Raw genomic sequence first — 107266 nt, 5'->3', positions numbered from 1 at the left:
GCTTTGGGGGTGGGTGGGGCTTGCCTTCGGCGTTGGGGGAGGGAAAGGAAGGGCGGCGTCCTGTGTGGACGCCGCCCTTTGTGATGGGGGTGGGGTGGTCAGGTTCGGTGGGCCTTGGCGGCGGCGAGGCAGTAGGCGCCGAAGGCTGCGAAGCCGAGGGCGACGGCGATGAGGAGGGCGACGCCGAAGGGTTGGGCGGCGAGGGTGTGGAGGGCCTTGTCGAGGCCGCCTGCTTCGCCCGCGTTGGAGTCGAGGGCGGCGAAGCCGAGGAGGAGGCCGACGATGCCGACGCCGATGCCCTTGGCGATGTTGCCGACCATGCCGAGCTTCTCGACCCAGGTGCGGGAGCCGCGGGGGAGTTCGGCGGTGTCGAGGTCGTCCATGAAGGACTTGCGGATGCCGGAGACGATGCTGGCGATGCCCGCGCCGATGACGACCAGGGCGGCGATGCCGACCAGGACGCGGCCGAAGGGGAGGGCGAGCAGGCGGGCGGTGAGCTCCTGCTGCTTGGAGTCGCCGCCCTGGGCGCCGCTGCCGGAGGCGATGCGGATGGCGGCGGTGCCCAGGGACAGGCCGACCACGCCGCGGACGGCGGCGCTGATGCGCTTGAGGACGCGCTTGTGGCCCGCCTCGACCCACTGGTAGCTGAAGGCGGCCATGAGCAGCTGCCAGACGCCGAAGGCGAGCAGGCCCACGGCGAGGACCCAGAGGACCACCGCGCCGAAGGAGGTGCTCGCGACCTCGCTCAGCGCGCCGGTCTGGTCGGCCTGCTGGTCGGAGCTGCCCACGGCGACCTGGATGGCCAGGTAGGCGACCAGCAGGTACACCAGGCCGTAGCAGGCCATGCCCGCTCGGCCGAGGACCTTCACCGCGTCGTGGTCGTGCGCTGTCCTGGCGGTGCTCGTCACGCTCGCCATCGGGGGTTCCTCCTCGGGGGTTCGGCCCTGAGGAGGTTTCACCTCCGACGGCGAGCGAAACGGCGTTGGGCTGTCCGGCCTAACCTTGCGGGGCTGCCGGGGGAGCCGGGCACACGATCTTCGGCTGCGGGTTGTAGCGCACGGTGCGGGTGTCGCGGCGGACCTCCCGGCCCGACCCGGCCTCGCGCAGCACCCGCGTGTCGGAGGTGGTGAACCCGGGGGCGCCGTTGCTCGGGGAGCACTTGCCGGTCGTCGGGCCCGCCTTCTCCTGCGGCTGCGTCTCGTTCGTGCGCGCGCCCGGGATGGACTCCACGTCGTAGCGCTTGGTGCCCCAGATCTTCACCGTGATCGACCCCGACGTCCACACCGTCTGGATGGCGATGCCGGTGGGGGCGTCGTTGGTGAACTTGAGGTCGATGACGCTGCTGCCGTCGTGGTTCTGGAAGACGGTGGCCTCGCGGGCCGCCGGGTAGCGGGAGATGTAGTAGCTGTGCTCCTTGTGCCCCGCGTCCTTGAGGCCCGCGAAGTACGAGGCGTTGTACAGCGTGGTGGCGAACTGCGAGATGCCGCCGCCGACCTCGCGGCCCGGGGCGCCGTCCTTGATCACGCCCGCCTCGACGTAGCCCTGGGCGGCGGTGCGCGGGCCGGTGTGGCCGTTGAGGCTGAAGGTCTCCCCCGGCTTGACGATCGCGCCGTTGACCTCCTGCGCCACCACCCGGATGTTCGTGCCGGAGTCCGCGGCGAAGCCCTTGGTGGTGAACTCGCCGATGACCTCCTTGATCCCGAAGGCGTTGGCCTGCTCGGTGGTCACCTTGGCGGGCTTCTTGGTGTACTCGACCTTGACCTCGCGGCCCTCGGTCTTCTTGAGCACGTCGAGCAGGGTGGCGAACGCGGCCTCGTAGTTGACGCCCACGCCGTCCTGGGAGGGGGTCACGGTCGGCTTGCCGCCCTCGAACACGACCTGCGCGTCCTTGCCCTCCTTCTCCGTCTCGGCCAGCTGCGGCTGCACCGCGGCGATGACCTTGGCGGTGTCGACCTTCGCGGTCAGCCCGCCGCCGTCGGCGGGCTCGAACACCAGCGCCGAGGCGATCACGCCCGGCTCGATGGTGGCGTCCTTGCCCTCGCCCTTGACCAGCACCGGGCCGGACACGGCGGGCTTGGCGACCTCTTCGAGGGCCTGGTGCACGCCCTCCTTCGTGGTCTTCACCGGCGTGCTGTCGACGGGCAGGTCCACGGGGGTGCCGTTGGCCCAGCCCGCCACCAGCGCCGCCCGCGCGTCGTCGACCTTGAGCTGCTGGCCGGGCACCGGGTCCACGGCCACGGCCTGCCCCTCGGGGAAGCCGATGCTGCCCTCGGCCGGGGTGCGCGCGGTCTCCACCCGCAGCTGCTCCATGGCCACGGTCAGCTTGCGCTCGTCGGTGCCGGTGACCACGCCGACCTCGGTGGAGGAGAAGAACGAGGTGATCCGGGTGATCGGGTTGAACGACTGGTCGCCCGCCTGGTCGAGCGTGGCCGACCAGTCCAGGGTCAGCCCGGTCGCCGCCGGGTCGAGCTTCTGCTCGACGACGCCCGCGCGCACGGTGACCGGCTGGGTCAGCCGCGGCTCGATCCGCTCGCGCAGCGCCGTCTCGGCCTCCGCGTGCGACAGGCCGCCGACCTCGACGCCCGCCACGCTCACCCCGCGCGGCACGTTGCCCGTCGACAGGATGATGTCCAGCGCGTAGAGCACAGCCAGCCCGCCCACGACCGCCCCGGCGATCAGCAGCGGCTTGCGCTTCGACTTGGGCTTGCCCGCGGCGCCCTGCCCCGGTTCGCCCTCGGGCGGCCGGGCGGGGGAGAACTGCACGGTGGCGGCGTCGGCCGCCACGGGGCGCAGCACCTCCGTCTGCTCGGTGTGCGGGTCCGGCCAGCGCGGCGCACCCGCCCCCGGCCAGTTGTGCTCGTCGGGCACGGCTGGAAACCCTTCTCCTCAGCAGGACAGTCGCTGTGTGGCCCTACAGGTACAACCCGGTCCCGTGCTCGGTGCGCTCGCTGGCGATGGCGTGCACGTCCCGCTCCCGCATCACCAGGTAGGTCTGCCCCTGCACCTCGACCTCGGACTGGTCCTCGGCGTTGAACAGCACCCGGTCCCCCACCCGGATGTTGCGCACGTTCGTCCCCACGCCCTGCACGTCCCCCCACGCCAGCCGCCGGGCCATCTGGGCGGTGGCCGGGATCACGATGCCCCCGGAGCTGCGGCGCTCGCCGTCCTCGGCGGACAGGCGGACGAGCAGGCGGTCCTGGAGCATCTGGATCTCGAGCTTTTGTTCCGCCACCGTGGAATGGTAACCGCCCCCGATCAGCGGTCCTGCAGGTGAGTGCGCAAACCGCGCGGGGTCGCAGCCGGTGACCGCGGCGTGGGCGGGTCGTGCCCGGTAGGGGGTGGCGAGCCACCCGGCCGAGACCGGCGCGTAACCTCCGCCTCACCAGCTTGACACGGAACCAGAGGATCCCGGCATGGCACCGACCCCCACCGTCATCGATGTCCACGTCCTGCTCGTCCGGGCGGGCGCGGTGCTGCTGACCCGGGGCGCGGCGACCTGGGCCCTGCCATGCGGGCGGCCCGAGCCGGGCGAGCCCCTGCCCGACGCGGCCGCGCGCGTGGCCCGCGCCCGGCTGGGCGTCACCGCCGCCGCGGCCACCCACGTGCACACCTCGCACGTCGTCGGCTGCGGCTCGCAGTGCCGGTTGGGCGCGTTCTTCGAGGTCGACGCCTGGACGGGCACCCCGGCGGCGGACGCCGACCTGCGCTGGGCACCGCTGGACGCCCTGCCCGCGGACGTCCAGCCGTACTCGCGGTCGGGCCTGGTCGCCTACCGCCAGGGCGTCACCTTCGGCGCGTTCGACTGGGACGCGCTGACCGCCCCCGCCTTCGCCTGAACCTAGGCCTGGTCGTCCAGGCCGCCGAGCACCAGGGCCAGCCGGGCGAGCCCGCCGGCACCCACCTCGACGGGCACGCCCCAGTCCTGCCTGGTCAGGTGGCACGCGCCGTGCTCGGCGTCGTCGGTGTCGCAGCTGGCCGCCTGGGCGACGACGTGCAGCACCCCGCTGCCCACGGCGTCGGAGATGACCAGCTCGCGCCGCAGGTCCGTGCTCTCCCCGGCCCCGCTGACCAGCAGCTCCGGCGGTGAGGACGTCACCTCCAACCGGGTCGACGGGCCGAACCGGTCGTCCTGCTTCTGCCCCGGCGGCGGCGAGAACACCACGTCGAGGGTGAACGCCCCCGCGGCGATGGCGGTGGTGGGCCGCACCACCTGCCGCGCCTCCCCCACCACCTCCTGCACCGCCACGGCCGTCCGCTCCAACCGGTGCGCGGCCGAGGCGACCACCAGCAGCTCGCCGTCGACCACCACGGCCCCCGACGGCTCGGCGATCCCCGTGGCCACCGTGCTGACCTGCCCGGTCGCCGGGTCGTACCGGCGCAGCGCGCCGTTGTAGGTGTCCGCGACGACGACGCTGCCGTCCGCCAGCGCGGTCACCCCCAGCGGGTGCTCGAACAGCGCCTCCGCGGCGTCGCCGTCCCGGTGCCCGAAGTCGAACAGGCCCTTGCCCACGACGGTGTGCACCGCGCCCGCGGTGTCGAGGTAGCGCAGCGCCGACGTCTCCGCGTCCACCAGCCACAGGCGTTCGGGGGTCGCGGCGAGCCCGGAGGTCTGCGCGAAGAACGCCTCCTCCTTCGGCCCGTCCTTCAACCCCTCCACCGTCGTCCCGGCGAACCGGCTCACCTGCTCGGCCACGGGGTCGAACAGCCCGAGCGTGTGGTTGCCCGCCATCGCGACGACGACCCCGCCCGCGGGCTCCCACCAGGTGAGGTCCCACGGGCTGCTCAGGTCGACCTCGGTGGCCTTGCCGCTGGTCGGCCCGTTGCGCCACGGCTCCCCGGTCCCGGCGACGGTGGTGACCTCCCCGGTCGCGGAGTCGACCCCGCGCAGCAGGTGGTTCACCGTGTCCGCCACCACCAGGTCGTACCCGACCCTGGCCGCCACGGCCTCGGGCAGCACGGCGACCGCGGAGGGCTCGGAGAACGTCGCCGCCACCCCGTCCTGCCGCCCGCGCTCCCCCGTCCCGTAGGCCGCGAGCACCGTCTCCCCGTCCCCGCCGAGCCGCACGACCCGGTGGTGCGCGGTGTCCGCCACGACCACCGACCCGCCCACCGCCACGGCCTTCGCCGGGAACCGCAGCTCGGTGTCCTCCGGCGCGCTCGGCACGTACGGCCCGTCCCCGCGGTGCAGCGTCCCCTTCTCCTCGTGGACCCGCACCACCTCACCGATCACCCGCCGCAGCGCCTCCGCGTGCCCCTCCCCCGCGGCGATGTGCACCACGTACCCCTCGGGGTCCACCACCACCAGCGTCGGCCAGGCCTTCACCGCGTACGCCTGCCACGTCGTCAGCTCCGGGTCGTCCAGCACCGGGTGCCGCACCCCGTACCGCTCCACGGCTGCTGCCAGCGCGCCCGCGTCCGCCTCGTGCCGGAACTTCGGGGAGTGCACCCCCACCGTCACCAGGACGTCGGAGAACTCCTCCTCCACCGGCCGCAGCTCGTCGAGCACGTGCAGGCAGTTGATGCAGCAGAACGTCCAGAAGTCGAGCAGCAGCACCTTGCCCCGGAAGTCCCCCAGCCGCAGCTGCGCCCCACCGGTGTTGAGCCACCCCCGCCCCACCAGCTCGGCCGCCCGCACCCTGCCACGCATCAACGAAGTCACGCCGGGAGTCAACACCAGCCCAGCCCCCGGAAGTCCAACGTCCAAATCCTGGACACCCGGGAGTGCCGGGTGCGGGACGGCGGACCGTCCCGCACCCGGTGTGCGGGCCCTGCGGGAACAGGGACCCGGTGTCCACTGGCTCGCCCGGACCAACGGGTGACCAAAGGACGCCGTGCCACAGCGTCCCCTGCCGACCTGGGAGAAGAGAAGACGCTCACCGCGTCTGTCCGCAAACTGTCGGCCAGAGGCCCGAGCCGTCACCGCTCTATGGTGGAGGTTGGAAGCGGGGGGACAATCTTCGGATGAATCGGGACGATGTCGGATCGCTTCGGAGGATCCTGAAAATGTCGCTGGCAAGCAAAATAGCAGTTCAAGACTTCGGAAGCCGTGCTGGAGAGTCGGCGGGAAGCGATCGGGGGTTGCGACATGATCTCCCCGATGTCCACACTCTGACTTGACATGGGTGCTGGCGGCGTGCGGGAACACGTGAGACGGCAGCTTCCCGAAGTGCTCGCCCGGACCAGGAGGAGATCGACGTGGACAAGATCCCACAGGCGTGGCTGGAACGTGGTGGGTGGCGGTGAGTTGGCGTGGCCCCGACGGGGGTGCGAAGCCGCAGCTCACCCGGCTGGTCCTCGGGCTGCGCCGGATGCGCGAGCGCGCCGGGCTGACGTTGCAGCAGCTGTCGCGGGCCAGCGGGGTGCCGACGAGTTCGCTGGGTGAGGCGTTCACCGGTGCCCGGGTCCCGGCGTGGCGGGTGGTCGAGGCCGTCGTGGTGGGGTGCGGGGGTGACCTGGCCGCCGCCAAGTCCGGCTGGCGGGCCGCGGTGGCCGAGCAGGCGGGCATCACCGGCACCGGTGACCCGCAGCGGGCGACCACCGCGGCGGGCTTCGCCTCGGAGCTGCGCGCGCTGCTGCTCCGGGAGGCCGACCTGGACAGCATCCGCGCGATCGCCAAGGCGGCGAGCCGGTCGAGCTCGGCGGTCCACCGGGCGTTCGACGGCACGCGGCCGCCTCCCGTCAGCTTGCTGAAGGACCTGCTGGAGCTGTGCGGGGGCGACGGGGAGACCCTGGACCGCTGGCTGACCGCGCGCGGGCGCCTGCTCGGGGAACCCGCGCTCCCGCAACCGCCCGGTCAGCGCCCCAAGGCCGCCCCCGCGGAGCGCCGGGCGCTGAAGGCGCCGATCCCCGACCCGGAGGTCGCGTGGGCGCCGGGCAGCCACGGTGGTGGCATCGCCGTGAGCGGACCGTTCGTCCCGGCCCACATCGACCAGAAGGCGTTGGCGGCGGACCTCGCGGACCTGGCGAGGACCACCGGCGCGGGGACGCCTCACCCGCGCATCGGACCGGTGTTGCGGCTGGCCTGCGACCTGAGCCCGGCACTCGCCGCGGACGAGGCGCACTCCGCGCTGGTCGTCCGGCTCGGCGGCTGCGCCCGCTTGCTGCGGGAGCCGCAGCCCGACGTGCTGCTGGCCGCGCTCGGCATCGACCAGCCCGCGACCGCCGTCCCCGGGTTCGGCGTGCGGTTGCGCCGGGTCGCGGACCTGATCGGCGGGGACGTCGCGGACGCGGCGCGCTACGTCGACCGGGCGTTCGACAACCTTGCCGCGGTCGTGCGCAGGCAGCACCTCCTGGGCTTCTCCGAGACGTCCGGGGGTGCCCGTGGCGCCGCGGGGTGACGGCGGGGGCGGTGATCCCGCCACCGTGCCCGGTTTGATCTACCGCGTGCTGTCCAGGCCCTTGTTGCTGCTCAGCGCCGTCCTGGCGCTGGCCGCGCTGGGCGGGGTGGTTGTGCTCGTGGTCCAGCTCGTCGGGGTGACCCGGATCGGCGTCGGTCCGGTTGAAGTGGTCAGGACGACCGCGGGCCCCTGAAACGGGCTGTGGCCCCGGGGACGTCCCCGGGGCCACAGCCTTGCGTCACGCACCGATCAGAAGGCGGCCTCGTCGACCTGCATGAGGTCGTTGTCGGCGGCCTCGACGATCTTGCGGCCCGCGGAGAGCTCGGGCAGGACGTTCTTGGCGAAGAACGAGGCCACGGCGACCTTGCCCTCGTAGAACGACTTGTCCTTGCCGGTGGCGCCCGCGTCGAGGGCGGCGATGGCGACCTCGGCCTGGCGCTGCAGGAGCCAGCCGACGAGCAGGTCGCCGGTGCCCATGAGCAGGCGGACGGTGTGCTGGCCGACCTTGTTGATGCTCTGCGGGTCCTGCTGGGAGGCGGTCAGGTACTGGATCAGCGCGCCCAGGATGCCCTGCACGTCCTCCAGGGCCTGCTTGAGCAGGGCGCGCTCGTCCTTGAGCCTGCCGTTGCCGCCCTCGGCCTCGATGAAGGCGCTGATCTCGCCCGCCACGTGCGCGAGCGCCTGGCCCTTGTCGCGGATGATCTTGCGGAAGAAGAAGTCCAACGACTGGATGGCGGTGGTGCCCTCGTACAGGCTGTCGATCTTGGCGTCGCGGATGTACTGCTCGATCGGGTAGTCCTGCAGGAAGCCCGAGCCGCCCAGGGTCTGCAGCGACTGGACCAGCTGCTCGGTGGCCCGCTCGGAGCCCACGCCCTTGACGATCGGCAGCAGCAGGTCGTTGATGCTGTTGGCCAGCTTCAGCGCCGCCTCGTCGCCGTCCTGGGTCCAGATCTGGTCCTGGAAGGTCGCGGTGTACAGGTACACCGCGCGCAGGCCCTCGGCGTAGGCCTTCTGCAGCATCAGCGACCGGCGCACGTCCGGGTGGTGGGTGATGGTGACCCGCGGCGCGGTCTTGTCGAGCATGTTCGGCAGGTCGGCGCCCTGCACGCGCTCCTTGGCGTACTCCAGCGCGTTGAGGTAGCCGGTCGACAGGGTCGCGATGGCCTTGGTGCCGACCATCATCCGGGCGTACTCGATGACCTGGAACATCTGCGCGATGCCGTTGTGCACCTCGCCCAGCAGCCAGCCCACCGCGGGGGTGCCGTGCTGGCCGAAGGTCAGCTCGCAGGTGGTGGAGGCCTTGATGCCCATCTTGTGCTCGACGTTGGTGACGAAGGCGCCGTTGCGCTCGCCCAGCTCACCGGTCTTGCTGTCGAAGTGGAACTTGGGGACCAGGAACAGCGACAGGCCCTTGGTGCCCGGCCCGGCGCCCTCGGGGCGGGCCAGCACCAGGTGCATGATGTTCTCGGTCAGGTCCTGGTCGGCCGAGGTGATGAACCGCTTCACCCCGTCGATGTGCCAGGTGCCGTCGGCCTGCTGCACGGCCTTGGTGCGGCCCGCGCCGACGTCGGACCCGGCGTCGGGCTCGGTGAGCACCATGGTGGCGCCCCAGGCCCGCTCGATCATGAGCCGGGCCCAGTGCTTCTGCTCCTCGGTGCCGTTGCGGTCCACGATCATGGCGAACGCGGGGCCCGCCAGGTACATGAACAGCGGCGGGTTGGCGCCCAGGATCAGCTCGGCGGCGGCCCACTGCACGGTGGGCGGCATGCCCAGGCCACCGAGGTCGTTGTTGAGCGCCAGCCGCCACCACTCGCCGTCCCAGAGGGTCTGGAACGACTTCTTGAACGACTCGGGCAGCGTGGCGCTGAAGGTCTTGGGGTCGTACACCGGCGGGTTGCGGTCGGCGTCGGCGAACGACTCGGCCAGCGGACCCACGGCGAGCTTGTTCAGCTCGGCGAGCGCGCCGCGGGCGGTGTCCTCGTCCGAGTCGGCCAGCACGCCCTTGCCCAGGCGCTGCTGCACCCCGAAGACCTCGAAGAGGTTGAACTCGAGGTCGCGGACGTTGCTCTTGTAGTGACCCATCGTGGTTGCTCCGTGTCCCTCACGCTCGTGCGGGTAAGCCAGCCGCGAGCAGTAGCGCGCTACTCGCCGGTAACAACCAGCTTATTACCTATCAGTAACCACGGCAAGGAAAGTCGCCCGGTCAGCGGTTGCGGGCCTGTGCTTCCGGTCACGTCCGCGCGGTCACGGCTCGCTCGCCGCCCGCCGCGCCGGGGCCGGGGCGATGAGCACGCCGGACTTGAACGCCACCGCCACCGCGTGCGTGCGGTCGCGCGCCGAGAGCTTGCGCAGGATCGACTTCACGTGCGTGCGCACGGTCTCCACCGAGACGTAGAGGATCTTGGCGATCGCCTGGTTCTCCAGGCCGTCCGCGATGAGCTGGAGCACCTGGAACTCCCGGCGCGACAGCGGCTGCTGCTCGTTCTCGCCCACGTGCGCCAGCCGCGCCCGGGGGGCGGCGACGGTGGCCGCCAGCGCCGGGTCGACGTAGCGGCGGTCGCGGTGCGCGGCGTTGATCGCCTCGATCAGCTGCGGCGGCTCGGCCGAGCGCAGGATCACACCGTGCACGCCCGCGGCGATCGCCGTCGCGACGTACTGGGTGGTGCGGTGCCCGTCGCGGACGAGGATGAGCACCACCAGGTCGGTGTTGGCCCCGGTGAGGGTGTGGCTGAGGTGGTGCCGCGGGTCGAGCCCGGAGTCGATCATCACCACGTCCGGCCGGTAGCGCTCGGCGAACTGGAGCGCGCCCTGCGGGGTGTCGGTGGCGCCGAGCCAGCGCAGCCCCCTGGTCCGCAGGACCATCGCCGAGAGCCCCTCGCGGAACATCGGCACCCCGTCCACCAGGGCGATCGAGAGCCCGGGCCCCTCGCCGCCGAAGCCGCCCCCCGGCCTGGGGGTGGTGCTGCGTGGCATCAGTGGTTCCTCCCTGGGTGTCACCCGTGCGAGCTATGCGTCGCCGCCCGCGCTGCGGCGTGACGTGCAGTGTCAGGTCCCGGACCACCCAGTCGCCAAGTCACCCCTAAAGGGGAGCACGCATGTGACTCACGACACAAGCATGGTGGAGGGGGTAACCGGGACTGTCCACCGGCCACGAGGGTGATTCATCCGCAACCTCCGCCGCGTGAAAACCGTCGGTGGGGCCGACTACTCTCGACCTCGAACCCGGTGACCGATCGATCGCGTCCCGTGAGCGGGCGACCCCCGTCCCACGGCCGCGCGCCCGGCCGTCCCCGGAGCGTGTCGTGGGGGCACGCCCGGCCCAGGGGTGCCGACGAGCTGTGAGGGGGCGGCCGTGGAAGCAGGGGCGATCAGGAACGCGCACCAGTGGTTCCAGCTGATGGTGCAGACCGACCTGGGACCGGGCCTGCGCGCGCTGGGCTTCTCCGGCGAGGGCAAGCGCTTCCGGCTGGTCGGCATCGGCCAGGTCGGGGAGATCGCCATCCTGCAGACCTCGACGAAGGCCACCACCCGGTTCACCCTGGTGCTCTCGGTCAACGCCACCGGCGAGTGGGCCTCGCAGCTGCGCATCCGCCCGTACCTGCGGGCCGCGGGCCACACCGCGGGCGCCTGGCAGGAGCGCATCGGCGACCTCATGCTGGTCGGCGCGGGCGAGCCCATCGGCGACCTGTGGTGGCAGGTCGAGGCGGGCAAGCCGTTCGCGGGCACCGCCGAGGAGGTGCTGACCGCCGTGCGCGAGTTCGGCCTGCCCGCGATGCGCGCCCAGATGAGCACCCGGGCGCTCACCCGCTGAACCGCGCCGGGGCCCGCCGCGGACCCGACGACGACGGCGGCCCTGTCCCGGGTGGGACAGGGCCGCTGAGCTGCTGGAACAGCGCTGGAGCGGATGACGGGAATCGAACCCGCGTATTCAGCTTGGGAAGCTGATGTTCTACCATTGAACTACATCCGCGTGACGTGGTCAGCCTACACGGTCGGCCGCGCGGGGTGATCTCGGGGTGGGCGGTTAGGGTCGTCGCATGCTGCTCAGCGACCGCGACCTGCGCAAGGAACTCGACTCCGGCCGGCTGGCCGTGGAGCCGTTCGAGCCGCTGATGGTGCAGCCCTCCAGCGTCGACGTGCGGCTGGACCGGCACTTCCGGGTCTTCAACAACACCCGGTACACCCACATCGACCCCAGCAGGCAGCAGGACGACCTCACCTCCCCGGTCGAGGCCGAGGACGGCGAGCCGTTCGTGCTCCACCCCGGGGAGTTCGTGCTCGGCTCCACCTTCGAGGCCGTCACCCTCCCCGACGACCTGGCGGGCAGGCTGGAGGGCAAGTCCTCGCTGGGCAGGCTCGGGCTGCTCACCCACTCCACCGCGGGCTTCATCGACCCGGGGTTCACCGGCCACATCACCCTGGAGCTGTCGAACGTGGCCAACCTGCCCATCACCCTCTGGCCCGGCATGAAGATCGGCCAGCTCTGCCTCTTCCGGCTCTCCTCGGCGGCCGAGCACCCCTACGGCTCCCGGGAGGCGGGCTCGCGCTACCAGGGCCAGCGCGGTCCGACCCCCTCGCGCTCCTACCTGAACTTCCACCGCGTCGACACCCGGCGGTAGGTCAGTTCCGCCCGTGCCGTCCCGCTGCGGGCCTAATCGCCCAGGGTCTCGCCGCGCACGGGGATGACCGCAACGGCCGCCAGGGGCACGGCGGCGGCGATGACCAGGGCCCAGGCCCACCCGGTCGCGGGGATGAGGACACCGAAGACAGGGGCGACGGCCAGCGCCACCGCGTTCTGCCCGGTGTTCTGCACCCCGAGCGCGCGCCCCGCCCAGAACGGCCCGGCCTGCTCGGCGGTCGCGGTGAAGCCCAGGCCGTTGTCCGTCACCGACACCACCGTCACCAGCACCACGCCCGCCACGGCCACCCACCCCCACGCGGCGTCGCCCGCCGCCCAGATCAGCAGGGACAGCGCCACGACGAGGGCGATGGTGCGCATCGGCCGCATCCGGCTGCCCGCGCGGTCCGACCACACCCCCGCCCCGATCCGCCCGGCCGCGCCGAGCACCTGCACCACCGCCAGCGCCGCGCCCGCCGCCACCGGGTCCCACCCCTGCTCGCTCACCAGGTAGGTCAGCGCGAACGTCCCCGCCACGAACTGCGGCACCACCAGCAGCGCGCTCGCCACGTGCACCCGCCACAGCCGCGCGGTCCGGTACGGCGACCGGGTCGCCTCCACCGACTTCGCGGGCTTGCGCGGCGGGTCGACGAGCACGGCCCCCACCAGCACCGCGCACCCCAGGCACAGCGCGGCGGGCACCAGCAGCGCCACCCGGTAGTCGGCGTGCTGGGCGACCGGCGGCAGCGCGAGCGCCGCCACCCCGACCCCGATGGGCTGGCACGTCTGCCGGATCCCCATCGCCAACCCGCGCTCGGCGGGCCCGAACCACCCCAGCACCGCCCGCCCGCTCGCCGCGCTGATCGACGCGGAGAAGACCCCGGCGACCACCAGCAGCACCACGAGCGCACCCACCCCGGGCGCGAAGGACGCCCCGACCGCCGCCGCGCCCGTGCCCGTCATGCCGATCGCCATCACGACCCGCTCCCCGAACCGGTCCGCGGCCGCGCCCCACGCGATGAGCGCCACGAGGACCCCGAGGACCGGCGCGACCGTCACGCTGCCCGCCTGCGCGAGGGAGAGGTCCTCGGCGGAGCGGATGGCGGGGAGGAGGAACGGGAGGCCGTAGACGAGGCTGCTGGTCGCGGCCTGCGCGGCGACCGCGACCGCGAGGATGGCCCAGCGGTTGCGCGTGCGGGTCGTCGTCATATTGTTAACGTAGCTAAGTTATCCCGTGGTGCGGAATATGCGTCTCGCTATGTGGTCTCGGTGTGGACGGGGTGCTGGGCTTAGTGGGGGCCTGTCCTCGGGGGCCGCGAGTGTGTAACTCGGGAGGTGGCGCGTCAAGGGCGCCCTGCGGGCGTCGCTTCGCGATGGGCTTCGCCCACCCTTGACACGCCACATCCCGAGTTACGAGCGGCCGGGACTGGGTCAGGCCGGGGTCTGAGCAAAGCCCATGACCTTTTGCTCAGCTGAGCTTTGTCAGGGGGTGCCGGGGGTTTGCGAGAGCTGGGCACCATGGGTTGCGGGGTGGGCGTGGGGCTGGCCAAACGACGGCTTTAGGGATGGGCTTCGCCACGGGGCATGGGGGTGCCGGGAGGTTGGTGTGACTGGGCCGCATGGGTTGAGGGTGGGGGGCAGTGGCTGACGACGGCTTCTGCTGACTGCGGGGGCTCGCCTTCGGCTTTCGTGGGGTGAAGGGCAGCTCGTGGGGGGTGGAGGGCAAGCGAGGGCGGGGTGGGGGTGGGGGGTGGGGACAGCAGAAGGGGTGGACCTCGGCTGGCGAGGTCCACCCCTTCTGGGTGTGGTGCTAGTTGCCCGCGGTCGGGGACTTGTCCTCGTCCGGGAGGGGGGTGCCGGTGCTGGTCTGGTCGGTGGGGGTGTCGGCGGGCTCGGGCTGGCCGCGCTTGACCGCGGCGAGGATGAGCTGGGCGACGTCGACGACCTCGACGGACTCGGCGGCGAGGCCGTCGGACTGGCGGGCGGTGACGCCGTCGGTGAGCATGACGCGGCAGAAGGGGCAGCCGGTGGCGATCTTGGTGGGGGCGGTGCCCAGGGCCTCGTCGACGCGGTCGACGTTGATGCGCTTGCCGATGCGCTCTTCCATCCACATCCTGGCGCCACCGGCGCCGCAGCACATGGAGCGGTCGGCGTGGCGGGGCATCTCGCGGAGCTTGGCGCCGGAGGCGCTGACCAGCTCGCGGGGGGCCTCGTAGACCTTGTTGTGGCGGCCCAGGTAGCAGGGGTCGTGGTAGGTGACGTCCTCGGCGACCGGGGCGACCGGGACGAGGCGGCGCTCGCGGACCAGCTTGTTGAGCAGCTGGGTGTGGTGGACCACCTCGTACTTGCCGCCCAGGGCGGGGTACTCGTTGGCGATGGTGTTGAAGCAGTGGGCGCAGGTGACGACGACCTTGCGCTTGCTCGCCTCGCGGCCCTCGAAGACCGAGTTGATGACCTCGACGTTCTGCTGGGCGAGCATCTGGAACAGGAACTCGTTGCCCGCGCGGCGGGCCGGGTCACCGGTGCAGGTCTCCTCCGAGCCGAGCACCACGTAGTTCACGCCCGCGGTGTGCAGCAGCTCGGCCACCGCGCGGGTGGTCTTCTTGGCGCGGTCCTCGAACGCGCCAGCGCAGCCGACCCAGAACAGGTACTCGGTCTCCGCGGCGAGCTCGCCGTCGAACACCGGGACCTCGAAGTCCAGCTCCTCGGTCCAGGCCAGCCGGTCCTTGGCGTTCTGGCCCCAGGGGTTGCCCTTGTTCTCCAGGTTCTTGAACATGCCGCCCAGCTCGGACGGGAAGTTCGACTCGATGAGCACCTGGTAGCGGCGCATGTCGACGATGTGGTCGACGTGCTCGATGTCCACCGGGCACTGCTCGACGCACGCGCCGCAGGTGGTGCACGACCACAGCACCTCGGGGTCGATGACGCCGTTCTCCTCCGGGCCGCCGATCAGCGGGCGCTCGGACTCGGCCAGGGCCAGCACGTCGATGCCCGCGTGCGGGTTGTCGCCGGTGAGGCCGATCTCCTCGCCCATCATGTCGCGCTTGCCGCCCGCGAGCAGGTAGGGCGCCTTGGCGTAGGCGTGGTCGCGCAGCTGGGTGATGACCAGCTTCGGCGACAGCGGCTTGCCGGTGTTCCACGCCGGGCACTGCGACTGGCAGCGGCCGCACTCGGTGCAGGTGGTGAAGTCCAGCCAGCCCTTCCAGCTGAAGTCCTCGACCTTGCCCGCGCCGAACACGTCCTTCTCCGGGTCGGCCTCCTCGAAGTCGAGGGGCTTGCCGCCGGACATCATCGGCTTCATGGCGCCCAGCGCCACCCCGCCGTCGGCCTCGCGCTTGAAGTAGATGTTGAAGAACGCGCTGAACCGGTGCCAGGCCACGCCCATCGTCATGTACTTGGCGACCACGTACACCCACACCATCGCGCCCATCAGCTTGATGAACGCCAGCGCGGAGACCAGGTTCGGGCTGGCGGGCAGCAGCTCGCCGACCGGGTTCGACACGAACGCCGCCCAGGTGGGCACCTCGTGCGCGCCCATGGCCGACTTCGCCGCGCGCACGCCCAGGATGCCGATGCCCTCGAAGACCACCACGGTCTCGACGAAGTAGGCCTGCCACATGTTCGAGCCCTGGAACCGGGAGAGCCGGTCGGCGCGCCGCGGGTGGTTGCGCTGGCGGATGACCGCCAGCCACAGGCCGCCGACGATGGTGCCGACGCCCAGCACCTCCATCAGCAGGTGCCAGACGCTCCAGTGGTCGAGCACCGGCCAGCCCCAGGTCGGGACGAACACCTCGCCGTAGGCCTCGAACAGCGCCGCGGAGCCGATCAGGAAGCCCCACATCACCAGCCAGTGCGCCCAGCCCACGTGCCGGAACTTCACCATCCGCGTGTGCGCGGCGAACTCCGCGACCATGGTCTTCATCCGCGGCACGAACGGGCCGTTGCGCGTGGGGTCGGGCTGGCCGAGCTTGATCGTCTTCACGAACCCGAGGATCGTGCGGACGAACATGCTCCAGGCCACGATGCTGACCGCGACCGCGACCAGACCGAGGATCAGTTGCACGGCACCCATGGCGTGGTGACCTTCCGTCAGTTCGGTTTCGGAGGGGGACCCTACTCGCCGGTAACTCGGTTAGCGAAGCCTAAGTCGGGCAAGTGTGGTGCAGAACTCCGAACTACCTGGACGCCTGTCCAGGTACTTTCAAGCGCATGTCGGCGTTCATTGTGCTGCCCGCGCGCACCGGTTGCGACACGACATCCGCGCACCCGGCGAACTTGTCACGCCCGTGCGCGAACCCGGTGCCGCCGGGTGTGCCCCGGTGGTGACTTCGGGGTTCCGCAAGGTCGACGGCAGGCGCGCCCGCGGCGACCGCAGGCGGGCGGGCATCGTCGAGGCGGTGCTGCGCGTCGTCGAGCAGGGTGGTGTGAGCGCCGTCACCCACCGCGCGGTGGCCGCTGAGGCGGGGGTGCCGACGGCGTCGATCACCTACCACTACGCCGCGCTCGACGACCTCGTCGTCGCCGCGCTCACCCGGGCCGCCGAGGACATGGCCGCGCGCGTGCGCGACCGCATCGAGTCCAGCCGGATCAAGGGGCGCAGCCAGGCGGGCGCGGTGGCCGAGGTGCTCGCCGAGGCGCTGGGCCCGCGCCGCGGGCCGACGATGGCGACCTACGAGCTCTACCTGCTCGCCGCCCGCAGGCCCGCGCTGCGCCCGGCCGCCCGCCAGTGGCTCGACGTGCTCGCCAGCCTGGGCAGGCAGCCCGACGAGGTGGGCTACCGGGCCTTCCTGGCCGGGCTCGACGGCATCCTGGTCCAGGGGCTCATCGACGACGACCCGCCGACCGCCGCCGAGCTGCTGCCCGTCGTGGAGCACCTGCTCGCGCCGCTGCGCTGACCCCGCCGACCCCGGGTGGGGTGGGGGCAACCCCAGGGTCGACTCGGGGGCTTCCCCGGTGCCGCGCGCGGCCGGTGGTCAATAACGTCCCCCGCACACGGATCGAGGGGGATGGCGGGATGAAGCGGCTGGCGATCGGGGTCGTGGCGGGGGCCGTCGGGGCGGCCGTGCTCACCGGGTGCGGGGCCTTCCACGGGGGTGCCGCCGCCGGGGGTGCGGGCGGGCAGGTGGTGCGAGGGGTCCACCTGCTCGACGCGGGCGAGCGCGGCCCGCTGCCGGTCGACCAGCACGTCGAGCTGGCCCCCGGCGGTGGTGTGACGGTCGCCGCAGCCTGATCCGGCGCGGTCGTCCCGGGTCGGGAACAACGCGGCGCGCCTGCTCGTTGGGGCTGTCAGAAAGGTTGAGCGGCCGGGGCTCAAGTCCCGGACTTGAGTGGAGTAGGCTCAACCCCGAACGGTCAACAGCGGTCAAGCAGGAGGAAGAAATGGCGCGAGCGGTCGGCATCGACCTGGGGACGACCAACTCCGTCGTCGCCGTCCTCGAGGGCGGTGAGCCGACGGTCATCGCCAACTCGGAGGGTTCGCGGACGACCCCGTCCATCGTGGCGTTCGCCAAGAACGGCGAGGTGCTGGTCGGACAGCCCGCGAAGAACCAGGCGGTCACGAACGTCGACCGCACCGTCCGGTCGGTCAAGCGGCACATCGGCACCGACTGGAAGCAGGAGTTCGACGGCAAGGACTACACGCCGCAGGAGATCTCCGCGCGCGTGCTGATGAAGCTCAAGCGCGACGCCGAGGCGTACCTGGGCGAGACCATCACCGACGCGGTGATCACCGTCCCGGCGTACTTCGAGGACGCGCAGCGCCAGGCCACCAAGGAGGCCGGGCAGATCGCGGGCCTCAACGTGCTGCGCATCGTCAACGAGCCCACCGCGGCGGCCCTGGCCTACGGCCTGGACAAGGGCGCCAAGGAGCAGACCATCCTGGTCTTCGACCTCGGCGGCGGCACCTTCGACGTCTCGCTGCTGGAGATCGGCGACGGCGTGGTCGAGGTGCGCGCGACCTCCGGTGACAACCACCTCGGTGGTGACGACTGGGACCAGCGCGTCGTCGACTGGCTGGTGGAGAAGTTCAAGGCCTCCAACGGCATCGACCTCACCAAGGACAAGATGGCGCTGCAGCGCATCCGCGAGGCCGCCGAGAAGGCGAAGATCGAGCTGTCCAGCTCGAACAGCGCCAACATCAACCTGCCCTACATCACCGTGGACGCGGACAAGAACCCGCTGTTCCTCGACGAGAACCTCTCCCGCGCGGAGTTCCAGCGCATCACCCAGGACCTGCTCGACCGCACCCGCACCCCGTTCAACAACGTGGTGAAGGACGCGGGCGTGTCCATCGGGGAGATCGACCACGTCGTGCTGGTCGGCGGCTCCACCCGGATGCCCGCCGTCGCCGAGCTGGTCAAGGAGCTGACCGGCGGCCGCGAGGCCAACAAGGGCGTCAACCCCGACGAGGTCGTCGCCATCGGCGCCGCCCTGCAGGCCGGTGTGCTCAAGGGCGAGGTCAAGGACGTCCTGCTGCTCGACGTGACCCCGCTGTCGCTGGGCATCGAGACCAAGGGCGGGGTGTTCACCAAGCTCATCGAGCGCAACACCACCATCCCGACCAAGCGCTCGGAGATCTTCTCCACCGCCGACGACAACCAGACCACGGTCGGCATCCAGGTGTTCCAGGGCGAGCGCGACTTCGCCGCGGACAACAAGAAGCTGGGCACCTTCGACCTGACCGGGCTGCCCCCGGCGCCGCGCGGCGTGCCGCAGATCGAGGTCACCTTCGACATCGACGCCAACGGCATCGTCCACGTCAACGCCAAGGACCTGGGCACCGGCAAGGAGCAGTCGATGACCATCACCGGCGGCTCGGCCCTGCCCAAGGACGACATCGACCGGATGGTCAAGGACGCCGAGGCGCACGCCGAGGAGGACAAGAAGCGCCGCGAGGCCGCCGAGGTCCGCAACCAGGCCGAGACCCTGGTGTACCAGACCGAGAAGTTCCTCAAGGACAACGAGGACAAGGTCCCCGGCGAGGCCAAGGAGAAGGTCACCGCGGCCATCGCCGAGGTCAACACCGCGCTGGCGGGCGAGGACATCGCCGCCATCACCGCCGCGGTGGAGAAGCTGGGCACCGAGTCCCAGGCGATGGGCTCGGCCCTCTACGCCAACACCCAGGCCTCGGCCGGGGCCGAGGGCGCCGAGGGCGGCGCGCAGGCCAAGCCCGAGGACGACGTGGTGGACGCCGAGATCGTCGACGAGGACAAGGACAAGAAGTGACCGAGCAGCAGCGCGACGAGAACTCCGCCCAGGAGCCGGTCGTGGTGCGCGACAAGCGCCGGATCGACCCGGACACCGGTGCGGTCCGCGCCGCGGGCGCGGCGGACGGGGACACCCCGGCCGCCGCGGCCGCGGTCGAGGCCGAGGTCGTCGAGGCGGACGAGGTCATCATCGAGCAGCCCGCCGAGCAGGCGGCCGACCCGGCCGCCGAGGTCAAGGCGCAGCTCGACGAGCGCACCGCCGACCTGCAGCGGCTGCAGGCGGAGTACGCCAACTACCGCAAGCGCGTCGAGCGCGACCGCGAGTCCGTCGCCGCCTCGGCCAAGGCCCAGGTCGTCACCGAGTTCCTCGGGGTGCTCGACGACCTGGAGCGGGCCGGGGCGCACGGCGACCTCACCGGCGCGTTCAAGGCGGTGGCCGACAAGTTCACCGCCGTGCTCACCAAGACCGGGTTGGAGGCCTTCGGCCACGAGGGCGAGCCCTTCGACCCGGCCGTGCACGAGGCGGTGCAGCACTCCACCTCCAGCGAGGTGGACGGGCCCACCGTCACCGGTGTGCTGCGCCGCGGCTACCGGCTCGGGGACAAGGTCGTGCGGGCCGCGCTGGTCGCGGTCACCGACCACGAGCCCGCCGCGGGCTGAGGGGGAGGAGGGACGTCCGGTGAGCGCCAGGGACTGGATCGACAAGGACTTCTACCGCGAGCTGGGCGTCTCCTCCGACGCCTCGGACGCGGAGGTCAAGAAGGCGTACCGCAAGCTCGCCCGCGAGCTGCACCCCGACGCCAACCCCGGCAACGCCGAGGCCGAGAGCCGGTTCAAGGCCGTCTCGGAGGCCTACGGGGTCGTCGGTGACGCCGAGAAGCGCAAGCAGTACGACGAGGCCAGGTCGATGTTCGGCGGGGGCGCCTTCCGCGGCGGGTTCGGCGGCGGCGCCCCCGGCGGCGGGGCCGGGTCGTTCAGCGACATCTTCGGCGGGGCCGCGGGCGGCGGCGGGTTCGGCGACATGCTCGGCAACCTGTTCGGCCGCGGCCGGGGCGGGGGCGCCCCCCAGCGCGCCCGCCGCGGCGCCGACGTCGAGACCGAGGTCCGCATCGACTTCGTCGAGGCGGTCAAGGGCGCGACGGTGCCGCTGCGGCTGTCGAGCCCGTCGACCTGCGAGACCTGCCACGGCTCCGGGGCCCGCCCCGGGACCCAGCCGCGCACCTGCCCCACCTGCCAGGGCGCGGGCCTGGTCAGCCGCAGCCAGGGCGCGTTCGCCTTCAGCGAGCCGTGCCGCGACTGCCGCGGCACCGGCAAGCAGATCGACGACCCGTGCCCGGAGTGCGCGGGCGAGGGGGTCAGCACCCGCACCCGCACGCTGACCGTCCGCATCCCCCCGGGGGTGGAGGACGAGCAGCGCATCCGGCTGTCCGGGCAGGGCGAGCCGGGCGGCAACGGCGGCCCGGCGGGCGACCTGTACGTCAAGGTGCACGTCACCCCGCACCCGGTGTTCGGCCGGGACGGGGTGAACCTCACCCTGAAGGTGCCGGTCAGCTTCACCGAGCTGGCCCTGGGCACCACGCTGACCGTGCCCACCCTGGAGGGGGTGGTGACGGCCAGGGTCGCCCCGGGCACCCCGTCCGGCCGCGTCCTGCGGGTCAAGGGCAAGGGCGTGGCCAAGCGGTCCGGGGAGACCGGCGACCTCATGGTCACCCTGCAGGTCACCGTCCCGCCCGCGCTCGACGAGGCGGCGCTGGCGGCCCTGCAGGCCTACGCGGAGGCGACCAAGCAGCACGACCCGCGGCCCGAGCTGACCGCGCTGGTCGAGAAGGCGAGGCAGTCGTGAACCCGTTCCCGCCCGGCGCGGACGAGGACACCCCGGTCTTCGTGATCTCGGTGGCCGCCCAGCTCTCCGGCCTGCACGCCCAGACCCTGCGCAGCTACGACCGCCTGGGCCTGGTCTCCCCCGGCCGCACCTCCGGCGGCGGCAGGCGCTACTCGGTCCGCGACATCGCCCTGCTCAAGGAGGTCCAGCGCCTCTCCCAGGAGCAGGGCGTCAACCTCGCGGGCATCAAGCGCATCATCGAGCTGGAGAACCAGGTCGACGCCCTGCGCGACGAGGTCCGCCGCCTCACCGAGGAGCTGGCCCACGTCCACGCCGCCGCCGAGCAGGCCGCGGCCGCCATCCACAAGAGCTACCGGCACGAGCTGGTGCCCTTCCGCCAGGAAACCGCCCTGGTGGTCTGGAAGCCCCAGCGCAGGCGCTGAGCGCAGAACACCGCTGAGCGCAGAACCCCAGCAGCGGGTCGGTCCACCAGGACCGGCCCGCTGCTGCGTTCTCCGCTCCCAGCGGCGTTCGGGGGCGGTCAGTCCCAGGGGACGGGGTCGTGGTGGATGCGGTGCTCGGGGGCGCCGCCGCGGCGGAGGGTGGCGACGGTGGCCTTGATCATGGCGGGGCTGCCCGCGACGAGGATGTCGCAGTCGTCCCAGGAGCCGTAGCGGGCGATGGCCTGGGCGAGGGTGCCGTGCTCGGCGCCCTCCTCGTCGGGGGCGTGCTCGACGACCGGGATGACGGTGAGCCAGGGGTTGGTGGCGGCGATGTTGCGCAGGTGGGGCAGGTCGTAGAGGTCCTCGCGGACGCGGCCGCCGTTGAACAGGTGGACGCGGGGGTTCTGGCCCCACTGGGCGAGGTCCTCGACGATGGCGCGCATCGGGGCGATGCCGGTGCCGCCCGCGACCATGAGCACGTCGCGGTCGCTGGTGCGGTCGACGGTGAGGTGGCCCATCGGGGCGCCGACGCGCCACTGGTCGCCGAGCTGGGCGTGGGCGACGATGGACCGGCTGACCCAGCCGCCCTCGACGGCGCGGACGTGGAACTCCAGCACGCCGTCCGCGCCGGGGGCGCTCGCCGGGGACAGGGAGCGCCACAGCCGGGGCCGCTGGGGCACCTCGACGCTGACGTACTGGCCCGCCCGGTGCGGCAGCGGCTCCGAGGGCAGGACCCGCACCACGGCCAGGTCCCAGCCGATGCGCTCGTGGTCGACCACCTCGGCGGTCCACAGCGGCGGGCCGTCGTCGGCCTCGGCGGCGTCGAGCATCGCCCTGGCCATGATCGTGTAGGCCTCGGCCCAGGCGCGCTCGACCTCGTCGGTCCAGCGCGGGCCGCTGTGCTCGCGCACGGCGTGGATCAGCGCCGTGCCGACGGCCTCGTAGTGCTCGCTGAGCACCCCGAACTTGCGGTGCTCGCGGCCCAGCTGGCGCAGCTGCGGCAGCAGGTCGTCGGGCCGGTCCACCAGCTGGACCAGCCGCACCAGGGCCAGCAGCAGCCGGGGGCGCTGCACCGACATGTTGATCGGGAACATCTCCCGCGCGCTCGGCGCGATGTGGAACAGGTTGCCGTGGAAGTCCCTGGCCACCTCGGCGGTGCGCGGCTCGACCAGCGCGAAGCTCTCCCGCACCAGCCGGACCACGGCGCTGAGCGCACCCGGCGGCTCCGGTCGCGGGTGCGGGCCGGGGAAGGGGTTCGCGGTGGGGGGCATGGTCCTGGCGGTGGCTCCACCTCTCGGGCGGGTCCCGAGGCGCCACCAGGCTACTCGACCCGCCCGGGGCCGGGTGCCCACACGGGCCCCACGGCCGCCCCGGTTGAATGCCCGGCACAGGACGAGGAGGGACCGAGGTGGCCGAGGCACGACCGGGTGGGCGCGAGGACGCCGCGCAGGACCTCGAGCGGGAGCTGTCGAAGCTGTTCGGCCGGGCCCGCAGCCTGTCGCTGACGCTGGCCGCCCGCGTGCACCCCGGCCTCGACGGCGCCTCCTACGCGCTGCTGCTGCACCTGTCCGACATCAGCCCGGTGCGCGCGGCCGAGGTCGTCGAGCGCACCGGCCTGGACAAGTCCACCGTGAGCAGGCAGATCGCCCGGCTGGAGGAGCTGGAGCTGATCGAGCGGGTGCCCGACCCCTCCGACGGCCGCGCGCGGCTGGTGCAGCTGACCGCGGTGGGCGCGCAGCGGCTCGCGGAGGTCCGCTCCGACCGCAGGGCGCGGCTGCGCGCCCAGCTGGGTGAGTGGTCGACCGACGACATCCGCGAGTTCTCCCGGCTGCTCGGCAAGCTGAACGCCGACCTCTGAGCGTCCTGCCTGCTCAGGGGCCCTGGCGACCGGTTGTCCACATGCCTGGGGAAGACCACCTGGGGTTTGTGGACAACTTCGCTCACAGTTGTGGACAACCCTGTTGAGCCAAGTGGGTGACCACCCGTCCCGGTGATTTCGCAGCGCAACCGCCGACGCTGCGTCACCTCCGCCCGGACCCGCCGGAAAGTTCTCCGGGTTGAGCGGAACACGCTCAACTTTTCTGACGTTGTACCTGTCGACAGAGTTGGGTGTGGTGAGACGAGGTGGAGATGGACGCGTTCAACCCGACGACCAAGGCGCAGGAGGCCATCAGCTCGGCGGCGCAGGCCGCCGCGGCGGCGGGGAACCCGGACGTGCGCCCGGTGCACCTGCTGGGTGCGCTGCTCGCGCAGGCGGACGGGATCACGGCCCCGCTGCTGACGGCTGTCGGGGTGGACACCGACGTCGCGCGCAAGGAGCTGGAACCGCTGCTGCGGGCGCTGCCCAGCGCGACCGGGGCCACGGTGTCGCAGCCGGGGCTGTCCCAGCAGGCGCTGCGGGCGATCACGCACGCCCAGAAGCTGGCGACCGACATGGGCGACGAGTACGTCTCCACCGAGCACCTGCTGGTCGGCCTGGCCGCCCAGGGCGGTGACGTGGCCGAGCTGCTCAAGCGGCACGGGGCCACCCCCGAGGCGCTGCAGGAGGCGTTCACGAAGGTGCGCGGCTCGGCGCGGGTCACCTCCCCCGACCCCGAGGGCACCTACCAGGCGCTGGAGAAGTACGGCGTCGACCTCACCGAGCGCGCCCGCAAGGGCGAGCTGGACCCGGTGATCGGCCGCGACGCCGAGATCCGCCGCGTGGTGCAGGTGCTGTCCCGGCGCACCAAGAACAACCCGGTGCTCATCGGCGAGCCCGGCGTCGGCAAGACCGCGATCGTCGAGGGCCTGGCCCAGCGGATCGTCGCGGGCGACGTGCCCGAGTCGCTGCGCGGCAAGCGCGTGGTCTCGCTCGACCTGGGCTCGATGGTCGCGGGGGCGAAGTTCCGCGGCGAGTTCGAGGAGCGCCTCAAGGCCGTGCTCAAGGAGATCACCGACTCCGCGGGCCAGGTCGTGACCTTCATCGACGAGCTGCACACCATCGTCGGCGCGGGCGCCACCGGCGAGGGCGCGATGGACGCGGGCAACATGATCAAGCCGATGCTCGCCCGCGGCGAGCTGCGCATGGTCGGCGCCACCACCCTCGACGAGTACCGCGAGCACATCGAGAAGGACCCGGCCCTGGAGCGCCGCTTCCAGCAGGTGCTGGTGGGCGAGCCCACGGTCGAGGACACCATCGGCATCCTGCGCGGGCTCAAGGAGCGCTACGAGGTCCACCACGGCGTGCGGATCACCGACAGCGCCCTGGTCGCCGCGGCCACCCTGTCCGACCGCTACATCACCGCCCGGTTCCTGCCGGACAAGGCGATCGACCTGGTCGACGAGGCCGCCTCCCGGCTGCGCATGGAGATCGACTCGCGGCCGGTGGAGATCGACGTGGTGGAGCGCTCGGTGCGCCGCCTGGAGATCGAGGAGATGGCGCTGGCCAAGGAGGACGACGCCGCCTCCCGCGACCGGCTGGCCGCGCTGCGCGCCGAGCTGGCCGAGAAGCGCGAGGAGCTGTCCGCGCTGACCGCCCGCTGGCAGAACGAGAAGGGCTCGCTCAACCGGGTCCGCGACCTCAAGGAGCAGCTGGAGACCCTGCGCGGGGAGTCCGAGCGCGCCGAGCGCGACGGCGACCTGGGCAAGGCCGCCGAGCTGCGCTACGGCCGCATCCCCGCCCTGGAGAAGGAGCTGGCGACCGCCACCGAGTCCTCCGCCTCCGCCGAGGGCGTGATGCTCAAGGAGGAGGTCGGCTCCGACGACGTCGCCGAGGTCGTCTCGGCGTGGACGGGCATCCCGGCGGGCCGGATGCTCGAGGGCGAGACGCAGAAGCTGCTGCGCATGGAGGACGAGCTGACCCGGCGGGTGGTCGGGCAGGCCGAGGCCGTGCGGGTGGTCTCCGACGCGGTGCGCCGCACCCGCGCGGGCGTGGCCGACCCGGACCGGCCCACCGGCTCGTTCCTGTTCCTGGGCCCCACCGGCGTGGGCAAGACCGAGCTGGCCAAGGCGCTGGCGGAGTTCCTGTTCGACGACGAGCGCGCGATGGTGCGCATCGACATGAGCGAGTACTCCGAGAAGCACTCGGTGGCCCGCCTGGTCGGCGCCCCGCCCGGGTACGTCGGCTACGACCAGGGCGGCCAGCTCACCGAGGCGGTGCGCCGGCGGCCCTACACCGTGGTGCTGCTCGACGAGGTGGAGAAGGCGCACCCGGACGTGTTCGACGTGCTGCTGCAGGTGCTCGACGACGGCAGGCTCACCGACGGCCAGGGCCGCACGGTGGACTTCCGCAACACCATCCTGGTGCTGACCTCGAACCTGGGGTCGCAGGCCATCGTCGACCCGGCGCTGGACGACCGGGGCAGGCGCGACGCGGTGCTGGCGGTGGTCCAGCGCCACTTCAAGCCGGAGTTCCTCAACCGGCTCGACGACGTGGTGGTCTTCCGGGCGCTGTCGACCGAGGAGCTGACCTCGATCGTCGACATCCAGGTCGCCAAGCTCGGCCGCAGGCTGGCCCAGCGCAGGCTGACCCTGTCGGTGAGCGACGCCGCGCGCGAGTGGCTGGCGCTCAACGGCTTCGACCCGGTCTACGGGGCCCGGCCGCTGCGGCGGCTGGTGTCCTCCGCGATCGGCGACCAGCTGGCCAGGGAGCTGCTGGCGGGCGGCATCCGCGACGGCGACGCGGTGTCGGTGGACGTCACCGACGACGCCACCGGCCTCGTGGTCACCCGCGGCTAGTCGGCAGACCAGGGCCCGTCCCCCCGCGGGGGGACGGGCCCTGGTCGTGCCCGGGGGCGCATTCGCGACACCCGGCGGCGCGGCGCGGGGGCCGTGATCTTGAAGAAGTGGCCGCGACGACTACGCTGCCCGGTGTGGGTGTTCCCGCTTGGGTCTGGTTCGTCATCGCCGTGGCCGCCTTCGTCGTCGGCGGCGGGTTCCTGCTGCGCGACCGGGCGGTGCTCACCTCCAGAAACCGCGAGCGCCGCCGCTGGGCCGGGCTGCGCGGCTGGCAGTTCGCCGAGACGGACATGGCGCTGCCGCGCCGCTGGAGCGGCGGGGCGGTGGCCTACTACGGCGACGGGGTCGCCCGCGACGTCGTCGCCGGGACGACCTTCACCTCCGACGGCAGGCGCAAGGTCTACGTCTACGACCTGGAGGCGGGCGGCCGGGTCAACACCGTGATCGCCGCCGTGCAGACCCGGCGCAAGCACCCCGTGGTCGTCGAGCTGTGGGTGCCGAGCACCCCGTTCCAGCGCGAGCACATGCCCGAGCTGCTCGGCCCGGTCGGGCAGCGCTACGCCTTCGTCTCCGACATCGCCGCCGCCCGCGCGCTGATCACCCCGGACCTGGTGGACGCCACCGAGGAGATCGGCCGCGACATCGCCGTGGTGTGGGTCGAGGAGGGCTGGGTGCTCGCCGCCGCGCCGCCGAACTCCAGCCCGTCGCGGCTGGAGCGGCTGCTGCGCGGGATCGGGGAGGTCGCCGACGTGGTGGACCCGTTCGACGCCGACGCCGACCCCGCGGGCGAGGTGCCCGAGCAGTCCGCCGACCCCGCCGCCGAGGTCGAGCCGCAGGCCACCCCGGACGAGACCGGGACCGCGCGGGGGGCCAAGTCCGACGCGGAGGCGTGACCGCGCGCCCCTCGCCCTTCCGGTGGGTGACTACCGATCAGTAACGTAGCGGCATGCCCACCGCCCTGATCACCGGCGCCACCGCAGGCATCGGCGCCGCCTTCGCCCGCAGGCTCGCCGCCGACGGCTGGGACCTCGTCGTCGTCGCCCGCACCACCGAGCGGTTGAAGCAGGTCGCGGCGGACCTGTCGGCGGCGCACGGCGTGCACGTGCAGCCGATGACCGCCGACCTGTCGACCACCCGCGCCCGCAAGCGCGTCGAGGCCCGCCTCGCCGACACCGACAAGCCGGTGGACCTGCTGGTCAACAACGCGGGCTTCGGCACCAGGGGCGCCTTCGCCGAGGCCGACCCGGACTGGTTGCAGGAGCAGCTCGACCTCAACGTCACCACCGTCCTGCGGCTGACCAGGGCCGCGCTGCCCGGCATGATCGCCAGGGGGCGCGGCGGGGTGATCAACGTGTCCAGCGTGGCGGGCTTCTTCCCGGCCACCGGGCCCTCCTACGCCGCGACCAAGGCGTACGTGACGGCGCTGTCGGAGGGGCTGGCGGCGAACCTGGCGGGCACCGGTGTGCGGGTGGTGGCCCTGGTGCCCGGGTTCACCCACACCGAGTTCCACGACCGCGCGGGCGACGACATGACCGACCTGCCCGCGTTCCTGTGGCTCGACGCCGACCGGGTGGTGGCCGACGCGCTGCGGGACCTGGCGCACGGCCGCGCGCGGTCGGTGCCCGGACCGCAGTACAAGGTGCTGCTCGCGGTGACCAAGCTGGTGCCGACGGGCATCCTGCGCGCGCTGGAGAAGCGCACGGCCAAGGGGCGCAACCGGGGCTGAGCGGGGGCGGTGAGCACCGCGTCACCCAGCGCGAGCCCGGCGGATCCGCCGCCGATCACCGGGTTGCCGGACTACCCTCCTCGCCCATGACGAACCCGCAGCCCGGGTGGTACCCGGATCGCCCTGGCAGCCCGCTGCTGCGCTACTGGGACGGTGCCCGCTGGACCGAGCACACCCAGCCCGCCCCGCAGCAGCAGCCCCACCCGGCCCAGCCGCAGCAGTACGGCCAGCAGCAGTACGCCCAGCAGCACGCGCCCCAGCAGCCGCGCAGCGACGCCTCCGCGTGGGAGCTGGAGCTCGGTGGCGCCGCCGATCCCGACCGGATCCGCGAGCAGCAGCGCAAGGCGGGCGTCGGCCAGGTCGGCCAGGGCGGCGGCACCCTGTTCACCGAGCCCGTGCTGGTGGTGAACCAGAAGGTCAAGCTCATCGAGATGGCCAACGAGTACTCGGTGTTCGACCAGCACGGCCGCCAGCTCGGCTCGGTGGCCCAGGTCGGGCAGAGCACCTTCAAGAAGGTCATGCGCTTCGTCAGCAGCTACGACCAGTTCATGACCCACCGCTTCGAGCTGCGCGACGCCCACGGGCAGGTGCAGCTGCAGCTGGTGCGCCCGGCGAAGTTCATCAAGTCGCGGATGCTGGTCACCCGCCCCGACGGCTCCCCGGTGGGCGAGATCTCCCAGGAGAACGCCATCGGCAAGATCCGCTTCGGCTTCCTGGTGAACGGCCAGAAGGTCGGCGGCATCCAGGCCGAGAACTGGCGGGCGTGGAACTTCGCCATCACCGACCACACCGGGCAGGAGGTCGCCAGGATCACCAAGACCTGGGAGGGCTTCGCCAAGACCATGTTCACCACCGCGGACAACTACGTCCTGCAGATCCACCGCCGGCTCCCCGACCCGCTGCTCAGCCTGGTCATCGGCTCCGCGCTGACGGTCGACACGGCGCTCAAGCAGGACAGCCGGGGCTGGGGCTGACCGGCGTGAGAGGGTAGGGACCCGTGCGAACTGCTCTTGACACCTCGGCGAAGTCCGAGCTGGCCAGGCTCGTCAGCGAACTGGCCGTCGTGCGCGGACGGGTGACCCTGTCCTCGGGCAAGGAGGCCGACTACTACGTCGACCTGCGCCGGGCGACGCTGCACCACGCGGCCGCCCCGCTCATCGGCACGCTGCTGCGCCAGCTCACCGCCGACTGGGACTACGTCGCCGCCGGGGGCCTGACCCTCGGCGCCGACCCGGTCGCGGTCGCGATGATGCACGCGGCGGCCGCGGCCGGGGAGGTGCTCGACGCCTTCGTGGTCCGCAAGGCCGCCAAGGAGCACGGCATGGGGCGGCGGATCGAGGGCATCGAGGTCGCGGGCCAGCGCGTGCTGGCCGTGGAGGACACCTCCACCACCGGCGGCAGCGTGCTCACCGCCGTCGACGCCCTCACCGAGGCCGGGGCCACCGTCATCGGCGTGGTGACCGTGGTCGACCGGGCCACCGGCGCCCGGGAGGCCATCGAGGCCCGCGGCCTGCCCTACCGGTACCTGCTCGACCTCGCCGATCTCGGTTTGGACAAGTCGGGCTGACCAGCGGCTACCGAGGTGTGCACCCCCCGGCCCCGGGTTACGGTGGAAAGTGACCGCCGTTCCACGGTGGCCGGGGGGAGGTGCCCGCAGTGGCCGGTCTGCTCGCAGGCGCGACCGTGGTCGTGCACTTCGCGGCGCTGCTCTACATCGGGTTCGGCGGGTTCCTGGCCTGGCGCTGGCCCCGGTCGATCTTCGTCCACGTGTTCTTCGCCGCCTGGGGCGTGGTGGTGAACGTGACCCCGCTGGCCTGCCCGCTGACGGCGCTGGAGAACCACTTCCGCCACCAGCAGGGGCTGGGCGACCTGCCGGGCGGGTTCAACGACCACTACATCTTCGGGCCGGTCATCCCCGACGGCATGACCGAGTACGTCGCCGTCATCGCCGTGGTGGTGCTGGTCGTGTCCTACACCGGTGCCTACCAGCTCTGGCGGCACCGCAGGGCCCCCTCCGCGCTCGTTCTCAAGTAGGCCAGCCATCATCGTCCGGTGGACGAGGAGGCGGGGCCGACCGAGTGGGTGGCCGGTGAACCGGTCGGGGTGGGGCCGTGGGTCGGGGAGCCGCCCGACGACCCGCGCTACGACCCGGTGCTGCTGGCCGAGGGCGACCGGCGCAACGTCGTCGACGCCTACCGCTACTGGCGCCGCGAGGCCGTGGTGGCCGACCTCGACCGGCGCAGGCACGACTTCCACGTGGCCATCGAGAACTTCGCCCACGACCACAACATCGGCACCGTGGTGCGCACCGCCAACGCCTTCGCCGCCCGCGCCGTGCACATCGTCGGCCGCAAGCGCTGGAACCGCCGCGGCGCCATGGTGACCGACCGCTACCAGCACGTCCACCACCACCCGGACACCGCGTCGCTGCTGGCGTTCGCCGCCGCGGCGGGCCTGGCCGTGGTGGGCGTGGACAACACCCCCGGCGCCGTCCCGGTCGAGCGGACCCCGCTGCCGCGCCGGTGCGTGCTGGTGTTCGGCGCCGAGGGCCCCGGGCTGTCCGCGCCGACCCGCGACGGCGCCGACCTGGTGGTGTCGATCGCCCAGTTCGGGTCCACCCGCTCGATCAACGCGGGCGTCGCCGCGGGGGTCGTCATGCACTCCTGGGTGCGCGAGCACGCCGACCTCGACCGGGCCTGGTGATCCCGACCGGGTGAACCCGGTGCCCGCCGGGGGCGCGCGGCGCGCCCGAGCAGCGATCATGGGGTATGACCCGCCACACCCGCAGCGCCGTCTCCCCCGCGCTGTGGGCCGCGCGCGCCGCCGTGGCCGAGCGGGCGGTGCGCACCCGGCACCTGCGCAGGCTGTGGGGGCTGCCCGGCACCGCGCTGGGCGTGGTGGGCTGGCCCGCGGCCCCCGCGGAGCGGCTGTTCGGGCGCTGGAACTACTGGTGGCAGGCGCACCTGCTGGACTGCCTGCTCGACGCGCACGACCGCGACCCCGGCGGCGGCCGGGCCCGGGTCGTCCGGCGGGTCGTGCGCGGGGTGCGCACCCGCAACCCCGGCTGGACCAACGACTACTTCGACGACATGGCCTGGATGGGCCTGGCGCTGCTGCGCGCCTCCGACGAGGTGGGCCTCGACACCCGCGCCGCGGTGTCCCGGCTGCTGGTGCCGCTGCGCGGCGCGTGGACCGACCACGGCGGCGGCGGCATCTGGTGGCGGCGGCACGACACGTTCAAGAACGTGCCCGCCAACGCCCCGGCGGCGATCCTGCTCGCCCGCGCCGGGGGCGCCCGCGCCGACCGCCAGCGCGCCCGGTCGATGGCGTCGTGGGTGCACCGGGCGCTGCGCGACCCGGACTCCGGGCTGGTGTTCGACGGGCTGCACGTCGCCGAGGACGGCTCGGTGGTCGACGTGACCCGCGTGTTCTACACCTACTGCCAGGGCGTGCACCTGGGCGCGTGCGTGGAGCTGGCCGCCGACGACCCCACCGGCACCTGGCTGCACCGGGCCGCGGAGGTCGTGCACGCCACCGCCGAGCACCTGGCGCCCGAGGGGGTCATCGAGCAGACCCCCGGCGGCGACGGCGGCCTGTTCGCGGGCATCCTCGCCCGCTACCTGGCCCGCTCGGCGCCGCACCTGCCCGGCTCGGCCGCCCGGGTGGCCCGGGGCCTGGTCCTGGACTCCGCCGACGCGGCCTGGCACCACCGCGCCATCGCCCCCGGCGGTCCGCTGTTCGGGCCCGACTGGTCGCGCCCGGCCGACGCCGCCCGCCGCGGTCGGGCGGAGCAGCGGCTGTCGGTCCAGCTCTCCGGGTGGATGCTCATGGAGTCCGCGGCCCACCTCGAGCGCGTCACCGCCCCCTGACCCTCCACACAGGACCCGGGTGGACCGGCCGAAGTGGTCGGAACGGGTGAGTGTCAGTCCCCCCGGCACCGGGTACCTCGCCCCACGACAGCGGACCAGCAGCGGAGGGACGAGACCATGGCGGACGGACTCACCGACCCGACCGACATCGACACCAGCCTGTCGGCGGAAGTCCGCCGCCGGGCGGCCCGGACCGTGGCCTCGGTGGCCGTGGACGCCGACGAGTGCGCGCAGCTGCTGGACATGCTGGGCCTGGCCCCGCAGGAGGGCAAGGGCGCCCGCGGCGCCAAGGCCGCCTGACCCCGCGGCGGGCGCGGCCCGGTCACAGGCCCGGGAAGCCCGCTCCCGCGAGGGGTTCCGGCGCCGGGGTGTCGCAGCCGCAGGAGGAGCGGTGGTTGAGGACCGGGGGCAGCAGCACCGTCTCCGGTGCCCGGTCGCGGTCCTCCAGGCGGGTCAGCAGGAGCTTGACGGCGGTGCGGCCGATCTCGTCGACCGGGTGCGCCATGGTGGTGATCGCGGGGCGGGCCAGCTCGGCCCAGTCGACCTCGTCGTGGCCCACCAGGGCGAGGTCGGTGCCGATGCGCAGGCCGTGGTCGCGGGCCTCCTTGTAGGCGCCCGCGGTCATCGCGCCGTTGCCGGTCACCACCGCCGTGGGGCGGTCCGGGACGGTCAGCAGCCTGCGCATGGCCAGGATGCCGTCGGCGGTGGTGGCGCCGCCGCCCGCGACCAGGTTGCTGTCCCAGCGCAGGCCCGCGCGGCCGAGGCCGAGCCGGTAGCCCAGGGTGCGCTCCTCGCTGGCGGTCATCCACTCCACGCCGCTGATGAAGGCGATCCGCCGGTGCCCGGCCTGGGCCAGGTGCGAGACCAGCGCCGAGGTGGACTGGATGTTCTCCGCGCCGACCTGGTCCAGCTTGATCTTGTGCGACACCCGGTCGACCAGCACGGCGGGCACCCCGGTGCGCTCCAGCTGCTCCAGGGTGGCGGTGTCGCCGGGCGCGGGGGTGAGCAGCACGCCGTCGACCCGGCGGGCCTGGAGCTTGCGGACCGCGGCGCGCTCGCCGTCCGCGGAGTCGAGCGTGTCGCCGAGCAGCACCTGGTAGCCCGCCGCGGTCGCCTCGGCCTCGACGGCGTGGATGAGCTGGGCCAGGTGCGGGTTGGCCAGCAGCGACATCGCCACCCCGATCGACCGGGTGCCCCCGGTGACCAGCGAGCGGGCGATGGCGTTGCCGGTGTAGCCGGTGGCCTCGATCGCCGCCTGCACCCGCTGCAGGGTGGACTTCGCCACCGGGCGGGTCCGGTTCACCACGTGCGAGACGGTGCTGATGGACACGCCCGCCAGCTTGGCGACGTCCTCCATGGTGGCCACGGTCGCCGCTCCTCCCTCCGCTGGCAAGCGCTTGCGCACCAACCCTACTCACCCGTTCGGAGTCGCCGTGGAGCCGCCCCGCACGTTCGCCGGGCTCGTCGACCGGGCCGCCGCCCTGGCCACCGGGCCGCGGCGGCTGCTGGGCATCGCGGGCGCCCCCGGCGCGGGCAAGTCGACCCTCGCCGCGCGCCTGGTGGCCGCCCTCGACGGCCGGGCCGCCCTGGTCGGCATGGACGGCTTCCACCTCGCCCAGGCCGAGCTGGAGCGGCTGGGCCGCGCCGGGCGCAAGGGCGCGCCGGACACCTTCGACGCCGACGGGTACGCCGACCTGCTGCGCAGGCTGCGGACCAGCGCCGACGAGGTGGTCTACGCCCCGGAGTTCCGCCGCGACCTGGAGGAGCCGATCGCCTGCGCGGTGCCGGTGCCGCGCGGGGTGCCGCTCGTGGTCACCGAGGGGAACTACCTGCTGCACTGGCCCGCGGTGGCGGACCTGCTCGACGAGGTGTGGTTCCTGGCCACCGACGACCGGCTGCGCCGCGACCGGCTCTACCAGCGCCACCGCGACTTCGGCCGCACCCCCGAGCAGGCCAGGGCCAAGACCGACGGCTGGGACGAGCGCAACGCCCGGCTGGTCGCGGCGAGCGCGTCCAGGGCGGATCTCGTCCTGCGAAAGATCCAATAACGACCGTGACCGGCGGCGCCCCGCTGCGGCACCATGGCGTAGGACCTGCCCCCGAACGGGTCAAGGAAGGACGGTCGGCGCCATGCCCGCTCTCACCGGTGCGCACCACGTCGCCCTCACGGTGACCGACGTGGACCGCAGCGTTCCCTGGTACGAGCGCGTCCTCGGCTTCACCACCGAGGCGCGCGAGGACGAGGCGGGCGACCACGGCGTGCGCCGGGTGTCGCTGCGCGGCTTCGGCATGGTCCTCACCCTGGTCCAGCACCCCGGCGCCTGCCGGGCCGCCTTCGACGAGTGCCGCCCCGGCCTCGACCACCTCACCCTGCCCGTCCCCACCCTCTCGGACTGGGCGCGCCGCCTGGCCGACCTCGGCGTCCCCTGCACCGAGGCGCCCGCCGCCGGGGAGCCCGGCACCCTCGCCCTGCGCGACCCGGACGGCATCAACCTCGTCCTGGCCGGGCCCCGCTAGCCCGTGTTCCACCAGGGGCGGGCAGCTACTCGGTCAGGGAGACCTCTTCGGCGGGCTTGCGCAGCTCCTGGCGGTAGCGCCAGATGCCCCACCCGGTGCCCACGGCGAAGAAGGCGATGCTGGCGATCACCGCGGCGGTCTTGAGCCACGGGAGCTGGTCGAGCAGGCCCGCCGCGTAGTAACCGGCCAGCACGAGGATGGGCACCCAGGCCAGGGCGCCGACGGAGGTGGCCAGGGCGAACCGGCGGGCGTCCATCCTGGCCGCGCCCGCCACCAGCGGGGCCAGGGTCCGCACCCACGGCACCCAGCGGGCGATGACGATGGCGAGGAAACCGCGCTCGTCGAGGAAGCGGCGGGCCTTGTCGAGCCTCTCCGCGGTGAGCACCCGCCCGCCGCGGCGGGCGATGACGTGGTGGCCGGTCTTGGCGCCGATGACGTACCCGGTCTGGTTGCCCGCGACCGCGACGAGGCTGGCCACCAGCGACAGCCACCAGGCCTGGTGCTCGTGGTGGTGCTGGGCGAGGACGACGCCCGCGGCGAACAGCAGGGAGTCGCCGGGCAGGAACAGGCCCACGATGAAGGCGCACTCGGTGAAGACCATCCCGAGCACGATCGCCCACACCAGCACCGGACCGGCCGAGTCGAGCCAGTCGACGACGAAGTCCACGTCCGACAGGTTAGGACGCCGCCCGCCCCGGGGCCGCCCCATCGGGGACAGTTTCATCGAGCCGTGGCCGCCGGGTCACCCGGAACTTCCCCCCGCGTCCCCTCGTTCGCTGAGCGTGACACCTGGGGACGGGATCGACGGTCAGGGCATGGGCATCCGCATCGGCGCCCGCTGGTTGCTGCACAAGCTGGACCTGCGGGTGCCCGCGGGGAGCTGCGCGGCCCTGCTCGGGGACAACGGCACGGGCAAGACGACGCTGCTGCGCGCCTGCCACGGCGAGCAGGAGCTGACCGAGGGCGCGCTGACCGTCGACGGCCGGGTGCCCGACGAGCGCGACCCGGCCTTCCGCGCGGTGGTGTCGGTGCTGTTCGACGACTCCGCGCTGTTCGACGCCCTCACCCCGCGCCAGCACCTCGACGCCCTGGGCCTGGACCTGGACCCGGAGTTGCCCGACACCCCCGCCTACACCCTGTCCTCCGGCCAGCGGCGCAAGCTCCTGCTGCTCGGGGCCCTGCGCCGCGAGCACCGGGTGCTGCTGCTCGACGAACCCGAGCGCGCCCTCGACGCCACCGCCCGGCGCTGGCTCGCCGACGAGGTCGTGGCGGCCAAGGGGCGCGGCGCCGCGGTCGTGCTCACCACCCACGACCAGCGGTTGGTCGAGCGGGTGGCGGACGTGGTGGTCGACCTCGGGTGAGGGGCGGCGAGTGGGTGGTCCCCGGGCTGGTGACCGCCGGTGTCCTGGTGACGCCGCTGGTCGACCCGCGGGCCCTGGACCCGTGGGTGGCGGACGACCCGGCCGCGGTGCTGCCGTTCGCCCTGGCGCTGAGCGCGCTCGCGGCGTACTCGGTGCTGCGCGGCGCGCACGTGTGGGCCGACCCGGCGCGGCTGACGTGGGAGCCCGGGGACGACCGCGACAAGCGCGTGCGCAGGCGCCTGCTCCTCACCGGCGGGGTGCGGTTCGCGGCCGTCTTCTACGCGGCGGTGGTCGCCTGCCTGGTGGTGGGCGAGCAGGACTCCAAGGCGCTGATCTCGGTGGCCGGGTTCGGGGCCGCCGCGCTGGTGTCGGCCTCCCGCAAGAGCCCAGACGGTCTCCTCGACCCGGCGGCCGCGGTGGTCGTGGCCTACTGGCCGGGGCTGTGGGTGGGGCTGGGGACGGTGCTGGGGTCCGCGCTGGGCGGGCTGTGGCGGCCGAAGCACGTCCCGACCCGCGACGAACTCGTGCGCGGGTGGCGGGCCAGGCAGGTGCGCTCGACGTCGGTGCTGTTCGGGGACCTGCTCGGGCTGCTGCCCGCGGCGCGCCCGGTGCGGCGGCTGCGGGTCCGCGGCGCGGGCGGGGTGGTGCTGGCCGGGGCGCTCGGCCGGTGGCCCGCCCTGCCGCTGGTCGCCCTGGTGGTCCTCACCGCTCCCCTGGTGGCCCGCGTGGTGACCGGGGTCCCCGGGCTGGTGTGGGTGGCCGTGGCCGCCTACCTGGCGGCGTTGCCGTTCGCGGGGGCGCTGGCCGAGGTGCACCGGGTGCGGGGGTTGGCGCGGTGGGTGCCCGCGCGCAAGCGGGTGCTGGTCGCGTGGACCGGTCTGCTGGCGCTGGTGGTGGGCGGGGTCGCGGTCGGTGGGGTGGCCCTGCTCGGGCTGCCGTTCGAACCGCTGGCGGCACCGGTGGCCGCGCTGGCCGTGCTGCGGACGGTGACCCGGCCGCAGGTCGACTACGCCGCCCTGGGCGTGGTGCCGGTCGGGATGGGTGTGCTGCCGGTGGGTTTGGTCTACCAGGTGCTGCGCGGGCCCGACCTGCTCGCCGCCGGGGCGCTGCTGGTGGGCCTGCTCTGACGGCAGCGGCGCCCGCCCCCGGGTGGGGACGGGCGCCGCAGGCGGCTCAGCTCACTTCCACTCGTCGTAGCCCAGGGTCACGTCGTGCGTGCCCGCCTCGCCGCCGCGCAGCGCGACCTGGTGGGCCGTGGGCGAGTAGCCGCTGGCGATCACCGTGTACTCACCCTCGGCCAGGTCGTCCACGGCGTAGCGGCCCTCGTCGTCGGTGGAGGTCACCGTGACCACCCCGCCCGCGGCGTCGAGCACGGTGATCCGCGCGTCCGGCACCGGCGCGCCAGCGGTCGTCCTGGCCACCCCGGACAGCTCCGCCCCGCCGACCAGTTCCACGTCGTGCCGGTGCTCGCCGGTCTCCGGGACGGCCAGCGGCAGCGCGGCGGGCCGGTAGGCCGGGGCGGTCACCACCAGCGTGTACGCCCCCGGCTGCACGGCGCTGAACCGGTAGCTGCCGTCGGAGGCGCTGGGCTGGGTGTCGACCACCGCGCCGCGCGGGTCGGCCAGGGTGATCCGCGCGGTGGTCACCGGGGTGTGCCCGTCGGCGGACATCACGTACCCGTGCAGGACCGCGGCGCCGACCAGCACGACGTCCACCGTGGACAGACCCGGCCGCACCTTCACCGCGGTGGCCCGCGGCTGGTGGTCGGGGGCGGAGGCGATGAGCGTGTACGCCCCGGGCAGCGGCGCGTCGAGCAGGTAGGTGCCGTCGTCGGCGACGCCCCTGGCCACCTGGCGGCCCTCGGCGTCGATCAGCGTCAGCGCCGCGCCGACCAGGGCGGACCCGCCCTCGCCGCGCACCTGCCCCGACAGCGCCGGGGTGGACCCGCCCGGTCCCGGGGTGCCCGCCGCGGGCTGCGGCGCGGACCCGTTGCGCTGTGGCTGTTCGGCGCTGTGCTCGGGCTGTTCGGCGCTGTGTGCTGGCTGCTCGACCTCGCCGTGGAAGCGCCCGTTCGCCGCACCGTCCGGGACGGCGTCCTCGGTGGGCAGCATCGCCTCGCCACCCTCCATGGTGGACGCGGCACCCGCGGTCATCCGCAGCGGGATCTCCTTGATGAACAGCGACACCAGGAACGCCAGGCCCATCACGAACGCGCCGGTGAGGAACACCAGGTGGATCGACTCGACGAAGCCCTGCTGGAACGGCAGCGCCAACCGCGCGTCGATGCGCTGCAGGAACGACGAGTCCTGCAGGACACCGCCGCCGCCCTCGGCGCCGCCGCCGTTGAGCAGCGCGAGCACCGGCTGGTTCTCCGGGTTCGCCCGCACCGCCGGGTCGGCCACCGCCGCCTGGAACTGCGGGGTCTGCGCCGCGGTGCGGAACGACGAGGCGATGTTGTCCCCGACGGTGCTGAACAGCATCGACAGGAACACCGCGACGCCGAGCGTGCCGCCGAGCTGGCGGAAGAAGGTCGCCGACGCCGTGGCCACGCCCATGTCCCGGCGCGGCACCGCGTTCTGCGCCGCGATGGTCAGCGTCTGCATGCAGTTGCCGAGGCCGAGGCCGAACACGACCATGAACACCATGGGCTGCCAGATCGGGGTGTCGACCTGGACGGTGTGGAACAGCACCATGCCGGTGACCAGCAGCGCCGAGCCGATGATCGGGAACACCTTGTAGCGGCCGGTGCGCGAGGTGATCTGCCCGGAGATGATCGACCCGGACATGATGCCCAGCATCAGCGGCAGCATGAACAGCCCCGCCTCGGTGGGCGTCTGCCCGCGCACGATCTGCAGGTACTGCGGGATCATCGAGATGCCGCCGAACATGCCGACGCCGATGATCGTGCCCGCGATGATCGTCATGGCGAAGGTGGAGGTCTTGAACAGCCGCAGCGGGATCAGCGCCTCGTCCCCCATCCGGTGCTCCACCACCAGGAACAGCACCAGGCCCACGGCGCCGAGGCCGTAGCAGACCAACGCCCGCTGGGAGTCCCAGCCCCACTCGCGGCCCTGCTCGGCGACGATGAGCAGCGGCACCACGCACAGCGACAGGAACACCGCGCCGAAGTAGTCGATCCGGTGGTCGTGGCGCTCGTGCGGGATGTTGAGCACCCGTGACACGACGATGAGCGCGATGACGCCGATCGGGACGTTGACCAGGAACACCCAGCGCCACCCGGTGATGCCCAGGATCGAGTCGGTGCCCGCGAAGAACCCGCCGATCACCGGGCCGAGCACGCTGGAGGTGCCGAACACGGCCAGGAAGTAGCCCTGGTACTTGGCCCGCTCCCGGGGCGGCACGATGTCGGCGATGATCGTCAGCGCCAGCGACATCAGCCCGCCCGCGCCCAGGCCCTGCAACGCCCGGAACGCCGCCAGCTCGTACATCGAGGTGGAGAACGTGCAGGCCAGCGAGCCCACGACGAAGATCGAGATGGCGGTGATGAAGAACGGCTTGCGGCCGTAGATGTCGGAGAGCTTGCCGTAGAGCGGGGTCGAGATCGTCGAGGTGATGAGGTAGGCGGTGGTGGCCCAGGCCTGCAGGCTCAGCCCGTTGAGGTCGTCGGCGATGGTGCGGATCGAGGTGCCGACGATGGTCTGGTCGAGCGCGGCCAGGAACATGCCCAGCATCAGCCCGGACAGGATCACCAGGATCTGCCGGTGGCTGAGCGCGGGCGCGGACTGCTCGGCCGCGGCGTGCTTGGCCGCCCCGGCGGTCTTCTTCTCGTCGAGCGCGGTCATGCGGGTTCCCCCTGGTGGTTCTCGAACTCGGTGTTGAGCCTGGTGAGCAGTCGCACCAGGGCCTGCTGGTCGGTGGTCGACCACCCGTCGAGCAGCTCGGCCAGCAGGCGGGTGCGGTGCTCGTGGTTGGCCCGGAACACCTCGCTGCCCTCGTCGGTGGGCGCCAGCACGCACGCCCTGCCGTCCTCCGGGTCCGGCTCGCGGCGCACCAGCCCCTGCCCGACCAGGGCGCTGACCTGCCGCGACACCGTGGACGGGTCCGAGCGCAGCGCGTCGGCGAGCGCGGTGGCGCGCAGCGGGCCGAGCTTGACCAGGGTGGCCAGCAGCGCGTAGTTGCTGCGCTCGATCGCGGGTTTGGCGCCCGCCATGATGTGCTGCTTGGCGTGGTGCGACAGCCGCAGGAAGCGGACCAGCTGCAACCCGAGCTGGTCGGCTGTGCGCAGCCGCTCGGCCTGGTCCCGGGCGGCGGGGGGTGCGGGTGCGTCCGCCATGGAATGTCCTGTTTGTGAGGTGTGGGGCCGTTGTCTTGGTTGTACGAGACAACTGGTTGTGTTGTCCAAGCATGTTCTTCTCGCCCGGACGGCGCAACCCGAGGACCCCGGTCAGGCCATGGCGTCCCTCACGCGACCGGCCCCCGCCCCGGGTCGGGGCGGGGGCCGGTCGGCGCTGGTGGCGGAGCTACGCCGCGGCGCGCTGGGCCAGGGCCGCGCGGACGAACGAGCCGACGTGCCCGATGGCCAGTCGCGCCTCGGGCACCAGCTGGTGGAAGGCCGGGAACACGTGCACCTGCCCGGGCCAGACCTGGAGCTCGCAGTGCCCGCCCGCGGCCAGCACCGCCGCGGCCAGCCGCTCGGAGTCCGGCAGCAGGCACTCGGCGTCGCCCACCTGCACCAGCAGCGGGGGCCAGCGCCGCTTGCTGCCGCGCAGCACGTCCAGCCGCGGGTCGTCGACGGCCAGCTCCCCCGCGTAGTGCCGGGCGGCCTCGCGCGCGCGGGCGGGCGGGATGTACGGGTCGCGCACCGCCGCGTCGCGCTCGTCGAGCCGCGCGCAGGTCAGGTCCAGGAACGGCGAGAACAGCACGCCCGCGCCCGGCATCGGCGCGCGGTCGCGGGTCAGCCCGCCGAGCAGGCCCGCGATCACGTGCCCGCCCGCCGAGTCGCCCGCCACGACCAGCTGGTCGCTGCGGTAGCCCTGGTCGAGCAGCCAGCGGTAGGCGGCCATCGCGTCCTGCTCGGCGGCCGGGAACCGGTGCTCGGGCGCCAGCCGGTAGTCCAGCAGCAGCACCGGCAGCCCGGTGGCCTGCGACACCGCCGCGGCCAGGTGCCGGTGGCTGCGCAGCGAGCCGAAGACGAACCCGCCGCCGTGCACGTAGAGCACCGCGCCCGCGGCCGGGTCGGCCTCCCGGGCGGTGATCCACAACCCGGTCACGTCGCCGTAGCCGTGCGACTCCGACACCGCGCGCACCCGGGTGCCGCGCGGCAGCGGGGCGAGCCCCACGGTGTCGAACGCCTCCCGCACCACCCGCAGCCCCGAGCCCTGCAACCGGACCCGGTCGGCCACCGGCCGCAGGCTGGTGCGCAGCACGTTGGCCAGGGTGCGGGCCGCGACGCTGGGTCCGGCCATCACCTCGCGCATCTCGACACCTCCCCGACGCGGGCGTCGCCAGTGACGCCTGCCACACCCAGTTTAAACCGGTTCACCAGGGAAAGCTCCTGGTGAATTCCCCATCGGTCGAATGGAGCACGCAATTTGTCGCCCGATGAGCGGTGCCCCGCGAATAGCGCTCACGGGTTAACGTCTTCGGGTGGACACCGAGGGCCTGATAGACCGCTTGCGGACAGCGCTGGGCGATGGCGCCGTCCTGACGGACGCCGACGTGGTCGCCGGCTACAGCCGCGACATGATGCCGCTGGCCCCCGCGGGCACCCCGCTCGCGGTGGTGCTGCCGGAGAGCACCCCCCAGGTCCAGGCGGTCGTCCGGGCCTGCGCGGAGGCCGGTGTCCCGATCGTGCCGCGCGGCGCGGGCAGCGGGCTCAGCGGTGCGGCCAACGCCGTCGACGGCTGCGTCGTGCTCGTCACGACCCGGATGAACGCCATCGTCGAGGTGGACGCGGACAACCGGCTGGCCGTGGTGGAACCGGGCGTGGTGAACCTCGACCTGCGCGCCGCGGTGGAAAAGCACGGGCTGTTCTACCCCCCCGACCCCTCGAGTTATGACTGGTGCACGATCGGCGGCAACATCGCCACCAACGCGGGCGGCCTCTGCTGCGTCAAATACGGGGTCACCACCGATTCGGTGCTCGGCCTGGAGGTGGTGCTCGCCGACGGCGAGGTGCTGCGCACCGGCCGCCGCACGGTCAAGGGAGTCGCGGGCTACGACCTCACGTCGTTGTTCACCGGCAGCGAGGGCACCCTCGGGATCGTCACCCAGGCCACCCTCGCCCTGCGCCCGCTCCCCCAGGCGCCCGGCACGCTCGTCGCCGCGTTCGGCACCGTCGCCGCGGCGGGCACGGCGGTCAGCCGGGTGGTGCGCGAGGGGGTCGTGCCGTCGCTGATGGAGATCATGGACTCGGTGTCCATCGCCGCGGTCGAGGAGCACCTCAAGACCGAGCTGGGCGCCGGGCGCGGCTGCGCGGCGCTGCTGCTGTGCCAGTCCGACTCCGGCGGCGAGGCGGCGCGGGCGGAGCTGGCCAGGGTGGAGCAGGTGTGCGCGGACGCGGGCGCCGAGCTGGTGCACACCACGTTCGACCTGGCCGAGGGGCAGCTGCTGCTGGCCGCCCGGCGCGCGGTGCTCATGGCACTGGAGGTCTACGGGACCTGGCTCACCGACGACGTGTGCGTGCCGCGCACCCGCATCACCGAGCTGATCGAGGCGTGCGAGCGGATCAGCGCCGAGGTCGGCCTCAAGGTCGCCGTCGTCGGGCACGCGGGCGACGGCAACATGCACCCCACGATCGTCTACGACCCCACCTCCGCCGACGAGGCCGCGCGCGCCCACCGGGCGTTCGAGGACATCCTCGCCGCGGGCCTGGCGCTGGGCGGCACCGTCACCGGCGAGCACGGCGTGGGCAAGGTCAAGCGGGAGTGGCTGGCCAGGGAGATCGGCCCGGTGGGGCTGCGCGCGCACCGCGCGGTCAAGGCCGCGCTCGATCCCGGCAACCTGTTCAACCCCGGGTCCATGTTCGACCAGGACCCCGGCTGACCGATACCGTACACCGCACCGGGCGCCCGCCCACCCGCTCAGCCCAGGGGAGCCGTCGAGTGGACGTCGCACACCACGCCACCGCGACCGAGGTCGCGCGCAGGCTGTCCGGCCGGTTGTCGGACGAGGTGGTCGCGGTGGTGCAGTCCTGGTTCGCCGCGGGCGAGCACGGGCTGGCCGTCGCCGCGCTGGTGCTCAACCTCCAGGCCGAGGGGGTCGCGGTCACCACCCAGGAGGCGGCGCTGGTGCGCGCGCTGGCCGCCGAGGACCCCTCGACCGCCGACCTCGCGCGCGCCGACCTGGCGCTGGCCGACCTGGCCCCGCCGCCCGCCTACCGGTTCAGCCCGACCGGGCCGCCGGAGGCCCCGGACCCCACCCCGGTCGACCGGGTGCTGGCCGCCGAGGCCCCGCCGCTGGGCGCCCGCCGCGTCCGCCGGGCCTGGCGCGACCCGCTGCCGGAGGCCCCCAACCGCCCCACCTGGGTGCACCTGGTGCAGGTGGCGGCGGGGGTGGACGAGCTGAGCGTGCTGGGCACCCTGGCCGCCCGGGTGTGGGTGCGCACCCAGCAGCGCTGGCCGCTGGACGTCATCGCCGACGGCGGGCTGCTGCCGCCCTACCACGCGGCGGCGGTGACCGCCGCCCAGCAGGTGTGGGCCGCGCCCTGACCGCTCAGGCGGCGCGCTTGCGCTCCCGCCGCGCCTTCACGTACTCGACGATGATCGGCACGATCGAGATGAACACGATCAGCACGAGCATGGCTTCGAGGTTGCGGTGGATGAAGTCGATCTGCCCGAGGAAGTACCCGAGCACGGTCACCCCGCTGGCCCACAGCACCGCGCCGACGGCCGAGTAGGAGAAGAACTTCCGCGCGTCCATCCGCCCCACCCCGGCCACGGCGGTGATGAAGGTCCGGATGACCGGCACGAACCGCGCCAGCACGATCGCCCGCGGCCCGTACTTCTCGAAGAACTCGTGGGTCTTGGTGACGTGCTCCTGCTTGAACAGCCTGGAGTCCGGCTTGTTGAACAGCGCGGGCCCGGCCTTGGCGCCGATCCAGTACCCCACGACGTTGCCCAGGAACGCGCACGCGGTGAGCAGCAGGCAGGTCAGCCACAGCGGCGGCATGTCCACCAGCCCGTCGCCCGCGGCCTCCTTGGCGATGAACAGCCCCGCGGTGAACAGCAGCGAGTCGCCGGGCAGGAAGAACCCGAGCAGCAGGCCGCACTCGGCGAAGATGATCAGGCACAGGCCGGGCACCAGGAACCCGCCCAGCCCGCTGAGGATCACCTCGGGGTCGAGCCAGCTGGGCAGCAGGGCCATGGTCACGGGCAGATCTGTCGCGTGCACGGGGGCCAAGGTACAGGGCGCGCTTGTGCGCGGGCTGAGAGCCTGGGCGCCGGTTATGCCCGGTTCGCCTAGATCAGCGTCAGCAACCCCACGACGGCGCCCGCCGCCACCCCCAGCATCACGGCCAACCCGAGTACCCACCACGCCCGGGGCGCCTCCGGCTCCCGCAGCCGCGCGGTCCGCTCCGGCCGTCGGTCCACCGCCCCGGTGCCCAGCGCCAGCGGCAGGTCGCTGCCGGAGAGCAGCCCGTACCCCGCCACCGGCCCCGTGGTCCCCCCGGACCCGGCCACCGGCTCGCCGGGCGTGCCCGCGGTCCCGTCGCCGTGCCCCACCGGGGTCCGGGCGGCCTGGGCCCGCAACGCCTCGGCGAGCAGCCGCTCCGGATCCGCTTCGCCCATGCCCCCGACCCTACTCAGGCGCGGGTGAGGGCGTGCGGCTCCGACCAGGTGCCGCGGCGGCACACGCGGGTGAGGCAGAGGTCGCGGTCGAGCAGGACGAGGTCGGCGGCGAGGCCCTTGGCCAGCTTGCCGGTGGTGTCCGCCAGGCCCAGCAGCGCGGCGGGGCGGGTGGCGGTGGCCTGGACCGCGTCGGTGACGTCGAGGCCGCAGTGGTGCACCAGGTTGCGGAAGGCGGTGTCCATGGTGAGGCTGCTGCCCGCGAGCGCGCCGGTGTCGGCGAGGGTGGGCACGCCCTGGCGGACGTCGACGGACAGGCCGCCGAGGTCGTAGCGGCCGTCACCCGCGGCGGCGGCGGCGATGGCGTCGGTGACCAGGACCGTGCGGTCGGGGCCCGCGTGCCGGGCGGCCAGCCGGACGACGGTGGGGCTCAGGTGCACCAGGTCGCAGATCAGCTCCACGCTGACCCGGTCGTCGTCGAGCAGGGCGCCGATGGGGCCCGCCTCCCGGTGGTGCAGCGGGCGCATCCCGTTGAACAGGTGGGTCGCCACCGTGGCGCCCGCGTCCACGGCGGGCAGCACCTGCGCCTCCTCGGCGTCGGTGTGGCCGAGGGCGGCGATCGCCCCGCCGTCGACGAGCTGGCGGACGGCGGTGGTGGAGCCGGGCAGCTCGGGGGCGAGGGTGACCATCCGCACGGCACCGCGGCCCGCGGCCAGCAGCGCGGCGACGGACCCGCGGTCCGGGGCGCGCAGCACGGCCGGGTCGTGCGCGCCGCAGCGGGCGGCCGACAGGAACGGGCCCTCCAGGTGGATGCCCGCGACCAGGCCCTCCTCGACCAGCTCGCGCAGCGCCGCGACCTGCTCGACCAGCTCGGGGACCGGCCGCGACACCAGGCTCGCGACCAGGGTGGTGGTGCCGTGCGCGGCGTGCGCGTCGGCGGCCCGGCGCACGTCCTCGGCGCGGGCGCTGGTGAACGCCGCCCCGCCGCCGCCGTGGCAGTGGATGTCGACGAAGCCGGGCACCACCCAGGAGCCCGCGGCGTCGAGCACCTCCTCGGCGCGCGGCGGCTCACCGGTGCCCAGCGCGGCGATGTGGCCGTCCTCCACCAGCAGCCAGCCGTCGTCGAGCACCCCGTCCGGGGTGACCAGCCTGCCGCCCGCGATGACCTGTCCCGCCATCCCACGCCCCTCCGAGGGTGTCCGCCGCCAGCCGCCAACACTGGCAAGAATTGGTCTGGACCGCAATGGTCTGGACCAAATATGACCCGGAGGGGTGCGCGTCAGGGCTGGTTCATGATCTTCTGCAGCGCCTCCAGGGCCCGGCTGGCCGTCGACTTCACCGTACCCTTGGAGATGCCCGCCGCCTCGGCGATCTCCGCCTCGGTGAGGTTGCCGTAGTAGCGCAGCACCAGCACCTCGCGCTGGCGCGGCGGCAGCTGCGACAGCGCCCGCACGACGCCCTGGTGCTCGGCGGTCAGCATCGCCAGGCTCTCCGCCGAGCGCGCGTTCACCGCGTGCGGCGGGGTGTACTCGCGGGCGGTCTTGCGCCTGCGCAGCACGCTGCGCGAGCCGTTGACCACCGCGGTGCGCAGGTAGCCGACGGCGGCGGCGGCGTCGCGCAGGTTCCCCCAGTTGCGGTGCAGCCCGGTGAACGCCTCCTGCACCACGTCCTCGGCCGTGGCGGGCTCGTCGACCAGCAGCAGCGCCAGGCGGATGAGCCGCATGCGGTGCGTGCGGTAGAGGTCTTCGAGGGTGAGCGGCGCCTCGGGCGCCGGGGGCGGGGCCGTGCGGGTGTCGATGGCGCGCAACCGCGTCAGCGTCTGCTCGACGCTGCGCTCCGCCTGCCCCTCGACCTGCCCCCCGCGCGCGGGAGTGTGCTCACCGGAGTGTCGACCGCCGTCCCCTGCCACGCTGGAACCCTACCGGTCCCAGGTGGTGAGCACACCGCCCTCCGGTGGGAACGGCGGTGCGAGGATCACCCCCATGACCTGGTTCATCATCGACACCACCTACACCGACGACCGCGACCTGCTCCAGGCCACCCGCCCGGCCCACCGCGACTACCTGCGCGCGCTGGTCGACCGCGGCGTGGTGGTGGGCGCTGGGCCGTGGGGCGACGACCTCGGCGGCATGTTCATCGCCGCCGTCGCCGACCGCGCCGAGCTGGACGCCGTCCTCGCCGCCGACCCGTACACGACCGAGGGCGTGGTGGCCCGGCAGGTCGTGCGCGAGTGGAAGCCGGTCCTCGGCCGCATCGCCCAACCCTGACCAGCGCCACGGGCGGGGAAGCGCCACCCCGGCGCCGGTTCCGGCCTGCCCCGCACGGGGCAGGCCGTGGTGCCGGCTGGGGGACGATGCCGGGCGGGGACGAGGGGGCGGGTGGCGGGAGAAATAAGAAAGGGGGCGGGTGGCGGGAGAAATGAGAACTAGTACCCGCCGTCGAGCTTGCGGTGGTCCCAGCTGACGACCTTGGTGGGCGTGAAGACCAGGCCGACGCGCTTGGCCGCCTGCACCCGGACGAACTGGGTGGCCGACGCGGCGACCTCCGGGCTGCCCGCGTACCTGGTCAGCACGTCGACCCCGATGGCGGCAACGCGCTCGGGGGCGTCGACCACCTCGACGTCGCACTCCAGCGACACCCCGCGCAGCAGCTCGTAGCTGTCGCCCGCCTCGACGAGCAGGGTGGCCTGGGCGAGCCTGCGCAGGTTGGCCACCTTCTGCGAGCTGCCGTAGGTCCACCCGCGCAGCACCGCGCCCTCGGGCACGTACCACAGCGGCGCGAGGTGCGGCCTGCCGCCGGGGCCCAGCGTGGCCACGGTGACCACCCGCTCCTCGGCCAGGAAGGCGGCGACCTCCTCGTCGGTCATCACGATCTGCGCGCGCCTCGACATCGCTCTCCTCCCGCGGGCCTGCGCCCTCGTCGCCCCGGTTTATAGCCCAGGCCCGCGTGGCCCCGCTCGGTTCAGCGCGGCGCCTGCGCGGTGCGCGCGCCGGACTTCATGGCGGCCTCGCCGCCCGCGCCCACCGGCCGCGACGACACCTCGGCACCGCGCTCGGCGATGTCCTCCAGCGCGGCCTTGTCGGCCTTCGCGACGATGTTGCCGGTGAACTTCGCGCCCTGCTCGATGGTCAGCGGGATCGACCAGCGGACCAGCTTGAGCAGGCCCACCCAGCCGGGGACGTGGATGGTGCGGTCGCGGCGCAGCAGGCCCTTCTCCAGCGCGTCCAGCGCCAGCGGCACCGGGTACGCCTTGCCCAGCGGGCCCGGCATGGAGCGGCGCAGCGGGCCGAACACCGGGTGCTCGTCGGCGCCGTTGACCAGGTCGGTGGCGATCCACGACGGGTGCGCGATGCCCACCCGCACGCCCAGGTGCTTGACCTCGGCGCGCAGGCTGTTGCCGAACGCCTCCACGCCCGCCTTGGCCGCGGCGTAGGCGGCCATCGCCGGGGCGTGCGCGATCGCGGCGAACGACGACACGATGAGCACGTAGCCCTTGGCCTCGATGACGTGCGGCAGCGTGGTGCGCACGGTCCGCCAGACGCCGAGCAGGTCGACCTCGATGGTCTTCTCGAACGCCTTCGGGTCGATCGAGCGGATGAAGCCCGCCGCGGCGATGCCCGCGTTGGCCACCACGATGTCGATGCGCCCGAACCGCTCGACGACCCCGGCGGTGGCGGCCTCCAGGGCCTGCCAGTCGGTGACGTCGGCCTCGAACACCGCCGCGTCCGGCCCGCACTCGGCGGCGACCTCGCGCATCACCTCGGGCTCCAGGCCCACCAGGGCCACCTTCGCCCCGCGCCGGGCCAGCCGCTTGGCCAGCCCGGCGCCGAACCCGCGCGCGGCCCCGGTGATGAGGATGACCTTGCCCCGCACGCTGCGCGGCCGGGCCAGCAGGTTCGTCGCGCCCATCGGCGTTCCTCCTCGAACGAGTGGGTGGAGGACCCGACCGTAGCGCAACTTACCCCGAGTAAGCTACCGCGAGTAACAGGTGTCGCGCGTCACTCCGAGGCGGCCGTGAGCGCGGCCAGCTCGTCCGCCGACAGCTCCAGGGTCGCCACCGGCAGCAGGTCCGCCAGCTGCTCCACCGTCCGCGCGCTCGCGATCGGCGCGACGATGCCCGGCTGCGCCTTCAACCAGGCCAGCGCCACCGCCGCCACCGGCACCCCGTGCCCCTCGGCGACGTGGTCCAGCGCCGCGAGGACCTTGCGGCCGCGGTCGTTGAGGTGCTTGCTCGCCCCCGACGCGCGCTGGCTGTGCACGGTGGCGCCGTCGCGGTACTTGCCGGTGAGGAAGCCGCTCGCCAGCGACCAGTAGGGCAGCACGCCCAGGTTGTGCTTGGCCACGACCTCCGGGTAAGTCGACTCGTAGTCCGCCCGGTCGACGAGGTTGTAGTTGGGCTGGAGCGCGACGAACCTGGGCAGGCCCGCGTCCGCCTCGGCCGCCGCGAACGACGCCTCCAGCCGCTCGGGGGTCATGTTCGACGCGGCGATGTAGCGCACCTTCCCCGCCTCGACGAGCTGCCCGAACGCGCCCAGGAACTCCTCGACCGGGATGTCGTGGTCGTCGTCGCGGTGCACGTAGTAGAGATCGATGTAGTCGGTGCCCAGGCGCTGGAGCGAGTCGTCCGCTGCGGCCAGGATGTTCTCCGCCCGCAAGCCCTTGCGCTCCGGGTGCGAGCCCACCTTCGTCGCCACCACGACCTGCGACCGGTTGCCCCGCGCGGCCATCCAACCGCCCAGCACCCGCTCGGACTCGCCACCGGAGTTGCCGGGGGCCCACGCCGAGTACACGTCCGCGGTGTCGACGAAGTTGCCGCCCGCCTCGGTGTACGCGTCGAGCACGGCCGCCGAGGCCGCCTCGTCCGCGGTCCAGCCGAAGACGTTGCCGCCGAGGTTGAGGGGGAAGACGTCCAGGTCCGATGAGCCGATGTTCGCCATGGCCCGAACCTACTCGTCCTGCGCCGCTGCCCGCCGGTTGTAGGATCTCGGTCCTGCCGAGCGGATGGAGGGCGGATGGCTGCCGAGCTGGGCCGGGTGGGCGTCTGGGCCGCGCACACCGCGTGGGTGGACCGCGCCGACGCGGCCGCCGAGGTCGAGGAGCTGGGCTTCGGCGCGCTGTGGCTGGGCGTCAACCCCGGTGGTGACCTCGCCATCGTCGACACCCTGCTGGCGGGCACCCGCGCGCTGGCGGTGGGCACGAGCATCGTCAACATCTGGGCCGACGGCCCGGCGGGCATCGCCACCGCCTTCGACCGCATCGCCACCCGCCACCCCGACCGGTTCGTGCTCGGCCTCGGCGCCAGCCACCAGGTCGTCGTCGAGGCCATCACCGACAAGACCTACGCCAAGCCCTACACCAAGCTCGTCGAGTACCTCGACCAGCTCGCCGTCCCCGCGGACGCGGTGGCGCTGGGCGTGCAGGGCCCCCGGTCGCTGGAGCTGGCCGCGAGCCGCACCCGGGGCGCGCTGCCCTACCTGGTCACCCCGGAGCACACCGCCCAGGCCCGCGAGGTGCTCGGCACCGCCCTGCTGGCCCCCGAGCAGCACGTGCTGCTGGAGACCGACCCGGCCAAGGCCAGGGAGACCGCGCGGCGCCACCTCACCCCGTACTTCGGCATGCCGAACTACACGAACAACTGGCGCCGCCTGGGCTTCTCCGAGGACGACGTCAAGGGCAGCGACCGGCTCGTCGACGCCCTGGTGGCCTGGGGCGACGAGGACGCGGTGAAGGCGCGCGTGGACGAGCACCTGGCCGCGGGCGCCGACCACGTGTGCGTGCAGGTGCTCACCGACGAGGAGGGGCCCGCGCTGGCCGCCTACCGCAGGCTCGGGCCCGCGCTGACGGCCTGACCGGGCTGTGTGATCGCTCTCTGGATCGGTCCGACCGGAGGTCGTGTGGCCGCGCTGACGGAGCGGCGGGGCGCGCGCTGCTCGTAGGATCCGGGCGACAGCGCACCACCCCGAGGAGGAGCACCGATGCCCATCGCCACACCCGAGGTCTACGCGCAGATGCTGGACCGGGCCAAGGCGAGCGAGTTCGCTTACCCCGCCATCAACGTGACGTCGTCGGAGACGCTCAACGCGGCCCTGCGCGGCTTCGCGGAAGCCGAGAGCGACGGCATCATCCAGGTCTCCACCGGGGGGGCCGAGTTCGCCTCCGGCACCAAGGTCAAGGACATGGTGACCGGCGCGGTGGCGCTGGCCGAGTTCGCCCACGTGGTCGCCGCCAAGTACCCGGTGAACATCGCGCTGCACACCGACCACTGCCCCAAGGACAAGCTCGACGGCTACGTCCGCCCGCTGATCGCCATCAGCCAGGAGCGCGTGGACGGCGGCGGCAACCCGCTGTTCCAGTCGCACATGTGGGACGGCTCGGCGGTGCCGCTGGAGGAGAACCTGGAGATCGCCGCCGACCTGCTCGCCGCGGCGGCCAAGGCCCGCATCGTCCTGGAGATCGAGGTCGGCGTGGTCGGCGGCGAGGAGGACGGCGTCGCCAACGAGATCAACGACAAGCTCTACACCAGCCCCGACGACTACATCAAGACCGTCGAGGCCCTGGGCACCGGCGACCGCGGCCGCTACCTGCTGGCCGCCACCTTCGGCAACGTCCACGGCGTCTACAAGCCCGGCAACGTCAAGCTGCGCCCGGAGATCCTCAAGCAGGGCCAGGAGGTCGTCACCGACAAGCTGGGCCTCGCCCCGGGCAGCAAGCCCTTCGACCTGGTCTTCCACGGCGGCTCCGGCTCCCTGCTGGAGGAGATCCAGGAAGCGGTCTCCTACGGCGTGGTGAAGATGAACATCGACACCGACACCCAGTACGCCTTCACCCGCCCCATCGCCGCCCACATGTTCACCAACTACGACGGCGTCCTCAAGGTCGACGGCGAGGTCGGCAACAAGAAGGCCTACGACCCCCGCAGCTACCTCAAGGCCGCCGAGACCGCCATGGCCACCCGCATCACCCAGGCCTGCGAGCACCTCGGCTCCGCGGGCCGCATGATCGCGGGCTGACCGCGGCCCTCCCGCGACCCGCACCGGTGGTGCGGACCGGGTGGTCGCGGACCGCGTCCCCCGCCCGGACCACCGGGCGGGGGCGGTGCCACCCCGGGCATCATGGCCCCATGCAGAACCTCTTGGGCGGACCGGACCCCACGCGCTTGCCGGAGCGGGCCGAGCTGCAGGACGCGCTGGACGCGGGCACCGACCCCGTCGACCTCATCAAGCGGGCCCCCGACTTCTCCGCGGCCTGGGCCGCCCTCGCCGAGCAGGCCCTCGCCGACGGCCAGGACGTCACCGCGTACGCCTACGCCCGCACCGGCTACCACCGCGGCCTCGACCAGCTCCGCCGCTCCGGCTGGAAGGGCCACGGCCCCATCCCCTGGGACCACCGCCCCAACCAGGGCTTCCTCCGCTCCCTCGGCGCCCTCGCCAAGGCCGCCAAGGCCATCGGCGAGACCGAGGAGTACGACCGCTGCGCCACCTTCCTCGCCGACTCCGACCCCGCCGCCCACCAGGCGATCGGCCTCTGATCCCCCCGGGTGGTGCCCCTCGGGGCACCACCCGCCTCGCCCGGCCCGCCCCGCCCGCGCGGGTGGGTCGTCCAGCGGAGGTGGAGGGCTGCGGCGAGGACGGCCAGGGCGGCGCCGGTGGTGTTGTTGGCGAAGTCCTCGGTTTCGCACAGTCCTCGCGCGGTGAGGGTCTGGGTGAGTTCTATGGCCGCGCTGAGGGTCGCCGACGCCGCGAGGACGGCCCAGGGCCGGTGGGTGGCGAGGGTGGCGGCGGCGGCGAACGGGGCGAGCATGGCGAGGTTGAGCAGTTGGAGGGGGCCGGACCACGAGGGGCCGTTGAGGGTGCAGAGGGTGCCCGCGGCGGCGGTGGTGGCGGAGATGTCGTTGCCGCCCCGGCAGAGGGTGACGGCGATGGCGAGTGCGGCGCCCAGGCCCGCGACGGCGGTGGGCAGGCGGGGCCAGTGCCGGTGGTCGGCCAGGCGCAGGGCCAGCCACGCCAGTGCGGCGCCGCCCAGCAGCAGGCCGGTGACCAGGTAGGGCGAGGTGAACATCTTCGCCGTCGTCCACGCCGCTCGCGTCAGCACCATCTCGGAAGTCCCCCGACTCGTCGTCCGCTACTACTCTCTCAGTGTATACACACTGCGAATAGTGGGCGACGGGTCAGGCCGCACCCGAGGGGCGGGTGCGGCCTGACCTGGGGGTTCAGCCCGCCGGGCGGTTGAGGACGCCGACGAGCAGGGCGTGGACGGCGCCGTGGTCGGCGGGGTCGGACAGCTTGCACTGGCCGCCGCGGACGCGGTACCAGTCCTCGGCGCCGGTGTAGCGGACCTTGACCTGCACGACGCCGTCGGCGGTGCAGGTGCTGCGGAGGTCGAGGTCGCCGGTGATGGCGCCCGCGTCCTCGGTCATCAGGCCGCCGGGCGGCGCGGTCAGGGGGGAGACGTATTCGCTCAGCACGTCCCCAGCATGTCGGACAGGGCGGCCTTCTCGGCGGAGGTGACCGTGAGGTCCCAGGTGTGCTTGACGCGGACGTACGCGCTGGCGTACTCGCACCAGGCCGACTCCGACGGCGGCTTCCACTGGTCGGGGGTCTGGTCGCTCTTGGACTGGTTGACGTTGTCGGTCACCGCCCACAGCTGCGGGCCGTCGAGGTCGTTGGCGAACGCCTCGCGCTCGGCGGTGGTCCAGCCCGCGGCCCCGGAGCGCCACGCGGCGGCCAGCGGCACCATGTGGTCGATGTCGACGTCCGAGGTCTCGGTCCAGGTCTCCCCGTCGTACGGGCTGGTCCAGCTGCCCGCGGTGGCCTTGCACGAGGAGTCGACCGACACGCCGTCGCCGTCGCGCTTGAGGACCTCCTCGCGGGTGTCGCAGGAGCCCTCGACGGTGTGCCAGTGCGGGAACTCGTCCCGGGAGTAGCCGTCCATGGAGCCGTCCGCGGCCACGGTCAGCCCGCTCAGCTCCGAGGCCGCCGTGGCCGGGCTCGGGATGCCCGGCGGGGTGGCCGAGGCCGTCCCCGCGGCGCCGACCAGGGCGCCCGCGGTCAGCAGGACCGTCACACCGGCAGTGCGCAGTTTCCCCGACGAAAACATGCCACTTCCTCCTCATGCGGTTCGTGGAACGATCACGACCCTGACGGAGGCGTGTGGCGGTGGCAATACCTTCGGGTGACACACGGGCGATCGACGGCGAATACGGGGAGAGTCGGAACTTTGGTCGACGGCCGAACGGGCGAAGGGGCCCGGGAGGGCCCCTCCGCCCGCGGTGTCAGCAGCGGTCGAGCATCGACGACAGCGCCGACTTCTCCGCCGAGGTCACCGACAGCGCGTACTTGTCCTTCACCGCGACCCACATCTTCGCGTAGGTGCACCAGTACGAGGTCAGCGGCGGCTTCCAGGACTCCGGGCCCTGGTCGCCCTTGGCCTGGTTGACGTTGTCGGTCACGGCGATCAGCTGCGGCGCGCTCAGGTCGTTGGCCAGCTGCTGGCGCTTGGCCGTGGTCCACGACGCCGCGCCGGAGCGCCACGCGTTCGCCAGCGGCACCACGTGGTCGATGTCCACGTCCGCGGCCGCCGACCAGGTCGCGCCGTCGTAGGGGCTGTACCAGCGGCCCGAGGCGGCCGCGCAGGACGAGTCGGTGACCACCGAGGACCCGTCCCGCTTGAGCACCGTCTCGCGGGTGTTGCAGGCCCCGGAGATGGTGATCCAGTGCGGGAACAGGTCGCGGGAGTACCCGGTCATCGAGCCCGCGGCGCGCACGGTGAGGCCCGACAGGTACGACCGCGCGGTCGCCTCGGACGGGATCCCCGGCGGGGTCGCGGCGGCGGTGCCCGCGAGGCCGATGACCATCGCGGCGGACAGCAGCAGGGCGCTCGCGAGCGCCCGGAACTTGCTCATGTCTCCTCCAGTGCAGGGGGTCAGGAGGACCGGCAGGGCAGGACGACCATGCCGGGTGCAGGTGGAGCGCCCATCACCACTGAGTGACACTCCGACGACTGAATGTAGAAGCGCTGGGTTACCGCTGTGTCACTGGCGGCCGGATCGCTAGACCGGGCACGCGGGCCGGTTGGCGGGCTGCGGGTCCGGCCAGTACCCGAACGCGGGCCGGGTCGGGCTGATCAGCCCCGCCGAGCACCCGCGCGAGCGGATCGTCGCGTCGGAGTACGCGGTGCCGGTCTGGAGCCCGCTGATGTCCGTCAGCTGCACCACCGGCTCGTCGAAGTACACGTGCTCGCGGCCCCGGGGCTGCACGCACGACGACGGCACGAACGACCACACCCCGTAGGTGCTGCCGCCCGCCCGCTGCGCGCTCACCAGGGCGACCGACCCGTCCTGCGTCACGTACCGGTACGACACCGTGTCCAGGTCCAGCGCCACCCGCTGCGCCGGGTCCACCACGTCCGGCCCGTCGGTGACCCGGGTGTAGTTCAGCGACGGCGTGCACTGCTCACCCGCGGCCAGGGTCACCCGGGTGCCGAAGGTGATCCGCCGCCACCCGGTGACCCCGTCCGCGGTGGTCTTGCGCAGCGAGTGGAACGGCGCGTTGATCGCCCCCACCCAGTCGCGCCACCGGTCGGCGTCGGTGCCGCACTGCTCCGGCACCCCCGACAGGCCGCCGGACTGCGACCCCCTCGTCAGGTTCGACCGCAGCACCCACCCCACCGGCGTCGCCATCACGTGCGCGGTCGAGGTGACCCGGATGCGCACCCAGTCCCCGCAGTACGCGGTGAGCTCGACCCGGTCGCCCGCCGCCCCGTTCGCCAGCACCAACCGGCCCGGGTACTCCCGCACCGTCGCCCGGTCGCTGGAGATGGTGTCCGTCGTGGCGGCCGAGCTGGCGGGGGCCGCCACGACGGCAACCGCCGCAGCCCCGGCCAGCGCGAGCGCCCAACCAACTCGCTTCACTGCGCCTCCCTCGTGTCTGAGGGACCCAGTAAGCGGGTCAAGCGCCCACCAGGTACAGCGGTAGTGCGCACACGGTCAACACCGCTGCTCTCACAGCACCCCGCGCACCGCCCGCAGGTCCTCGGTGTGCCGGTACCAGGTCCACTTGGCCGCGTCGGTGGGCACGCCGTCGCGCTCGAACCGCGTCCGCAGGCACCCCACCTGCATCGCCCGGGAGTGGAACCGCTCCACCTTGCGCCCGAAGAACCCGCCGCGGGTCACCGTCGCCACAAGCCCCGGGCCGCCGTCGAGGTCCGGCGCCACCTCGATCCGCCGCGCCCTGCCCCGCAGCGCCACCGCGTCGTCGCAGTACACGACCCCCTGCGGCTGGTCGATCACCCCGTGCCCCACCAGGCAGCCCCCGGCGTCGTCGCGGACCAGCGGGACCGCGTCCACCTCGCCCTCGAACGCCACCCGCGCCTGCGCGTCGCGGTCGCGCGGCAACCCCCACACCTCCGCCACCCGTGACCCCGGGTCGTCCGGCACGTACCCGACGGCCACGTCACCGAGCCGGGACTTGTGCATCAACCGCAGCACCACCGCGGCCAGGTCGGCGTCGGTGCCCAGCACCACCAACCGGCCGCCGTCGAACGCCCTGAGCAGCGGGTCCAGCGCGCCGCGCCCCGGCCGGGCGCCCAGTTCGACCACCTCACCGTCGGTGATCACCGGCGGACGTGCGGTACCTGTCGCGTTTCCGCAGGCCAGCACGAGTGCGCTCATCGGAGCCCCCTGGTCTAGTCTCAGTTACCGGCATTCGCACCGAGGCAGCGCGGAACGGGTGTCAACAGTCTCGGCAACTGCCAACACCTGGAGTTTCACATGCCGGCAATCGTGCTGATCGGCGCCCAGTGGGGCGACGAGGGCAAGGGCAAGGCGACCGACCTGCTCGGCGAGCGGGTCCAGTGGGTCGTGCGGTACCAGGGCGGGAACAACGCGGGGCACACGGTCGTGCTGCCCGACGGGCAGGACTTCGCGCTGCACCTGATCCCGTCGGGCATCCTCACCCCGGGCGTGACCAACGTCATCGGCAACGGCGTCGTGGTCGACCCCGGCGTGCTGCTCACCGAGCTCAAGGGCCTGGAGGACCGCGGCGTCGACACCTCGCGGCTGCTGCTGTCCGCCGACGCGCACCTGATCATGCCCTACCACGTGGCGATCGATAAGGTCACCGAGCGCTACCTCGGCAAGGCCAAGATCGGCACCACCGGCCGCGGCATCGGCCCCGCCTACCAGGACAAGGTCGCCAGGGTCGGCGTGCGGGTGCAGGACGTGCTCGACGAGAAGATCCTGCGGCAGAAGGTCGAGGCCGCGCTCGACGTCAAGAACCAGATGCTGGTGAAGGTCTACAACCGCAAGGCGCTCGAACCGGAGCGGGTCGTCGACGAGGTCCTCGGCGCCGCCGAGCGGTTCGCCCACCGCATCGCCGACACCCGGCTGCTGCTCAACCAGGCCCTCGAACGCGACGAGGTCGTGCTGCTGGAGGGCTCGCAGGGCACCCTGCTCGACGTCGACCACGGCACCTACCCGTTCGTGACCTCGTCGAACCCGACCTCCGGCGGCGCCTCGGCCGGGTCCGGCATCGGCCCCACCCGGATCACCACGGTGATCGGCATCCTCAAGGCCTACACCACCCGCGTGGGCTCCGGGCCGTTCCCCACCGAGCTGCACGACGACATGGGCGAGCGGCTGCGCAAGGTCGGCGGCGAGATCGGCGTCACCACCAAGCGGCTGCGCCGCACCGGCTGGTTCGACGCGGTCATCGCCCGCTACGCCAGCCGCGTCAACGGCATCACCGACTACTTCCTCACCAAGCTCGACGTGCTCTCCGGCCTGGAGAAGGTGCCCGTCTGCGTGGCCTACGAGGTCGACGGCGAGCGCTGCGACGACATGCCCATGACCCAGACCGGCTTCCACCACGCCGTCCCGGTCTACGAGGAGCTCCCCGGCTGGTTCGAGGACATCAGCCACTGCCGCACCTGGGCGGAGCTGCCCGCCAACGCCCGCGCCTACGTCGAGCGGGTCGAGGAGCTCGCGGGCGCCCGCGTCTCCGCGATCGGCGTCGGCCCCGGCCGAGACCAGACCATCGTCCGCCACGAGATGGCTTAGGCACACCCCCACACCCGCGGGCAGGCAGCCGACCCGGTTGCCTGCCCGCGGCGCGTCCGGTCCCCGCGCGGGACGGGCGTCCCGCATGGCGGACGGCTTGGACCGGGGCCGTGTCAGCGGCGCAAGCTGGGCGGACCGCCGACCCAGGGAGCGTGCATGGCGCCGACCTTCCACTGGTTCCTCCCCACCGCCGGGGACGGCCGCACCATCGTGGAGCGGTTCCACGCGCAGCGGGCCGAGCAGTCGGCGCACCGCCCGCCCACCCTGGACTACCTGGCCCAGGTGGCGCGGGCGGCGGAGTCGCTGGGGTTCACCGGGGTGCTCACCCCGACCGGGACGTTCTGCGAGGACGCCTGGATCACCACCGCCGCGCTGCTCGGGCACACCAGCACGCTGAAGTTCCTGGTCGCCTTCCGGCCGGGGTTGATCAGCCCCACCCTCGCCGCGCAGATGGCCTCGACCTACCAGCGGGTGTCCGGCGGGCGGTTGCTGCTCAACGTCGTCGCGGGCGGGGACGAGGCCGAGCAGCGGCGCTTCGGCGACACCGCCGACCACGACACCCGCTACGCCCGCGCCGACGAGTTCCTCACCGTGCTGCGCGGCGCGTGGGGCGCCGAGCCGGTCGACCACAGCGGCAGGCACTACGAGATCACCGGCGCCACCACCCTCGCCCCGCCCGACCCCGTGCCCCCGATCTACTTCGGCGGCTCCTCCCGCGCGGCGCTGCCCGTCGCCGCCGACCACGCCGACGTCTACCTCACCTGGGGCGAGCCACCGGAGCAGGTCGCGGACAAGATCGCGGCCGTGCGGGCGCTGACCCCCCGGCCGCTGCGGTTCGGGCTGCGGCTGCACACCATCACCCGCGACACCTCCGAGGACGCCTGGCGCGAGGCCCAGCGCCTGCTCGACGCCCTGCACCCCGACCAGGTCGCCGCCGCCCAGCAGGTGCTGGCCACCAGCCAGTCCACCGGGCAGCAGCGGATGCGCGAGCTGCACCGGGGCAGGCGCACCGACGACGCCCGCGCCCTGGAGGTCCACCCCGGGCTGTGGGCGGGCGTCGGCCTCGTGCGCGGCGGGGCGGGCACCGCCATGGTCGGCAGCCACGCCGAGGTCGCCGCGCTCGTCGAGCAGTACCGGGCGGTCGGCATCGACGAGTTCATCCTCAGCGGCTACCCGCACCTGGAGGAGGCCTACTGGTTCGCCGAGGGCGTCCTGCCGCTGGTCGGGCGCTGACCCCCGGTCACACCAGGGCCTTGTCCAGGTAGCACCACCGCCAGTTCTCGCCGGGCTCGTAGGAGCGCATCACCGGGTGCCCGGTCGCCTCGTGGTGGGCGGTGGCGTGCCGGTGCGGGCTGGAGTCGCAGCACGCGACGTGGCCGCAGGTGAGGCACTGGCGCAGGTGCACCCACACCTGGTAGCCGGCGGCGCGGCAGTCCGGGCAGAAATCGGTGGCGTCCGCGGTTGTAGCGGCGGGGAGGTCTTCGGTGTGCGCGCAAGTCATGGGGTGTCCTCCCGGGGGCATCGTGGGGCACCATCGCGCACGGGATGGAGGTGCGCGTGGAGCTGCTGCTGTTGGTGGTCGGGTCGTTGGCGGTCGCGGTGCTGGCGAAGAAGGTGGACTGGCCCGCACCGCTGGTGCTGACCGCGGTGGGCATCGGCGTGTCGTTCATACCCGGTGTGCCGGAGTTCCGCATCGACCCGGAGCTGGTGCTGCCGCTGGTGCTCGCGCCGCTGCTGTACTCCGCCGCGCTGGACAGCTCCTACCTCGACATCAAGGCCAACATCCGGCCCATCGGGCTGCTGGCCGTGGGGTTGGTGCTGGCCTCGACCGCCGTGGTCGGGATGGTGGCGTACTGGGTGGTGCCTGAGCTGGGGCTGGCCGCGGCGCTGGTGCTCGGGGCGGTGGTGGCGCCGCCCGACGCGGTGGCCGCCGTGGCCATCGGGCGCAGGCTCGGGCTGCCGCGCCGGGCCATGACGCTGCTCACAGGCGAGAGCCTGGGCAACGACGCGACGGCGCTGACCGCCTACAAGGTCGCCGTGGCCGCCGCGGTCGCGGGCTCGTCGATCTCCTGGGGCCGGGGCGCGCTGACGTTCCTCGCCGCGGCCGTCGGCGGCGTGGCCGTGGGGCTGGTGCTGGGCGTGGCGGTGCACTGGGTGCGGATGCGCCTCGGCGACGGGGTGCCGGAGAGCGCGCTCGGGATGCTCGTGCCGTTCGCCGCGTACCTGCTCGGCGAGGAGCTGCACACCTCCGGCGTGCTGGCCGTCGTCGTCGCGGGCCTCTACCTGGGCCACAACGCCCCCGCCGCCGGGTACTCGACGCGGTTGCAGGAGACGGCGGTCTGGCGGTCGCTGGACGTGCTGCTGGAGTCGCTGGTGTTCGCCCTGATCGGGTTGCAGGTGCGCACCGTCATCGAGGACGCCCAGCCGGACTGGTCGCTGGTGGCGGCCTCCGGCGCGGTGCTGCTCGCGGCCATCCTGGTGCGGTTCGCCTGGGTCTTCCCCTCGGCGTACCTGCCGAGGTGGTCCTCCCGGCGCATCCGCGAGCGCGAACCGGCCCCGGGGTGGCGGCAGGTGTCGGTGATCGGCTGGGCCGGGATGCGCGGCGTGGTGTCGCTGGCCGCCGCCGCGGCGATCCCGCTGGAGATGCCCGGCCGCGAGGTGGTGCTGCTGCTGACCTTCGTCGTCACCGTCGGCACCCTGCTGCTCCAGGGCCTGACCCTGCCCGCGGTGATCCGCCGCCTCGACGTGCGCGACACCGACGGCACCGAGCGCGTGCTCGCCGAGGCCCAGGTGCAGAACAACGCCGCCATCGCCGCGGTGTCCCGGCTGGACGAGCTGACCGACGGCGTGCCGGAGCACGTCGCCCACCGCCTGCGCGCCCTCGCCGAGCACCGCGGCAACGCCGCCTGGGAGCGGCTCGGCCGCCAGGAGGAGGAACCGCCCTCGGCGTCCTTCCGCCGCCTGCGCCGGGAGATGCTCGCCGCCGAGCGGGCCGAGTTCGTCGCCGCCCGCGACCGCGGCGACATCGACGACGAGATCCTCCGCCGCGTCCAGCGCGAGCTCGACCTGGAGGAGGCCGCCCTCTCCCGGGACTGACCGCACGGCGACGGCCGCCCACCGGGGAAGGGGTGGACGGCCGTCGCGGGGTCGGGCGGTCAGGAGCGCGGGAAGTTCTCCGCGCGGGAGGCCACCGCGATGTCCGGGTTGTCGCTGAACACGCCGTCGACGCCCGCGCGCCAGAACGCGCGCAGCTCGCCGAACAGGTCGCCGTAGTCGGCCGCGACCGCGTCCGAGCGCAGGTCCTTGGGCAGGAAGCTGTTCTCCGCCCGGAAGGTGTAGGGGTGCACCTTCAGGCCCGCCGCGTGCGCGTCGGCCACCAGGGCGGTGGGCGCGGCGAGGTTGCCCGCGGCGTCGCGGGTGATGACCTGGTTCTTGTCCGGGCCCACGCCCGCGGCGTACGTCGCGACCTCCTTGAGGCCCCGCGCGCTGACGATGTCGGCGTAGGTGCGCGGGTCACCGGCGGCGGTGAAGTCGTAGGGGCGCCCGCTGGCCGACGTCAGCTGCACCAGCGGCACCCGCAGCTCGCGGTGCAGCTGCTTGAGGTTGGCCACCTCGAACGACTGCACGAACACCTTCGCCTTCGGGGTGTTCAGCCCGTTGCGGTTGAGCGCCTGCACCAGCTTCGGCTCCAGCGCCAGGCCGAGCCGCTGGAAGTACGTCGGGTGCTTGGTCTCCGGGTAGATGCCGATGTCGCGGCCCAGCTCCCGGGACAGCCGGTTCTTGAGGTCGATGACCTCCTGCAGCGTCGGCACCTCGTACCGGCCGTTGTGGATCGTGTTCTCCTGGCGCAGGTCCGGGATCCGCTCGGTCGCCCGCAGCGTCTTGAGCTCGGCCAGGGTGAAGTCGTCGGTGAACCACCCGGTCACCCGGACCCCGTCCAGGTCCCTGGTCGTCTTGCGCGAGGCGAACTCGGGGTGCTCGGCGACGTCGGTCGTCCCCCCGATCTCCGGCTCGTGCCGCGCCACCAGCACCCCGTCCTTCGTGGACACCAGGTCCGGCTCGATGTAGTCCGCGCCCATCCGCGCCGCCAGCTCGTAGCTCGCCAGCGTGTGCTCCGGCCGGTACCCCGACGCCCCCCGGTGCCCGATCACCAGCGGCCCCGCCTCCTGCCCGTGCCGCTGCGCCACCTCCGGCCCCGCCGAGGCGCTGGACCCCAGCGCCACCCCGACCAACGCCGCAGAAGCCACGGCAACCCCCACAACTCGCCCGAACGACATCCGACCTCCCGAGATGAGTGACCACACCCTCACCACCCAGCCCGAAGCCGAGGCGTCCACCACCCCACGACCGCATGAACGCCAGATGCCCAACTTCACCCGATGCGGTGGCGCTGTTCCGGTCATTTCGGGCGGGGTTATCCACAGGCAAGATCGTTTGGGGCTTGTTTGCGCTGGTCAGCGGGTAGAATGGCCGCAAGGGACCAGAGCCCCTTGGGTGGGTGGGGGCTGCGGATGGTGACGCGTGGGGGCGCGTGGAGTTGATCTTGGCTCGATGTGGACGGGGGTTCATGGGGCGCGGTGGGGGCAGGTGGAGTGGGGCTCGGTGTGGACGGGGTGCTGGGCCTAGTGGGGGGCCTGTCCTCAAGGGCCGCGAGTGTGTAACTCGGGAGGTGGCGAGTCAAGGGCGCCCTGCGGGCGTCGCTTCGCGATGGGCTTTGCCCACCCTGGACACGCCACCTCCCGAGCTACGAGCGGCCGGGACTGGGTCAGGCCGGGGTCTGAGCAAAGCCCATGACCTTTTGCTCAGCTGAGCGGTGTTGGGGGTGCCGAACTGGTGGTGGGGCTGGGCACCATGGTTTGCGGGGTGGGGGTGGCGTTGTTTGGGGATGGGCTTCGCCACGGGGCATGGGGGTGCCGGGGATGGTCGGTTACGCCGTTCGGGGTGGGAGGCTCTAGGCTTTGGTGCCGTGCGCGTCCTGGTTGTTGGGGCTGGTGCCCGCGAACATGCCCTTGTCCTCGCGTTGTCCGGGGACCCGGGGGTGGTGGCGTTGGCTTGTGCGCCGGGCAACGCCGGGATCGCGGGGTTGGCGGAGACCTACGGGGTGGATGCGGGGAACCCCGGGGCTGTGGTGGAGCTGGCGCGGCGGTGGGGGGCTGATCTGGTCGTCGTGGGGCCGGAGGGGCCGCTGGTGGCCGGGGTGGCTGATGCGTTGCGGGGGGCGGGGGTGGCGTGCTTCGGCCCGGGGGCCGGGGCGGCGCGGATCGAGGGGTCGAAGGCTTTCGCCAAGGACGTGATGGTGGCGGCGGGGGTGCCCACGGCCCGCAGCGAGGTGGTGGACAACCCGGCTCGGTTGGACGCGGCGCTGGGGCGGTTCGGGCCGACGTGGGTGGTGAAGGACGACGGGTTGGCGGCGGGCAAGGGGGTGGTGGTCACCTCCGACCTGCGGGCCGCTCGGGCGCACGCGATGACGTTGTTGGACGGGGGGCACCCCGTGCTGCTCGAATCGTTCCTGGACGGGCCCGAGGTGTCGTTGTTCTGCCTGGTGGACGAGGAGCGGACCGTGGTGCCGCTGCTGCCCGCGCAGGACTTCAAGCGGGTCGGGGACGGGGACTCCGGGCCCAACACCGGCGGGATGGGGGCGTACTCGCCGCTGCCCTGGGCGCCGGAGGGGCTGGTCGAGGACGTGGTGGCGCGGGTCGTGCAGCCCACCGTGGACGAGATGGCCGCGCGGGGGGTGCCGTTCTCCGGGCTGCTCTACGCCGGGTTGGCGCTGACCTCGAACGGGCCGGAGGTCATCGAGTTCAACTGCCGGTTCGGCGACCCCGAGACCCAGGCGGTGCTCGCCCTGCTGCGCAGCCCGCTGTCGACCCTCCTGCACGCCGCTGCGACCGGGGCGCTGGCGCAGCACCCGCCGCTGGAGTGGGCCGACGGGGCCGCCGTGACCGTGGTGGTGGCCGCCGAGGGGTACCCCGGGCGGCCCCGGACGGGTGACCCCATCACCGGGGGCGAGGGTGAGGGGGTGCTGCACGCGGGCACCCGGCGGCGCGACGACGGGGCGCTGGTCAGCGCCGGTGGGCGGGTGCTGTCGGTGGTCGGCACCGGCCCTGACCTGGCGGGCGCCCGGGAGGACGCCTACCGGCGGGTCGAGGGCGTGCACCTGCCCGGCTCGCACCACCGCACCGACATCGCCCTGCGCGCGGTCGAGGGCCAGGTGGCCGTCCCCGCCACCCGCTGAGGGGGAACCGCACCCCTCCTCCGTGCGTCCAACTCCCAGTGGGAGCCGGCGGTCCGTTGGTAACCTGCGGAGCAGACGACGTCGCGATGTGTGTGCGGGGGTGCGCGGGATGGACGGCAATCCGCTGGTCAACCTGGTCGGGGGACTCGTCGGGGGTGCCCTGCGCACCGTCGAGGGCCTGCTGGACGCCCAACCCGGCGGCGGTGGCGGTGGTCGCTTCGTCGTCGACCACGAGAACGTGCTGCTCGCCGCCAAGGTCATCCAGGACCAGGTCAACGAGCTGCAGGCGGACTTCGCCGCCGCCTACGACAAGCTCACCATCGCCGCGCCCGGCACCGACGACGTCTCCACCAGGATGGCGCGCTCCTGGAACGACATCCTGGTCCAGAAGGGCGACTCGTACGCCAACCGCGTCCGCCAGTACATCGAGGGGCTGAACAAGCTCGTCGAGCAGTTGCAGGCCACCGCGCGGGACTACGGGTACAACGAGGAGCAGATCACCCAGGCCCTCGGGGGGCCGCGCGTTGCGTAGCCGGGTGCTGCTGGTCGGGTCGGTCGCCGCGCTGGCGATCGGCGCCTCCGCGTGCACGAGCACCGAAGGCGGCACCGCGGTGGCCGGGGGCGGCGGGGGCGGCGGCAGCGAGCCCACCAGCACCACCACCGGCGAGCCGACTCCGACCGTGGCCATCCCGCCGCGCCCGGCCGCGCTCCCGCTCGACTCGGTGGACCCGTGCGCGCTGCTCAGCGCCGACCAGCAGAAGCAGCTCGGCATCACCAGGTCCCAGGCCAGGACCGACAGCTCGGCGCCGTTCGAGGGCTCCAAGCAGTGCCTGCTCAACGCGGGCGGGGGCGGCAACTACTACTACTTCGTGGTGTCCGCGGTGACCTCCGAGGGCATCGCGCCCTGGCTCGACGGGCAGCGCAACGTCGACGCCGAGCTGGTGTCCGTCGCGGGCTACGGCGCCGCGCGCTACACCCTCGCGGGCGCCGAGGCGGGCGAGACCGAGAGCAACTGCACGACCACCGTGGACGTGGCCGACGACCAGCAGCTCAAGGTCGACGCGGTGCCGGTGTCCATCGGCAAGTTCTCCCAGCAGCAGGTGTGCCAGATGAGCGAGCAGGCCGCCGGGCTCGCGGTGACCACCCTGAAGGCGTCGAGGTGAGGGGCTGACATGGCGAACGACTACGGGCTGGGCGACCTCCGCTTCGAGGGCTACAGCTTCCAGCAGCTCGCTGGCCAGCTCGACGGGCTGCGCAAGGGGCCGGGGTCCAGCAGCCTCAACGAGGCCGTCGACGCGCTCAAGCAGCTCTCCCAGAGCCTGGAGCGCACCGACCGGACCCTGCGCAACGAGCTCGCCAAGATCGGCGTGGCCTGGGAGGGCAACGCCTCCGAGGGCGGCATGGAGGCCACGCGGCAGGCGTCGGTGTTCGCGGAGGACGCCGGGGTGCGGGTGGACGCGACCGGGGCGAACGTGAACGTGCAGGGGGCGGTGTTCGACTCCACGCGCAACTCCGCGCCGCAGGGCGGGGAGCTGCGGGGGCCGACCCAGACCACCGTGGTGGACGACGTGCTCGGGTCGTTCGGGTACACCACCGACCACGCCGCCAAGGTGGAGCAGACGCGGGCGGCGCACGACGCGGCCGCGGCGGCGATGAACGGGTACAGCCAGGGCAGCCAGTCGGCGATCGCGGGGGCGCGGACGCTGCCCGTGCCGCCCGGGCTCGACCTGGTGGCCAAGCCCGCGCCGGAGCTGGGGCAGACCTCCGCGCAGGGCTTCACCAGCAGCCCCGGGTCCTACACGCCGACCGGCGGCTCCGGCGCGCCCGGTTCGCCCGGTGGCGTGAGCGTCGGCGCGGGCCAGGGCGGTGTGGCGGGCTTCTCGGGGATCTCCGGCGGCAGCGGCGGTGGTGGCGGGGGCGCGGGCGGCACCGGCACCCCGAACAGCCCCGGCAGCCCGGGGGTGGGCGGCCCGAACGGGCCCGGCAGGCTCGCCGCGATCGGCCCCACCGGCGCCAACCCGGGTGGGCTGGCGTTCGGCGGCGGGGGCCTGGGCGGGGTGCGGCCGGGGGTGCCGCTGGGCTTCGTCGACGGGGCCGCGACCGCCGCGGGCATCGCCGCCGCCGGGGGCGCCGGGGCCGGGATCGGCTCGTCGCTGGAGAAGGACCGGGTCGTGCGCGGTGGTCGGGGCGCGGTGGCCGGGGCGCCCGGGGCCGAGGGCGCCGAGGGGCGCGCGAACGGCAAGACGCCGCTGGCCGGGGCGGGTGAGGAGGAGGCGCGCGCGGCGCGCAACGCCGAGCGGTTGGGCGGGGCGCGGGGCGGGCGCGGCGGGTCCTCGCTGATGTCCCCCGCCGCCGCGGGCGCCGGGGCGGGCGGCGACGAGGACGAGGAGCACGTGCGCAAGTACGGCATCGACTCCGACGACGTGTTCGGCGACGAGCGGATGGTCGTCTCCCCGGTGCTCGGCCAGGACGAGTGAGGGGGACCGCGGCGACCACCACGGTCCTGTCGGCCCTGGAGCTGGACGTGCTGTGGGAGGCCGAGCGGCTGCCCCGCAGGCACGTGGCGTTCGACGTGCCCAGCCCCGGTACCACGCACACCGAGCGGGCCGCGCTGGTGGCTGCCGCGCTCGACGGGTTGCAGGCGCGCGGGCTGGTCAGCCGCGGCCGGGCGGTGCCGGAGCTGGTGGACGCGCTGACCCTGCTCGCCCACCCCAAGGTGAGCGTCGACGGCTGGGTGTGGACCGACCGGCAGATCCGCTCGTTCGCCGCCGCGGGCGCCGAGCAGGCGGTGCTCGCCGCGGTGGACAACGACGAGGTGTGGCTCATCCCCGCCCGGCCGACCGCGCTGGCCGAGGCGGCCGTGTCGATCTCCGGCTCCGCCCCCGCCGGGCCGGGGCGCTCGGTGACGCTGCCGACCGAGCTGCTGCTGGAGGCGGACAAGGCCGCGGGCGGCAACCCGCAGGGCATGGTCACCACGCTGTACCAGGGCGGGGTGCTGCTGGCCGACGCGCAGGCGCTGGCGTCGATGCTCACCGGTGTCACCGCGCGCGGGCAGTTCGGCGCCGAGCGCAGCACCGGCCGCGAGCGCAGGCGGCAGCGGGCGGAGCGGGTCGTGGCCTTCCACGACACCGAGGCGGGCCGCTACGTCTACCTGGCCAGGCCCAGCCCGGACGGGCGGATGTGGAGCACGATCGGCCCCGCGGACAACGCGCGGCTCTCGGCGTGCGTGTGGGAGTTGCTGGACGAAGTCTGACCCCGTGGGGAACCGACGGGGCGCCCCGCTCGTCTCAGCCGCACCACGGAACTGCCACCACCCAGGGGGTCGCCGGTGACGGGCGCGAACTACAACCTGCAGGCCATCGAGCAGTGCCGGGCCGCCGTCGCGGGCCAGGCCGGGCCGGTCGCCGCGGCCGGGGACGGCCTGCCGGTGGAGGTGGACGCGGCCGCCTTCGGGCAGCTGCCCAGCTCCGGCGCCCTGGCCGAGGCGGTGCGGGCGCTGGCCACCGCCGCGGGCACCGAGCTGGACCGGGCGGGGGCGCTGCTGGACCAGGTCAACCACGCCCTCGACGCCATCGGCACCTCCGTGGCGAACACCGAGCAGGCGGCGACCCAGTCGCTCACCGCGGTCGGCGGGGGGCGGCGATGACCGCGAAGGACTCCGCCGCGAGCCTGGGTGGCACGGCCGCCCGCCTGGCCGCGGCGGCGGACAAGGTCTACACCGCCCAGCCCTCGGTGATCGCGGACCTGGGCACCCGGTTCACCACGGCGGGCTCGGCGGCGGTCGACGCCCTGGGCAAGCTCGACGGGTCGGTCAAGCAGCTCGACGGGGCCTGGCAGGGCGCCTCCGCGGACGCGTTCGTCGGCTACATGGGCGGCGTGGCCAAGGCGGGCACCTCGCTCAACGACGCGCTGACCGCCGCCGCGAGCGACCTCAGCTCGGCGGCGACGGGCGTCCAGGGCGCCAGGGACGCGCTGGAGGGCGTGTTCGGCGAGCTCTACGACAACGCGATGAGCTGGGTCAACGCGCACCCGGAGGCCACCCCCGAGGAGCGGTTGCAGTACGTGGAGGGCCTGGCGAGCGGGTACGCGGGCCGGGTCAACGAGCAGATCGGCAACGCCGACCGGGCCCTGGAGACCGCCGCGACGACCCTCAAGGGCCGGATGGGGACGGTCGGCCCCACGTTCTCCGCGATCCCCGACCCCAACGGCCAGGCGTTCACCCCCGGCCCGGGGCACGGCGTCGAGTGGACCCCCAGCCCGGTGCAGGTCGGCGGCGGCACGTCGGCGGCGAGCGCGGGCGGCAGCGGGACGGCCACCGCGACCCCGGCGAGCACCGGCGGCGGCGGTGGGGGCGGCGGCTCCGACTCCGGCGGCGGGTCCGGCGGGGGCTCCAGCTCCGGCGGGGGCGGCGGCGGTGAGCCCGGGGGCGGGTCCGGCGGGTCCGGCTCCAGCGGCGCGCCGCCGTCGAGCAGGCCGCCGGGCAACGTCCAGCAGTGGATCGACGAGGCCGTCGAGGAGCTGCGCAAGGCGGGCATCAACGTCACCGAGCAGGACAAGCAGCTGATCTGGGAGATCATCCAGCACGAGTCCAGCGGCAACCCCAACGCGATCAACAACTGGGACTCCAACGCCGCCAAGGGCACCCCGTCCAAGGGCCTCATGCAGACGATCGACCCCACGTTCCAGTCCTACAAGCTGCCCGGGCACGGCGACATCTGGAACCCGGTGGACAACATCTGCGCAGGCGTGAACTACGCGATCAAGCGGTACGGGTCGCTCTCCGGCGTGCCCGGCATCAAGGCCACCCACGGCGGCGGCGGGTACGTGGGCTACTGACCCGGGGGGTGCCGGGCACGACCTAGGGTGCGGGCATGCACCCGTTGAAGGTCGCCGCCCGCGCCCAGGTCCCGCCGTTCTACGTGATGGACGTGCTGGCCGCGGCCAACGCCCGGCAGCGCGCGCACGGCGACGTGGTGTCGTTCGCGGCCGGCCAGCCCGCCACCGGCGCCCCGGCCGCGGTGCGGGCGGCGGTGGCGGACGCGGTGTCCGCCGACCCCGGCTACACCGAGTCGCTGGGGCTGCCCGCGCTGCGCGCGGCCATCGCGGGCCACTACGACCGCTGGTACGGCACGCACGTCGACCCGGCGGACGTGGTGGTGACCACCGGGTCCAGCGGCGGGTTCCTGCTGGCGTTCCTGGCCGCCTTCGACGCGGGCGACCGGGTGGCGCTCACCCGGCCCGGCTACCCGGCCTACCGCAACATCCTCACCGCGCTGGGCTGCGAGGTCGTCGACCTGCCCACCCTGCGCCCCACCCCCGCGGACCTGGCGGCGGCGGGTCCGCTGGCGGGGGTGGTGGTGGCCAGCCCGGCCAACCCGACCGGCACCGTCCTCGCGCCCGAGGAGCTGGCCGACCTGGCCGCGTGGTGCACCGCGAACGGGACGCGCCTGGTCAGCGACGAGATCTACCACGGCATCTCCTACGGCGCGCGCACCGCGACCGCCTGGGCCACCACCCGCGAGTCCATCGTGGTCAACTCGTTCTCGAAGTACTGGGGCATGACCGGGTGGCGGCTGGGCTGGCTGCTGGTGCCCCAGCAACTGCGCTACGCCGTGGAGTGCCTGACCGCGAACTTCACCATCTGCCCGCCCACCCTGTCCCAGCAGGCCGCCGTGGCGGCGTTCGCCGAGGAGACCTACGCCGAGCAGGACGCGCACGTCGCCCGCTACGCGGTGAACCGGCAGGTGCTGCTCTCCGGGCTCGCGGCGCTGGGCATCACCCGGGTGGCGCCCGCCGACGGCGCCTTCTACGCCTACGCCGACGTCGCCCACCTCACCGACGACTCGATGTCGTTCTGCCACCGCCTGCTCGCCGACACCGGCGTCGCGGTGGTGCCGGGGGTGGACTTCGACCCGGTGGACGGGCGGCGCTGGATCCGGTTCTCCTTCGCCGGGAGCACCGAGGACGTGCGCGAGGGCCTGCGCAGGCTGGGGCCCTGGTTGGGAACGAACGCCCCGGCCCGCCCGTTGGAGGGGTAACTGTCTCGGGGAGGAACAGCCGTGCTGCTCAAGGTCATCGGCGCGATCATCGTCATCTGGATCGCCTTCAGCGTCATCGGGTTCATCTTCAAGGCGATCGGGACGCTGCTCCTCGTCGCCGCCGTCGCCACCGTCGGCGTCATCGCCTACGGCGCCGCCAAGAAGTCGCTCGGCGGCAACCGCAACCGCCAGATCCGCGGCTAGGTCGTGCCGCACGGACCCGCCCACCCGCGGGCCGCGGGGACCTCGCCGGGTCCGTCCACATTGTGCTGACCGGGCGCGCCGCGCAAGATGGCGTCCGTGAGCGGGCGGGACGATCCTGAACAGCGGCTCTCCCGGTGGGAGGCGCGCACCGACTGGGCCATGACCTCGCTGGCGGTCGCCTTCCTGGGCACCTACGCCTGGCAGGTCCTCGGCGCCGGGTCGTCGCCGCGGCTGCACGGGGTGCTGGAGGTGGCCCTGTGGGTCATCTGGGCGGTGTTCGCCGCCGAGTACGCGGTGCGCTTCAGCCTGGCCCGCAACAAGGGTCGGTTCGTCTGGCGGCACCTGTTCGACCTGCTCGCGGTGGCCCTGCCGATGGTGCGGCAGCTGCGCGCGCTGCGGCTGGTCACGGTGTTCAAGGTGCTCAACAAGCGGCTGGGGGCGGACTTCCGCGGCCGCATCGGCGTCTACGTCGCGGGCACCACCGCGCTGGTGGTGTTCTGCGCGGCCCTCGCGGTCTACGACGCCGAGCGGCGCAGCCCGGACGCCACCATCACCGGGTTCGGGGACGCGCTGTGGTGGACGATGACGACGATCTCCACCGTCGGCTACGGCGACCGCTACCCGGTCACCCCGGAGGGGCGGCTGGTGGCGGTCAGCCTCATGGTCGGCGGGATCGCCCTGCTCGGCGTGGTCACCGGCGTCATCGCGTCCTGGTTCGTGGAGAAGATCTCCGGGGTCGAGGAGTCGATCGAGGAGACCACCAGGGCCGAGGTGGCGGCGCTGCGCGCGGAGGTCGCCGCGCTGCGCGAGGTGCTGGCCGAGGCCGCGCTCAGACGCGGGCCGCCCGGTCCGGGCTGACCCGGTCGGCCCCGATGCGGCGCAGCGCCTCCCCGATGTCGGCGGTGGGCACGTCGCGGTGGGTCACGAACCGCACGTCGGCGCCGACCGGGGTGGCCAGCACCCCGACCCTGGCCAGGTTCGCCAGCGCCACCCGCACGTCCGGCACGTGCGCGAGCACGATGTTGGTCTGCGGCCGGTCGACGTCCCAGCCCAGCTCGGTGAGCCCGTCGGCCAGCGCGCGGGCGTTGGCGTGGTCGGCCGCCAGGTCGGCCACCCGCTCCAGCGCCACGATGCCCGCCGCGGCCAGCACCCCCACCTGCCGCAGGCCGCCGCCGAGCATCTTGCGCACCCGGCGCGCCTCGGCCACCAGCGCGGTGGGCCCGGCCAGCACCGAGCCGACCGGCGCGCCCAGGCCCTTGCTCAGGCACACCTGCACGGTGTCCACCCCGACCGCCAGCGCCGCGGGCGGCACGCCCAGGGCCACCGAGGCGTTCCACAGCCGCGCGCCGTCGAGGTGCACCCGCAGGCCCACCTCCTTGGCCGCCGACACCAGCAGCGCGTGCTCGTCGGGCTGGGTGACCGTGCCGCCCGCGAGGTTGTGGGTGTTCTCCAGGCACAGCAGCCGGGTGCGCAGCGCGTAGTAGGGCCCGCCCGCCGCGCCGAGCTGGCGGACCTGCTCGGCGGAGACCCGGCCGGGCCCGTGCGTCCACTCCAGCGGGTGCGGCATGCCGCCCGCCAGCCACGCCGAGGTGCCCAGCTCGGAGTCCAGCACGTGCGCCCCGCGCGGGGCCAGGAACCGGTCGCCGCGGTCGAGGTGCAGCACCAGCGCGATGACGTTGCCCATGCTGCCGCTGGGCACCCACAGCGCCGCCGCGGTGCCCAGGGTGGCCGCGACCTGCTCCTCCAGCCTGCGCACGGTGGGGTCGTGGTCGAGCACGTCGTCGCCGACCTGGGCGGCCGACATCGCCACGCGCATGGTCTCGTCGGGCTGGGTCACGGTGTCCGACCTGAGGTCGATCCGGCGCGGTGTGGTCACGATCCGATCACACCACACGGGCCGCGCGGCTACCCGCCACGCCCGGGGGGTGGGGGTGGCGCAGGTCTCACCGGGGCGTCGTGCAACCTATACCGGTGGTGCGTCCGTCCCCCCATCGGAACGACTGAGCGGAGAGCGTCCGCGTGGAAGAGCGCGAGGAGCAGGAGTTCGCGGAGTACTTCGCCGCCCGGCGGGATGCCGTGCGGCGCACCGCGTTCATGCTCTGCGGCGACTGGCACCGGGCGGACGACCTGGCGCAGACGGCGTTCGTCGCCCTGCACCGGCGCTGGCGCGGCATCCGGGACCGGCAGGCCCTGGACGCCTACGTCCGGCGCAGCGTGGTGCGGGCGATGATCGACGAGACCCGGCGCCCCTGGCGGCGGGAGCGCGGTGTCGACGAGGTCCCGGAGACACCGGCCCCCGAGCGCGAGGTGGGTGAGCGGGTCGCCACGCGCTCGGCGCTGCTGGAGGGGTTGGCGAAGGTGCCGCCCCGGCAGCGCGCGGCGCTGGTGCTGCGCTTCCTCGAGGGGCTCGACGTCGCGGCCACGGCCAAGGCGATGCGCTGCTCGGAGGGGACCGTGAAGAGCCAGACCGCCCGCGGGTTGGAGGCGCTGCGCGAGGTGCTCGGCGACGCGCTCGACGACCTGCGGTCCACGCCGTGAGCGCCCGCGCGCGGTGGGCCAGGACCGAGGCCGGTGCCCGGACGAGGAGGTGGAGCTGAACGATGGACGAGCGCAAGATCGCTGAGCTGTTCGAGGACGCGGTCCCGACCCCGCCCCCGCCGTCCTTCGGCCCCGGCGAGGTGGCCGCGGAGTCCGCGCGGCTGACCCGCAGGCGCAACCGCGTGCTGGGCGGCACCGCCCTGGGCGTGCTGGTGGTGACCGGGGTGGCCACGGCCGCGCTGACGATCGTGCCGCAGCAGGTGTCCGGTAACGATTCAGCGGCGGCCGCCGCACCCGTCACCGGATCGGGTAACGCGACCGCTGCTCCGAACGAGGTACCGAGCAGTGGCGAACCGCGGGTGCTGACCGTCCCCACCGGACCGGAGGCACCCCCCTCGAACTCCTCGCCCGAGACGTCCTTGCAGGGAGGCGGCTCGGGTGGGGGCGCCGGTGAATCCGGCGGCACCCCCCGCGGGTGCGGCAGTGTGGACCGGGAGCTCGCCGCTGCCCTCGCGGGCGAGCTCCCGGCCCCCACCGCCACCAGCGGCTCCTTCGTGGCCAGCCCGCTGACCTGCCCGGCCGGGGCGAGCTCCGGGGCCGTGGCGGCGCAGAACGGGCCGAACAAGGGCGTCGTGTCGATCCTGCTGGCGCCCGCGGGCGCGCAGCTGGCGCAGCCGCCGTGGGGCGACCGGCCGCAGGGCACGATCGGCGTGGTGGTCCCGGCGAGGTCGGGCAAGGTGCTGGTGGTCTCCCAGGAGCCGCTGGCCGGGTCGGACGCCCCGCCGCTGGACGACGCCGCGCTGCGCACCATCGGGGAGAAGCTCGCCGCCGGGCTCTGACCCGACCCGGACGACCAGCCGAACGACACCCCGGACCGGACCACCGTGACCACCCCCAAGGGCGAACGCCGCAAGCAGGCCCTCGTCGAGGCCGCCACGACCCTGCTGGTCGAGGGCGGCTTCGACGCCGTCCGGCACCGGGCGGTGGCCGAGCGGGCCGGGTTGCCGCTGGCCTCGACCACCTACTACTTCGACCGCCTCGACGACCTCATCGCCGCCGCCGTCGAGCACCACGGGCGCACCGAGCTGCGCTGGGGCCGCGCCGCCCTCGACGCCGCCGACACCAGCGCCGCCGACACCGCCGGGCTCATCCGGCTGGTGCTGGACCTGCTGCTGGGCCCGCCCGGCGACAACGACGCCGAGGCCGTGCTGCTGCGCTACGAGCGCCTGGTCGCCACCGGCCGCAGGCCCTACCTGCGGCCGCTGACCCTGGCGCTGGGCGAGGAGCTGCGCGTGCTGCTCGCCCAGGCCTTCGACCGCTTCGGCCGCCCGGTGGCCGCCGGGCGGCTGGAGCAGCTGATCGCCCTGGTCGACGGCGCGGTGGTCAACGCGCTCATCGAGGTCAACCCCGACCCCCGCGCCGCCGCCCGCCGGATGCTCACCGACTTCCTCACGTAGGCGCGGGGCCCCTCGGCGCGGCGCCGACGACCCGCCTAAGCTGCGCGGACGTGACCGCGCCGCAGAAGCCCAGCATCCCCAACGTCCTCGCCGAGCGCTACGCCTCGACCGAGATGGCGACCCTGTGGTCGCCCGAGGAGAAGGTGCGGATGGAGCGGGAGCTGTGGCTCGCCGTGCTCACCGCCCAGGCCGACCTCGGCATCGACGTGCCCGCGGGCGCGGTCGAGGACTACCGGGCCGCGCTGCCCACCGTGGACCTGGCCTCGATCGCCGAGCGCGAGCGGGTCACCCGCCACGACGTCAAGGCGCGCATCGAGGAGTTCAACGCGCTCGCGGGCCACGAGCACGTGCACAAGGGCATGACCTCCCGCGACCTCACCGAGAACGTCGAGCAGCTCCAGGTCAAGCGCTCGCTGGAGCTGGTGCGCGCCCGCGTCGCCGCCGTCCTGGCCCGGCTCGCCCGGCTGGCCACCGAGCACGCCGACCTGGTCATGGCGGGCCGCTCGCACAACGTCGCCGCGCAGGCCACCACCCTGGGCAAGCGCTTCGCCACCACCGCCGACGAGCTGCTGGTGGCCTTCGCCCGCCTCGACGAGCTGATCGCCCGCTACCCGCTGCGCGGGGTCAAGGGCCCGGTCGGCACCGCCCAGGACATGCTCGACCTGCTCGGCGGCGACGAGGACAAGCTCGCCGCCCTGGAGCGCACCGTCGCCGACCACCTCGGCTTCGCCACCACCCTCACCAGCGTCGGCCAGGTCTACCCGCGGTCGCTGGACTACGAGGTCGTCACCGCGCTGGTGCAGCTGGCCGCCGCCCCCGCGAGCCTGGCCAAGACCATCCGCCTGATGGCGGGCCAGGAGCTGGTCACCGAGGGCTTCAAGCCCGGCCAGGTGGGCTCCTCGGCCATGCCGCACAAGATGAACACCCGCTCCTGCGAGCGCATCAGCGGCTTCGCCGTGATCCTGCGCGGCCACGCCTCCATGGCGGGCGAGCTGTCCGGCGACCAGTGGAACGAGGGCGACGTCTCCTGCTCGGTCGTGCGCCGGGTCGCCCTCCCGGACGCCTTCTTCACCATCGACGGCCTGCTGGAGACCCTGCTCACCGTCCTCGACGAGTTCGGCGCCTACCCGGCCGTCATCGCCAGGGAGCTGGACCGCTACCTGCCCTTCCTGGCCACCACCAAGGTCCTGATGGCGGCGGTGCAGGCGGGCATCGGCCGGGAGACCGCGCACGAGGCCATCAAGGAGCACGCGGTCGCAGTCGCCCTGGCGATGCGCGAGCGCGGGCTGGCCGACAACGACCTGCTGGACCGGCTGGCCGCCGACCCCCGGCTGCCGCTGGACCGGGCCGCGCTCGACGTGCTGCTGGCGGACCGGCTGCCGTTCACCGGGACCGCGGGGACGCAGGTGGCGCGGGTGGTGGGCAGGGTGGAGGAGGTGCTGTCCCGCTTCCCGGAGGCCGCGGGGTACGTGCCTGCCGCGATCCTCTGACCCTTCGAGGTCAAGGATTCCGGGGATTGTGGGGCTGGCGGTGGGGTGGGGTGGTCAGAAGGACCAGGCCCACCCGCCGTTGCCCTCCAGGGTGCCGGGGCGGAAGACGATGGTGCCGGTGGTGAAGCGGGTGTCGAGGACGATCTTGCCGGTGAAGACCTCGCCCGGTGCGTCGAGGACGGGCAGCTTCTGGGCGGCGGGGAAGCACTTGTCGGCCGCGGGGGTGCGGACGGCGGTGTCCTGGGTGGTGTCGGGGCCGAGGACCTTGAACTCGGCGGTGCTGAGGTCGGTGAGGGTGGCGCCGTCGTAGTTGGGGCCGGTCTCGGCGGTGACGGTGATGGCGAGGAAGTGGCCGTTGGTCGGCTTCACCCGGGCCTTGGCCGTGCACCGGGGGTCGACCTGGATCTTGTCGAAGCTGAAGGAGACCATCAGGCCGAGGGCGTCGTCGCGGATGCCCGCCTGCTCGCCGAGCTTCTTGGGCAGCAGGGTGACGGCGCGGGTGGTGGGCGTGGGCGGGGTGGGGGGCGTGACCGCGCCCGCGATGCCCGCGGGGGTGCCGCCGACGACGTTGGTGCAGGCGGCGAGGGTGGTGGTGAGCGCGGCCGCGGACAGCACGACCAGCAGGGCCGACCAGACGCGCACAGGTGCCTCCCTCCGCGTTCCCCGGTCACCATTGTCGCACGCAGCGTTACCGTGGCGGGGTGCCAACGGTTTCCGCGCTGATCACGTACCCGGTGAAGGGCTTCGCCGGGGTGCCGCTCGACCGCGCCGAGGTCGGTGGCACCGGGTTGCCGGGCGACCGGCTGCTCATGGTCGTCTCCGCCGAGGACGGGTCCTTCCACAGCCAGCGCACCCTGCCCGCCATGGCCGCCGTCCGGCCCGAGCCCGTGCCCGGTGGCCTGCGCCTGCGGGCCGGGGGCGACGAGCACGAGCTGGTCGTGCGCGTGGACGGCCCGCGCAGGCCGGTGAGCCTGTTCGGGCGCTGGTTCGGCACCGGGGTCGACCAGGGCGACGAGGTGGCGGCCTGGTGCTCGGGGGTGCTCGGCGCCGACGTGCGGCTGGTGCGGGTGCCCCCGGACCACGACCGCGACGGGTTCGGCGTGCACCCCGGCAAGGTGGGCTTCGCCGACGCGCACGCCGTGCTCCTGACCTCCACCGCCTCCCTCGACCACCTCAACGACCGGATCGCGGGCGCGGGGGCCGAGCCGGTGCCGATGGACCGGTTCCGGCCCAACGTCGTGGTCACCGGCTGGCCGGACCCGCACACCGAGGACGACGTGCGCGTGCTGGACATCGGGTCGGCGCGGTTCGGCTTCGCGGTGCGCTGCGTGCGGTGCGCGGTGCCGATGGTCGACCAGGCGACCGGCACCCGCCGCGGGCCCGAGCCCATCCGGGCACTGGCGTCCTACCGCCGCGAACCCGACCACGACAACCGCGTCAGCTTCGGCGCGAAGCTGGCGGTGCTGCGGCCGGGGGTGCTGGCGGTGGGCGAGCCGGTGCTGGTGCGGGAGTGGGCCCCGGTCAGCCCTGCTTGATCCCGGTCACCCGTGCTTGATCCCGGTCACCCCTGCTCGATCCCGGTCAGCCCTGCTTGATGAGGTCGGCGGCCTTCTCCGCGAGCATGATGGTCGGCGCGTTGGTGTTGCCGCGCGGGATCACCGGGAACACCGACGCGTCCACCACGCGCAGCCCGTCGACCCCGCGCACCCGCAGCGCCGGGTCCACCACGGCGGTCTCCCCCGAGCCCATCGCGCAGGTGCCGACCGGGTGGTAGAGGGTCTGGGTCCAGGTGCGGACGTGCTCGGCCAGCTCCTCGTCGGACAGCCCCCTGCGGTCGGGCAGGTACGGGTCGGCCAGGAACCGGCTGAGCGCGGCCTGCCTGCCGATCTCCTCCAGCACCCGGATGCCCGCCACGGTGGCCTCCATGTCGACCGGGTCGGCGTAGTAGGCGGGGTCGATCAGCGGCCGCCAGCGCGGGTCGGCCGAGCGCAGCCGCAGCGTGCCGCGGCTGCGCGGGGCGACCAGGGTGGTGGCGGAGGTGAAGCCCGCCGCGGGCGACTCGCGCAGCCCGTTGTCGAAGAACATCGTCGGCGCCACGTGGAACTGCATGTCCGGCGCGTCGAGGCCGTCGCGGGTGCGCAGGAACCCGCCGCCCTCGCCGACGTTGGACGACAGCGGCCCGCGCCCCAGCGCCTGCCACTGGAGCAGCCGGGCCGGGGTGAGCGCGTCCTGCAGGTCGGTGGTGCCCTTGGTCGTCCAGATCACCGGCGCGGCGGGGTGGTCGTGCAGGTTGTCCCCGACGCCCGCCAGCCCCACCCGCACGTCCACGCCGACTTCGCGCAGGTGCTCGGCGGGGCCGATGCCGGAGAGCATGAGCAGCTGCGGGGAGTTGATCGCGCCACCGGCCAGCAGCACCTCGCCGTCGGCGTGCACGACGTGGGTCTGCCCGTCGCGCAGGTACTCGACGCCGACCGCGCGGGTGCCGTCGAGCACGACGCGGGTGCTCAGCGCGCCCGTGCGCACCGTGAGGTTCGCGCGCCCCTCCGCCGGGCGCAGGTAGGCGTCGGCGGTCGACCAGCGGCGGCCCTTGCGGCAGGTGACCTGGTAGAGGCCCACGCCCTCCTGGGTGGCGCCGTTGAAGTCGTCGGTGCGCTTGTGCCCGGCGGCCACGGCGGCCTCGACCCAGGCGGTCGTCAGCTCGTGGGTGAACCGCCGGTCCTCCACGTGCAGCGGGCCGCCGGTGCCGTGCAGCGGGCCCGCCAACCGGGTGTTGCCCTCGGCCTTGACGAAGTAGGGCAGCACGTCGTCGTAGCCCCAGCCGGTCGCACCGTGCGCGTCGCGCCAGGTGTCGTAGTCGGCGCGGTTGCCCCGGATGTAGATCATGGCGTTCATCGACGAGCACCCGCCGAGCGCCTTGCCGCGCGGCCAGTACGCCGACCGGCCGCCCATGTGCTTCTGCTCGACGGTCTCGTAGTTCCAGTCCCACCGGGTCTTGAACAGCGAGGAGAACGCGGCCGGGATGTGCACCGCGTCGGCGTCGTCGGGCTCACCCGCCTCCAGCAGCAGCACGGTGCGCTGCGGGTCCTCGCTGAGCCGGGCGGCCAGCACGCACCCCGCGCTGCCCGCCCCCACCACGACGTAGTCGAACGACTCCGCTTGCGCCACCGCGGCCTCCTCGCTCCGGTGAGCCCGATCCTGCCCCCTGCGGCGCCGCCGGGCCAGGCCGAGTCGCGCCCCTTCGCCCCCGCCCGGGACCGCCCTCCACGCGCACGGCGAACCCGGCGCGGCGGCGAACGAGCCCGCGCCACCCGGAGTGGGCGGGCCGGTGGGTCAGGTGGCGTCCACCGCCGCGAGCACCGCCCGCTCCTCGTCGGGGGTCAGCCCCGCGCCGCGCGGCTGCCGGTCCAGCCCCAGCTCGACCTCCCGCTCCATCGCCCCGGCCACGGTGTCGGCCAGCGGCCGCGGCTCCAGCCCCGCGGCCAGCGCGGGCCCGGCGTCGCGCGCGCCCATGTACCGGTGCGGCGGGGTCAGCCACAACGGCAGCGACTGCGGCCCCGCCCACGGCCGCACCCCCAGGTCGACCAGCGCCTGCTCGGGCACCAGCACCGGCTCGGCGCCCCCGCCCGCGACCTCCCGCACGCCGTCGAGCAGGTCGAGCAGCGGCACGGCGGGCCCGACGCCGTCGAAGGTGCCCGTGGTGCCCTGCTCCGCGGCGGTCACCACCCACGCCGCCAGGTCCCGGACGTCGACGTGCTGGATGAGGTGGTCGGCGTCGGGCACCACGGCCCGCCCGCCCCGGGAGAACCGGTTCACCCAGTACCCGAACCGGTCGTGCTCGTCCCCCGGCCCGCTGATCAACCCGGCCCGCACCACGAACGCCCGGTCCCCGACCGCCGCCCGCACGGCCTCCTCGCTGGCCACCTTCACCGCGCCGTAGAGCCCGGGGTCGGTCAGCGGCCGATCCCCGTGCTCGGCCCGCGGCGCCAGCACCCGGTCGCCGGTGCCGGTCGGCGGGGTGGAGAAGTCGGCGTAGGCGGAGATGGAGGAGATGAACGTCCAGTGCCCCGCCCCCTCCCCCAGCGCGTCGAGCGCCCGCCGCACCCAGGGGTGGGAGATCGTCGCCACGTCCACCACGGCGTCGAACCGCTCCCCGACCAGCGGCGCCAGCCCGTCCTCCCGGTCCCGGTCCACCACCACGAGCCGCGCCCCCTCCGGCACCGCCCCCGCCACCCCCCGCGCGGCGCACACCACCTCGTGCCCCCGCCGCACCGCCTCCGCCGCCGCGGCCCACCCCAGGAACCGCGTCCCACCCAGCACCAGAAGTCGCATGCCCCAACCCTGACAACCCGCACCCCCACCCGCCACCGCTCTCGCCACCGGCGAACACCCGCCCCAAGGCTCAAGATCAACCCCTGAAACACCCGATGCCCCCCGCGTGACAGTGCACGCCTTCGCCGACGAATCCCGGCGCAACCAGCTCTACCTCGTCGCGGTCGCCGTCGTCGACGCCCGCAAGCTCCGGCAATCCCGCAAGCTCATGCGGGGCATGCTGCTCCCCGGCCAGCGCGAGGTCCACTTCAAGAAGGAGATGCCCTCGCGCAGGCGCGGTGTCATCGCCGCGCTCTGCGCGGCGGACGTCGAAGCCCGCGTGTACACGGCGCACTGCTCGGGCGGGGAGGAGCGTGCCCGCCGCCGGTGCGTGCAGCAGTTGGGGCACGACCTGGTGAAGCTCGGTGCGGGCAGGCTCGTGCTGGACAGCCGGGAGACCCGCGACGAGGCCGACCGGGCCACCCTGCACCGCGTCCTCGCGTGCTACCCGCCCGATCAGGGGTTCGTCTTCGAGCACTTGGACAGCTGCTGGGACGAACTGCTGTGGATCGCCGACGCGGTGGCGTGGTGCTACGGGGCGGGTGGGGACTGGCGACGCCGGATCGCGCCGGTGGTGGTCGAGGAGGTCGACCTCACCGGGGTGTAGACCGGCCTGCCCCTGGAAAGCGCGAAGCCCGGCCGCCGACCGTCCGGACGGGGAACCGGGCTCACTTCCCCAACCGGAGCGGCTGGGGCACGAGCAATACTCTATCCCCCGGCGGGCGGGTGGTCCACCGGGATCACCCGGTCGTGGGGTGGTGCGCGTCACCGCTGGTGGTGCGGGGCGGCGGGGTGAACCCCCAGGTCAGGTACTCTTCATCGGTACCGGCCTTCTCGAAATCAGGAGCAGCCTGCCGTGGCCCGAGTCGTCGTCGACGTCATGCCCAAGCCGGAGATCCTCGACCCCCAGGGACAGGCGGTGGCGCGCGCGCTGCCGCGGCTGGGGTTCGCCGGGGTGTCCGACGTCCGCCAGGGGAAGCACTTCGAGCTGGAGGTGGACGACTCGGTCGACGACGCCACGCTGGCGCGGATCGCCGAGGGGTTCCTGTCCAACCCGGTGGTGGAGGACTTCGTGGTGCGGCGGGTGGGGTCGTGAGGATCGGCGCGGTCACCTTCCCCGGGACGCTCGACGACTCCGACACGCTGCGCGCCATCACCGCCGCGGGCGCCGAGGCCGTGCCGCTGTGGCACGGCGACGCCGACCTGCGCGGCGTGGACGCGGTGGTGCTGCCCGGCGGGTTCTCCTACGGCGACTACCTGCGCGCCGGGGCCATCGCCCGGTTCGCCCCGGTGATGGACGAGGTCATCGCCGCGGCCAAGGGCGGGATGCCGGTCCTGGGGATCTGCAACGGCTTCCAGGTGCTGTGCGAGGCCGGGCTGCTGCCCGGCGCGCTGCTGCGCAACGCGGGCCTGCACTTCGTGTGCAAGGACCAGTGGCTCAAGGTGGAGAACAACGCCACCGCCTGGACCACCCGGTTCGACGCGGGCGCCGAGGTCATCATCCCGGTCAAGAACATGGACGGCCGCTACACCGCGCTGCCCGCCACCATCGACGAGCTGGAGGGCGAGGGGCGCGTGGTGTTCCGCTACGCGGGCGCCAACCCCAACGGCTCGGTCAACGACATCGCGGGCATCACCGACGCCACCGGCCGCGTGGTCGGCCTGATGCCGCACCCCGAGCACGCCATCGACGCGCTCACCGGCCCCTCCGACGACGGCCTGGGCCTGTTCCTGTCCATCCTCGACGCGGCGGTGCGGGCATGACGGACACGGTCGACAACGCCAAGGCCACCCCCGACCACGAGCAGCCCTACCGCGAGCTGGGCCTCAAGGACGACGAGTACGCCCGCATCCGGGAGATCCTCGGCCGCCGCCCCACCGACGCCGAACTGGCGATGTACTCGGTGATGTGGAGCGAGCACTGCTCCTACAAGTCGTCCAAGGTGCACTGGAAGCACTGGTCGGCCAACACCACGCCGGAGATGAAGGCCAAGATGCTCGCGGGCATCGGCGAGAACGCGGGCGTGGTCGACATCGGTGACGGCTGGGCGGTCACGTTCAAGCTGGAGTCGCACAACCACCCGTCCTACGTCGAGCCCTACCAGGGCGCGGCGACCGGCGTCGGCGGCATCGTGCGCGACATCATGGCCATGGGCGCGCGCCCGCTGGCGGTGATGGACCCGCTGCGCTTCGGCGCCCCCGACCACCCCGACACCCGGCGCGTGCTGCCCGGGATCGTCGCGGGCGTCGGCGGCTACGGCAACTGCCTCGGCCTGCCCAACATCGGCGGCGAGGTCGTGTTCGACCCGTCCTACCAGGGCAACCCGCTGGTGAACGCGCTGTGCGTCGGCGCGATGCGCACCGAGGACCTGCACCTGGCGCACGCCAGCGGCACCGGCAACAAGGTGATCCTGTTCGGCGCCCGCACCGGCCTCGACGGCATCGGCGGGGTGTCCGTGCTGGCCAGCGAGACCTTCTCCGGCGACGAGGGCGGCACCGGGCGCAAGAAGCTGCCCGCGGTGCAGGTGGGCGACCCGTTCACCGAGAAGGTGCTCATCGAGTGCTGCCTGGAGCTGTTCCGCGAGGGCATCGTGGTCGGCATCCAGGACCTCGGCGGCGCGGGCCTGTCCTGCGCGACCTCCGAGCTGGCCAGCGCCGGTGACGGCGGCATGCGCGTGGAGCTGGACCGGGTGCCGCTGCGCGCGACCGGCATGACCCCCGCCGAGGTGCTCTCCAGCGAGTCGCAGGAGCGCATGTGCGCGGTGGTGGAGCCCGCCGACGTGGACGCCTTCATGCGGGTGTGCGCGAAGTGGGACGTGATCGCCACCGAGATCGGGGAGGTCACCGACGGCGACCGCCTGGTCATCACCTGGCACGGTGAGACCGTCGTGGACGTCCCGCCGCGCACGGTGGCGCACGAGGGCCCGATGTACGAGCGCCCCATCGCCCGCCCGCAGCACCAGGACGCCCTGGTCGCGGACACCCCGGACACGCTCGCCCGCCCGTCCGCGCCGGACGAGCTGCGCGCGCTGGTGCTGCGCATGGCGGCCTCGCCGAACCTGGCGTCCCGGCGCTGGGTCACCGAGCAGTACGACCGGTACGTGCGCGGCGGCACCGTCCTGGCCCAGCCGTCGGACTCCGGCATGATCCGCGTCGACGAGCGCACCGGCCGCGGCGTGGCCCTGGCCACCGACTGCAACGCCCGCTTCGTCAAGCTGGACCCCTACACCGGCACCCAGCTCGCCCTGGCCGAGGCCTACCGCAACGTCGCCGTCTCCGGCGCCACCCCGCTGGCGGTCACCAACTGCCTCAACTTCGGCTCGCCGGAGGACCCGGGCGTGATGTGGCAGTTCGAGCAGGCCGTGCGCGGCCTCGCCGAGGGCTGCAAGGAGCTGGGCATCCCGGTCACCGGCGGCAACGTCAGCTTCTACAACCAGACCGGCAGCACCGCCATCCACCCCACCCCCGTCGTCGGCGTCCTCGGCGTCATCGACGACGTGCGCAGGCGCATCCCCACCGGCATCGGCGCCGAGGCGGGCGAGACCCTGCTCCTGCTCGGCGACACCCGCGACGAGTTCGGCGGCTCCGAGTGGGCCCACGAGGTCCACGGCCACCTCGGCGGCACCCCGCCGCGGGTCGACCTGGCCCGGGAGAAGCTGCTGGCCGAGATCCTGCTCGCGGGCAGCCGCGACGGCATGGTCAGCGCCGCCCACGACCTGTCCGACGGCGGTCTCGCCCAGACCCTCGTGGAGACCTGCCTCATCGGCCAGACCGGCGCCCGCGTCTTCCTCGACCCGGACCAGGACCCGTTCGTCCAGCTGTTCAGCGAGTCGGCGGGCCGCGTGCTGGTGGCCGTGCCGCGGTCGGAGGAGCTGCGGTTCACCGAGATGTGCAAGACGCGCGGGCTGCCGGTCCGGCGCACGGGTGTGGTGGACCCGGAATCGGGCGCGCTGGAGATCCAGGACGTCGGTGAGATCCCGCTCGACGAGCTGAGCGCGGCGTGGGAGGGCACCCTGCCCGCGCTGTTCGGCTGAGGCGTTCGGCAGGGCCTTCCGTGCTGTCGCCCGGAAGGCCCTGAGAATCTCCGGTCGTTTGTGGGCTGGCTCGATGCGGTGGTCCTGTTTGGCCGGGGCCCCTGCGGCGTGCGTGGTTGCGTTGTGGGCAAAGCGAAAGCGCGGTTGGGCTTGGGTTCCGGGGTTGTCCACAGCCCGCTGGGTTGTCCACAGAACTTGCGCACGGGTCGAGTTTCGTTGCCCTGCGCCAGTAACGTTGAAAACAGGGGTCCCCTTGCCCGGGGGACCCTTGCGTTCGCGCGGGGTTGTGGCTGGGCGGGGTTGTCCACAGGGGACTGAGCTGTCCACAGGCGTTGTGCGCGGGCTGGGGTTTCGTTGCCCTGCACCGGTAGCGTTGAAAACAGGGGTCCCCTTGCCCGGGGGACGCCTGTGGGAGCGTGCGGGGTGGAGCCCGGTCTGGTGGCCGGGCTCCACCCGTTGCGGCTGGGGGGATCTGTGGGGCTAGCGGCGCTTGCCGTGCAGGAGGGTGATCAGCTTGGCCACCTGGGCGTCGACCTTGGCGGTGCGGGCGAAGGTGGTGAGGGTGAGGGGGGCCTTGAAGCGCTGGCGGGTGATGGCCTTGGCGCGGCCGAACTCGCGCAGGCCCTCGGGGCCGTGGATGCGGCCGAAGCCGGAGTCGCCGACGCCGCCGAAGGGCAGGGAGGGGACGCCCGCGAAGCTGATGACCGAGTTGATGGAGGTCATGCCGGAGCGGAGCTTGCGGGCGAGTTCGACGGCGCGGGCGCGGGCGAAGACGGCGCCGCCGAGGCCGTACTTGGAGTCGTTGGCCTTGGCCAGGGCCTCGTCCATGTCGCGGACCTTGCAGATGGTGAGGGTGGGGCCGAAGGTCTCCTCGCGGACGGCGGGGGAGTCCTCGGGGACCTCGACCAGGACGGTGGGCTGGACGTAGCGGTCCCCGACCGCGTCGGCGCCGCCGACGAGGGCCTTGCCGCCCGCGGCGAGGGCGTCGGTGATGTGGCGGCGGATGATGTCGAGCTGGCCGGGCATGGTGATGGGGCCGATGGCGGCGGTGGCGTCGGCGCCGGGGCGCACGCGGGAGGCCTTGTCGACCACGGCGGCGAGGAAGGCGTCGTAGACGCGCTCGTGGACGTAGACGCGCTCGATGCCGGTGCAGGTCTGGCCCGCGTTGGACATCCCGCCCCAGACCGCGCCGTCCGCGGCGGCCTCGACGTCGGCGTCGGCGTCGACCAGCATGGCGTCCTTGCCGCCCGCCTCGATGAGCACCGGGGTGAGCGTCTCGGCGCACGCGGCCATGATCTTCTTGCCGGTGGCGGGGGAGCCGGTGAAGGCGAGCTTGTCGACCCCGGCGCGGCACAGCGCGGCGCCGGTCTCGCCGTAGCCGGTGAGCAGCTGGAGCACCGGCTGCTCGGGCACCGCGTCGGCGAACGAGCGCACCAGCCACTCGCCCACGCCCGGGGTGTGCTCGCTGGGCTTGAACACCACGGCGTTGCCCGCGGCCAGGGCGTAGGCGATCGAGCCCATCGGGGTGAACACCGGGTAGTTCCACGGGCCGATGACGCCGATGACCCCGAGCGGCTGGTACTCCACCGACGCGGCCTGGTTGGCCAGCAGCAGCCCGGGGCTGCGCCGCTGGGGGCCGAGCACCTTGCGCGCGTGCTTGGCCGCCCACGCGGTGTGGTCGATGGCGAGGATGATCTCCAGCATGGCGTCGCCGTGCGGCTTGCCGGTCTCGGCGCGCACCACGTCGGCCAGCTGCTCGGCGCGCCGGGTGATGATGCCCTTCCACCGCTGCAGGCGCTCGGCGCGGCCGTCGAAGCCCAGGTCGGCCCACCAGGCGGCGGCGGCGCGGGCGCGGGCGACGGCGGCGCCCACCTCCTCGGCGGTGTGCACCGGGTGCGTGCCCACCACCTCGTCCGTGGCCGGGTTGAGCGACTCGAAGGTTGTCCTCGTCGACTGCGCGCTCGTCATGGCCCCACGCTACCCACGCCCAGCCGCTGGTGGCGATACCCTTGGCCGGGTGAGGGCCACCCACTTCGGGCACGCGTGCGTGCTCATCGAGACCGATTCCGCCCGGCTGCTGTTCGACCCCGGCGCCTTCTCCCACGGGTTCGAGGACCTGCGCGACCTGGACGCCGTGCTGGTCACCCACGCCCACCCCGACCACCTCGACACCGGCAGGCTCGCCCAGCTGCTGCGGGACAACCCGCACGCCGAGCTGGTCACCGACCCGTTCAGCGCCCAGGAGGTCGCCGCGGCCGGGTTGAGCGCCCGCGCGGCGCACCCGGGCGAGTCGCTGGAGGTCGCGGGGGTCAAGCTGGCCGCGGTCAACGGCCAGCACGCCGAGATCCACCCCGAGCTGCCGGTGCCGCCCAACGTGGGGTTCGTCGTCGACGGCGGCGCGTTCTACCACCCCGGGGACGCCTTCTTCGTGCCCGAGCAGGACGTGGACGTGCTCGCGCTGCCCACCGGCGCGCCCTGGCTGCGGCTCGGTGACGCGGTGGAGTTCCTGCGCGCGGTGGCGCCCCGGGTCGCGGTGCCGGTGCACGAGTGCACGCTCAGCGCGGCGGGCATCGGCATGTCCTACGCCCGCTTCGCCGAGCTGGCGCCTGCGGGGGCCGAGGTCAAGGTGCTGACGCAGCGCGACACCACCGAGCTCTGATCCTCCGGCTGGGCGTATTTGCCGGTCAACCGGGCCGTCACGCGTCCCGTGCGGGCCCCCGTGCCGTCTGATGGTGGTGACGACCGGGGCACCCCTGCCCCCCGAACCGTCCGGAGGACAGCGTGCCCCTGCGTTCCCACCCCCGGCTCCGCCGCGCGGCCACCGCGCTCGCGGTGGGAGTCGGCCTGCTCACCACGACCGCGGTCCCCGCGGTCGCCACCCCGGCGGCGGCTTCGGCCGCCGCCGCGGGCCTGCGCTCGTACCTGGTCATCACCGCCCCGGGCAGCACCGCGGCCGCCGAGTCGGCGGTGACGGCCAACGGCGGCGCGGTCTACGCCACCTACGGCGCCATCGGCGTGGTCGTGGCGCACTCGTCGGCGGCCGACTTCGCAGCCCGGGTGCGGGCGGTGTCCGGCATCCAGCAGGTCGGGGCGACCCGCACCGTGGACGTGCCGGCGGACGCGGCCAACCCGCCGATCCCGGCGAGCCCCACCCAGGTGACCCCGACCGCCACCGAGACCACCCGCGCGGACATGGCCCAGATCGGCGCCGACCAGGCGTGGTCGGTCAACACCGGTTCGCCGTCGATCACCGTCGGGGTGCTCGACACCGGGGTCGACGACCAGCACTACGACCTCAAGGCGAACTTCGACGCCGCCCGCTCGGCCTCCTGCGCCTACGGCAAGCTCGACACCCGCCCGGGCGCGTGGCGGCCGGTGGGCGAGCACGGCACGCACGTGGCGGGCACGATCGCGGCCGCGCGCAACGGCAAGGGCATGGTGGGCGTGGCGCCCACGGTCAAGATCGCCTCGGTGCGCGTGGCGGAGCGGGACACGCAGCTGTTCTACCCGGAGAACACCATCTGCGCGTTCGTCTTCTCCGCCGACCAGGGCATGAAGGTGACGAACAACAGCTACTACACCGACCCGTGGCTGTTCAACTGCCCGACCGACCTCGACCAGGCCGCGATCCTGGAGGGCGTCAAGCGGGCCACCGCCTACGCCGAGGGCAAGGGCGTGCTGAACGTGGCCGCGGCGGGCAACGAGAACTACAACCTGGCCAACAAGACCACCGACACCACCAGCCCGGACGACTCCACCCCGGTCACCCGCACGATCACCACCTCGTGCCTGGCGGTGCCGAACGAGCTGCCCGCGGTGCTGCCGGTCTCCTCGATCACCTCCAGCAACACCAAGTCGTCGTTCTCCAACTACGGCACCGACAAGGTCGTCGTCGCCGCCCCCGGCGACGCGGTCTACTCGACCCTGCCCGGCGGCCGCTACGGCTCGCTGTCCGGCACCTCCATGGCCTCCCCGCACGTCGCGGGCGTCGCCGCCCTGCTGGCCAGCGTCGACCCGGCGGCCACCCCCGCCCAGCTGCGCGCCCGCCTCCAGTCCCAGGCCGACGACCTGCCCTGCACCGACACCCGCTGCACCGGCACCACGGCCAAGAACAACTTCTTCGGCGAGGGCCGCGTGGACGCCAAGGAGGCCGTGAGCACCCCCACCACCCCCGGCCCCTCCTTCACCAACCCCACCGACGTCCCCATCCCCGACGCGGGCGCCGCCGTCACCAGCCCCATCACCACCACCGGCCTCACCGGCAACGCCCCCGCCACCCTCAAGGTCGCCGTCACCATCGTCCACACCTACCGCGGCGACCTCGTCCTCGACCTCCTCGCCCCCGACGGCACCGCCTTCCCCCTCAAGTCCGCCAACAGCGGCGACAGCACCCCCAACCTCTCCACCACCTACACCGTCAACGCCTCCACCAAACCCGCCACCGGCACCTGGAAGCTCCGAGCCCGAGACGCCTTCCGCTCCGACACCGGCTACATCGACTCCTGGACCCTCACCTTCTGACCCACCCCCCAGCGAGTCCCCCGATCCCCGAGCACCCAGTGCTCGGGGATCGGCATTTCCACCACCACCGCTGATTGAAGGCGACCACCCCACGAAGCCGAGCCCGGGCACCGGGTTCTGCCCGGTTGGGTGGATTCGCTTGGTCGGGGGAGGCGATCATGTGCTACCCAACGGGACGGGCGGGCGTCCTTTCAGCCCGCCTTTTCCCCGCCCGCAGCACATGATCGCCGTAGGGCCCCCGACCGAGCGGATCCACCCAACCGGGCCCACCACCCAAGCCCCCGAACCCCCGCCGAAGCCGAGCGGACCCCCCAACCGGGCCACCCACCCAAGCCGCCCAAGCCCCCCCGCAACGTCACCCGCGAACGCGATCCGGCAGCGCCGACACCACCCGCGCCCGCGGCGCGGGCACCGACGCACCCACCAACCCCAGGTACGTCACCCCCACCGCCCCGCCGTCCAGCGCCGCGTCCACCGCGTCCACCACGGCCGCCCGCTGCCCGGCCCGCTCCAGCTCCGCGGCGTCCACCGCCAACCGCAGCGTCCCCCCGCGCCGCGTGACCCGGGCCGCCGCCAGCACCAGCGCGAAGCAGCGCAGCGCCTCGGTGCGCTCGCGCCCCCGCAGGCCCACCACCCTGGCCCGGTGCCGCACCCCGGTGTGCAGGTCGTCCACCCCGAGCTGGTCGGCGCAGAGCCGGAAGCCGCGCGCGGCGAGCGCCGCCCGGCTGCCCGCCGACACCAGCCACCGGTGCCCGGCGAAGCCGTCGGCGACCAGCCCGGCCCGGTCCATGGCGGCGGAGGCGGCGGTCAGCCGCAGCCCGGCCTCGTGCGCGGTGAGGGCGGCGAACTCCGCCCGCCTGCCCAGGCGCAGGGCGAGCGGGTTGGGGACGTGGTCGGAGCCGTGCATGAGGACCGGGTCGCCCGCGGCGCGGCGGGCGCGGACCCAGTCGGCGGTCGCCGCACCCGCGAGGCGCGGGGCGACCAGCAGCGTGAGGGGCACCGAGCGGGAGCCGAGGTCGTCGGCGAGGTCCGCGCAGCGCTCCAGGTTCCGGGGGTCGACACCGGAGAGCGAGACCACCAGTCGTGCCGTCACGGGTACCAGGACACCGGACCGGGGTGTCGTCGAGGTAGCGCGGACGGTGACCGCAGGGTGCGGTTCCACCAACTCACGAGCGGGTGGCCGCCGAACGGGTCAGCCGGTCCAGTCCGCGAAGGACAGGCCGGTGATCTGCTCGTAGGCCTGCACGTACCGGTCGCGGGTGGCGCGCACGACCTCGTCGGGCAGCGGGGGCGGCGGGGTCTGCGCGCGGCGGTCCCAGCCCGACTCGGGGGAGGTGAGCCAGTCGCGCACGTACTGCTTGTCGAACGAGGGTTGGGGCCGGCCGGGGTCGTGGGTCTCCACCGGCCAGAAGCGGGAGGAGTCCGGGGTGAGCACCTCGTCGCCGAGCACCACGCGGCCCCCGCGCAGGCCGAACTCGAACTTGGTGTCGGCCAGGATCACCCCGCGGGTCTCCGCGTGCGCGGCGGCCTTGGCGTACACGGCCAGGGTCAGCTCGCGCACCTGCGCGGCCAGCTCGGCGCCGATGGTGGCCACGACGGCGTCGTAGCTGACGTTCTCGTCGTGCTCGCCCACGGCGGCCTTGGTGGCGGGGGTGAAGATCGGCTCCGGCAGCCGGGAGCCCTCGACCAGCCCCGGCGGAAGCTCGATCCCGCACACCGAGCCGGTGCGCTGGTAGTCGGCGGTGCCCGACCCGGCGAGGTAGCCGCGGGCGACGGCCTCCACGGGCAGCATGTCCAGCCGGTCGACCAGCAGCGCCCGGCCGCGCACCTCGTCGGGGATGCGCGGGTCGTCCCAGGCGACCAGGTGGTTGGGGACGACGTCGGCGAGCAGGTCGAACCAGAACACGCTCATCGCGGTGAGGACCCGGCCCTTGTCCGGGATCTCCGACTCCAGGACGAAGTCGTAGGCGGAGATCCGGTCCGAGGCCACCAGCAGGAGGTGGTCGTCGTCGACGGCGTGGATCTGGCGGACCTTGCCTGCGGCGATCTGCGGGTACTCGGCGAGCGTGGGCACGTTCGCGCAGCTTACGCGGGGGGCAGGCACCCCGGCGCCTCGACCCGCAGCTCGAACTCGACCGGGTGCCCGGCCCGCTTGTCGAGGAAGGTCGACACCTTCACCCGGTCGCGGGTGGCGGTCACCCACGACCGCTGCCCGGTGAGCTGCGGGTCCACCGACCAGCCCGCGCCGGGGGTGGCGGCGAGCGCGGCGTGCACGGCCTCGACGTCGGTGGACGCGGGCAGCTCCTGGCTCACCGACGCGGTCAGCCGCACCCCGAACGCGGGGCCGTCCTGGCACAGCGCCAGCCACGACGCGGGCGGCTGCGCGGCCGCCGCGGGGAACACCGCCGGGTCCAGCTGCGCCCCGGCCGCCGCGCCGAACCCGCGGGCCAGCGCGAGGGTGGCGGGGAACACCGGGTCGAGCGCGGCGCGCTGCGCGCCGGTCAGCTCGATCTCGTGGAAGGCCTCGTCGGGGAGCTTGTCGGTGGGCACCGCGCTGCACCGCACGGACTCCACCCTGACCTCGGCCCGGTCGCCCTGGACCGTCGCCGCGAGCCGCCTGCTGTCCCGGCCGCTGAGGGCGAGGGCGTACCGGTCGGTGCGCACCGGCTGCCACCCGGCGGAGATGGCCTTGGCGCGCAGCGCGTCGAGGGAGGCGGCGGGGACGGTGGCGTCGGCCCAGGCGTAGACGTTCGCGTCCGGGTCCCGGTCGAACACCACCCCGCAGGTGCGGGCGCCGAAGGTGGCCCCGTCGAGCAGCGCGCGCACGGCGTCGGTGAAGTCCGCCGGGGGCTCCACCTGCTTCGCCTCGGCGCAGCCCGCCGCCAGCAGCAGGCCCGCGAGCACCGACGCCGCGCGCTTGCGCACTACTGGCGCTCGATCTTGTACTGGTGGCTGTCCACGGACGACCCCCCGATGAAGTTGCCCAGGCTGTCGACGTAGGCCCGGATGGACCGGTCGTCGCCGCTGTCGAGCTGCCGGGCCGCGGCCTCGTAGTTGGCGTCCGCGCCGCCGGGGCCGCTGATGGCGTGGTTGCCGCCCACGGTACCGGTCTGGTTGTCGAAGGTGACCGTGGTGTGGTTGGGCGGGGTCGGGTTGTCGCGGGCGTCGAGGTGGGGCACGATGTCGCCGCTGTTCTCCAGGGACAGCACCTGCACGTTCCCGGGGATGGGGATGTTGCCGATCGGGGAGCCCGCGGTCACCACGTGCGTGACGTTGTAGGTGCCGTTGTTGACGAAGTCGGTGGCCGCGCGGGCGGCCACGATCCCGCCCTGGGAGTGGCCGACCAGCATCACCGGCGCGTCGGCGGGCACCCGGGCGTCGCGCAGCGCCTGCTCGATGCCCTTCTGCAGCACCGTCTCGTTGCCGGCCATGGCGTCGATGTTGGTGCCGAAGTCGTTGGCGTTGCCGCCGTCCTGGCCCGGCAGGTTCCACACCTTCGTGCCGGGGATGTCGACGATGTAGCCGGTGATGGTGCCGTTGGCGTCCTTGACCGCGCGCACGTCGAGGTTGGAGCCCTGGCCGGGGGTCGCGGAGTTCTCGTTGTTGCGGTAGTCCAGGGCGTCGATGAGGTCGCCGAGGTTCTGCGGCGCCGCGGTGGTGCGCCCGTTGAGGTCGGTGCCCTGGTCGATCAGCTTCGGCTCGCCGTCGGGGTAGGCCCGCGACACCAGGTCGGTCACCGACGCCAGGCTGCTGGGGAAGCCCAGCGCGCTCAGCGCGCCCGGGGTCGTGCCGAGCACGGTGTCGATCGCCCCGGGGTGCTCGACGAGCCACTTCTCCCAGTTGCCGTCGTAGTTGAGGTAGACGTCCGCGGCGATGATCGCCGCCGACCCGCCCGCCGCGCCCAGCGCCGCCCCCGGGCCCGCCGCGACCAGGCCCGCGCCCACCAGCCAGCGGCTCGCCTCCAGCGCCTTGGCGCTGAGGTCGTCGGTGAGCTGGTAGGCGGAGTTGGTGGCCTGCAGGGTCAGCCCGCGCAGCCCGATGCCCGCGCTGGTGGCGGTCAGGCCTTGCGGCCCGTCGAGCGCGCCGAGCATCGCCCCCTCGAACCGGGCCAGGCCCACCGGGTCGAGGATGCCGGAGGCGAGGACGTCCGGGTCGGCCAGGTACTTGTGCCCGGTCACCGCGATGCCCAGGGTCTGCCCGGCGACCTCGTCGGTGAGCTTGCCCATCGAGGCCAGGTCGCTGTAGGTGGCCGCGGTGCCGCCCGCGCCGCCGGTGATGTCGATGTTGGTCACGCCCGGTCCGGTCATCGCCCCTGCTCCCCCTGCTCGACCGCTTCGCTGATGTAGGGGGCCAGCCAGACCCCGAGGTCGTCGCGGTCGACCGGGTCGAGCCGCACGAGCCGCCGCTCACCGCCCACCGGGCTGATCCCGACCCAGCCCGCGTCGCTGTGCAGCCAGGTCAGCTGCACCGTCCGCGCCGCGCCGCCGATGAGGGCGGTGCCCAGCACGCGCAGCGCGCCGTCGGTGCGCCGGGCGACCTCCAGCGCGAAGGCCTCCTCGTCGGCGGGCAGGGCGAGCGCGCGCAGCACGTGGTCGGTGGCGCCGGGGTCGGCGTCGCGCAGCAGCTCGGCCACGCCCAGCTCGTGCAGCGCCGCCAGCGGCAGGGTGCCCGCCAGCGGTTCGGCCTCCTCGGGGTCGTCGAGCAGCGAGCCGATGCTGCCCGCCGTCGACCACTCCGGCACCGCGCGCACCAGCTCGCGGCCCAGCTCCACCGCGGCGAACAGCGACAGCTCCACGCCCGCGTCGGGCAGCAGGAACAGCGACGCGCCCAGCACGCCGTTGAACGCGTGCAGGCTGCGCGACCCGCGCGCGCCGATGGTGGCGGTGGTGTCGAACATGATCACCGGCGCGGCCAGCACGCGGAGGTTCATCTCCACCGAGGGGTGCACGCTGACCATGTCGCCGGAGCCGCGCAGCGCGCCCTTGGCCACCAGGGACCCCGCCTCGGCGCCGGTGGCGATGTCGGGGGCGGGCGCCCAGTCCGGGGGCAGTTCGAGGCCGGTCTTGGCGACCAGGAACGCGTACTCGGCCGCGGTGAGCACCAGCCGGTGCGCCGCGGGGGCCTGCTGGGTGGCGGGCATCAGGACGCGACGCCCTGCGCGCGCATGAAGTCCCCGACCTGCAACCACTCCTTGTCCCCGAACGGGGGCAGGTTGCCCGGCTGGTACTTCCAGCCCTCCCACGGCGGCCGGGGCGGGGTCGGCTGCTCGCCGCCGAAGCCCAGCGCGTTGCCCACGCCCCTGGCCATGTCGGCCACGGCCTGCTTGAAGCCCTCCACGGCCCGGTTGAACCGGTCGATGGCGCTGTTGAACCAGGAGACGACCTGCTCGCCGATCCGCTTGATCGCGGCGATCATCTCCCGCACGGTCTGCGCGTGCTTGCGCAGGATGGCCGCGGCGGCGTCGAACTTGTCCGCGATCTCGTCCAGCCGCTTGCGGTCGCCCGCCACCGTCTCCCGGCAGCGGTCGGCGGCCTCGGACTTCCACCGCATCGCCTGCGCGGCGTCGACCATCTGCTTGCCGTGCTTGCGGACCTCCTCGGCCCGCTGCTCGATCTGCCCGGCCAGGCGGTCGAGCTCGTCCGGGTCGCCGTAGAACGCCATCCGCAACTCCCAGGGTCCGGGCAGGGCGTGGACCCCGCTCGACAGGTGTCGACGATGCGCGGGGCCGCCCGGTTCCTCGTCAACCGGACGAATTCATACCTCGTTCCCCCGCGCCGGGGAACACCGATCCGTCGAACTTGGTCTCCCCGAGGTAGCGCACGCGGGCCATCCGGACGCGGCCGTGCGCGGTGAAACCGCTGAACCAGGCCTTGCGCTCGAAGACGACGTCGTTGGCGTGCAGGATCCCGTGACTCGTTGCACCTGTGAACCAGGCGTCGCCGTGGACGTGCGCGCGCAGCAGCGAGTTGGAGTTGTGCAGGTGGGCGTGGCGCAGCGTCAGCTCCCCCACCACCCGGTCCGAGATGTCGAAGTACTCCAGGTCGGCGCCGGTGAGGTTGAGGTCGAAGCGCGGGGTTTGCGGCGTCTCGTCGCTGGTGCGCGGCAGCAGGTCCGCGATCACCCGCTGGGCCGTCAGGCGCACCTGGAGCTCGCCGTGGTCGGGTTCGGCGCCGTCGGCCGGGCGCTCGAACGGCCAGCGCAGGTAGGCGCAGCAGACGTCGAGCACGGTCTGGGTGTACTCCTGCGGCCTGCTGCGCGCGACGCCCGCGAGCACGTGCAGCGCGCCGACCCGCACCTGCCCGGCGGGGTTGCCCAGCAGCTCGACGGCGCGCGCGAACCGCTCGTCGGCCACCCGCTCGCGGTCGTGCTCGCTGCGCCGCGATTCGAGGTCTTGGCGCTGCTCGTCGGTGCGCCGCTTGCGGTCGTTGATCCACAGCGCGTACACCGCCACCAGCGCGCCCCCGGCCAGGCCGCCGGTCTTGAGCGCCTCGTCCGGCTTGGTGCCCGGCTGGGCGAGCAGCCACCCGGTGACCAGGCCGATCAGCCCGGTCGCGACCAGCACCGTGACCGCCAGCCACCGCCGCGCGCCCCGGTCCGGGCGGCGCAGCCCCGCCAGCCCCAGCACGGCGCCCGCCAGCGCCAGCACCCCGCCGGGGATCAGGAACACCAGGCTCACGGGCCGGGAACGTACCCGAGCCCGGGGGCGGCGGTGGGCCGCCGCCCCCGGGTGGACGGGATCAGCCGGTCGCGAGGACCTGGAGCCGGTCGATGGCGCCGTTGAAGCGGTCCTGGTCGATCGGCGTCGAGCTGTACTGCCAGAACGTGTAGTAGCCCCAGCCGCTGGGCAGCGTGCCCACGGTGGAGCTGTACCGGGCGACCCACAGCGGGTTGGTGCTGCCGAAGGACTGCGCGGTGCCCACGCACTGCGACCACCAGCTCGTGCTGGTGTAGAACACCGCGTCGCGGCCGGTGCGCGAGCGGTAGGTGTTGGCGAAGTCGCGGATCCACGCCGCCATCGACGCCTGCGACAGCCCGTAGCAGGTGGCGCCGTAGGGGTTGTACTCCAGGTCGGCCACGCCCGGCAGGGTCTTGCCGTCGCGGGACCAGCCGCCGCCGTGGTCGACGAAGTAGTTCGCCTGCGTCGCGCCGGAGGAGCTGCCCGGCAGCGCGAAGTGGTAGGCGCCGCGGATCATGCCGATGTTGTACGAGCCGTTGTACTGCTGGGCGAAGTACGGGTTGGTGTACCCGGTGCCCTCGGTCGCCTTGACGTAGGCGAACCGCTTGCCCGCGCCCCACTGGCCCGCCCAGTCCACGTTGCCCTGGTAGCTGGCCACGTCGATGCCCTCGACCGAGGCCTCCGCGCCCGCGGCCGAGATCGGGGCCTGCTCCTGGTCCTTCTGGGCGGGTTCGTGCTTGCGGATCTGCGAACCCATGGTGTGGTTGCCGGTCGTGTCCTGCTCGTCCACGGCGGTGGTCCCGCTGGTCGGCCCGGCCTCGCCCGCGAACGCCTGCGGGGTGACCACGAGGCCGAGCACGGCGGCGGCGGCGGTCGCGGCGACGAGCAGCGCGCGTCTGGTTCCTCGAACGGTGGACTCCATTGAGTTGCCCTTCCCGAGTGCCCTCGATCGGGCGGCCCTACAGGGGGTGGCCGCCCGCACGCTGATTGTTATGTCATTACCGCCCATTTGTCACGCTGTTGTGTGAATTGATCACTAGAAATAAGCTGAGCTGCGTAAACGGTGCGATCGAGTGGTGGACAACCAATCACATGATCCACAGCGGACCGCTGCCCGGCGTAGCGGCCCGGACGCGCACGGTCAACAGCGGCGAATCGACCCCGCGAACCCGCATCCGGGGTGGCTACGCGGCGTTGGACAGGCAACACTGCACGGCGTACCGCGGGGAGGGAGCGTGGTGGTGGGCAGCAGCGCAGTGGGCACGGCGCCGGAGGGCGCACCCGGCTTCGCCGAGCTGTGGGCGGCGGCGCTCGCCTGCACGGGGTACGCCGGGGTGGACCAGGCGACCCTGGCCGAGCGGTTGCGCGCGCCCGCGGCCGACCTGCTGGCCGCGGTGCGCGCCGAGCGCTTCGACCCGGAACCGGTGGAGCGCGTCGGCGCCGCGCTGGTCGGGCTGCGGCTGGCCGCCGCCCGGTCGCTGGCGGCCACCGTGCGCCTGGTCGGCGAGCGGCTGCTCGGCCCGGACGCCGACGAGGCCGCCCGCGGCAGGCTGCCCGCCGTCCAGGGCGCGCTCGCCGCCGGGTTCACCGACGCCGCCCAGGAGAAGATCTTCCGCGACCAGGAGGTCATCCGCCGCGCCGCGCTCGACGCCCGCCGCGGCGCCGAGGCCAAGCTGCTGGCCAGCGAGGCCCGCTTCCGCGCGATGTTCACCCAGACCGCGGTGGGCATCTGCATCAGCGACGCGGCGGGCACCGTCGTCGAGGTCAACGCCGCCCTGGCCGACATGCTCGGCTACCGGGTCTCGCAGCTGCGCGGCATCCCGGTGAGCGAGCTGCGCCACCCCGACGAGCCGCCGGAGATGTTCGCGCCGCTGGAGCAGATGCGCGCGGGCACCCGCGAGAACTACCGCGCCGAGCGGCTGATGCGCCGCTCCGACGGCTCCCCGCTGCGCATCGACCTGTCGGTGTCGCTGGTGCGCGACGAGGTCGGCGGCCCGCTGTTCCTGGTCGGCATGGTCGAGGACGTCACCGAGCGCCACCAGCTCCAGCAGCGGCTGCGCCACCAGGCCAACCACGACCCGCTCACCGGCCTGGCCAACCGCGCGCTGTTCCACGACCGGCTGGTGGCCGCCTTCGCCACCGGCGGCGAGCACCGGGTCGGCCTGTGCTACCTCGACCTCGACGGCTTCAAGGTGATCAACGACAGCCTGGGCCACGACATCGGCGACGAACTGCTGGTCGCCGTCGCCGCCCGGCTCGACCGCGAGGTCAGCGGCCCGCACCGGCTGGTGGCCAGGATGGGCGGCGACGAGTTCGTGGTGCTGGTCGAGGGCAGCGACGCCGAGGGCATGCGCGCGCTGGCCGACCACATCCTGCGCGCGCTGGGCGAGCCGGTGCGCATCGGCGGGCACCGGCTGGCCGTGTCGGCCTCCATCGGCCTGGTCGAGCGGGCGGTGCGCGAGTCCACCCCGGCCGAGGCGATGCGCGACGCCGACGTGACCCTGTACTGGGCCAAGGCCGAGGGCAAGGCCCGCTGGGTGGCCTACGACCCGGACCGCAACGCCCGCGAGGTCGCCCGCTTCACCCTGTCGGCGCGCATGCCCGCCGCGGTGGAGAGCGAGGAGTTCTACGTCGACTACCAGCCCATCGTCCGGCTCAGCGACGGCGTGCTGACCGGGGTGGAGGCGCTGGTGCGCTGGGCGCACCCGGAGTTCGGCAGGCTCGGCCCGGACCGGTTCATCGGCCTGGCCGAGGAGACCGGCCTGATCGTCCCGCTGGGCCGCTGGGTGCTGCGCCAGGCCGTCGACCAGTCCCGCCGCTGGCACGACCGCTACGGCGACCGGGCCCCGATGATCAGCGTCAACCTGGCCGCCCGGCAGACCGAGGAACCGGACCTGGTCGCCGACGTCTCCACCATCATCGGCGCCGCGGGCCTGCCGCCGTCGAGCATCCAGCTTGAGCTGACCGAGAGCGCCATCATGGGCACCACCGGCGGCCCGCTGCGCACCCTGCGCGAGCTGGCCGACCTGGGCATCCGCATCGCCATCGACGACTTCGGCACCGGGTACTCCAACCTCGCCTACCTGCGCCACCTGCCGGTGCACGCGATCAAGCTCGCGGGCTCGTTCATGGAGGGCGTCGGCAGCCTGCACCCCGACGCCCACAGCGACGAGACGATCGTCAGCACGCTGGTGGCGTTGTCGCACGCGCTCGGGCACGAGGTCATCGCCGAGGGGGTGGAGGACTCCAGCCAGGCGGACCGGTTGCGCGAGATCGGCTGCGACAGCGCGCAGGGGTGGCTGTTCGCGAAGGCCGGGCCGCCGGAGGACGTGGAGCGGTTGCTGGACGAGCAGCTGTTCACGGCTGCTGTTCGACAGCGGCGCTGAGCTGGGTCTTTTGGCTTAGTGGGGGCCGCTTGCGTGGGGGCCTGTCCTCGGGGGCCGCGAGTGTGTAACTCGGTGAAGGCGGAGTCAAGGGCGCCCTGCGGGCGTCGCTTCGCGATGGGCTTCGCCCACCCTTGACACCGCCTCCACCGAGCTACGAGCGGCCAGGACTGGGTCAGGCCCAGGTGTGAGCACAGCCCATGACCATTGGCTCAGCTGAGCGGTGTTGGGGGTGCCGGGGGGTTGGTGGGGCTGGGCACCATGGTTTGCGGGGTGGGGGGTGCGTTGGCCAGACGACGGCTTTTAGGGATGGGCCCCGCCACGGGGCATGGGGTTGCGGAGCCGGGTGGGGCTGGGCGCGGTGGTGTGCGTGGCGGGGGGTTGGAGGAGCGCTAGCAGGTGGGCTGCGGGGATGACCGCGGTGAGGGGGCCCTGGGGGTTGAGCACGAGCGGGCAGCCGCGGAGTTGGCGGGCCAGGTCGGCGCCGGGGATCTCGCGCCAGTGGGGCCAGGCCGGGGGGACGTGGGTGGCGGAGGTGCAGGCGGGGACGACGAGCCTGCCGTGCTGGTCGCGGAAGCCGGTGATGCCGCCGGGTGCCCGGGTGCCCGCGCTGTAGACGAGGAGGGGGGAGGCGAGCAGGGCGGGGAGCAGGTCCCGTTGGTCGCGGTGGCGGGTGTGGATGAGCTGGAGGAGGCGCTCCAGGGGGTTGGAGGTGACCGGGAGGCGCAGGGCGGCTGGGGAGGGGCGGTAGTCGCCGTTGAAGCGGAAGCGCTCGACCACCTCCCCGCGGGCGTCGACGGGGTAGGCGCCGACGACGCCCCAGGGGGGCACGTCGGCGTCGGGGCCGAACTCCGGGTCGATGACGTAGAGCCAGCTGTTGGGGTTCGAGCGCGCGCTCACCCGCATGTCGAGGGTGATCTCCGGCTGCTTCACGCCCACAGCTTCGGACACCGGGCGTGACTTGTGCGCACGGGGCGTGTAGTACCACCCCAACGGGTGACGACAGTCGGAACGGGGTAAGGAACCCTCGGGTGACCGGGACCAGGAACTTGTCACCGGACCGGACCGCTGTGGGGGAACCGTTCCCCAGCGGGGCGCGTCGGAGCTACAGTCGTGGCGATCGCATCAGGAGGGGGTTCCAGGTGTACCTGCGGGATGGGGGCGGCGGTTCCGCCCCGGCGGCGCCCGACTTCGGCGGGACGCGGACCCTGCGCATCGAGCCGTCGGCGATCCCGGGGGCGCTGGTCGCCTTCCGGGAGGCCTTCGACCGGGTGGACGCCAAGGTGCGGGCCCTCGACGGGCTGGAGGTGCGCCGGTGGGCCGACGACCCGGTCAGCGGGGAGGCCGTCACCGAGTTCACCGAGCGCACCAACGGCGGCGGGGCCGACTCGGCCATCGCCTGCCTGCGCGGGTACCGGGAGCAGTTGGAGCGGGCGATCGCGGCGCTGGAGTCGGCCAAGGCGGGCTACGAGCTCACCGAGGGCACCAACAGCGCCATGTGGGGCACGCGCGACCAGGGGGTGGGCTGACGTGGGCATGCACCGGTGGGAGGGCTACGACCACCCCGCGCTGTACAAGATGATCAACGGTGGGCCCGGGCCCGCCGCCTCGACGCCGCAGACCGAGTACTGGGACGCGCTGGCCACCGAGCTGGCCGAGATCGACGGCGACCTCGGCGCCAAGCTCGCCGCGCTGTCGGCCACCTGGGAGGGTGACGCCGCCGACCAGGCGCGGTCCGGCATGACCCCGCTGCAGGCGTGGGCCGCCGACGCGCAGACCGGCGCCACCGGCATGCGCGCCTCCACCGAGTACCAGGCCGACGTCGTGGGCCGCGCCCGCGCCGAGATGCCCGAGCCGGTGCCGGTGACCACCCCGGCCCCCTCCGGCTGGGACATGGCCCTGGCCGCGGGCGGGGCGCTGCTGGGCAACCCCGGCCCGGCCATGGCGGTCGTCGCGCAGGCCGAGGACCACGAGGCCCAGGAGGCGGCGCAGGACGCGGCCTCGCAGAAGGCCGTCGACACCATGAACACCTACCAGTCCAGCACCGAGTTCAACACCGCGACGCTGGGCACCTTCGTCCCGCCGCCGGACGTGGTCATCTCCACGCCGCCGCCGGACGGCGGCACCGGCTACCAGGTGGGCTACGCGGTCAGCGCGGCCAGCGGCGCCAACCCCGGCGCGGGCAGCACGCACACCGCGTCGTACACGCCGACGGCGCTCGCGGGCACCACCCCCGGGCACGCGGTCACCCCCAGCGGCAGCGCCCCGGCGGTGCACACCACCCCGCACGCGCCCGCGGGCGCCCCGTCGACCTTCGTGCCGATCAGCGGCTCGACCACGCCGTCCGGCTACTCCCCCGCCACCGGCGGGGCGAAGCCGATCACCGGCTTCACCGGCACCACGCCGACCGCGGGCGGCACCGCGGCCCTGCCCGGCGAGTCGGGCACCTTCCGCGGCGGCCTGCCGATCGGCACGGGCGGCCCCGGTGCGGCGAGCGGGCCGCGCGGCCTGCCCGGCACCGGTGTCGGCGGCGCCGACGAGGCCCTGGCCCGGCGCACCGGTGGCGGCGCCACCGGCCTCACCCCGGCCGAGGGCCGCGGCGGCACCGGGGGCGTGCCGCGCGGTGGCATGGCCGGTGCGGGCGCGCTGCCCGGCGAGACCGTGCTCGGCGGCCGCGGCGGCACCGCGGCGGGGGCCGCGGGCGGCAAGGCAGGCCTGGGCGCGGGCGCCGTGGGTGGTCGCGGCGCGGCGGCCGACGAGGAAGAGGACTTCGAGCACACCAGCTACCTGGTGGAGTACGAGGACATCTTCGGTGACGAGCGTCACATCGCACCGGGTGTGCTCGGCTCCGACAAGTGACAGCGCTCGGTCACCGGTGACAGCATTCGGGGTTGTGGACCACCTCCTCGACGACCGCCCGCCGATCTCGCTGAGCGCGGTGGAGTTCGACGTGCTCTGGGACCACCTCAAGCCCGGCACCATGCCGCTTGTGGTCAAGGTGCCCTCGCCGGGGCGCACCCACGAGGAGCGCAAGGCCATCGAGCAGGGCGCCTGGGCCGCGCTGGACCAGCGCGGCCTCGGCCGGGGCGTCGACGTGCACCCCGAGGTGGAGCACCTGTTCGCCCTGCTGGCGCGCCCGGACCGCGAGGTCGACGGGCGCACCTGGGTCGGGCGCGGCGTGCGGCTGCTGGCCTGCGCCGCCGGGGACGACGCGGCGCTGGCCGTGCTGAGCGAGGGCTCGATCACGCTGCGCCGCACGTCCGCGGCGAACCTGCCCGCGGCGGCGGTCGGCGTGCTGCCCCCGCACCCGCCGGGCCCCGGCCAGTCGGTCACGCTGCGCACCGAGGACTTCGAGGCCGCGGCCAAGGCCAGCGAGGGCACCCGCAAGGCGTTCCAGGCCGCGCTCGGCGGCCGCGGCCTGCGCCAGGACGACGTCGAGGCGCTCGCCACCATGGTCGACGACGTCAAGGGCACCGGGAACTTCGGCGCCGCCGCCCGCGACCGGCTGGGCCGCCGGGTGCGCGCCGAGCGGGTGGTGTCGTTCTTCGACACCGAGGCGGGCCGCTACGTGCAGGTCCGCAGGGCCGCCCCGGACGGCACGCTGTGGACGACGATCTCGCCCGCCGACGCGCGCAGGCTCACCCACCACGTCGAGGAGATGGCCGCCGAGGTCCGCCGGGCGGTCGAGGACTGAGGTGCCCTCCCGCAAGCCGGTGACGGCCGAGGAGCTGCGCGCGGCCGTCGCCGCCGTGGTGCCGTGGCTGGCGGGCGGCGCCGAGCAGCCGCCCCGGCCCGCGCTGGCCGCCGCGGTGCGCGCCAGCCTGCGCACGCTGGAGCAGGACGTCCCCGGGCACACCGTCGAGGTGCGCGTCCCGCCGTTCGCCGCGGTGCAGTGCGTCGCGGGCCCGCGGCACACCCGCGGCACCCCGCCCAACGTCGTGGAGATGGACCCGCGCACCTGGCTCGACCTGGCCACCGGCCGCACCACCTGGGACGACGCCGTCGCCGCGGGCCGGGTGTCCGCCTCGGGCTCCCGGGCCCACCTGGGCGAGCACCTGCCGCTGCTGCGCCTCTGAGCCCCTGACCTACGGCGCGCTCACCGGTTCCAGCACCTCCGGGCGGGTGCGCTTGAGCGTCCACCACATCAGGCCCGCGCCCAGCACCGCCAGCACCGCGTACACGCCCAGCAGCAGCGGCGACGTGCGACCGGTGAGCGCGTCGCCGAGCAGCACCGCGGCCACCGTGCCCGGCACCGAGCCCAGGAACGTCCCGGCCAGGTACGGCAGCAGCCGCATCGACGACACGCCGCAGCAGTAGTTCATCGCCGCGAACGGCACTATCGGGATCAGCCGCAGCGACAGCACCCCCGCGAACCCGGACCCCGACAACCGGGCGTTGACGGTGCGCAGCACCGCGCGCTCCAGGTGCGGCTCGATCCACCGGCGCAGCAGCCCCCGGCTCAGCGCGAACGCGATCCACGCCGCCAGGGTCGTGGCCACCATCGCCACCGCGATGCCCAGCGCGTTGCCCAGCACCAGGCCGACTGAGAGGTTGAACACGGTGCGCGGGACCGGCGGCACCGTCAGCACCGCGTAGAGCACCAGGAACAGCGCCGGGGTGGCCCAGCCGAACGACGACGCCCAGTCGCGCACCTCGACCGGCGTGGGGAGCGGGACCAGGGAACCGACCGCCACCAGGGCGGCGAGCACCAGCAGCACGACGACGAGCACGCGGCGTCCGGACACCCGGACAACGGTAACCGGGGTGACGGGGGCCACCCGCACGTGGTCCGGTCGGCCCTGGGCAGCACCTACACTTGGGGCTGCCACGGTTCCGTCCAAGGGAGAGCTTCCGGTGGTCCACCCCCAGCCCGCGCCCATCCCCGACGACCAGCCCGAGACCGAACCCCGCGAGGAGTGCGGCGTGTTCGGCGTCTGGGCCCGCGGCGAGGAGGTCGCCAAGCTCACCTACTACGGCCTCTACGCCCTGCAGCACCGCGGGCAGGAGGCCGCGGGCATCTCGGTGTCCGACGGCAGGCAGATCGTGGTCTTCAAGGACCTGGGGCTGGTGTCGCAGGTGTTCGACGAGCAGGTGCTCTCCAGCCTGCGCGGGCACGTCGCCGTCGGCCACTGCCGCTACTCCACCACCGGGTCGACGACCTGGGAGAACGCCCAGCCGACCTTCCGCACCACCGCCACCGGCTCGGGCATCTCGCTGGGCCACAACGGCAACCTGGTCAACACCGCCGAGCTGCGCGACCGCGCCGCCGCGCAGGGCATCACCGCGATGCGCGGCGCGACCACCGACTCCGACCTGCTCACCGGCCTGCTCGCGGCGGGCGCCGCCGACCGGGGCATCGAGCAGGCGGCGATGGAGCTGCTGCCCACCGTGCGCGGCGCCTACTGCCTGGTGTTCTCCGACGAGAACACCCTCTACGCCGCCCGCGACCCGCACGGGGTGCGCCCGCTGGTGCTCGGCCGCCTGGAGCGCGGCTGGGTGGTGGCCAGCGAGACCGCCGCGCTGGACATCGTCGGCGCGTCGTTCGTGCGCGAGGTCGAGCCCGGCGAGCTGATCGCCATCGACGCCGAGGGCCTGCGCTCGACCCGCTTCGCCAACCCCGAGCCCAAGGGCTGCGTGTTCGAGTACGTCTACCTGGCCCGCCCGGACACCGCGATCGCGGGCCGCTCGGTGCACGCCACCCGGGTCGAGATCGGCCGCAAGCTCGCCGGTGAGCACCCGGTGGAGGCCGACCTGGTGATCCCGGTGCCCGAATCCGGCACCCCCGCGGCCATCGGCTACGCCCAGGGCAGCGGCATCCCCTACGGCACCGCGCTGGTCAAGAACGCCTACGTGGGCCGCACCTTCATCCAGCCGTCGCAGACGATCCGCCAGCTCGGCATCCGGCTCAAGCTCAACCCGCTGCGCGACGTGATCCGCGGCAAGCGCCTGGTGGTGGTGGACGACTCGATCGTGCGCGGCAACACCCAGCGGGCGCTGGTGCGGATGCTGCGCGAGGCCGGGGCCATCGAGGTGCACGTGCGGATCGCCTCGCCGCCGGTGCGCTGGCCGTGCTTCTACGGCATCGACTTCGCCTCCCGCGCCGAGCTGATCGCCAACGGCCTCGACGCCGACGGCATCCGCCGCTCGATCGGCGCCGACTCGCTGGGCTACGTGTCGCTGGAGGCCCTGGTCGCCGCCAGCGAGCAGCCCCGCTCCCGGCTGTGCTCGGCCTGCTTCGACGGCGAGTACCCCATCCCGCTGCCCGACGACGCCCTCATCGGCAAGCACCTGCTTGAGGACCTGGAGAAGGGCGTCACCGGCTCCGCCGCACCCGTCCCCGCGGCGGGGTACGGTGCCGAGGACGCACTGCGCCGCCCCTGACCGGACCACCCCGCCTGCGCCGGGTGGCCCAGGCGGGGCCAGCCCACCCGACCGCCCACGAGCAACCGATTCGGACCATGACTGAGAACTCGCCCGAGCCCACCCTGTCCGCCACCTACGCGGCCGCGGGGGTGAGCATCGACGCCGGGGACGAGGCGGTCGAGAAGCTCAAGCCGTGGGCGGCCAAGGCCACCCGCCCGGAGGTGCTGGGCGGCATCGGCGGCTTTGCCGGGCTGTTCCGGCTCAAGCTCGACCGCTGGCGCGAGCCGGTCCTGGCCTCCTCCACCGACGGCGTGGGCACCAAGATCGCCGTGGCGCAGGCGCTCGACGTGCACGACACCGTGGGCGTCGACCTGGTCGCCATGGTCGTCGACGACCTGGTGGTCTGCGGCGCCGAGCCGCTGTTCCTGCAGGACTACATCGCCGTGGGCAAGGTCGACCCGGACCGGGTCGCCGCGCTGGTCAAGGGCATCTCCGAGGGCTGCGTGCAGGCGGGCTGCGCGCTGCTCGGCGGCGAGACCGCCGAGCACCCCGGGCTGATGGAGGACGGCGCCTACGACCTGTCCGCCACCGGCGTCGGCGTCGTCGAGGCCGACTCGGTGCTGGGCCCGGAACTGGTCCGCCCCGGGGACGTGCTCATCGGCATGGGCTCCTCCGGCCTGCACTCCAACGGCTACTCCCTGGCCCGCCACGTCCTGCTCCGCATCGGCCGCATCCCGCTGGAGGGCCACGTCGAGGAGTTCGGCCGCACCCTGGGCGAGGAGCTGCTCGAACCCACCCGCATCTACGCCAAGGACTGCCTCGCCCTCGTCGCCGAGGCCGAGGTCCGCACCTTCGCCCACATCACCGGCGGCGGCCTGGCCGCCAACCTCGCCCGCGTGATCCCCGAGGGCCTGCACGCCACCATCGACCGCGGCAGCTGGACCCCCCAGCCCGTCTTCTCCATGATCGCCCAGCGCGGCCGGGTGGAGCGCGAGGAGATGGAGCGCACCTTCAACATGGGCGTCGGCATGGTGGCCGTCGTGGCACCGGAGGAGGCCGACCGCGCCCTGGCCGTGCTGACGGCCCGGCACGTCCCCTGCTGGCTGCTGGGCGAGGTCCGCCCCGCCGCGGACGCCTCCGCGCCCCGGGCCGAGCTGGTGGGCGACCACCCCCGCTTCTGACCCCCGGCACAGCGCTGGCTGGCCGCGCGCCGCGGTCCGGCCGGGAGAAGTTCGGCCGTTGGGGCAACCCCGTGCTCGTCCACGCCGTTCTACCGGCGGAGCACGAGGGAGAGGAACGCGCCTTGGCGGATCGGGATGCCGAGTTCGGGGAGTACCTGGACAGCCGGGCCGCCGTGATGCGCAGGACCGCGTTCCTGCTCTGCGGGGGTGACTGGCACCGGGCGCAGGACCTGGTGCAGACGACCCTCGCGAAGATGTACGCCGTGTGGCCGCGGCTGTCGCGGACGGGGTCGGTGGACGCCTACGCCCGGCGGGTCATGGTGCGGGCGGCCATCGACGAGTCGCGGCGGGCGCACCGGCGGCGGGAGAGCCCGGTGGACCGGGTGCCCGAGACCGGGGTGCCCGCCGCTGCGGTGGACGACGCGGTGGATGTGCGGCGGGCGCTGGCGCGGCTGCCACCGGGGCAGCGGGCCGTGGTGGTGCTGCGGTACTGGGAGGACCTGTCGGTCGCCGAGGTGGCCGACGCCCTGGGGCGCAGCGAGGGCACGGTCAAGAGCCAGGCCGCGAAGGGGCTGGCGGCGCTGCGGGCGCTGCTGGCCGAGGGACGGGTGGCCGTGGAGGGCCTGCGATGACGGAGCCGGGGAGCACGGCGGGGCCGGAGGCCGAGGTGCGGGCGGCGCTGCGGGCCGCGGTGGTCGGGGAGCCGCCGCTCGCGCTGGACCGCGACGCGGTGTTCGCGGCCGGGCGCGGGCGGGCGCGGCGGCGGGCGCTGGTGCAGGGGGTGGCGGCGGTGGCGTTCGTGGCCGCGCTGGCGGGCGGGATCGCGGTGGCGGACCGGGTCGCCGCGCCGCACCGGGCGCCGGTCGCGGCGGGGCCGTCCACGGCGGTCGACCCGCCGGTGCTGGGCCTGGTCCGCGACCGGGCCGTGCTGGACCGGATGTCGGACGCGCTCGCGGCCGCGCCGGTCACCTGGCCCGCCGACGTCACCGGCAAGGTCGGCGGGTTCGGCCCGTGGTACCGGTTCAGCGACTACGCCACGCTCTACACCACGCTGCGCACCCCCACCGGCGACCGGGTGCTGACCGTGCGCGTGACGGGGCCGGACCCGGCCGCGGCGGACCGGCCGCCGTGCCCGGTGGGGACCGGTGACCTGGGGTGCCGCGTCGAGCCGCTGCCGGGCGGCGCGCTCGTCAGGCGCCAGGTCGGGCGGGACGTGGGGTTCGCGTTCGTCCGGGCGGACGGGTCGAGCACCCTCGTCTCCGAGTCCGACCCCGAGCGCGGGTCGACCCGGGGGCAGGTCCTGCCCGACGCCACGCTGCGGCAGCTGGCCACCCTGCCGGGGCTCGCGCCGTAATCCGTTCGG

Annotated in this window: 107 protein-coding genes, 1 tRNA gene and 1 pseudogene; 64 read left to right on the top strand and 45 right to left on the bottom strand. The window is 73.7% G+C overall.

All coding sequences use genetic code 11. From position 1 onward, the window contains the following. Positions 1–98 precede the first annotated feature (98 nt). From BJP25_RS26320 to BJP25_RS26310, 3 genes are all read right to left on the bottom strand, one after another. Positions 99–917, bottom strand: a complete 819-nt coding sequence (locus tag BJP25_RS26320) for a DUF1206 domain-containing protein (RefSeq protein WP_075977635.1) — start codon at positions 915–917, stop codon at positions 99–101. A 79-nt stretch (positions 918–996) separates the two neighbouring features. After that, positions 997–2868, bottom strand: coding sequence for a VanW family protein (locus BJP25_RS26315; protein ID WP_075977634.1), 1872 nt, complete (start codon positions 2866–2868; stop codon positions 997–999). Between the two features lie 43 nt (positions 2869–2911). Next, positions 2912–3205 (bottom strand): GroES family chaperonin, encoded by a 294-nt coding sequence (locus BJP25_RS26310; protein WP_075977633.1) that lies wholly within the window; start codon positions 3203–3205, stop codon positions 2912–2914. Between the two features lie 208 nt (positions 3206–3413). On the opposite strand from BJP25_RS26310, the gene BJP25_RS26305 reads away from it, so the two are divergent. Then, on the top strand, positions 3414–3836 hold the full coding sequence (locus BJP25_RS26305; protein WP_075977632.1) for an NUDIX domain-containing protein: 423 nt from the start codon (positions 3414–3416) through the stop codon (positions 3834–3836). A 2-nt stretch (positions 3837–3838) separates the two neighbouring features. On the opposite strand, the gene BJP25_RS26300 is transcribed toward BJP25_RS26305, so the two are convergent. Then, on the bottom strand, positions 3839–5647 hold the full coding sequence (locus BJP25_RS26300) for an NHL domain-containing thioredoxin family protein (protein ID WP_075977631.1): 1809 nt from the start codon (positions 5645–5647) through the stop codon (positions 3839–3841). Positions 5648–6239: 592 nt separating this feature from the next. On the opposite strand from BJP25_RS26300, the gene BJP25_RS26295 reads away from it, so the two are divergent. Together BJP25_RS26295 and BJP25_RS34395 are read left to right on the top strand one after the other, a co-directional pair. Then, positions 6240–7337 carry a helix-turn-helix domain-containing protein gene (locus BJP25_RS26295; protein ID WP_075977630.1) on the top strand — a complete coding sequence of 366 codons (1098 nt, stop codon included), beginning with the start codon at positions 6240–6242 and terminating at the stop codon, positions 7335–7337. A 34-nt stretch (positions 7338–7371) separates the two neighbouring features. Further along, positions 7372–7530, top strand: coding sequence for a hypothetical protein (locus tag BJP25_RS34395; RefSeq protein WP_158075724.1), 159 nt, complete (start codon positions 7372–7374; stop codon positions 7528–7530). Positions 7531–7586: 56 nt separating this feature from the next. Here BJP25_RS34395 and BJP25_RS26285 read toward each other — a convergent pair whose 3' ends face one another. Further along, complete coding sequence (locus BJP25_RS26285; RefSeq protein WP_075977628.1) at positions 7587–9419, bottom strand: acyl-CoA dehydrogenase; 1833 nt, start codon at positions 9417–9419, stop codon at positions 7587–7589. Between the two features lie 162 nt (positions 9420–9581). Continuing rightward, positions 9582–10310, bottom strand: coding sequence for a LuxR C-terminal-related transcriptional regulator (locus BJP25_RS26280; protein ID WP_075977627.1), 729 nt, complete (start codon positions 10308–10310; stop codon positions 9582–9584). Positions 10311–10689: 379 nt separating this feature from the next. On the opposite strand from BJP25_RS26280, the gene BJP25_RS26275 reads away from it, so the two are divergent. Continuing rightward, entirely contained in the window at positions 10690–11148 is a 459-nt protein-coding gene (locus BJP25_RS26275) for a DUF4304 domain-containing protein (protein WP_075977626.1), read from the top strand. 85 nt (positions 11149–11233) lie between these two features. Here the strand turns inward: BJP25_RS26275 and BJP25_RS26270 are convergent. Further along, a tRNA-Gly gene (locus tag BJP25_RS26270) sits at positions 11234–11307 on the bottom strand. Positions 11308–11374: 67 nt separating this feature from the next. On the opposite strand from BJP25_RS26270, the gene dcd reads away from it, so the two are divergent. Further along, positions 11375–11956 (top strand): dCTP deaminase, encoded by a 582-nt coding sequence (dcd, locus tag BJP25_RS26265; protein WP_075977625.1) that lies wholly within the window; start codon positions 11375–11377, stop codon positions 11954–11956. A gap of 32 nt (positions 11957–11988) precedes the next feature. On the opposite strand, the gene BJP25_RS26260 is transcribed toward dcd, so the two are convergent. Then, positions 11989–13164, bottom strand: coding sequence for an MFS transporter (locus tag BJP25_RS26260; protein WP_075977624.1), 1176 nt, complete (start codon positions 13162–13164; stop codon positions 11989–11991). A 601-nt stretch (positions 13165–13765) separates the two neighbouring features. After that, complete coding sequence (locus tag BJP25_RS26255; protein ID WP_075977623.1) at positions 13766–16027, bottom strand: (Fe-S)-binding protein; 2262 nt, start codon at positions 16025–16027, stop codon at positions 13766–13768. 250 nt (positions 16028–16277) lie between these two features. Here BJP25_RS26255 and BJP25_RS26250 point away from each other — a divergent pair, with 250 nt between their 5' ends. The 6 genes from BJP25_RS26250 to BJP25_RS26225 all read left to right on the top strand — a co-directional run bounded on the left by BJP25_RS26250 (position 16278) and on the right by BJP25_RS26225 (position 21425). Next, on the top strand, positions 16278–16850 hold the full coding sequence (locus tag BJP25_RS26250) for a TetR/AcrR family transcriptional regulator (protein WP_075977860.1): 573 nt from the start codon (positions 16278–16280) through the stop codon (positions 16848–16850). 119 nt (positions 16851–16969) lie between these two features. Continuing rightward, on the top strand, positions 16970–17185 hold the full coding sequence (locus tag BJP25_RS33745; RefSeq protein WP_075977622.1) for a hypothetical protein: 216 nt from the start codon (positions 16970–16972) through the stop codon (positions 17183–17185). A 149-nt stretch (positions 17186–17334) separates the two neighbouring features. Beyond that, a complete protein-coding gene (dnaK, locus tag BJP25_RS26240) occupies positions 17335–19179 on the top strand; it encodes a molecular chaperone DnaK (protein ID WP_075977621.1) in 1845 nt (614 codons plus the stop codon). Beyond that, a complete protein-coding gene (gene grpE, locus BJP25_RS26235; protein ID WP_075977620.1) occupies positions 19176–19820 on the top strand; it encodes a nucleotide exchange factor GrpE in 645 nt (214 codons plus the stop codon). The genes dnaK and grpE overlap by 4 nt, the downstream gene beginning before the upstream one ends. A 19-nt stretch (positions 19821–19839) precedes the next feature. Next, positions 19840–21003, top strand: a complete 1164-nt coding sequence (dnaJ, locus tag BJP25_RS26230; protein WP_075977619.1) for a molecular chaperone DnaJ — start codon at positions 19840–19842, stop codon at positions 21001–21003. Further along, on the top strand, positions 21000–21425 hold the full coding sequence (locus tag BJP25_RS26225) for a heat shock protein transcriptional repressor HspR (RefSeq protein ID WP_075977618.1): 426 nt from the start codon (positions 21000–21002) through the stop codon (positions 21423–21425). The genes dnaJ and BJP25_RS26225 overlap by 4 nt, the downstream gene beginning before the upstream one ends. A gap of 98 nt (positions 21426–21523) precedes the next feature. Here the strand turns inward: BJP25_RS26225 and BJP25_RS26220 are convergent, their stop codons facing one another. Beyond that, the gene (locus tag BJP25_RS26220; RefSeq protein ID WP_198943597.1) at positions 21524–22696 is read right to left on the bottom strand and encodes an FAD-binding oxidoreductase; all 1173 of its coding nucleotides are present in this window, start codon (positions 22694–22696) and stop codon (positions 21524–21526) included. A 137-nt stretch (positions 22697–22833) separates the two neighbouring features. Here BJP25_RS26220 and BJP25_RS26215 point away from each other — a divergent pair, with 137 nt between their 5' ends. The 10 genes from BJP25_RS26215 to BJP25_RS26170 all read left to right on the top strand — a co-directional run bounded on the left by BJP25_RS26215 (position 22834) and on the right by BJP25_RS26170 (position 32036). Beyond that, complete coding sequence (locus tag BJP25_RS26215; RefSeq protein WP_233158256.1) at positions 22834–23283, top strand: MarR family winged helix-turn-helix transcriptional regulator; 450 nt, start codon at positions 22834–22836, stop codon at positions 23281–23283. Between the two features lie 272 nt (positions 23284–23555). Continuing rightward, a complete protein-coding gene (gene clpB / locus BJP25_RS26210) occupies positions 23556–26141 on the top strand; it encodes an ATP-dependent chaperone ClpB (RefSeq protein ID WP_075977858.1) in 2586 nt (861 codons plus the stop codon). 134 nt (positions 26142–26275) lie between these two features. Next, positions 26276–27034 (top strand): type III secretion system chaperone family protein, encoded by a 759-nt coding sequence (locus BJP25_RS26205; protein WP_075977616.1) that lies wholly within the window; start codon positions 26276–26278, stop codon positions 27032–27034. A gap of 53 nt (positions 27035–27087) precedes the next feature. Continuing rightward, positions 27088–27867, top strand: a complete 780-nt coding sequence (locus tag BJP25_RS26200) for an SDR family NAD(P)-dependent oxidoreductase (protein ID WP_075977615.1) — start codon at positions 27088–27090, stop codon at positions 27865–27867. A gap of 86 nt (positions 27868–27953) precedes the next feature. Then, positions 27954–28841, top strand: a complete 888-nt coding sequence (locus BJP25_RS26195; RefSeq protein WP_075977614.1) for a phospholipid scramblase-related protein — start codon at positions 27954–27956, stop codon at positions 28839–28841. Between the two features lie 23 nt (positions 28842–28864). Then, positions 28865–29434 (top strand): orotate phosphoribosyltransferase, encoded by a 570-nt coding sequence (gene pyrE / locus BJP25_RS26190; protein WP_075977613.1) that lies wholly within the window; start codon positions 28865–28867, stop codon positions 29432–29434. Between the two features lie 89 nt (positions 29435–29523). After that, a complete protein-coding gene (locus tag BJP25_RS26185) occupies positions 29524–29901 on the top strand; it encodes a DUF2784 domain-containing protein (protein WP_075977612.1) in 378 nt (125 codons plus the stop codon). A gap of 18 nt (positions 29902–29919) precedes the next feature. Next, positions 29920–30570 (top strand): TrmH family RNA methyltransferase, encoded by a 651-nt coding sequence (locus BJP25_RS26180; RefSeq protein WP_075977611.1) that lies wholly within the window; start codon positions 29920–29922, stop codon positions 30568–30570. 65 nt (positions 30571–30635) lie between these two features. Next, the gene (locus tag BJP25_RS26175; RefSeq protein WP_198943596.1) at positions 30636–31736 is read left to right on the top strand and encodes a glycoside hydrolase family 76 protein; all 1101 of its coding nucleotides are present in this window, start codon (positions 30636–30638) and stop codon (positions 31734–31736) included. Between the two features lie 117 nt (positions 31737–31853). Beyond that, positions 31854–32036 carry a hypothetical protein gene (locus BJP25_RS26170; protein ID WP_075977610.1) on the top strand — a complete coding sequence of 61 codons (183 nt, stop codon included), beginning with the start codon at positions 31854–31856 and terminating at the stop codon, positions 32034–32036. Positions 32037–32058: 22 nt separating this feature from the next. On the opposite strand, the gene BJP25_RS26165 is transcribed toward BJP25_RS26170, so the two are convergent. Continuing rightward, complete coding sequence (locus BJP25_RS26165) at positions 32059–33093, bottom strand: LacI family DNA-binding transcriptional regulator (protein ID WP_075977856.1); 1035 nt, start codon at positions 33091–33093, stop codon at positions 32059–32061. Positions 33094–33169: 76 nt separating this feature from the next. On the opposite strand from BJP25_RS26165, the gene BJP25_RS26160 reads away from it, so the two are divergent. Next, entirely contained in the window at positions 33170–33784 is a 615-nt protein-coding gene (locus tag BJP25_RS26160; protein WP_075977609.1) for a nucleoside/nucleotide kinase family protein, read from the top strand. An 82-nt stretch (positions 33785–33866) separates the two neighbouring features. After that, positions 33867–34253, top strand: coding sequence for a VOC family protein (locus tag BJP25_RS26155; protein WP_075977608.1), 387 nt, complete (start codon positions 33867–33869; stop codon positions 34251–34253). 25 nt (positions 34254–34278) lie between these two features. On the opposite strand, the gene BJP25_RS26150 is transcribed toward BJP25_RS26155, so the two are convergent. Beyond that, positions 34279–34854, bottom strand: coding sequence for a DedA family protein (locus BJP25_RS26150; protein WP_233158291.1), 576 nt, complete (start codon positions 34852–34854; stop codon positions 34279–34281). 214 nt (positions 34855–35068) lie between these two features. Here BJP25_RS26150 and BJP25_RS26145 point away from each other — a divergent pair, with 214 nt between their 5' ends. Together BJP25_RS26145 and BJP25_RS26140 are read left to right on the top strand one after the other, a co-directional pair. Beyond that, complete coding sequence (locus BJP25_RS26145) at positions 35069–35614, top strand: ABC transporter ATP-binding protein (RefSeq protein WP_075977606.1); 546 nt, start codon at positions 35069–35071, stop codon at positions 35612–35614. Continuing rightward, entirely contained in the window at positions 35611–36741 is a 1131-nt protein-coding gene (locus BJP25_RS26140; protein WP_075977605.1) for a hypothetical protein, read from the top strand. The genes BJP25_RS26145 and BJP25_RS26140 overlap by 4 nt, the downstream gene beginning before the upstream one ends. 51 nt (positions 36742–36792) lie before the next feature. On the opposite strand, the gene BJP25_RS26135 is transcribed toward BJP25_RS26140, so the two are convergent. The 3 genes from BJP25_RS26135 to BJP25_RS26125 all read right to left on the bottom strand — a co-directional run bounded on the left by BJP25_RS26135 (position 36793) and on the right by BJP25_RS26125 (position 41052). Next, the gene (locus tag BJP25_RS26135; RefSeq protein ID WP_075977604.1) at positions 36793–39417 is read right to left on the bottom strand and encodes an MFS transporter; all 2625 of its coding nucleotides are present in this window, start codon (positions 39415–39417) and stop codon (positions 36793–36795) included. Continuing rightward, complete coding sequence (locus tag BJP25_RS26130) at positions 39414–39908, bottom strand: MarR family winged helix-turn-helix transcriptional regulator (RefSeq protein WP_075977603.1); 495 nt, start codon at positions 39906–39908, stop codon at positions 39414–39416. Before BJP25_RS26130 ends, BJP25_RS26135 begins: the two co-directional genes overlap by 4 nt. Before the next feature lie 187 nt (positions 39909–40095). Beyond that, positions 40096–41052, bottom strand: a complete 957-nt coding sequence (locus BJP25_RS26125) for an alpha/beta hydrolase fold domain-containing protein (protein WP_084794522.1) — start codon at positions 41050–41052, stop codon at positions 40096–40098. A 169-nt stretch (positions 41053–41221) separates the two neighbouring features. Between BJP25_RS26125 and BJP25_RS26120 the strand changes: the two genes are divergently transcribed. Together BJP25_RS26120 and BJP25_RS36360 are read left to right on the top strand one after the other, a co-directional pair. Continuing rightward, a complete protein-coding gene (locus BJP25_RS26120) occupies positions 41222–42619 on the top strand; it encodes an FAD-binding oxidoreductase (protein WP_075977602.1) in 1398 nt (465 codons plus the stop codon). A gap of 59 nt (positions 42620–42678) precedes the next feature. Next, positions 42679–43284: a hypothetical protein gene (locus BJP25_RS36360; protein WP_075977601.1), complete on the top strand. Its 606-nt coding sequence runs from the start codon at positions 42679–42681 to the stop codon at positions 43282–43284. A gap of 4 nt (positions 43285–43288) precedes the next feature. On the opposite strand, the gene BJP25_RS26110 is transcribed toward BJP25_RS36360, so the two are convergent. The 4 genes from BJP25_RS26110 to BJP25_RS26095 form a co-directional block, all read right to left on the bottom strand. Next, a complete protein-coding gene (locus tag BJP25_RS26110) occupies positions 43289–43939 on the bottom strand; it encodes a DedA family protein (protein ID WP_075977854.1) in 651 nt (216 codons plus the stop codon). Between the two features lie 95 nt (positions 43940–44034). After that, entirely contained in the window at positions 44035–44364 is a 330-nt protein-coding gene (locus BJP25_RS26105; RefSeq protein ID WP_075977600.1) for a hypothetical protein, read from the bottom strand. Positions 44365–44378: 14 nt separating this feature from the next. After that, the gene (nagA, locus tag BJP25_RS26100) at positions 44379–45539 is read right to left on the bottom strand and encodes an N-acetylglucosamine-6-phosphate deacetylase (protein ID WP_075977599.1); all 1161 of its coding nucleotides are present in this window, start codon (positions 45537–45539) and stop codon (positions 44379–44381) included. Between the two features lie 101 nt (positions 45540–45640). Next, positions 45641–46270 (bottom strand): SigE family RNA polymerase sigma factor, encoded by a 630-nt coding sequence (locus BJP25_RS26095; protein ID WP_075977598.1) that lies wholly within the window; start codon positions 46268–46270, stop codon positions 45641–45643. 73 nt (positions 46271–46343) lie between these two features. Between BJP25_RS26095 and BJP25_RS26090 the strand changes: the two genes are divergently transcribed. Continuing rightward, entirely contained in the window at positions 46344–46628 is a 285-nt protein-coding gene (locus tag BJP25_RS26090) for a YciI family protein (RefSeq protein ID WP_075977597.1), read from the top strand. Positions 46629–46786: 158 nt separating this feature from the next. Here the strand turns inward: BJP25_RS26090 and BJP25_RS26085 are convergent, their stop codons facing one another. The 3 genes from BJP25_RS26085 to BJP25_RS26075 all read right to left on the bottom strand — a co-directional run bounded on the left by BJP25_RS26085 (position 46787) and on the right by BJP25_RS26075 (position 49298). Next, positions 46787–47251 (bottom strand): pyridoxamine 5'-phosphate oxidase family protein, encoded by a 465-nt coding sequence (locus BJP25_RS26085; RefSeq protein ID WP_075977596.1) that lies wholly within the window; start codon positions 47249–47251, stop codon positions 46787–46789. Positions 47252–47322: 71 nt separating this feature from the next. Beyond that, entirely contained in the window at positions 47323–48270 is a 948-nt protein-coding gene (locus tag BJP25_RS26080) for a short-chain dehydrogenase/reductase (RefSeq protein ID WP_075977595.1), read from the bottom strand. An 89-nt stretch (positions 48271–48359) separates the two neighbouring features. After that, the gene (locus BJP25_RS26075) at positions 48360–49298 is read right to left on the bottom strand and encodes an aldo/keto reductase (protein WP_075977594.1); all 939 of its coding nucleotides are present in this window, start codon (positions 49296–49298) and stop codon (positions 48360–48362) included. Positions 49299–49373: 75 nt separating this feature from the next. On the opposite strand from BJP25_RS26075, the gene BJP25_RS26070 reads away from it, so the two are divergent. From BJP25_RS26070 to BJP25_RS26060, 3 genes are all read left to right on the top strand, one after another. After that, positions 49374–50210 (top strand): LLM class F420-dependent oxidoreductase, encoded by an 837-nt coding sequence (locus BJP25_RS26070; protein ID WP_075977593.1) that lies wholly within the window; start codon positions 49374–49376, stop codon positions 50208–50210. Between the two features lie 126 nt (positions 50211–50336). Next, a complete protein-coding gene (fbaA, locus tag BJP25_RS26065; RefSeq protein ID WP_075977592.1) occupies positions 50337–51371 on the top strand; it encodes a class II fructose-bisphosphate aldolase in 1035 nt (344 codons plus the stop codon). Positions 51372–51481: 110 nt separating this feature from the next. Beyond that, positions 51482–51889: a DUF3151 domain-containing protein gene (locus tag BJP25_RS26060; RefSeq protein WP_075977591.1), complete on the top strand. Its 408-nt coding sequence runs from the start codon at positions 51482–51484 to the stop codon at positions 51887–51889. 98 nt (positions 51890–51987) lie between these two features. Here BJP25_RS26060 and BJP25_RS36590 read toward each other — a convergent pair. From BJP25_RS36590 to BJP25_RS26030, 6 genes and pseudogenes are all read right to left on the bottom strand, one after another. Next, positions 51988–52419: pseudogene (locus BJP25_RS36590) on the bottom strand (VanZ family protein); the annotation flags it as partial. A 151-nt stretch (positions 52420–52570) separates the two neighbouring features. Continuing rightward, a complete protein-coding gene (locus BJP25_RS26050) occupies positions 52571–52825 on the bottom strand; it encodes a hypothetical protein (protein ID WP_233158255.1) in 255 nt (84 codons plus the stop codon). Beyond that, positions 52819–53457, bottom strand: coding sequence for an HNH endonuclease family protein (locus BJP25_RS26045; RefSeq protein ID WP_075977589.1), 639 nt, complete (start codon positions 53455–53457; stop codon positions 52819–52821). Before BJP25_RS26045 ends, BJP25_RS26050 begins: the two co-directional genes overlap by 7 nt. A gap of 175 nt (positions 53458–53632) precedes the next feature. Next, on the bottom strand, positions 53633–54262 hold the full coding sequence (locus BJP25_RS26040; protein ID WP_075977588.1) for an HNH endonuclease family protein: 630 nt from the start codon (positions 54260–54262) through the stop codon (positions 53633–53635). A 147-nt stretch (positions 54263–54409) separates the two neighbouring features. Further along, positions 54410–55270, bottom strand: a complete 861-nt coding sequence (locus BJP25_RS26035) for a hypothetical protein (protein WP_143219300.1) — start codon at positions 55268–55270, stop codon at positions 54410–54412. A 90-nt stretch (positions 55271–55360) separates the two neighbouring features. Next, positions 55361–56029, bottom strand: coding sequence for a hypothetical protein (locus BJP25_RS26030; protein WP_075977586.1), 669 nt, complete (start codon positions 56027–56029; stop codon positions 55361–55363). Positions 56030–56128: 99 nt separating this feature from the next. Between BJP25_RS26030 and BJP25_RS26025 the strand changes: the two genes are divergently transcribed. Beyond that, on the top strand, positions 56129–57415 hold the full coding sequence (locus tag BJP25_RS26025) for an adenylosuccinate synthase (protein ID WP_075977585.1): 1287 nt from the start codon (positions 56129–56131) through the stop codon (positions 57413–57415). Positions 57416–57571: 156 nt separating this feature from the next. Next, complete coding sequence (locus tag BJP25_RS26020) at positions 57572–58648, top strand: LLM class flavin-dependent oxidoreductase (RefSeq protein WP_075977584.1); 1077 nt, start codon at positions 57572–57574, stop codon at positions 58646–58648. Between the two features lie 7 nt (positions 58649–58655). Here the strand turns inward: BJP25_RS26020 and BJP25_RS26015 are convergent, their stop codons facing one another. Then, on the bottom strand, positions 58656–58916 hold the full coding sequence (locus BJP25_RS26015; RefSeq protein WP_075977583.1) for a UBP-type zinc finger domain-containing protein: 261 nt from the start codon (positions 58914–58916) through the stop codon (positions 58656–58658). 44 nt (positions 58917–58960) lie between these two features. On the opposite strand from BJP25_RS26015, the gene BJP25_RS26010 reads away from it, so the two are divergent. Beyond that, the gene (locus tag BJP25_RS26010) at positions 58961–60511 is read left to right on the top strand and encodes a Na+/H+ antiporter (RefSeq protein WP_075977582.1); all 1551 of its coding nucleotides are present in this window, start codon (positions 58961–58963) and stop codon (positions 60509–60511) included. A 59-nt stretch (positions 60512–60570) separates the two neighbouring features. Here BJP25_RS26010 and BJP25_RS26005 read toward each other — a convergent pair whose 3' ends face one another. After that, entirely contained in the window at positions 60571–61692 is a 1122-nt protein-coding gene (locus BJP25_RS26005; protein WP_075977581.1) for a glycerophosphodiester phosphodiesterase, read from the bottom strand. A 689-nt stretch (positions 61693–62381) separates the two neighbouring features. Here BJP25_RS26005 and purD point away from each other — a divergent pair. From purD to BJP25_RS25955, 10 genes are all read left to right on the top strand, one after another. Then, entirely contained in the window at positions 62382–63650 is a 1269-nt protein-coding gene (gene purD, locus BJP25_RS26000; protein ID WP_075977580.1) for a phosphoribosylamine--glycine ligase, read from the top strand. A gap of 109 nt (positions 63651–63759) precedes the next feature. After that, positions 63760–64182 (top strand): PE domain-containing protein, encoded by a 423-nt coding sequence (locus BJP25_RS25995; RefSeq protein WP_075977579.1) that lies wholly within the window; start codon positions 63760–63762, stop codon positions 64180–64182. 4 nt (positions 64183–64186) lie between these two features. Continuing rightward, a complete protein-coding gene (locus BJP25_RS25990) occupies positions 64187–64813 on the top strand; it encodes a DUF3558 domain-containing protein (protein ID WP_075977578.1) in 627 nt (208 codons plus the stop codon). 9 nt (positions 64814–64822) lie between these two features. Then, positions 64823–66127, top strand: a complete 1305-nt coding sequence (locus tag BJP25_RS25985; protein WP_075977577.1) for a PPE domain-containing protein — start codon at positions 64823–64825, stop codon at positions 66125–66127. Further along, a complete protein-coding gene (locus BJP25_RS25980) occupies positions 66124–66903 on the top strand; it encodes an ESX secretion-associated protein EspG (protein WP_075977576.1) in 780 nt (259 codons plus the stop codon). The genes BJP25_RS25985 and BJP25_RS25980 overlap by 4 nt, the downstream gene beginning before the upstream one ends. A gap of 75 nt (positions 66904–66978) precedes the next feature. Beyond that, positions 66979–67296 (top strand): hypothetical protein, encoded by a 318-nt coding sequence (locus tag BJP25_RS25975; protein WP_075977575.1) that lies wholly within the window; start codon positions 66979–66981, stop codon positions 67294–67296. Continuing rightward, the gene (locus BJP25_RS25970; protein WP_075977574.1) at positions 67293–68486 is read left to right on the top strand and encodes a transglycosylase SLT domain-containing protein; all 1194 of its coding nucleotides are present in this window, start codon (positions 67293–67295) and stop codon (positions 68484–68486) included. The genes BJP25_RS25975 and BJP25_RS25970 overlap by 4 nt, the downstream gene beginning before the upstream one ends. A 35-nt stretch (positions 68487–68521) precedes the next feature. Further along, positions 68522–69688, top strand: coding sequence for an aminotransferase class I/II-fold pyridoxal phosphate-dependent enzyme (locus BJP25_RS25965; protein WP_075977573.1), 1167 nt, complete (start codon positions 68522–68524; stop codon positions 69686–69688). Positions 69689–69709: 21 nt separating this feature from the next. Continuing rightward, positions 69710–69892: a hypothetical protein gene (locus BJP25_RS25960; protein ID WP_075977572.1), complete on the top strand. Its 183-nt coding sequence runs from the start codon at positions 69710–69712 to the stop codon at positions 69890–69892. A 96-nt stretch (positions 69893–69988) separates the two neighbouring features. Then, positions 69989–70750, top strand: coding sequence for a potassium channel family protein (locus BJP25_RS25955; protein ID WP_233158254.1), 762 nt, complete (start codon positions 69989–69991; stop codon positions 70748–70750). Here BJP25_RS25955 and BJP25_RS25950 read toward each other — a convergent pair. Further along, positions 70722–71768: a threonine aldolase family protein gene (locus BJP25_RS25950; RefSeq protein WP_075977570.1), complete on the bottom strand. Its 1047-nt coding sequence runs from the start codon at positions 71766–71768 to the stop codon at positions 70722–70724. The genes BJP25_RS25955 and BJP25_RS25950 overlap by 29 nt on opposite strands. Positions 71769–71911: 143 nt before the next feature. Here BJP25_RS25950 and BJP25_RS25945 point away from each other — a divergent pair, with 143 nt between their 5' ends. The 4 genes from BJP25_RS25945 to purB all read left to right on the top strand — a co-directional run bounded on the left by BJP25_RS25945 (position 71912) and on the right by purB (position 75377). Next, positions 71912–72430 carry a SigE family RNA polymerase sigma factor gene (locus BJP25_RS25945; RefSeq protein WP_075977569.1) on the top strand — a complete coding sequence of 173 codons (519 nt, stop codon included), beginning with the start codon at positions 71912–71914 and terminating at the stop codon, positions 72428–72430. Positions 72431–72492: 62 nt separating this feature from the next. Beyond that, positions 72493–73269, top strand: coding sequence for a hypothetical protein (locus BJP25_RS25940; protein ID WP_075977568.1), 777 nt, complete (start codon positions 72493–72495; stop codon positions 73267–73269). Between the two features lie 45 nt (positions 73270–73314). Further along, the gene (locus tag BJP25_RS25935; RefSeq protein ID WP_075977567.1) at positions 73315–73887 is read left to right on the top strand and encodes a TetR/AcrR family transcriptional regulator; all 573 of its coding nucleotides are present in this window, start codon (positions 73315–73317) and stop codon (positions 73885–73887) included. A 50-nt stretch (positions 73888–73937) separates the two neighbouring features. Further along, positions 73938–75377, top strand: a complete 1440-nt coding sequence (purB, locus tag BJP25_RS25930; protein ID WP_075977566.1) for an adenylosuccinate lyase — start codon at positions 73938–73940, stop codon at positions 75375–75377. A 54-nt stretch (positions 75378–75431) separates the two neighbouring features. On the opposite strand, the gene BJP25_RS25925 is transcribed toward purB, so the two are convergent. Next, the gene (locus BJP25_RS25925) at positions 75432–76019 is read right to left on the bottom strand and encodes a hypothetical protein (protein ID WP_075977565.1); all 588 of its coding nucleotides are present in this window, start codon (positions 76017–76019) and stop codon (positions 75432–75434) included. Positions 76020–76078: 59 nt separating this feature from the next. Between BJP25_RS25925 and BJP25_RS25920 the strand changes: the two genes are divergently transcribed. Then, entirely contained in the window at positions 76079–76912 is an 834-nt protein-coding gene (locus BJP25_RS25920; RefSeq protein WP_075977564.1) for an MOSC domain-containing protein, read from the top strand. A gap of 46 nt (positions 76913–76958) precedes the next feature. Here BJP25_RS25920 and BJP25_RS25915 read toward each other — a convergent pair whose 3' ends face one another. Further along, positions 76959–78542, bottom strand: a complete 1584-nt coding sequence (locus BJP25_RS25915; protein ID WP_075977563.1) for a GMC family oxidoreductase — start codon at positions 78540–78542, stop codon at positions 76959–76961. 165 nt (positions 78543–78707) lie between these two features. After that, positions 78708–79706 (bottom strand): NAD-dependent epimerase/dehydratase family protein, encoded by a 999-nt coding sequence (locus BJP25_RS25910; protein WP_075977562.1) that lies wholly within the window; start codon positions 79704–79706, stop codon positions 78708–78710. Positions 79707–79812: 106 nt separating this feature from the next. Here BJP25_RS25910 and BJP25_RS25905 point away from each other — a divergent pair, with 106 nt between their 5' ends. From BJP25_RS25905 to purL, 4 genes are all read left to right on the top strand, one after another. Then, entirely contained in the window at positions 79813–80352 is a 540-nt protein-coding gene (locus tag BJP25_RS25905) for a hypothetical protein (protein WP_075977561.1), read from the top strand. Between the two features lie 249 nt (positions 80353–80601). Further along, positions 80602–80841 (top strand): phosphoribosylformylglycinamidine synthase subunit PurS, encoded by a 240-nt coding sequence (purS, locus tag BJP25_RS25900; protein WP_075977560.1) that lies wholly within the window; start codon positions 80602–80604, stop codon positions 80839–80841. Next, positions 80838–81509 carry a phosphoribosylformylglycinamidine synthase subunit PurQ gene (gene purQ / locus BJP25_RS25895; RefSeq protein ID WP_075977559.1) on the top strand — a complete coding sequence of 224 codons (672 nt, stop codon included), beginning with the start codon at positions 80838–80840 and terminating at the stop codon, positions 81507–81509. Before purS ends, purQ begins: the two co-directional genes overlap by 4 nt. Continuing rightward, on the top strand, positions 81506–83779 hold the full coding sequence (gene purL, locus BJP25_RS25890; RefSeq protein WP_075977558.1) for a phosphoribosylformylglycinamidine synthase subunit PurL: 2274 nt from the start codon (positions 81506–81508) through the stop codon (positions 83777–83779). The genes purQ and purL overlap by 4 nt, the downstream gene beginning before the upstream one ends. 480 nt (positions 83780–84259) lie before the next feature. Here purL and BJP25_RS25885 read toward each other — a convergent pair whose 3' ends face one another. After that, the gene (locus BJP25_RS25885; RefSeq protein ID WP_075977557.1) at positions 84260–85747 is read right to left on the bottom strand and encodes an aldehyde dehydrogenase family protein; all 1488 of its coding nucleotides are present in this window, start codon (positions 85745–85747) and stop codon (positions 84260–84262) included. Between the two features lie 49 nt (positions 85748–85796). Between BJP25_RS25885 and BJP25_RS25880 the strand changes: the two genes are divergently transcribed. Then, positions 85797–86438, top strand: a complete 642-nt coding sequence (locus tag BJP25_RS25880; RefSeq protein WP_075977556.1) for an MBL fold metallo-hydrolase — start codon at positions 85797–85799, stop codon at positions 86436–86438. A 122-nt stretch (positions 86439–86560) separates the two neighbouring features. Continuing rightward, positions 86561–88300: a S8 family peptidase gene (locus BJP25_RS25875; RefSeq protein ID WP_075977555.1), complete on the top strand. Its 1740-nt coding sequence runs from the start codon at positions 86561–86563 to the stop codon at positions 88298–88300. Positions 88301–88655: 355 nt separating this feature from the next. Here BJP25_RS25875 and BJP25_RS25870 read toward each other — a convergent pair whose 3' ends face one another. The 8 genes from BJP25_RS25870 to BJP25_RS25835 all read right to left on the bottom strand — a co-directional run bounded on the left by BJP25_RS25870 (position 88656) and on the right by BJP25_RS25835 (position 95898). After that, positions 88656–89393, bottom strand: a complete 738-nt coding sequence (locus BJP25_RS25870; RefSeq protein WP_143219299.1) for a DUF2334 domain-containing protein — start codon at positions 89391–89393, stop codon at positions 88656–88658. A gap of 99 nt (positions 89394–89492) precedes the next feature. After that, positions 89493–90374 carry a phosphoribosylaminoimidazolesuccinocarboxamide synthase gene (locus tag BJP25_RS25865; protein ID WP_075977554.1) on the bottom strand — a complete coding sequence of 294 codons (882 nt, stop codon included), beginning with the start codon at positions 90372–90374 and terminating at the stop codon, positions 89493–89495. A gap of 11 nt (positions 90375–90385) precedes the next feature. Beyond that, positions 90386–91225 (bottom strand): hypothetical protein, encoded by an 840-nt coding sequence (locus BJP25_RS25860; RefSeq protein ID WP_075977553.1) that lies wholly within the window; start codon positions 91223–91225, stop codon positions 90386–90388. Further along, positions 91225–92607 (bottom strand): lipase family protein, encoded by a 1383-nt coding sequence (locus BJP25_RS25855; protein ID WP_075977552.1) that lies wholly within the window; start codon positions 92605–92607, stop codon positions 91225–91227. The genes BJP25_RS25860 and BJP25_RS25855 overlap by 1 nt, the downstream gene beginning before the upstream one ends. Further along, on the bottom strand, positions 92604–93440 hold the full coding sequence (locus tag BJP25_RS25850) for a hypothetical protein (RefSeq protein WP_075977551.1): 837 nt from the start codon (positions 93438–93440) through the stop codon (positions 92604–92606). The genes BJP25_RS25855 and BJP25_RS25850 overlap by 4 nt, the downstream gene beginning before the upstream one ends. Beyond that, positions 93440–93961, bottom strand: a complete 522-nt coding sequence (locus tag BJP25_RS25845) for a WXG100 family type VII secretion target (protein ID WP_075977550.1) — start codon at positions 93959–93961, stop codon at positions 93440–93442. The genes BJP25_RS25850 and BJP25_RS25845 overlap by 1 nt, the downstream gene beginning before the upstream one ends. Positions 93962–94040: 79 nt before the next feature. After that, positions 94041–94976, bottom strand: a complete 936-nt coding sequence (locus BJP25_RS25840) for a pentapeptide repeat-containing protein (protein ID WP_075977549.1) — start codon at positions 94974–94976, stop codon at positions 94041–94043. A 61-nt stretch (positions 94977–95037) separates the two neighbouring features. Further along, positions 95038–95898, bottom strand: a complete 861-nt coding sequence (locus BJP25_RS25835; RefSeq protein ID WP_075977548.1) for a lysozyme — start codon at positions 95896–95898, stop codon at positions 95038–95040. Between the two features lie 319 nt (positions 95899–96217). Here BJP25_RS25835 and BJP25_RS25830 point away from each other — a divergent pair, with 319 nt between their 5' ends. Next, positions 96218–98362, top strand: a complete 2145-nt coding sequence (locus BJP25_RS25830) for a putative bifunctional diguanylate cyclase/phosphodiesterase (protein WP_233158253.1) — start codon at positions 96218–96220, stop codon at positions 98360–98362. 300 nt (positions 98363–98662) lie between these two features. Here BJP25_RS25830 and BJP25_RS25825 read toward each other — a convergent pair whose 3' ends face one another. Beyond that, positions 98663–99292, bottom strand: coding sequence for a type VII secretion system-associated protein (locus BJP25_RS25825; protein WP_233158252.1), 630 nt, complete (start codon positions 99290–99292; stop codon positions 98663–98665). A 209-nt stretch (positions 99293–99501) separates the two neighbouring features. Here BJP25_RS25825 and BJP25_RS25820 point away from each other — a divergent pair, with 209 nt between their 5' ends. The 4 genes from BJP25_RS25820 to BJP25_RS25805 are packed head-to-tail and all read left to right on the top strand — an operon-like array spanning position 99502 to position 102435. Next, entirely contained in the window at positions 99502–99888 is a 387-nt protein-coding gene (locus tag BJP25_RS25820; protein WP_075977545.1) for a hypothetical protein, read from the top strand. A gap of 7 nt (positions 99889–99895) precedes the next feature. Further along, positions 99896–101218: a PPE domain-containing protein gene (locus tag BJP25_RS25815; RefSeq protein ID WP_233158287.1), complete on the top strand. Its 1323-nt coding sequence runs from the start codon at positions 99896–99898 to the stop codon at positions 101216–101218. A gap of 34 nt (positions 101219–101252) precedes the next feature. Then, positions 101253–102053, top strand: coding sequence for an ESX secretion-associated protein EspG (locus BJP25_RS25810; protein WP_075977543.1), 801 nt, complete (start codon positions 101253–101255; stop codon positions 102051–102053). 1 nt (position 102054) lies between these two features. Further along, on the top strand, positions 102055–102435 hold the full coding sequence (locus tag BJP25_RS25805; RefSeq protein ID WP_075977542.1) for a sterol carrier family protein: 381 nt from the start codon (positions 102055–102057) through the stop codon (positions 102433–102435). 9 nt (positions 102436–102444) lie between these two features. On the opposite strand, the gene BJP25_RS25800 is transcribed toward BJP25_RS25805, so the two are convergent. Next, entirely contained in the window at positions 102445–103104 is a 660-nt protein-coding gene (locus tag BJP25_RS25800) for a TVP38/TMEM64 family protein (protein WP_075977541.1), read from the bottom strand. A 109-nt stretch (positions 103105–103213) separates the two neighbouring features. On the opposite strand from BJP25_RS25800, the gene purF reads away from it, so the two are divergent. The 4 genes from purF (at position 103214) to BJP25_RS25780 (ending at position 107257) form a co-directional block, all read left to right on the top strand. Beyond that, on the top strand, positions 103214–104740 hold the full coding sequence (gene purF, locus BJP25_RS25795; RefSeq protein ID WP_198943595.1) for an amidophosphoribosyltransferase: 1527 nt from the start codon (positions 103214–103216) through the stop codon (positions 104738–104740). 77 nt (positions 104741–104817) lie between these two features. Then, the gene (purM, locus tag BJP25_RS25790) at positions 104818–105903 is read left to right on the top strand and encodes a phosphoribosylformylglycinamidine cyclo-ligase (RefSeq protein WP_075977540.1); all 1086 of its coding nucleotides are present in this window, start codon (positions 104818–104820) and stop codon (positions 105901–105903) included. A gap of 122 nt (positions 105904–106025) precedes the next feature. Next, positions 106026–106535, top strand: a complete 510-nt coding sequence (locus BJP25_RS25785) for a SigE family RNA polymerase sigma factor (RefSeq protein ID WP_075977539.1) — start codon at positions 106026–106028, stop codon at positions 106533–106535. Further along, positions 106532–107257, top strand: coding sequence for a hypothetical protein (locus BJP25_RS25780; RefSeq protein WP_075977538.1), 726 nt, complete (start codon positions 106532–106534; stop codon positions 107255–107257). The genes BJP25_RS25785 and BJP25_RS25780 overlap by 4 nt, the downstream gene beginning before the upstream one ends. Positions 107258–107266 lie beyond the last annotated feature (9 nt).

This window comes from Actinokineospora bangkokensis, assembly GCF_001940455.1.
GTDB lineage: Bacteria > Actinomycetota > Actinomycetes > Mycobacteriales > Pseudonocardiaceae > Actinokineospora > Actinokineospora bangkokensis.
This window is presented reverse-complemented; position numbering and strand designations above follow the sequence as displayed.

Excerpts from the sequence above, each read along its gene's own strand:
- dnaK (WP_075977621.1), top strand. The coding sequence starts at position 17,335 with ATGGCGCGAGCGGTCGGCATCGACCTGGGGACGACCAACTCCGTCGTC.
- BJP25_RS26010 (WP_075977582.1), top strand. The coding sequence starts at position 58,961 with ATGGAGGTGCGCGTGGAGCTGCTGCTGTTGGTGGTCGGGTCGTTGGCG.
- purM (WP_075977540.1), top strand. The coding sequence starts at position 104,818 with ATGACTGAGAACTCGCCCGAGCCCACCCTGTCCGCCACCTACGCGGCC.
- BJP25_RS25965 (WP_075977573.1), top strand. The coding sequence starts at position 68,522 with ATGCACCCGTTGAAGGTCGCCGCCCGCGCCCAGGTCCCGCCGTTCTAC.
- BJP25_RS26135 (WP_075977604.1), bottom strand. The coding sequence starts at position 39,417 with ATGACCGCGCTCGACGAGAAGAAGACCGCCGGGGCGGCCAAGCACGCC.
- BJP25_RS26075 (WP_075977594.1), bottom strand. The coding sequence starts at position 49,298 with ATGGCGAACATCGGCTCATCGGACCTGGACGTCTTCCCCCTCAACCTC.
- BJP25_RS26085 (WP_075977596.1), bottom strand. The coding sequence starts at position 47,251 with ATGTCGAGGCGCGCGCAGATCGTGATGACCGACGAGGAGGTCGCCGCC.
- BJP25_RS25850 (WP_075977551.1), bottom strand. The coding sequence starts at position 93,440 with ATGCCCGCCACCCAGCAGGCCCCCGCGGCGCACCGGCTGGTGCTCACC.
- BJP25_RS26260 (WP_075977624.1), bottom strand. The coding sequence starts at position 13,164 with ATGACGACGACCCGCACGCGCAACCGCTGGGCCATCCTCGCGGTCGCG.
- BJP25_RS26195 (WP_075977614.1), top strand. The coding sequence starts at position 27,954 with ATGACGAACCCGCAGCCCGGGTGGTACCCGGATCGCCCTGGCAGCCCG.
- BJP25_RS26020 (WP_075977584.1), top strand. The coding sequence starts at position 57,572 with ATGGCGCCGACCTTCCACTGGTTCCTCCCCACCGCCGGGGACGGCCGC.
- BJP25_RS26060 (WP_075977591.1), top strand. The coding sequence starts at position 51,482 with ATGCAGAACCTCTTGGGCGGACCGGACCCCACGCGCTTGCCGGAGCGG.
- BJP25_RS25780 (WP_075977538.1), top strand. The coding sequence starts at position 106,532 with ATGACGGAGCCGGGGAGCACGGCGGGGCCGGAGGCCGAGGTGCGGGCG.
- BJP25_RS25835 (WP_075977548.1), bottom strand. The coding sequence starts at position 95,898 with ATGGAGTCCACCGTTCGAGGAACCAGACGCGCGCTGCTCGTCGCCGCG.
- BJP25_RS26005 (WP_075977581.1), bottom strand. The coding sequence starts at position 61,692 with ATGTCGTTCGGGCGAGTTGTGGGGGTTGCCGTGGCTTCTGCGGCGTTG.
- BJP25_RS25885 (WP_075977557.1), bottom strand. The coding sequence starts at position 85,747 with ATGACGAGCGCGCAGTCGACGAGGACAACCTTCGAGTCGCTCAACCCG.
- purL (WP_075977558.1), top strand. The coding sequence starts at position 81,506 with ATGACGGACACGGTCGACAACGCCAAGGCCACCCCCGACCACGAGCAG.
- BJP25_RS33745 (WP_075977622.1), top strand. The coding sequence starts at position 16,970 with ATGAAGCGGCTGGCGATCGGGGTCGTGGCGGGGGCCGTCGGGGCGGCC.
- BJP25_RS25985 (WP_075977577.1), top strand. The coding sequence starts at position 64,823 with ATGGCGAACGACTACGGGCTGGGCGACCTCCGCTTCGAGGGCTACAGC.
- BJP25_RS26145 (WP_075977606.1), top strand. The coding sequence starts at position 35,069 with ATGGGCATCCGCATCGGCGCCCGCTGGTTGCTGCACAAGCTGGACCTG.
- BJP25_RS26040 (WP_075977588.1), bottom strand. The coding sequence starts at position 54,262 with ATGAGCAAGTTCCGGGCGCTCGCGAGCGCCCTGCTGCTGTCCGCCGCG.
- BJP25_RS26220 (WP_198943597.1), bottom strand. The coding sequence starts at position 22,696 with ATGCCCCCCACCGCGAACCCCTTCCCCGGCCCGCACCCGCGACCGGAG.
- BJP25_RS25995 (WP_075977579.1), top strand. The coding sequence starts at position 63,760 with ATGGACGGCAATCCGCTGGTCAACCTGGTCGGGGGACTCGTCGGGGGT.
- BJP25_RS26280 (WP_075977627.1), bottom strand. The coding sequence starts at position 10,310 with ATGCCACGCAGCACCACCCCCAGGCCGGGGGGCGGCTTCGGCGGCGAG.
- BJP25_RS26170 (WP_075977610.1), top strand. The coding sequence starts at position 31,854 with ATGGCGGACGGACTCACCGACCCGACCGACATCGACACCAGCCTGTCG.
- BJP25_RS26150 (WP_233158291.1), bottom strand. The coding sequence starts at position 34,854 with ATGGTCTTCACCGAGTGCGCCTTCATCGTGGGCCTGTTCCTGCCCGGC.
- BJP25_RS26200 (WP_075977615.1), top strand. The coding sequence starts at position 27,088 with ATGCCCACCGCCCTGATCACCGGCGCCACCGCAGGCATCGGCGCCGCC.
- BJP25_RS26045 (WP_075977589.1), bottom strand. The coding sequence starts at position 53,457 with ATGTTTTCGTCGGGGAAACTGCGCACTGCCGGTGTGACGGTCCTGCTG.
- nagA (WP_075977599.1), bottom strand. The coding sequence starts at position 45,539 with ATGGCGGGACAGGTCATCGCGGGCGGCAGGCTGGTCACCCCGGACGGG.
- dcd (WP_075977625.1), top strand. The coding sequence starts at position 11,375 with ATGCTGCTCAGCGACCGCGACCTGCGCAAGGAACTCGACTCCGGCCGG.
- BJP25_RS26165 (WP_075977856.1), bottom strand. The coding sequence starts at position 33,093 with ATGGAGGACGTCGCCAAGCTGGCGGGCGTGTCCATCAGCACCGTCTCG.
- BJP25_RS26305 (WP_075977632.1), top strand. The coding sequence starts at position 3,414 with ATGGCACCGACCCCCACCGTCATCGATGTCCACGTCCTGCTCGTCCGG.
- BJP25_RS26125 (WP_084794522.1), bottom strand. The coding sequence starts at position 41,052 with ATGCGCGAGGTGATGGCCGGACCCAGCGTCGCGGCCCGCACCCTGGCC.
- BJP25_RS26090 (WP_075977597.1), top strand. The coding sequence starts at position 46,344 with ATGACCTGGTTCATCATCGACACCACCTACACCGACGACCGCGACCTG.
- BJP25_RS26025 (WP_075977585.1), top strand. The coding sequence starts at position 56,129 with ATGCCGGCAATCGTGCTGATCGGCGCCCAGTGGGGCGACGAGGGCAAG.
- BJP25_RS26080 (WP_075977595.1), bottom strand. The coding sequence starts at position 48,270 with ATGGGCGCGACGAACCTGCTGGCCCGGCCGCGCAGCGTGCGGGGCAAG.
- BJP25_RS26155 (WP_075977608.1), top strand. The coding sequence starts at position 33,867 with ATGCCCGCTCTCACCGGTGCGCACCACGTCGCCCTCACGGTGACCGAC.
- BJP25_RS25940 (WP_075977568.1), top strand. The coding sequence starts at position 72,493 with ATGGACGAGCGCAAGATCGCTGAGCTGTTCGAGGACGCGGTCCCGACC.
- BJP25_RS25855 (WP_075977552.1), bottom strand. The coding sequence starts at position 92,607 with ATGACCGGACCGGGCGTGACCAACATCGACATCACCGGCGGCGCGGGC.
- BJP25_RS26130 (WP_075977603.1), bottom strand. The coding sequence starts at position 39,908 with ATGGCGGACGCACCCGCACCCCCCGCCGCCCGGGACCAGGCCGAGCGG.
- BJP25_RS26255 (WP_075977623.1), bottom strand. The coding sequence starts at position 16,027 with ATGGGTGCCGTGCAACTGATCCTCGGTCTGGTCGCGGTCGCGGTCAGC.
- BJP25_RS26015 (WP_075977583.1), bottom strand. The coding sequence starts at position 58,916 with ATGACTTGCGCGCACACCGAAGACCTCCCCGCCGCTACAACCGCGGAC.
- BJP25_RS26300 (WP_075977631.1), bottom strand. The coding sequence starts at position 5,647 with ATGCGTGGCAGGGTGCGGGCGGCCGAGCTGGTGGGGCGGGGGTGGCTC.
- BJP25_RS26070 (WP_075977593.1), top strand. The coding sequence starts at position 49,374 with ATGGCTGCCGAGCTGGGCCGGGTGGGCGTCTGGGCCGCGCACACCGCG.
- BJP25_RS26105 (WP_075977600.1), bottom strand. The coding sequence starts at position 44,364 with ATGGGCGAAGCGGATCCGGAGCGGCTGCTCGCCGAGGCGTTGCGGGCC.
- BJP25_RS26310 (WP_075977633.1), bottom strand. The coding sequence starts at position 3,205 with ATGCTCCAGGACCGCCTGCTCGTCCGCCTGTCCGCCGAGGACGGCGAG.
- BJP25_RS25970 (WP_075977574.1), top strand. The coding sequence starts at position 67,293 with ATGACCGCGAAGGACTCCGCCGCGAGCCTGGGTGGCACGGCCGCCCGC.
- BJP25_RS25815 (WP_233158287.1), top strand. The coding sequence starts at position 99,896 with ATGCACCGGTGGGAGGGCTACGACCACCCCGCGCTGTACAAGATGATC.
- BJP25_RS26320 (WP_075977635.1), bottom strand. The coding sequence starts at position 917 with ATGGCGAGCGTGACGAGCACCGCCAGGACAGCGCACGACCACGACGCG.
- clpB (WP_075977858.1), top strand. The coding sequence starts at position 23,556 with ATGGACGCGTTCAACCCGACGACCAAGGCGCAGGAGGCCATCAGCTCG.
- BJP25_RS26175 (WP_198943596.1), top strand. The coding sequence starts at position 30,636 with ATGACCCGCCACACCCGCAGCGCCGTCTCCCCCGCGCTGTGGGCCGCG.
- BJP25_RS26030 (WP_075977586.1), bottom strand. The coding sequence starts at position 56,029 with ATGAGCGCACTCGTGCTGGCCTGCGGAAACGCGACAGGTACCGCACGT.
- BJP25_RS26285 (WP_075977628.1), bottom strand. The coding sequence starts at position 9,419 with ATGGGTCACTACAAGAGCAACGTCCGCGACCTCGAGTTCAACCTCTTC.
- fbaA (WP_075977592.1), top strand. The coding sequence starts at position 50,337 with ATGCCCATCGCCACACCCGAGGTCTACGCGCAGATGCTGGACCGGGCC.
- BJP25_RS25845 (WP_075977550.1), bottom strand. The coding sequence starts at position 93,961 with ATGGCGTTCTACGGCGACCCGGACGAGCTCGACCGCCTGGCCGGGCAG.
- BJP25_RS25910 (WP_075977562.1), bottom strand. The coding sequence starts at position 79,706 with ATGCGACTTCTGGTGCTGGGTGGGACGCGGTTCCTGGGGTGGGCCGCG.
- BJP25_RS26110 (WP_075977854.1), bottom strand. The coding sequence starts at position 43,939 with ATGGCCCTGCTGCCCAGCTGGCTCGACCCCGAGGTGATCCTCAGCGGG.